Origin of the sequence: Chitinophaga sp. CC14 (assembly GCF_048957795.1) — a bacterium.
GTDB lineage: Bacteria > Bacteroidota > Bacteroidia > Chitinophagales > Chitinophagaceae > Chitinophaga > Chitinophaga ginsengisegetis.
The window spans coordinates 922,742-1,038,084 of record NZ_JARBFY010000005.1 but is presented as its reverse complement, the minus strand read 5'-3'; the positions used below and the strand labels follow the sequence as shown (position 1 = coordinate 1,038,084).

Sequence of the window (115,343 nt, the reverse complement as noted above, 5' to 3'; positions counted from 1 at the left end):
GCTTCACTGGATCTGGACGGGAAACTGGAAAAAACCGGGAAGCTGCTTTATCGTTTGAATGTAATGGGGCAGAATAAAAACTCTTTCCGTCCTTATGAATACAACAACCGCTACGTGGTAGCGCCGGCTATCACCTATAAGATCAGCGATCAAACCATCCTTACCGCGGAATATACCTACCAGCATGTGAAGATGTCTGATCCGGGAAGCGCTTATTCCTTTGCGAAGGAAGGATATGGTGTGCTCCCGCGGGATTTTACCCTGGTAAGTGCCGGTCTTACCCCCACCAATATCGATGATCACAGCGTTTTTGTTAACTTACAGCACCAGATCAGCAATCAATGGAAACTTACTACGCAACTGTCTTATTTTAACTATGCACAACGTGGCGCCAACGTATGGCCGGATGCGGTAAACCCCGATGGAACCATGATCCGGGGAATAGGCAGCTGGGATGCCAAAAGCGAATATAAATTCGGACAGGCATATGTAAATGGCGACGTACAAACCGGTAAAATACGCCACCGTATTCTCTGGGGACTGGATATGGGGATCAAAAATTTCATGGCCGATTTCGGTCAGTATTTCCTGCTCGATTCTGTGGGAGGGGAATTTGATTCACACCATCCCAATTATGGTCCGCCTAATAACGGGTATCCTGTTTGGGACTGGAGTACACCACTGGAACAGCGTAATCCCAACATTAACGACCAGTCTTATACAGGATTGTATTTGCAGGACGAACTGGGCTTCCTGGAAAACAGGATCCGGCTAACGCTGGCAGGCCGCTATACCTATGTAAAGCAAAATGAAGGTGGCCCTTCCTATGATGCAAAGAAATTCACACCGCGCGTGGGATTGAGCGTTTCTATCGATAAACAGACATCCGCATATGCACTGTACGATCAGTCATTTATTCCGCAAACCGGTTTCATGAGAGACAGCAGCAAGATCAAACCTAAAACAGGCAACAACCTGGAGGTTGGATTAAAAAGAGACTGGATGGATAGTAAGTGGAGTACCACTTTATCCGTTTATCGCATTATCCGGAAGGATGAATTAAGATCAGATCCTGATAATCAGCAGAACGAACAGTTCTCCGTGGTGTTGGGGCAAACCAAAACACAGGGAATAGAATTCGATATGAAAGGAGAATTGTTGCCGGGATTAAATCTCCTGGTCAATTACGCCTATACCGATTCCAAAATCGATGAAGCTACCAAAGCAATACCAGATCTGAAGGTAGGAGACCGTGTTCCGGGTTATGCAACGCATAACGTGAACGCCTGGCTGAGTTATAAGCTGGAACAGGGCGCATTGAAAGGGCTCGGCTTTTCCGGAGGCTTCAGTTATATGAAGGACCGCGATACCTGGACCGCAACAAGCGCTGCTAATTTGATTGGTTTACCGGATTACTTCCGGCTGGACGGCAGTGTTTTCTGGGAGAAGGGTAAGATCCGGGTAACCGCCAATATCTATAATATACTCGATAAATATCTTTACTCCGGTACTTATGAAGACTGGGGAGGGTACTACTCCTGGCAAACAGAGGCCGGGCGTAATTTCAGGTTTAACGTGGCTTACCGCTTCTGATATCTCCCGAAGAAAAAATAAAAAACCGGTTTATCTCAAACCGGTTTTTTATTTTGCGGAAGAAGTGAACAATAAAAAAGCAACAATGAAAATCAACCTGTGCTTCCGTTACTGGAAAAAGGTGAGCCTCACCGGCATATGTATAATGGCGGGTGTGCTCGTATCCCGCGCGCAAACAGGCAACCAGGCGCTCCTGCTGGATGGCAACGATAACAATCCCTGTATCGGTATGGATATCATCCGTAAACAATGGACGGTGGAAGCCTGGATTAAAGGGAATGATAACATTTGGAAGGCGAAAGAGGTGATTATTGGCGGAGGTGAATATTCGGAGTATCCTCATGTTGACAATCGCCCGTTAATGATCCAAAACGGTCATCTGCACAGCGAAAAAGCGCATATAACGGCAACGGGTATACTGGATAGTAACTGGCATCATGTGGCCGCTACCTGTAATGGGGTGGAAACCAAACTGTATCTCGATGGGAGGGAAGTGGGCCGCGCAAAAGGTGCCGTAGATATATTGCCCGGGGCCATAGGCACCAATGATATGGATTCCAGCACCTTTGGCGGCAGCATCGATGAAGTGAGGATATGGACGGTGGCGTTATCCCCGGCTGCCATCCGCCAATGGATGTATCACCCGCTGAGTGCCCGTCATCCTGGTTTCAAAGCGTTGAAAGGCTATTATACTTTTGATGATATGCAGGATGATGTAAGCCTTAACCTGGTTGGGAAAGGCCACCAGGCATATCATATGAGGAATACCAGGAAGAACTATAAAGGGAAATTACCTTTAGCTACATTGGTGAAAAATGATAACCCTTTGTTTAAAACACCTGCTGGCAAACAACAGTTGTTTAACGCCGTTACCATACAAAGCGAATGGGATGCGGATCAGGGCAGCACTAACGACCAGGTACTTAAATTGCGTATAGTCGCCAACGGTAGTAAGGATCCGCTGAAGTTAACCGCTTTGCAACTGGATCTGTCGCGTAGCACCAACTTATCTGATATTGCAGCGGTGCATGTATATTATGCCGGCAAATCGCCGCGTTCCACTACCAGGAAGGAATTGTCCGGGTCCGGAAAAGTGCCGCAGCAGCGCATGCAATTAATTTTGCCTCCGGCAGATGGATATACCTTACAAGACGGGGTAAATTATTTCCTGGTAACTTTTGATGTAAAGAAAGAAGCAGTGGCAGGAGATACTTTGTATGCAGATGTTGCTTCCTTTGCCTTAAACGGTGTCGCCTACACGCCGCAGGCTGCACACTCCAATATTGTAAAAACGGTGGTGTCTTCTTCTGCCACCAATCCGTATACGGTAAAGCTGCTGCAGTGGAACATCTGGCACGGCGGCGTGCATGTGGGCAACAACGGTCCCAACCGGATAAAGGAATTACTGCTGCGAACCAATGCCGATATTATCAGTATGCAGGAAGCCTATGGTACGCAACACTTTCTGAATGATACGCTGGGGTTCCACTTGCAAACATCTGCTCCGGGCGCTAACCTGGCGTTGTTCAGCAGGTATCCGCTGGAGAAGCATTCTTCCAATGATAATTTCAAATCCAACACGGCTGTGGTTCAGCTGCCTGGTAACCGTAAAGTACTTATCGGCAACTGGTGGCTGAGGTATGCCTATAAACATGAGTACACCGACTTTTACCCCATTCCGGGCTTAAATACTAACGACTGGGTGAAGGAGGACAGTGAACTAGCGGTAACGGATGCACGAAAAAACCTGGAGCAGGATATTGACCCGGTGGTAGCGGCAGATACATCATTGCCGGTGATACTGGCCGGTGACTTTAATTCCGGGAGCCACCTCGATTGGACGGAGAGAGCAGCATTTTTACACTATGGATATGGTCCGGTGTTATTGCCGGCTTCCAGGTTCATGCTGGAACGGGGCTACCGCGATAGTTACCGGGAATTGCAGCCAAACGAAGTAACGCACCAGGGAGGCACTTTCGCCGCTATTTACGGGCATCTGCAAACGTCGAGGATAGATTTTATTTATTATAAAGGCCCGGGCATTAAAGCAGTATCTTCCAAAATTATCAGAACAGCGCCGGAGATAGATGATGTGTGGGCATCTGATCATGCGGCGGTATTAACGGTATTTGATATCAGGTGAGGATCTTAGTGCCAGTGTTGCTGGATGGCTTCCATCGACTGGCCCTTGGTTTCCGGTACCAGTTTGTATACCGTTATAAAAGCAAATACACAGCATAAGGAAAAGCACCAGAATGTTTGAGGTGTTCCTATAGATGCCAGCATAATGGGCGTTAGCTGTCCCATGATGGCATCGGCCGTCCACATCACCATAATGCTGAGTGACAGTGCTTTTGCGCGGATGCTGTCGGGAAATATTTCCGCAGCAATCACAAACTTCAACGGCCCGATGGAAAAAGCAAAACAAGCCAGGAAAGCCAATACACAAAGCAAGAGATAGATGCCGTTTACGGCGCCTGCGTAAAAGCAGATGCCTGTCAGCAGCAGGCTCACCGCAGCCCCGGCGGTACCCCACAGGTATAAGGGGCGCCGGCCAAGGCTATCCACTTTCCAGATAGCAATAAAAGTAAAGAGCACATTTGCCGCGCCGAAAAACAACTGGCTGATAAGAGAGCTGTTCAGTGTAAGCCCGGACTGGTGCAGGATAGTAGGCCCATAATAAATAATAGCATTAATGCCACTGAACTGCGAAAACAATGGCAGCAGGATAGCAATCAGTAAAGCGCGGCGGAACCGGGGCGCCAATAACTGCGTATAACCGGTGGCGTTAGCTGTTGTGGTGATGTGCTGTTGCTTCAGCCACCGCGGACTTTCCGGGATAAAAGTAATGCCAAGTAAAAAGAGCAGCGCCGGGAAAATACCTACCCCAAACATTTTGCGCCATACTTCCAGGCCGGTGATCAGCCCCCCGCTTTGAGACGGGGTAGCGGCGTACTTCAGCAGCAGGGCATTGCTGCCATAAGCGCTGAAAATACCAACGGTAACGGCCAGCTGATAATAGGTAACTAACCGGCCCCGCAGGTGATCGGGGGCAATTTCAGAAAGATAGAGCGGCACTACGCTGGAGGCGATGCCTACCGCCATACCGCCGAGGATGCGTGCTGCAATGAGCCAGGAGAATACCGGGATAAAAGTGCAGCCCAGCGCCGTGAGTACAAACAGTGCTGCCGACAGGAACAACAGTTTTTTCCTGCCGAGGCGGTCGCTGATGTCGCCGGCAAAAATTACCCCAACAATACAACCCGCCAGCGCCGATGAAACAAACCAACCCAGTTGTGCAGGCGATAAGGAAAACCGGTGCTCCACAAAGGGCAGGATGCCGGATACCACGGCCATATCAAAACCAAAGAGGAAGCCGCCCAGGGAGGCTACCAGTGTAATGAAGGTGAGATGTTGGCCTTGTTGCTGCATGTTCAGGTGGATGCTATTTGTTGATAAACCGGATGCGATGGCTTTAAAAATGCTTTGATCAGTTTCACCTGTTCCCCGTTATTGCTGATGATCCGGCAGGCTACCGCTGCAGCCGGTATCACAAAAGTTTCAGCATAATGATATATTATCGTATGCCCGTTGGCGGTAGTAACCGTTACGGAACTGCCTTCTACCAGCATCATCACCAGGCAGTTGCCGTTGGTGGTGATATTTACGCTGGTGCTGAATTCCAGCCGGTGTACGTCATAAAAATGCGCTGCATGTGTAGGCAGATGCACCAGTTGGTAATCTGCATCCTGCTCTATTATCACCGGTGCAGCAATCAGTTGTTCTTTTACGGCTTTGCCCTGTCTGCTGAAATCCAGGTTATGAAAGGCGTGATCGATATTGATGGCCCTGGGTTTCCCATCCAGACCGGGCCGCAGCCAGTCGTACATTTTAAACGTAAAAATGTATGGAGTGGCGCTGATCTCCAGTACCAGGTTATTGGCGCCGGCGCTGTGCACCGTTCCGTTAGGCACCAGGAACAAGGTATGTTTATCTGCCGTATGTTGCTGTACAAAATCCGTTATTTCTATGGGAATACCAAGATCCCGGCTGTTTTCAAGTTTGGTTCTGAACACTCTCGGATTAATCCCGTCCTGGAAGCCGAGGTACACGGTGGCGCCGGCTTTACAATCCAGGATATAGTAGGTTTCATCCTGTGTGAATGTTTCACCGAAATGCGTACGGATATAATCCATTGTAGGATGACATTGAATGGAGAGGTTGCCGCCGTCAAATGTATCGAGGAAGTCGAAGCGGATAGGGAATTCATATTTAAAGATACCGGCATGATTGCCCAGGATGGCGGTGTGCTGTGAATACATCAGCCATTCAAAGGGAATTTCCATCAGGATACCATCGCTTTCAAAGAGCACCCCGTTTTCCGGAATAATCAATTCAAAAGACCAGGCGTAATTTATCTCTTCCGTGTTAATGCCATTGATATGTGTTTTCAGCCACTGGCCGCCCCAGGCGCCGGCTTCAAACCAGGGCCGCACCCGGAAAGTAGAATGGACCAGCTGGTAAATGCCTGCCTGCAGATCTTTATTAAATGCCCAGGCAATATGATCCGGCCATTGGGTATCGGCTATGATGTGAATGCGTGGCAGCAGGGTTTGTTTATAGTTATTGAGCACTACCCAATCTACAAAGTAAAACCGTTTATACATTTCAGCGCTGCCACCGGCAGTATTACTGCCGAAGTTAGTGATAGTGCCGGCGCGCATGCGGTACTGGAGTTCGTTTTTTGGAAGATCCAGGTATATCAGCGGGGCAGTGGCATGAGTGAGTGCGGCGCCGCTGCCTGATACGATATGAAGATCATAAGGACCATCGAAAGATAAGGCTGCCAGTTTTTCATCATCAAAAAAATCAGTGATCTGTAAAGAAGTTTTTGTACCCCACACATCGCCTTCGTTGCCAATAAAGGGGCCGACCAGCTCCTGTATACAATCGTTGCTTTTTAGCAAGCCCTGCGTATCATGCCACTTAACGTTAATGCCTATACGTGCAAATTCCAGTTTCAGTGCTGTATGGATCTTATCCCAGAAAATGCCTGCATAGCCGTCTATCAGTACCAGCGGATGCTGTACCATCCACCTGGCCAGTGATTCATAGCCTGTATGTATCTTTCCATGGCCGAGCGGATGGGCCGGGTACCTGTTATAGGTACCGGGTGGTGGGGTTGCTGCATGTTCCGGCAGCAAGGGTTGTGCTGATTCTCGCCAGATCATAATCTTATTTTTTTGCCACACGGACCATTATTATTCCTTTGCCAGGAATGGTGAAACTATCCGGAAGTGTGTGCTTGTTTGTTTCCAGTATGTCGCTTTCTGAAATATTTAAAGCGGTGGATTTGTTTTTTGATGTTAGTGTAACCGTGGCCGTATGACCGGAAGTATTTACCAGTTGCAGCAATACACCATTGCCATCTGCTGCGGGGTAGAGGTTTTCCACATATACATTTTCCCCACTGATGTTAAAGAACAGGCTCTCCGAAGGAACGCCATCCGCAGCCGTAACAACCGGTGGCTGATGATTTTCCAGCCCGTTATTGTTAACGTCTGCGGCATCAAACGGGCCGTGTACCTGCAGGTAATAATGAAAGGTAGCGATCCCTTCCTGGTCTCTACGGAAATTGGTATGCCACAGGTTGTTCATTACCCAGGAAGAGATAAGCGGTTGTTGTTCTGTAAAAGAAATCCAGCGGGGAGAGTTATGCAGCCCGCCGAGCAGGCCCGCAGTGGGGTACTGCCCGATTTCAAACAGGGGCGCATCGGGGCCCGACCAGGTAACGCCTGTATTTTTCCCGGATACATCCACCCAACGTTGCTGCGTATACCAGTTCCTGTTAGTATGAGGCAACTGGTCTGCTTCGGCGGCGATACTTCCCCACGGGATGCTGTAACGCACCTGTGCGCCGGGAATACGGAAGGGAAATACAAAGTGTACGCTTTCTTTACTGCCGATGGCAGTTTTATCGATCGTGTTAATGAGTGTAACCTGGTCGGTACCCGCGGCGAGTTGTATTTCACGGCTGAGTGAGCGCGCGCCGGGTGCCGGTGTGTTGATCACCAGGCTTACTACCAGCGGGCCTTTTTCTTTGATATGAATATCCGCCGGTCCGCTGTATTGTATTTTTTCAGCGGAGTCGCCGGGCATATAAGTGTATTGGTTCAATCCGGCGGAGTCGGCAAAGTTGCCGCTATAGCCCTTTTTAAGAAGCTGGGTGATGTTGCCGGTCTTTGGGTCAACCCGGATGGAATAAATGCCGTTATCGAGGCTGTAACCCGTAACAGTTGTTTTTTTAGGTGAGGCTCCATTGCCTGCGTGAATAGTAAATCGCTGTTTGGAGAAAGGAGGGAGCGCTGTTGCCAGGAAGGCCAATTCGCCGGTGCTGAGCCTTTGCGATGGTAATTTTCTGCCGTTGAGGTCTTTCACAAGATCGCCGGAAGTGCTGAGGGCGGCGGGTATGCGCACCAGTGCGGTGCGGGAATGACCGAGGGTATTGTAAACGTCTATGGCTTGTACACCTTTGGTGCTGCCGGTATATCCGTTGCCGTTAGTACTGCTGCGGAGCAGCGCTTCCGACCGGGCCAGGGCATCCAGTGCAAAGGCTTGTTTAAACTGCCACTGGGCTACGGCTTTGGGATCCTGCGGGTTGGATACGCTGTTGAAAGCGCCCCAGGTATGTTCATTGAACATAATGAGGTCCGTCCAGGTATTACGGAAAGAGTCCGCAGGGTAGCCGGATTTCCCCCTGATAGCCCAGATGGCGCCGGCCTGTTGCAACCGGTCAGATGCGTTCCGGTTGATGGCAGTTTCTTTCGCAGCTGAGGCGATGCCATCTGTCCAGTATTCGGTGTAGTCGCCGCTGAACACGGGGATTTTATCTTTCCAGCCGGCTTCAAAGTCGTGAAAGAATTGCTTTACCGAGGTGATAATAAGTTTGGGAGATGTATACCGCTCATTCCATGCTTTTACAGCGTCCGGCAGCTCAGGGTCTATGGGTGCATTATCGCTCATGGCCCAGGTGAGGAGCGTCATGTTATAGGGGAAGTGGTTATGTTCCAGCTGGGAGAGATAATCAAAAAGATAGGGGTTGAGAAAATTTTCACTGGGTTTGCCGGTGTAATACGGCTTGGGATCTTCTATGGTAAAGAAGTTGGGTATTTTGCTTCCTTTCAGCGTATAGCCGATAGAGTAGGGCGACGACTGCCAGAAGAGAACCTGTTGTTTGCCGGAGGCATCCTGCCAGTAGAAGGGTTTATCGCGCCATTGCCCGGAGCTGCCGATGCGGTCGTTGGCGTTGGGCGCGCTGAGGAAGTATTTCATACCGGTAATGGCCGACTGGCTGATCAGTCCCCATGAGGCGCCGGGAACATCTCCCTGGAACATGGTGTTAATAGTAATGCCATAGTCTTTTGCAAGCCGTGCGCCTGTAGCAAACAGTTGCAGCAGTTGTGCAGGAGAAGTGGCGCTGGTATTGGTATTGGCGTAAGCGCCGTCGAGGTTGATCCATCCTTTTTTAACGGCCTCGCGGAATGTCTGTTTCTTTTCATCGCTGGCGGCGGCGAGGTATTTATCTACCACCCAAAGGGCTTCCGTGTTCCATTTGAAGCGGGCTTCCGGCGGATAGCCGGCCGTACGGGCGGCTATTTTAATAGCTTCATCGATGTTGTTCATATGAATGGCCAGCACCTTTGCCTGTACGTTGGTATACCCCACATCCACATGCGAGTGGGGCATGAGGTATACGTTCCATTGCCGGGTGGGTGAAACAATACAACGGGCGGTATAGGTTTGTCCACCGCTCTGCAGGCGAACAAACAGCTGGGTGTCTTTGCCTACGGCTTCGCCGGGCAGCGGCAGTTCATAATCCTGGATACCATCCGGGTTTGCCGGCAGCGCAAGACTATCCTCATGCCCATTAAAGTACATATACACCATTGCCGGCTGGTAGCTTTTGCCGCCGTGAAAGTGCATGCGTACCATTCGGGCGGGAGCGCCATGATGATTCAGGTAAGCGATGGTAGGTTGCAGTTCTATGCTGGTAAAGGGCGCCTGCTGCTGTGATAAATCAGCGCCGGCCTGGGAAAGGGCTAAATCCCTGTTGTATGTCCCGGGAAATTTCAGGCCCCGTGCGCTTGCGCCGGCGGTCAGAAAGCAGCTACATAACAGGAGTTTTGCTATTATATGCTTCATATGTACAAACATACGTACATATTTCAATATTCTGAAGGGAATCTGGAATTGGTCGCTGCGTGTCAGGATCGTTCCCGGTAAAAGAAAATGGGAAGATGCACGCATCTTCCCATCTCCGGATAATAAAATAATATCCGCTGTTAGAATCCCGGGTTATTAGGTAACAACTTCGGGTTCACATCACTTTCCTGTTTCGGAACAGGAAACAGCAATTGTTTTGCTGCGAACGTAGCGCCGAATACGGTTCTATGTCCAACAAAATTATCCCAGTTGCCGGTCACATCATTATGTACTTTCCGGGTCCGGATCATATCGAACCACATTTTATTTTCAAAGCAAAGTTCAAAATAACGCTGCAGCCATACTTCCTGCTCAAAAGCGGCTTGTGACATAGTAGGCAGCGGCGCCAGTTTAGCGCGGGCGCGGATCGCATTTACATAGCTGATGGCACTTGCATTCGGACCACCTCCTGCGCGGTTGGAAGCTTCAGCATACATCAGGTATACATCTGCCAGGCGGTAAAGGGTATAGTTGAGATCTGATTTTGCAGTGCTTGTCACCGCTAAAACATCAAACCATTTGTAAATATACCGTCCTTTAAAGGTAATGGTATCAGTACTGGGCGCTTTCTTCTTGTACTTGGTGTAAAAGAATTGTCTTTCCTGTATCCTTTTATCACCGGCAGGGAACGAAGCAATAAACTGCGGGGTAGGGTATACGGATCCATACTCATCAGAATATTGTGAAATACCTGCGTAGTTGGGAATGGTAAGCGGCGTAAGCGGATTAAGGCTTGGTACAGCAGCCGCGTACTGTACCTGGAAAATGAACTCCCCAAGATTTTTATTAGCCGGGTTGATCATGTCTGTGTATTCCGGGAACAACGTATAACCGCCGTTGTCAATTACTGACTTGGAAGCAGCGGCAGACAGCGCATAGTACTGGTTACCTCCGTTAATAGCAGCACCGGCGTAGGTCAGGTATACATCCGCGAGAAGCGATTGAACGAGTCCCATTGATACTTTACCGGTTTTATCTGACCAGGGCAATGTTGATTTTGCCGCGGTGAGCAGATCCGGGATAATGATCTCATCATAAATCGCCTTTGCCTCTGTACGGGGCAGATTCAGGTTCAGGTCTTTAGGCACCTCGGTTACTTTTGGCACTGCACCATACAATCTTACCAGGTGAAAATAATAAAGTGCCCGCAGGGTATGTGCTTCTGCCAGCATATTGGTTTTATCCGCATCAGACACGGCTGCCTGCGGCAGCTTTTCGAGGGCCAGGTTACAGGCGCCTACGCCCAGGTATAAACGTTGCCACCAGGTATCCACATAAAAGGAAGTGGCGTTATAGCTGAGATTCTGAAAAGAAGCAAACCCGGTTTGCCCGAGATCACTGTTGGCCTTGCCGGTCATGAACTCCATCAGGTTGTAGACGTTACCGCCATAGGAAGATGGTTGTCCCTGTAAGAAACCCTGCAGGTACTGGTAAGAACCGTTTGCCAGCGCGCGTGCTACTTTAGGATCGGAGAGGTCGGCATCCGGTGGCAGAAAATTCGTGGGTTTTTGTTCCAGGAATTTTTTGCAGGAGCAACTGAGCAACACCAGCAACGCGAGTATGATATGTTTAGTCGTTTTCATTTTCATTTTTTTTTAATCACTAAAAAGGTTATCACATCAACGGGTATACGATTTCATCAGAAATCAAGATTCACACCCAGGTTCCACACGCGCGGGCGGGGATAAGGGAAGAAGTCGATGTTCTGGGAGAAGCCGGTGTTAGAGCCATAACCAAAATTGAAAGTGTCTACTTCAGGGTCATAACCGGTGTATTTGGTAATGAGGAAAAGATTTTGCACGCTGCCATAAATACGGAACCTGCGGATATGGCTTCTCTGCATCCAGGATTCGGGGAAGGTATAACCGAGAGTGAAGTTTTGTCCCCTGATATAGGAACCATCTTCTACCCACCAGGTATCAAAATGGGAATCCTGTGTAAATTTATAGCTGCGCACCTGTGCAATATGTGTATTCTGATTTTCCGGTGTCCATGCATTCAATACGGTAGCCAGGCTGTTAGCCAGTGTTTGACGGTCTTCCACAGAGTGTTTGAAAGCAGCAGCTGTATTCACGCCCTGTACAAAACGGATGTCAAAAGTAAAGTCCCATCCTTTGTATTTAATGGTGCTGCTGAAAGTACCGGTCCATTTTGGATAGGCGCGGCCAATGATATCATACACTGCATTACCGGCAGAATCGTATTCGTATTTTCTGTCGCCGGGCAACAGGGAATGTTTGGCTGCTTCTGCGGCTTCGTCACTACCATAGGTACCTAACCTTTTCATTCCATAGAAAGAACCGATAGGCTCACCTACGCGCAGGATATTGGTTTGACCCAGGAAATTGGGGCCAGGGAAGATATCCGCGTTACCATCGTTGAGGGTGAGGATCTTATTTTTATTGGTAGCAAAAACAAAAGTGGTGGACCAGGTGAAGTTTGGTTTCTGGATGTTCACCGTGTTCAGGTTTACTTCCAGACCGGTGTTTCTTACTTCACCTACGTTTTTATACACATTGGACGTGAACATACCGGCAGACCATGGAATAGGTGTTGCCAGCAGGAGGTCCGATGTTTTACGGTTATAATAATCCACGTTCAGGTTAATGCGGTTGTCTAACATCACCAGTTCCACGCCGGCATCTATCTGGTTGGAACGTTCCCATTTAAGATCCGGGTTACCTATATACCCAGGTACCAGGGTAGGCTGATTGGCGCCGCCTATTACGGTTTGATCGGGACGATACTGTGGAGAGTACTGGAACTGACCAATTTCCTGGTTACCGGAAGTACCGTAGCTGGCGCGGATCTTCAGGTTGTTGATGGTTTTACTGCCCTTCAGGAAGTCTTCCTCAGAAACACGCCATGCTGCCGCAACAGACGGGAAGAACGCGAACTGGTTGTCTTTACTGAATTTGGAAGAACCATCATACCTCGCGGTAGCGGTAAAGAGGTATTTATTCTTCAGGTTATAATTAACACGGCCATAGTAGGAGTTCATCGACCAGGGCTGGGTTTCTGAAGTAATGTTGTTACGTACAGATCCTGCGGCCAGGGAATTCCACTGGAAGTAATCAGACAGGAAATTCTGTGTTTCCGCCAGCGCATTTTCATTGGTGTATTGCAGGAAGGAAATACCTACTACCGCATTCAGGCTGTTGTTATTTTTGAACTGCTTGTTATAGGTAAGATAGTTTTCCGACTGCCAGTATTTACCATAGTTATTGGTGATCCTGGCTACACCGCCCTGATCCTGCGACAGGTGGGGCAGGTTACCGGCGGAATAGAAATTGGCTTTATTGCTGATCTGGTCGTAACCAAAGTCAGTTTTAAAGTTCAGGTCCTTGTTGATCTGGAACTGCATGTAGAAATTGCCCAGCGTATGCACCTGGTTATTGAGTGTATACCTGTTCTGCGCAATCTGTACAGGGTTTGGACCACCTTCCAGTCCGGGTATATCGTAGTTTCCGGCCCACTTACCGTCAGGATACCTTACCGGTACAATAGGTACTTCTTCCGTAACCATTCTTGGTACGTTTAAGGAACCATTACCATCAGATACTACTCTTTGTGTGCTGGATACGATGTTCAGGCTACCGCCAATTTTCAGCCAGTCTTTTACCTGGTCATCGAAAGTAGCCCTGGCAGAGTATCTTCTGAACCATGATTCTATCATCAAACCATTCTGATCCAGGTAACCGAGTGAGGCGCTATAGAGTAATTTATCCGTACCGCCCTGGAAGTTCACCTGGTGGCTGGTAGACACTGCCGGTTTATAGGTTTCTTTTTCCCAGTTGGTGTTGTACAGCGGTTTGTCGTTCTCGTCAAACAGCAATGGAAAATGTTCGTGATCCAGTATAGCGGTTGGCGTCCAGGTGCCATGATCCGGATCAAACTTGGTGGCATTGGCAAATGCTTCGTTGTATACTTTTACAAACTGCTCTGAATTTAAGGTGGGGAGATGACTGGCCAGTGTACTTACGTTTACATCGCCCTGGTAGCTTACCTGGGTAGGACCGGCTTTACCACGTTTGGTAGTGATCATAATTACACCGTTGGCGCCTCTCGCACCATAAATAGCAGTAGAGGAAGCGTCTTTCAGTACTTCAATGGAGGCGATATCATTTGGGTTGAGCGCATTGGCATCAACACCCGCCACACCATCTACCACATACAAAGGATCCACGAAAGAGTTGATAGAACCGATACCGCGGATACGTACCTTCGCTGCCTGGCCCGGGGCGCTGCTGTTGATGTTTACGTCCACGCCGGCCACCTTGCCCTGAAGGGCCTGCGAGATATTTGGAACGGGTTTGTCCATCACCTGCTCACCTTTGAGAGACGCTACTGCGCCGGTGAGGTCAGACTTTTTTACCGAACCGTAACCAATTACCACGAGGTCGCTTAAGGTATTCACCTGTACTTCCAGTGATACATTGATATTGGTTTGACTCCCCACCCTGACCTCCTTGGTGGCGAACCCGGTGAACGAGAATACCAGTATGGCGTTTTCGTTGGGCACCGACAGGGAATATACGCCGTCTACGTTGGCGATGGTTCCGCTGGAAGTACCTTTAATGGCCACCGTAGTATTGGGAATTACGGATCCGTCGGCGGCGCTGGTGACTTTACCGCTTATTTTAATCTGGGCCATTGCATGCATAGAGAGTAGCAGGCATGCAAGCACATAAAAAAGTTTTGCTTTCATAACAAGTCTTTAGAGATGAGGTAATATTAGCCGGTGTGTTTCAGTTGATAGTGATCACAGGATCTGTACGTGGAAGTCCCTGTGATAACAAGTGAGATTAGGTTTTAAGATCATGGTAATGATATGTTTTTTAATAAGATCCGGTTGACGAATAAATAATGAATGAGCAGGCCCAATTGTTTATTCTACTGCTGATTAATTGCCCACTTTTTCAAAAGCGTAATGGCATCAGATAAAACACCTGCTTCTCCCCGAAAATTTCCTGATCCTTTTGGCGTGCCAGTCTGAATGTCGTACCATTCAAAGAAGCCGTTTTGAGCAATGACGCGATCCGTCATGGGTTTAAGCTCCGCGATGGCTTCCTGTATAAATCCGTTTATAATGAGGGCCTGGATCATGCGTCCGCCAAACCAGGTCCAGTCGCCCGCGTTCTGATACACATAAGGATGCATATTCGGGAACTCCTTTGCCGGGTAAGGGGGATACACCGTGATCCCTATGGTGGCGAATTTTTCTTTGGCGGCGGCCTGCGTCATTTGCCGGTTAATGGCCGCTATTTCTTTTGGTGTATGAAATCCTGCCAGTATTGCGCAGGCAGTGCCTCCTGTGTAAAGGATTTCTTTTTCGTTGAATGAGGGGGAAAACGGGCTTCCGTTCAAATAAAGATGTGGTATGTATTTCTGTGCCCTGTTATCCCATAAATGTTTACGTACATTTTTCCGGATATCCGTTGCTATTTTGTGCCAGTCTCTCTGTGCCTGATAGTTTTTTGGTTTGATTGCCAGGAAATCCTGTATAGCGATCACAAACATGGCGTTATCGTATATATCAACCGCCCATTTCGTTTTTTCATTGATTGCCACGCCCCACCCGGTTTCCGGTTGCACATCGCCCCAGTCGATGGTGGTAGCGCCTTTAATCAGCCCGTATTTTTCTGACCAACGCTCCTTTAGCAGATAGGCCATAGAGGCTTCCATCCGTTGCAAAATCGTTTTATCATTTATGGCCAAAAAAAGGAAGGCTTCGTCGCCTGTAACAGCGATATATTTCCTTACGGCCTGGATCAGGGAGGATTCCTGATCGGTTTCCACTGTATTTTTATGAGCCGCCCATTGAGGGGCCAGGTCGGAATACCTGTATTGGTAGCCTACATTGGCCTTCTCGCGCGGAATAACGCCATCAGGAATATTTCCATCTGCGCCCTGCATCCGGAAAAACAACAGCAGCATTTCCTTTACCTGGTCGTGCGGCAATACCTGCAGGGAGCCATTGATGAAAGTGTTGAAATCCCTGATCCATACTTCTCCGTAGGAAGTGCCGGCAGAGAAACCGGTGAGTAATCTTAATGCGCGGGCCTGTACTGTATCCAGCCGGCTGTCTGCCAATACAGCCGCCGCCAGGGTCCTGGTATTATTCTGGGCAGTCACGTTTCCTGAAAGGAATACAGGAGCGGTGATGCCAGCAATAATGGGAATTATAGAAAAGGTTTTTTTCATAATGTGGCCCTGGATATTATGTACAAACATATAAACATAAATTAATTAATGCAAGAAAAGTTTTTAACATTACCTTAACGCGTAATTTATCTTGTAAGTAATTGATTATCTGTTGTCTATATGATGATGGATTGTAAGATGTGGATACCTTGCACGAATCCTGTTTTTTCAACCGGAGCATACATACGCCCAAAATAAGGTCGCCTAAAATTGTTTTTCTTGTTTATTTCCAGTTGCTTTGCAGGCATGAATTTGAGTATAGATCATAAAAATCCTTTACCACTTCATATACAGGCGGAAAACCTGTTGAGGAATATGATAAAAGATCCACAGTACGCCGGTGGAAAGTTTTTACCCAACGAAGTTCAGTTAGCGAAACAACTCGCTATCTCCCGATCTACATTACGTCATGCTTTAAACAAACTTGTATACGAAGGATTGCTGACCCGGAAAAAAGGCGTAGGCACCAAAGTAGCGGAAGCGGCGATCAGCTCTAAATCCAAGAACTGGCTGAGCTTTACGCAGGAAATGACAGCGCGCGGTATCATCATCAAAAACTTTGAGCTGCATGTTACCTGGGTATTGCCCGATGAAACCATTGCGAACTTTTTCGAAATCAGTCCAACCAAAAAAGTGCTCAAACTGGAGCGCCTGAGAGGCAAGGCGGAAGGCCCTTTTGTATATTTCATTTCCTATTTCCATCCACGCGTGGGATTAACCGGTGAAGAGGATTTCAAACGTCCTTTGTACGATATCCTGGAGAAGGACTACATGACGGTAGCAACTTTATCGAAAGAAGAAATCAGCGCCAGGTCGGCCGACAAATTTATTGCGGCTAAGCTGGAACTGGAGCCTGGCCATCCCATCCTTGTAAGGAAACGGTTTGTATACGATCAGGGCGAACGCCCTATCGAATATAACCTGGGGTACTACCGCGCGGACAGCTTCGTGTACACGGTGGAAAGCAGAAGGGAATAATTTTATTTTATATAAATACAACGGCTCAGCATTAATACACAGGTATTAATACTGAGCCGTTTCGTTTTACGGTTACGGGCACTGTTTATAGCTTAGGAGCGGCTGCCACGTTTTTGGTAACTACCGGCCATACACCTGGTGCAGGCACGCTAACGCCTTTGTTGGAGCCTCTTACGCCTGCATCCTGTCCGAAGTAATACAGCGGCCAGCCTTTGTAGGTTAATTGTTTTTTACCGGCAACGGTGATGCTGCCAAATAATGTTTTATCAAGAGTAGAAGGCACTACGATCTGATCTGTTTCGTAGATTGGCCATACCGCATTATTGGAAAAATCAGGTTTGGTGAATTTGTTGATATTAAAGCTGTCTTTAGCAAAAGAGTAGAGCGTAACGCCCTTCCCATCACTGAAATAGATGGTTTTGCCGGTACCCTCGGTATGGTTTTCCAGGTAGTTTTTACCATCGGCGCCCACCAGCTGGGCATTGATCAACTGTATAGTGTAATCAGGTTTGGCTACATACCAGACATTATTAACGCCTTCCCCATCTGTTTTACCAGGCGCCTCACGTACATTAACGCCGCCTACGGCAGGTGCGAAGTAGTACAGTGGCCATCCTTTGTAGGCAGTTTGTTTTTTGCCTTCGGTAGTAGTGATAGTGGTGAAGTCTTTAATGTCCAGACCGGTTCCAAGTGCTGTCTGAGCAAGGTTATCACCGGCATAATAAATAGGCCATACCGCTGCGCATCCGCCGGCGCAGTTATTTTGGCCATTAAAGTCGTTGGAGAAATAATAAAGGGAATTACCGTCCACATCTGTCAGGTGATTTCCCAAAGTAGCGCTGGCACTGAGTTGTACCAAAGGTTTAGGCGCAGGAGTGTCGGGGTTATCATCGTTTCCGCCGCAGGCGCTGAAGAAAACGATACCAGACAAGGCTATCAATGAAAGCAGGGAATTTTTTACGCAGTTCATGCTGTTAAAATTTTTAGAAATTTGAAATAATCAATACGTAATTGCAGGTTGTTGATCCGTAACAACCTGGTTGGGCAATCCATACTTATGCGTATTCGTTAAAAACAGGAAAAAGGTTGTCTGCCCCGCAAAATATTTTCAGCTACTTTTGTTGCTATGGTCAATGAAAGTTTCTATTCAGAACAATATGAATCACAGGAAAGGGATACCCGGCTGGTAATGGACGTAATGTCTGTGTACCTGTACCCACTGGAAACATTTACCATTACAGACGCTGTGAACCGCGTGGAAGAAATGAAGGGCACCAGGGTCAGTGAAATATTGAAGCACCTGGTAACAGCCGGACTGGCCATTAAAAATGTAACAGGCAATTATTCCCTGGTACCGGAAATGAATTTTCTGTTGTTCCCGGTAAATATAAAACAGCCGGCTTATTCGGCGTTGATGGAAAGGACCAGGCACGCCGTACATGCATTTTACAGCATGAGCGCCCGGTTGCAGGATCTGCAACAACTGCTCACTGCTTATTTTACAGGCGACCGTTTCCTGTTGTCGCCGCCGGTAAGGAAACTGGAAATGGAGCTGGATGAATATCAGCCTTATTTGTCTTACCTGTTGTATTTCCCCGCCTACGCAGAACTGTTGCCTTTTTTCAGCCAGGAGAGCCTCGACCGGATGGTATCTTTTGCCTTAAAGTATAACCTGCTGAAAATGCCGCCGGTGGAAGAACTGGAAAGTTTTCGCCGGCAGTACGGCGCTGATTTTCCTGAGCTGTCGCTGTTACAGGGCCATCTCGATTTGCCTCCGGCAGATAAAACTGCAGATGACCTTTATGCACAGGCCGTGATATTATTGTATAGCGGACAACCGGCAAAAGCGCTGACAACATTTGAAAAAGGGATCAAACGTCAACGGCAGTACGATAAAAAGAATACGATGCCGCTGTCGCCGTTGTTTGCTTTTTATTACTCATTCACGTTGGCTGTATTGCCCGGTGAACAAACGAATCCGCTGATCGCTAAAATTGTAGCTGCCTATGAACGCAAGCTGTTCCCTGCCATCACCCCGGCCGTTTGTTTGCTACATTTTCATGCTGGCCGTAAGGAGAAAGGAGAGCAGCTGTTGCTGCTGATACTGGAAGGCGGCGAAAGCAGCCTGCTGAGTTACCTGTCGGTATTGTGTTTGCAGCTGTTGCATCCCAAAAGTAAATTGTTACGCACGTTTAGTACCACCACTGCGAGATTGCTGGCGCTGGGCATGGAACGTCACTACCGGTTACTGACCTACGAATATTTATATTTATTTAAGGGAGATGATTACCAGGGATATGAAAGCATGTTCCTGGAAGCCGGCGCCATTGCCATTCACCCGCCGGTATTTTCCCAGATGGAGCAAACGCCCGACTGGGAGCGGTTATTGAACACGCTGCTGGGTGCAGATACACATCTCACAAAAAAAGAAAAAAATGTAGTTGCTTCCCGGTTAATTTACCTGATAGACTTCGACCGGTATAAGATTCAGCCGGTGTTGCAAACATCCCAGGGCAATAATACCTGGAGCAGCGGCCGGAATGTGGCATTGAAAAAACTAAAGGAAGGAAAGGCGGAAGCCATGACAGAACAGGATTTCAGGATAGGCGCCACCGTACAGAAAGATCATTATTATAATTACGACGGAGAGTCTTATTCTTTTGCGGAAACGGTATGGGAAGAAATTGCCGGGCATCCGTTGTTATTTTCTGCAGATGATATCACTATTTCTGTAGAAATTATAAAAGCCCAACCGGAGCTGAGCGTTAACAGGTCCGGACAGGGGTATACTTTCAGTGCTAACGTAGACGACTATATCAGTGAAACGGTATTTGTAAAAGAAACCAATACCCGCCTGAAGATCATCCACCTCACCGCCCAGCAGCGACGCCTGTTGCAAACATTGCAGCAGATCCCCGTAGTGCCGGCCGCCGGTAAAGATAAGCTGATCCAGGTGCTGAAGAGCCTCGGCGCTCACCTGACTATCCACGCGGATATGGGAGACATTGCCACCAATATCAGTCGCCGTCCTGCCGACAGCCGTATTGTGATACAGCTGCTTCCATTGGGAGACGGACTGAAGGCCGGTATTTATGTAAAGCCATTTACCAGCGATCCGCCGTATTGCAAGCCGGGCATTGGTGCGCATAATATTATCGGTATCAGCAACGGGGAACGCTGGCAGGCCATCCGTGACCTGGCAAAAGAAAAGAGTAATGTAACTACCTTGCTGAACCTCATCCAGGGGGCAATAGAACAGGACCTTTCGGATGATACCATCATTTTTGAAGATCCGCTCGACTGCCTGCAACTACTTGAAATTATTCATCACCATCCCGAACTGGTGCGGGCAGAGTGGCCGGAAGGGGAGCGCTACAAAGTGAAGCAACAGGCAGGCTTTGCACACCTGAGCATTTCACTGAAAGAAAAAGACCACTGGTTTATGTGTACCGGTGAATTAAAAGTGGATGAAATCACCGTGCTGGCGCTGAAAGACCTGCTGGACACCACCCGTACTGTGAAGAAGCGGTTTATTGCTCTGCAAAACGGGGAATACCTCGCATTAACCGGCGACTTACGCCGCCGGCTAAACGAAATGGCCAGCGTAGCTAATATCGATCGCAATAATATAACCATTCAGCCGTATGCCGCGCCGGTGCTGGATGAATTACTGGAACAGGCAGGCAGTGTAACCACAGATGCGGCATGGAAAGCCTTTTCCCGTAAACGCACTACTGCGATGGAACTGGCCGTAACGGTGCCGGTTACACTCCAAACCACTTTACGCCCGTACCAGGAAGAAGGCTTCCGGTGGATGACACACCTGGCCGCGTGGGGAGCCGGCGCCTGCCTCGCGGACGACATGGGACTGGGGAAAACCATCCAGGCTATTGCGTTGCTGCTGCACCGCGCACCGGATGGCCCGGCACTGGTTATTTGCCCGGCCTCCGTGGTGAGCAACTGGAACAATGAAATCAGCCGCTTTGCGCCTTCCCTTAATGTGGTGTTTCTGCATAACGGCCACCGCGCAAGCCTGATTAAAGGCGCCGGCGCATTTGATGTGGTGATCACCACTTACGGTTTACTTCAAACAGAAGAAACATTGCTGGCCGCTGTGAAATGGCCTACACTGGTACTCGACGAGGCACATACCATCAAGAACTTCCAGACAAAAACATCCAAAGCGGCGATGTCGCTACAGGCAGGATTTAAACTCATGCTAACGGGAACGCCTATACAAAATCATATGGGCGAGATCTGGAACCTGTTTAACTTCCTCAATCCCGGGCTGCTGGGCACACTGGATCACTTCAACAAGCAATTTGTTTTCCCGTCTGTAAGGAACCCGGAGAGCACAGTAAAGCAGCACCTGAAAAAACTGATCACGCCTTTTATATTGCGGCGTACCAAAACAGGCGTGCTGGATGAATTGCCGCCTAAAACCGAAATTGTAAAGCTGGTGAGCTTATCACCGGATGAAGCGTCGTTTTATGAAGCATTGCGGAGGAAGGCGCTGGAAAATATCAAAGCGCAGGAGGGTAGTATGGCGCAGCAGCATATCCGGGCGCTGGCAGAAATCAGCCGGTTGAGGATGGCGGCCTGTAATCCGCAGCTGGTGGATGCTGAAACCGATATTCCATCTTCCAAATTAATGGTATTCCGGGAAATTGTGGAAGAACTGGTATCCAACAATCACCGGGCGCTGGTGTTCAGCCAGTTTGTAAAGCATCTCGACCTGGTAAGGGAAGCGCTGCATCAACTGGGGATTACTTATCTCTATCTCGATGGCAGTACGCCGATATCGCAACGGGATAAGCTGGTAAAAGATTTCCAGGCAGGCACGGGGCAGTTGTTCCTGATCAGCCTGAAGGCGGGTGGACTGGGACTTAATTTAACTGCCGCCGATTATGTGATTCATATGGACCCGTGGTGGAACCCGGCTATTGAAGAACAGGCGTCCGACAGGGCACACCGCATCGGGCAAACCAGGCCGGTAACCATTTACCGGCTGGTAGCGCAATATACTATTGAAGAAAAGATCATTGCTTTGCATAACAGCAAACGGGATCTGGCCGATCAGCTGCTGGAAGGCAGCGACCAGGCAGGTAAGCTCAACGCTAAAGAATTGCTGGAGCTGATCGCAGAAAGATAACTCAGAACGGCGAAGGACTGATACTGGTCCAGCCGCCATCGATGATGAGGCTTTGCCCGGTAATATGCCTCGCCTGGTCGGATACCAGGAACAGCGCAGCATGGGCAATGTCCTGCGTATAAGCAGGGCGTCCCATAGGCGTGAGGCTGGACCAGATCTGTTCATAGGAAGGATCGTCCAGCGTGCGTTCCGTGAGGGTAGCGCCGGGAGCAATAGTGTTCACCGTAATTTTAAAAGGAGATAATTCAATCACTAAATTTTTTGCCAGCATTTCCAGCGCTGCTTTACTCATACCGTAGGCGGCGAGGTCTTTGTGCGCCTGGTGGCCGGTTACCGAGGAGGTGAACAAAATAGCGCCGCCCTGTGGCTGTTGTTTCATTTGGTTGGCAGCGGTTTGCGCCAGGAAAAAAGTACCACCCAGGTTCACCTGCATCACGCGGTTAAATGCTTCAGGTGTATAGGTAAAGAAGTTGCCGAATAAAGTAATGCCGGCGTTGGCAATTACAATGTCCAGCCGGCCGAATTGGGTGACTGCTGTGTTTACCATTTGCCGGATAAAGGCAATATCACCAGAGTCGCCGGGCATGGCTATACATTGCCCCTTTGCGGCAGTAATGGCGCTGGTAGCCCGTTGTGCCAGCTGGGCATCAATATCATTCAGGATAACAATAGCACCTTGTAAAGCCAGTTGTTTGCTTATCTCAAACCCGATGCCTTGTCCTGCGCCGGTAACAATCGCTACTTTATTTTCAAATGTCATAAGCCGTTTTTTAGTGTGAGTCCCTGGTTACTTCACTGCCGGAGCTGCCTTTGAGAAAGTCGAGGTCGGCGCCAAGATGCGCCTGCTCTACGTGTTGCTGGTACAGTTGTACATACCCTCTTGTGGACTGTGGATAAACCGGTTTCCACGCGGCTTTCCTGCGGGCAATTTCTTCGGGAGAAACAGCTGCTTCCAGCTGGCGCTGGTGTACATCCAGCGTAATGACATCGCCATCGCGGAGAATGGCGAGATTCCCGCCGGCAGCGGCTTCCGGCGATATATGCAATACTACGGTGCCAAAGCCGGTACCACTCATCCGCCCGTCGGAAATGCGTACCATGTCTGTAATCCCTTTGGCCAGCAGCTTTGCGGGCAAGCCGAGGTTGCCTACTTCAGGCATGCCTGGATAGCCTTTGGGTCCTACGTTTTTAAGTACCAGCACACTGTTTTCATCCACATCCAGCGCGGGATCATCGATCCGTTTTTTGTAATCGTCGATATCCTCAAATACGATTGCTTTGCCGGTATGCTGCATCAGGTGCGGACTTGCGGCAGATGGTTTGATCACTGCGCCCTGCTCGCAAATATTTCCTTTCAATACCACGATGCCTGATACTGCATTGAAGGGATCATCCAGTGATGAAATCACTTCTTTATTATAGCTGACAGCATTGGCGTAATTAGCGCCGATAGTTTTGCCATTGGCAGTAATACAATCTTTGTGAAGATGTTCCAGCAGGGCGTTGATTACAGCTGGTAGTCCGCCGGCATAGTAAAGATCTTCCATAAAATAACTGCCGGAGGGCTGCAAATTGGCAATCAGCGGGATGTTGGCAGAAAAGGTATCCATGTCCTGCAGGTTCAGCTCTATGCCTATGCGGCCTGCGATGGCCAGCAAATGGATCACAAAATTGGTGGAGCCGCCGATAGCAGCATTCACCCGGATGGCATTTTCAAAAGCTTCTCTTGTAAGGATATCTGTTAAGCGCCTGTTTTCCCGTACCATTTTTACGATCTCGCTGCCCGACAGCTGTGCCAGCACTTTGCGGGCGGCATCCGGCGCGGGAATAGCGGCGTTCTGCGGAAGGGATAATCCCAGGGATTCCACCATACAGGCCATTGTAGAGGCGGTGCCCATTACGGCGCAATGGCCATCACTGCGGCACATACCTGCTTCTGCCATAGCGAGTTCTTCATTGGTCATCCTGCCGGCCCTTACATCATCACTAAACCGCCAGATATCGCTGGTACCAATACTATGGCCGCGGTGCCTGCCGGTGAGCATAGCGCCGCCTGATACCACAATGGTGGGAATGTTTACGCTGCAGGCGCCCATTACCAATGCCGGTGTGGTTTTATCGCAACCGCATAGCAGCACTACGCCATCTATAGGATTGGCGCGGATAGATTCTTCCACGTCCATGCTAACCAGGTTGCGGTACAGCATAGCAGTGGGCTTGATGAGTGTTTCTCCTAACGACATTACCGGGAACTCCAATGGATAACCACCGGCTTCCAGTACCCCGCGTTTCACGGCTTCTGCCAGTTCCCTGAAATGGGAGTTGCAGGGCGTGAGTTCCGACCAGGTGTTGCAAATACCTATTACAGGCTTGCCTTCCAGCTCATGTGAAGGGATGCCCTGCTTTTTCAGCCAGGCACGGTAAATAAAACCATCTTTGCCATCACGGGCAAACCAATTAGCGCTTCTTAGTGAGTTTTCGTGCTTCATAACGGGAGTGGATATTTTAAAAGATACAATAAATTATGGATTTCAAAAATGAACACTGCCAGATTTTGTTATCATATGGCTGGTTATCTTTTTATTAATATTCTTTCTCTACATGATAAGTAGGTTATCCATTTAACAGATGTTTATCACACATGGCAACAAAAGTTCAATTTTTATTATGGAATTTTAATTTCATAGCATCTGTACACATAACCTGTATAATCCACAAATGAAGAAACTATCCGGATTGATTCTCGGTATGGTCATTGCCCATTGCTGCCTGGCGCAGCAAGCCACTGTTAAGGGAAATGTATCAGACACACTTAATCATGTGCAGCTATCCAATACTGTAGTGGCACTGCTTCAGGCAAAAGATTCCATCTTATATAAATTTACCCGGAGTGATGAAAAAGGACATTTTGAATTAAAACACCTGCCCCCCGGAAAGTATTTGCTATTGATCACCTATCCTGCCTTTGCAGATTACGTAGAGCCTTTAACGTTATCAGATACCTCTGCTGTGCAACTGAATAATATTATGCTGACACTGAAATCCCGTTTACTGCAGGAAGTAGTGATACAGCAAAAAGTAGCCGCTATAAAAATGAAAGGGGATACCACGGAATTTAATGCGGACAGCTATAAAACGGCTGCCAATGCCTCTGTGGAAGAGCTGCTGAAAAAACTGCCGGGTATACAGGTAAATGGCAAAGGACAGATTACGGCGCAGGGTGAAACGGTAAAGAAAGTGTTGGTAGACGGGGAAGAATTTTTTGGAGATGATCCTACGCTGGTCACCAAAAACCTGCGGGCGGATATGGTGGATAAAGTACAGCTATACGATAAGAAAAGCGACCAGGCGGCCTTTACAGGTATCGATGATGGAGAACGATCGAAAACGATTAACATCCAGCTGAAGGAAGATAAGAAACGCGGTTACTTTGGCAAAGTAGCCGTAGGCGCCGGGGATAACGGTTTTCACGATAGCCAGGCGATGTTGAATGTATTCCGCGGCAAGAAGAAACTGGCTGCTTTTGGCATCGTGTCCAACACCGGCAAAGTAGGACTCGACTGGGGCGACCGGGAAAAATTCGGTTCCGGCAACGGTGATATCTCCTTTAACGACGATGGCGATGTAGAGCTTAGTTTCCAGGGCGATGACCTGGACAGCTGGGATGGACGCTACGGTGGCGATGGTTACCCACTGGTGCAAACCGGGGGATTACACTATTCGGATAAGTGGGACAGGGACCGGCAAAACCTGAACGCCAACTACAAGCTGATGAAATTATATATTGACGGGAACAGTGAAAGCATGTCACAGAATATCTTACCTGATACCATTTATTATAATCATTCGAAAGAATATTTCAACAACAGTATCCTCCGGAACCGCGTTAATGGCAGCTATGAGCGGCAACTTGATTCCAGTTCTTCTATCAAACTACAGGTAGATGGCGGCCTGGATCACAAAATATCCAATAGGTTCAGCAACAGCGGAATGGAAATGAATGATATGATCGTGAACCGGGGAGAGCGTAAAACCTCCAATATATCGGACATTGGCAGCATGAACGCCAACCTGTTGTGGCGTAAAAAACTAAAGAAGAAAGGACGCACCATATCGCTGAGCCTCGCGGAGAATTATTCACGAACCACCGGGGAAGGAATGCTGGACGCCTATACAGAATATTACAAACAGGGTAAGATAGATTCTGTACAAAATACCGATCAGCTAAAAACCACTAATAACGAGAGCATCAGCATTGTGAGTAATCTTACTTACACGGAACCATTGTCTGTAGCCTCTTCGCTGTTGTTTAACTATGGTATTAATATAGATAATAATCATTCTAACCGGAACTCTTATAACCAGCAGACCGATGGGAAGTATACCGCCCTGGATTCTTTATACAGTAATGATTATGCATTTAATATATTAACACATAAGGGTGGTATCAGTTACGGATATACGAAAAAGAAGATCCGCATTAACATAGGTAGTAATGTAGGCCTTACCAGCTTCAGCCAGCAGGATATGTTCCGGAAGAGCAAGGTAGAACGTGATTTCGTTAACTGGTATCCCCGGGCAATGTTCCGGTATAGTTTTTCGCAGCAGCGGCGCCTTACCTTTGAGTATAACGGTTATACCAGTCAGCCGGGCATCGGTCAGCTGCAGCCTATCCGCGTGAATGATGATCCGCTCCACCTGCAGATTGGTAACCCTGCCCTGAAGCCATCTTTTAATAATAATTTCAGCATTAATTTTAATGATTATAAGGTAATGACTAACAGGAGTATCTGGGCCTCTGTAAGGTATGGATCTACCACTAATGCCATCAGCGACCGGAGCGTGATTGATACTTCGGGGGTAAGTACCAGTCAGGCTGTGAACGTGAATGGAAACCGGAACGCGAATTTCAACCTGTATATAGGTTGGAAAATTAATCCATGGGATATGAGAGTGGGAGGCAGGGCCAACGGAGGTTTGAACAGGAATGTTAATTATGTAAACGGACTATTGAATACTACTAATTCTTCCAATTTAGGATTAGGCATCAACCTGGGAAAGTACAAAGACAAAAAATATGAATACTCCCTGGAAACAGAGGCGAATTTTAACAACAGCGTATCTTCTGTGGATAAAACTTTACGGACACAATACTGGACATATAATATTTCGCCTAACCTGAGTTTTTTCCTGCCGCTTAAATTTGTGCTGCATGCGGATCTGAACTATAATATCCGGCAGAAAACACCGGTGTTTGCTACCAACAACAATGCCGCTATCCTGAATGCCTATGTGGCAAAGAAGTTTGGAAAGAAGGAGTTGGTGCAGATCAATTTTTCTATGAGTGATATCCTGAATCAGAATATCGGCTTCAACAGATCGGTGGCAACCAATACGATCAGTCAGCGGACATACAGCACCATTGGCCGGTATGGCCTGTTGTCTTTTATCTGGAACTTTAACAAATTAGGCGCGGCCGCTCCAAAAGAATAGTGTTATGAAAAATATCATGATGAAAATTCGTGTGCTCCTGACCGTTATACTGTGCGCTGTTGTTGTTTTATCAGCACAGGCGCAGCACACCACTTTTTTGCAGCAGGGGCGGATAGAATTTGAGAAACGGGTAAACCTGTTTGCCCGCATGGATGACATGAGTAAGGGAGAGGATAATTCGTGGACCGATATGTTGAAAAAGGGGATGTCGCAATACCAGGTCACTTATTTCGATTATTCATTTTCACATCAAACTTCCCTGTATAAACCTGGAAGGGACAATCCTGACAATAAGAAACCGATATGGGAATCGGCCCCGGCCGAAGTGAATGTGGTATATTCCCGGCTGGATAGTATGCAGAGTATTTCACAGAAGCAGGTATTTGAGCAGATGTTTCTTGTAAAGGATTCTATGCGGCAGATCCGCTGGAAGATCACGGATGAAACCCGTAAAATCGCCGGATTTGATTGCCGCCGTGCCAATGCGGTGATCATGGACTCTATTTACGTGGTGGCCTTTTATACCGATGCTATTGTTACGCCCGGCGGACCGGAGTCGTTCAGTGGTTTACCCGGTATGATCCTGGGAGTGGCCCTGCCACACGAGCATGTTACCTGGTTTGCCACCAAAGTGCTGATAGACGATATAAAAGAAGAAGCGCTGAAACCTCCCGTAAAAGGAAAGCCGGTGGACAATAAAGGGATCCGCGAATCCGTTTCAAAAATACTGGACAAGTGGGGGAGTTATGGAAGCGCGTATATCAGGGCAATTATGTTATAATTGCAGAATGATCCGGGCAGATGATGAAAAACAGTTCCCACATATATACACCAGTACAGCCGTTTGCAGCGCAGCCGGAGGGAGGCGTCGTTTACCGGGAGTTTTTACCGGATCTGCGGTTGCAGGAATACATTTATTGTTATTGGCAGCTTAAAACCACCGGCCCGCTCACAGCGCCTTTTCATTACCGGGTAGTGGCCGATGGCTGTATGGATATTTTTTTTGAACTACACGATCCCCGGCAGAGTTTCATTATGGGATTCAGCGACGCTTATACCTGTTTCCCGCTGGAAGGGAATTTTAATTATGTGGGTATCCGTTTCTTGCCGGGCATGTTTCCCCGGTTGTTTCCATTGAATGCTGCTGAGTTAAGTAAACAGACCACCACGCTGGAAGAGGTGGCGCCGGCTATTACCTGTTTTTTGACAGGTCGCTTTCATGAAGAAATGAAGGAAGAAGAGTTGCGCCCCCTGCTGGATGCCTTTTTGCTGGATCATGTCGCCAAAAAAGTATTGCCGGCGGATAATCGCCTGCTGGAAGCCGTGGATCTGATCATTCAGCATTCGGGTGTTATCAGTATTGAAAAGGAACTGCCGCCTGGGATCAGCTCCCGCCAGTTGAGGCGCCTGTTTGAATTTTATATTGGAGATACGCCCAAGACGTTTAGTAAAGTGGTGCGTTTTCAGAAGATATTACAATCTACCCATTATCCCCATCATATCCGCAGGAACAGAGCTTACCTCGATGCCGGGTATTACGACCAGGCCCATTTTATCAGGGAATTTAAAACGCTTTATGGCCTTACCCCGGCTAAGGTGTTTGGTAAATAAGTTGTCCGTTTTTTACAATTTTTGTTCTCCCGGCTGTCTTAGTTTTGCTGTTATAAAACTGAAAAGTGTATGAAAAGATGGCTGTTATTGTTTATTTTCTTCTTCTTTATATCCAATATTTATTCACAGGCAAAACCCGGTAAAATGAAACTGAATGCAGGAATTATTACAGCTAAACTGGCGGAGAGTAAAAAATTTTATACAGAGATATTGGGATTTGGGGTGTCCTTTGAGAACGAATTTTACCTGTTGCTGCATACACCGGATAAGCAGGCGGAAATCAGTTTTTTATTGCCGGAGCATGTGTCGCAGCAGCCTTTGTTTAAAACGGCTTTTAATGGTAAGGGCGTGTACCTGACCATTGAAGTGGAGGATGTGGACAAGGTGTATGAAGCCATTAAAGCTAAAGGAGTGGACATTAAGATAGCGATGCGTAATGAGCCGTGGGGCGACCGGCATTTTGCCATACAAGACCCTAATGGCGTGGGTATTGACGTGGTAACTTATTCGCACCCCTGACACCGTTAACATAATTTTAAGTTAATATAATCTTAAAGGAGTCCCAACTGGCACCATACAGGAACCATTTTTGTTTTACTGGGGTTAACCAAAAAATTTTAACCATGGCAAAGCAAAGCAAGGACACAGTAAAACAAGAAATCCAGGTATTGGCAATTGGCAACTACAAGAGTTATCCTGATGATTACGAAGTAGCACCTGCCACGGTTTCCCAGAATATTCAGTCATTGGCGAAGGGTTATTGGGACAGCCGGGAATATAAAGAAGTAGAGCGGGATGAGCGACTGGGCATCCATTTGGAAGATTATCAGCATTGGACAAAAGAAGCATATGATGCATTTATGAAATCCAATCAACAGTCCATGAACTAGATCATTCACCGTTTTTTCAAAAAAGGCAGCCTGAAAGTAACCGTTTTCTGGCTGCCTTTTTTTATTATTTAATGCTTACTGCAACCATTTCTCCCTGAATATTGTTTATATAAGACGGTGGATTCACTGCCATAAATGTAGTGGGCACTACACCTGCTTCTTATTTTACTACACCGTTCCGAGCTGGTGTTCGTAACCCCTTGAATACATAGGCTTGTGGCTGAACCTGCCATTAATCCTAAATTTTCAGTGCATGAAAAAGCTTATCTGTTTGTTCATGATCCTGGGTGCAGCCTGGCGGTTAACCGCCCAAATTACGCCAGCTGTAGCTGTATTGCCAACTGAGGATCTTGTAACACAAATCTTTGGCAAAAACAAAGAGTCGTTGTTGAATGACTTTTTAAAGATTTCCCCTTTGGAAGAACGGGCGTTTCAATCTGCATTCCTTGAGTATGAAACGGAGAAGAGTCCGTGGTTGACGGAGCGTATTGCTTTACTGAAGATGTACAACGAGGAGTTTTCTTCTATTGATGAGAAGAAGATGAATTCTCTTACCAGGCAGTTTATTAACAATGACCTGGAATTCGGACGTCTGCAAATGCGCTATTTCCGGAAGTTCAACAAGCTGCTGGGCGCCACCAGGGCCGCCAAGTTCTTTCAGCTGGACAATTACCTGGAGCAATCGACGAGGGTATACCTGCAGAACCAGCTGCCTTTTATAAAAGAGCTGGAATCTGATAAACTGGCAAAACCACTTACGGCGAGGTAGCGGATGATGTTTTTCTCAGGATTAAACTGATTTTGTTGATTTAGTAGGGGATTTGATCAGCAAAATCAGTTTAATCCTGAGAAAGACAACCTACGCTTCTTCTACAAAATCTTCACTACGCGGTATGGCTTTGAATTTCTCCATGAGTTCAGGGGGAAGTCCTGTAAGCTTGCGTTTACGGGTATCTATCCATGCGCCGTCTACCAATACGGTAGCGGATTTGGTGCCATCGCCCCGGAAAATTTCGTGTTTAATGGACCAGCGGGAGCCATCGGCCCGGCATTTGGTCATTTCACAGCTCACGCGCACTTTGTCGTTAGGGCTGATTTCCCGGTGGTAGAACAGCTCTTCCCGGAAAAGAATGGGCCCCAGCTGTTGCTGTATAAAATGAACCGCGGTAAGTCCTACCTGTTCAAGGAGACTAAGCCTGGCCTGTGCGGCAAAGTCGGCATAGGCCGAGTGGCGCAGGTGCATATTAGCGTCTATCTGTGACCATAGTACTGGTCCTTCAAAGAATATGTTCATATTTAAATTTACGGAAAAGTGGTGTAAAAAAGCCGGTCCAAACAGGCAGGAATTATACCTGTAACGGCTATACGTAAATTGTTCCGGTAGCCGGATGTCTGCCAGGGGGCTACTTCTTAACGAAATTTTTCTAATAAAAAAAGTAAAACAAATTTTTTTAGAATCAATTCGTTTTATACTTTCGCAGCCTGGAGAGTTGGCAGAGCGGTCGATTGCGGCAGTCTTGAAAACTGTTGACTGTAACAGGTCCCGGGGTTCGAATCCCTGACTCTCCGCCAGCAAAAAGAGGAAGAATTATTACTAATTCTTCCTCTTTTTGCATTAATGTGTCTGTTTTTTTCTATTTGTTCATAGAAAATGTGTCGAATTCCTCTGCGTTTCAATAGGTCGGAATGCCCTTTTTTTACAAATTCAAGAACCATTTAGTAGTTTCAATCCTTGAAGCTTCCGGGCCAATCTCAAGACGCCTTGAATAGATTTGCTGTGCCGCTTTGCCGGCAGGATAGCGCAGCTGGTCCTTTCCGTCAGTTGCAGCACTAAAAATAACTTCCGCGATGTTTATGGGTTCACTGGATTGCTGTATGCTGCCGAGCATCTTCTGTATTACGCCATCGTATAAAGAATGCGAAACTACATCGGCAGTGGTAAATAAATTAGTTTTCGTTGCATCCGGTGAAACTGTTTTAACACCTATACCAAACATCGATAATTCAATGGATAAGCATTCGCTTAAACCTTCTAACGCCCATTTGGTGGCGTTGTAGATACTGCTTAGCGGAAAGCCTGTAAGCCCGGCCATAGATGTGGTATTGATAAACAATCCCGCTTTCTTCTCCCTGAAATAAGGTATAAATGCCTGGATGACTTTCAATGGCCCCAAAAAATTAGTGTTAACCTGCTTTAATACCTGTTCTTCATTAACAGCTTCCACAGGGCCAAACAAGCCATGACCGGCATTATTTAATACAACGTCAATGTTGCCTAATGAGATTGCCGATTGAACCGTTGACTGAATTTGTGCTTTGTTAGTAACGTCTAAAGGGAGAATGGTCACATTTTCAAGCATTGTCAGCTCCGTTTCCTTTTCCGGTGTTCTCATGGTGGCTATTACCTTCCAGCCTTTAGCCTGAAATAATTTTGCAGTTGCTTTGCCGATGCCTGATGAAGCACCTGTAATAAATATTGTTTTCATATTCTTGATTTTTCGTGAGTATCAAAAATATACCTGAGAAAGTATATATTTGATACCTGTATCCAAAAGGATACTTAATTCTTTTTTAGTACTCCTATGACACAAAAAGACAACGAAAAGCATTTTAAAGAAAAGATCAAAGCCATACAGGATACCATGTTTGTACTAGGCGGCAAATGGAAGTTACCGGTTATCCTTTCGATTTATAGTGGTAACAAGCGGTTCAATGACATAGCGGGGTCTATTCCCGGCATCACCAATCGTGTGTTATCTAAAGAGCTAAAGCACCTGGAGGAAAATTTACTGATTAGAAGAGACGTGATAAACGACTATCCCGTAAGGATCGAATATACTATTACGGATTACTGTTTAACTACAGAAGAAGTGGCAGCTCCATTAGAAAAATGGGGCAAAACCCATCGGAAAAAGCTCCACGGAAAACTATAAGTTCAATTATCAATTTAAAACAGTTTTTACTTCAAGGCCTGAAAGAATCCATTTTTGAAACTGTAATAACTCGCTCTCTCCACCTCACGGCACGGCACAAAACCGAGCCACTCGATCAGTGAAGTTTTTTATTGGGATAAGGCATCAGGCTTAAACAGCTTGCAATGTCCCCCGGACACGACCTCGGTTGCGCCGTCTACTACTTTGATAGCACGCTGGTCGTCTATCGCGTATACAGGAAAGGTAGTTTTAAGTGTTGCAACTCAGACCCCAATACTATTGGGGCTTAAATATTTTTTTGTTTTGATCGCTTATTTTACCCCGGCAATACTAATTTTATTGTATATTAATTACGGTTTGTTCAGCAACTTTAGCCTGGAATTCCTGAAGACCCGATCCACGATTATTTGAAAACCTTTAGTGACAATGTAGTAAGCAACCAAAATCTAATGTAACAATCTGATAACATGATCTTCTGTTAATTCAATAACAACCTTTTTAGTTTTATGGCCTGATTTGCTTTTGAGGAGCTGCCATAAATTTATTTTAAAACATCACTTTAACGAATGCTAATGCCACCGGCTTAGTGTAGCCCGTCTTTTAATCAATAACAACGACCAATTATCACTAATTAAACAAACAAATCACTTAAAGATTGCTTTATGAACAAAATCTATTATCGTAGGTTTTCATTACGATTTCCTGTGAAACTGTTGACTGCCTCCCTATGCTGGGTAGTATGCCTGTGCATCGCCTTTTTACCGGCGGTGGCGCAGGACAAATTCAGGGTTCAGGGCAGGATTACAGACGACAAAAATCAGCCCCTCCCGGGTGTAAGTATTTCTGAAGCAGGTACGCGCAATGGCGTGGTATCGGATGTAGAGGGAAATTATCGTTTAGAAGTTACCAATGGTAACAGTACCCTGCATATTGCATTTGTTGGGTACGAAAGCAAGGATGTAAATGTGAACGGAGTGCACAGCCTCCATGTATCTTTGCAGGCGCAGCTAAAACAGCTGAATGATGTGGTAATCACCGGTTATGGTAAAACCAGTAAAAAGAATGTGATCGGCGCTATCAGCTCCGTTAGTTCAGGAGAATTTACACAGGGTGTAATTGCCTCTCCGTCGATGTTACTACAGGGTAAAGTACCTGGTTTAACGATTACAAAAAGTGGTAACCCCAACCAGAACCCCAGCGTAATACTGAGAGGGCCATCGACCTTGCGCAGTGGCGCCCAGGAACCGTTTTACGTGATTGATGGTGTGCCGGGTGCCCCAATCGATATGGTGGCGCCGGATGATATCGCAAGCATCGACGTTCTCAAGGATGGCGCCTCCACTGCTATCTATGGCGCCAGGGCCGCCAACGGCGTAATCATGGTGACTACCCGCCGGCCCAAAGCGGATCAGCTGCGTATTGCCTATAACGCTTATGTTGGCCTTGAAAAAGTATCCAAACGACTTGAAGTACTTACCGGTGATGAGTTACGGAAATACCTGGCAGATAATGGCCAGGCACTTGCCGCCGTTAACAACAATGTGTATCCCGGTACCACTACACCGGTAAATACCGACTGGCAAAAGGAAGTACAACGTGACGCCGTTTCTCATAATCATAACCTGTCGCTCATGGGTGGATCAAAAAGTACTACCTATGGTTTTAGCGTCAACTATCTCGACAACCCGGGTATCATCGAGGGTTCATCGCTGAAGAGAATGGGGTTACGTGCCAATATCGATCAGCGCGCGTTTAACGACCGTTTGCGGCTTGGAGTGAACATCTTCAACTCGTCTACCACACAAAACAATGTGCCCGACGCAGTATTGTCGAATATGCTTAACTACCTGCCTACCGTATTGGTAAAACAACCTGACGGAAGTTTTACGGAAGACTATGCCGGTAATATCCGCGGTAGTAATAACCCGGTAGCACTCATCGCCAACAACAGCGACGAAACAAAAATCAACAAGTTCCTGGGTAATGGCCTTGCTGAAGTGAAAATACTCCCCGGTCTTACTTATACACTGAGCCTTTCCACTCAGCGTGAGCAGGTAACCAGAAATGTGTATTACAACAGTTTGTCCGTACTCGCAAAAGGACTCAACGGTAAGTCTACCCGCCTGGCCTGGACCAACACCCGCAACATCATTGAATCTTATTTTAACTATGATAAAACGGTTGGCAAGCATAATTTTAAGGTATTGGCTGGTTACTCCTGGCAGGAAGACCATAATGGCGATGGCTTTGGCGTAAGCACACAGGGATTTGGCAGTGATGCACTTTCCTGGAATAATCTTAGCCTGAGCAACCCGCCTCCCGGCACCGTAGTATTTGATAACTCTGCTACCAGTACGCTTACTACCCTGCGCTTGATTTCTTACTATGGCAGGATCAATTACCAGTATGCAGACAAATATTATTTCCAGGCATCGTTGCGTAATGATGGCTCCTCTGCTTTTGGTAAAAACAACCGCTGGGGCTACTTCCCGGCAGTATCAGCAGGATGGCGTATCAGCCAGGAACCGTTTATGAAAAAGAACGACTTCTTTGATGACCTCAAACTCAGGGTGAGTTATGGTGTGTCCGGTAACTCGCTGGGCTTTGATCCTCTGGCGGCGCAGCTGCAATACAGCAACACCGGCCGTTATTATGATAATGGTAACCTGATCAATGCCATCGCTCCTGTGCAAAACCCTAACCCCGATCTGAAATGGGAACGTACCGCTATGTTCAATGCCGGTATCGACTTTGCCATCTTTAAAGGACGACTGAGCGGCGCAGTGGACTACTACGATAAACAAACTTCAGATCTTATCTGGAACTACCCGGTATCTACCACTCAATACATTACCACCACGCTGCTGGCAAACGTTGGTAAAGTAAGTAACAAGGGCGTGGAAGTAGTACTGAATGCAGAACCGGTAAGCAATAAAAATTTCTCGTGGAAAACTTCCGTCAACGTATCACATAATACCAACAGCATCAGCGCACTTTCCAGCGGACGGTTTACATTGAAGGACATTCCTACCGCCATACTTGGTGGTAAAGGACAGTCCGGTAACTGGAGCCAGAAAATCCTGGAAGGACAACCCATTGGTACATTCACCCTGTTCCATTACCTGGGGAAAGATAAAGATGGCGTGTCTACCTATCAGAAAGCAGATGGTACAGTTACTACCTCTCCCAGCATCGGCGACCTGATGCAGGCGGGCAATGCGCAACCCAGTATCAACTACGGATGGAGCAACACCTTCACCTATAAGGGATTTGACCTGAATATCTTTATCCGCGGGGTATCCGGCAATAAGATACTCAATGCCACCACCGCTGCATTGAACACGCCAACAGATGCGAAAATGACCAACATCCTGAAATTTACAACAGGGGAATCCTATAACGACAAGAACTCTTTCCTGATCTCCGACAGGTTCCTGGAAAATGGTTCCTATCTGCGTTTGGACAACCTGACACTGGGGTATACTTTCAAGATTAAAAGTAACTACATCAGCAAACTACGTATATACGGTAACGTTAACAATGTATTTACTATTACAGATTATACAGGCATAGACCCTGAAATTGATCTTGGTGGCCTTACACCAGGTATTGACGCCAGGAACTATTATCCTAAAACCCGGTCATTCATTTTTGGTCTGAATGCCATTTTTTAATCCATCTGACTATTTAAAAATAAAGATATGCGCTATAAAAAAATCATCGGTATTTTCCTGCTTGCCACAATGGTGCTTACAGCCTGCAGTAAGCTGGATGTAGATGTTGAGTCGAAATATACGCCTTCCAACTTTCCCTCCAATAACGCTTCCTATGCGGCTGCCATTGGGGCTGTGTATTCACAGCTGGCCAATACTAAATCAGGGGATGCCACCTACTGGATGAATGGCACCGGTTTTAGTTATGGAGTGGACTACTGGATGTTACAGGAGTTCTCTACCGACGAGGCCATTATTCCGGCCCGCGATGGTAACTACGATGATGGCGGAAAATACCGTTTTATGCACCTGCATACATGGGGCAGCAGTCATCCATACGTGATTAGTTCCTGGCAGTGGGGTTTTGGCGGTATCAATATTGCCAATAATGCCATCAACCTGGTAAACGGGTTACCTGCGGGGGATTATAAATCCGCTTCTCTTGCGGAACTGAAGACCATGCGTTCGCTTTTCTACTTTTTTATGATGGACCTGTATGGTAATATTCCCGTACTGGATAGTTTCCCGGTAAACACGCTCCCGGTCACGAAACCGCGTAAGGAAGTATTTGCCTTTATCGAGAACACGTTGAAATCAGCATTGCCCAATCTTACTACCAAAGTGGATGGCAGCACCTATGGACGTGCCACCAAATGGCTGGCTTTTGCATTGCTGGAAAAAATGTATCTCAATGCGGAGTACTATACCGGCACACCGCGTTATACTGAGGCGGTAGCAATGGCAGACAGCATCCTCCTGAATGCGCCTTATTCATTGGATGCCGATTTTGCATCGATCTTTAAACCGGATAATGGCCCGCAGATCAAAGAAACCATTTTTGCCATTCCTTATGACGCCAATCTTATCCCCGGTTGTCACTTTACACGTTTCTGCCTGCACCCTTTCCTGAAGGAACGTTTCGACCTGCCGGCGGCATTTGGTCCCAGCGTGGCGCTGAGTACTATTCCCGATTTCTATGCTTATTTTAACCAGCCGAACGATGTTCGTAACAATACCTGGTTATCCGGTAAACAGTATAACAAAGATGGTACCCCCAACATTGTTCATACCACTACCAAAACGTTGGACGCTTCATCTACCGGTGCTGATACCCCTATCGACTGGTGGGTGGAAATTTCACCAGCTTTAACGCTGAAAGCCGGTGGAGAAGCCAAGCTGGATGTAGGCAACGATCTGAAGGGACAATTAAAAGGTGTGCGTTCCATCAAGTATTACCCTGATAAAAACGTGAATACAGCCACCCGTTTCCAGAACACAGATATTCCCGTGTTACGCCTGGCAGATGTAATCATGATGAAAGCAGAAGCGATTCTCCGCGGCGCCACGCCTACGGTGGTGAAGGGAGAGCTGCAAACCGCTGATGTATTGGTGAATAAGATCCGCAGCCGTGCAGGTACTACTCCATTGGTGGGTACTACGCTGCCTATGATCCTGGAAGAGCGCGCCCGCGAATTTGCCTGGGAAGCCTGGAGAAGAAATGACCTGATCCGCTTTGGTAAATTTGAAGGCAAATGGGGTTTCAAACCGGTTGATAACGATGTTTTCCGCCGGGTGTTTCCTATTCCTGCAATAGAGCTGGCACTGAATCCGAACCTGGTACCCAACCCGGGGTATTAAACTTTTTTTGAAAAAAAATAAATAGCATAGAGGCTGTATCATAAATAAATGATGCAGCCTCTTCTTTTTGTTGTTTACAAAAGTTGTTTCATCTTAAAATCAATTTTACAACTACTGGTAAAATAAAAATGAGCTAAAAATATCAAATCAGATATTTTTTAACTCATTTTGATAATTAGATAATCTTTCAGCTTCAACCTGCTCAAGGATCTGTGCGGTCACGCTCCAATGCTTCCTTCAATTTTCTATACAGGGTCAAATCAGGCTCCGGCTGATTTTCCATCCAGCCATAGGTAAGACCCTCGAACCTTCCACGATAAAAATCATCGTTTTCCGGATACATTCTTATGCCATCATAATATCTCCTGAGGAAATACTCGTAATTCGCGCGGTCCTTTCTGCCGGCAAATTTTGCACCTTCCTCGTAACCGTAATTAAATTCCCGCTCATACACAGAAAGTACTGGTCCAGGGGGATTAGGTCGCGGTGGAGGAAGCGTTTGGGCATGAAGTGATAATGAACCCAATAACCCAATTAAAAGTACAGCCACTGTTTTAGCTGCAGCGTTCCATTTTAAAAGCCGTTTTATTTTATTTTCCATAAAATAGTATTTAGGCAATGAAATTAGTTTTCCTTACTACTAAACAATAGTACAGAAGCGACAAGTTTATACATCCATTATAATAGCAAGCTCGTTTTTTTTCAAAGAAACACGTACGCTATCCTGTTTCCATGTGTAATTATATAGGAACACTATATGTTATAAACATAAAAACGGGTTGGATATCATGATACGTGTAATATTTACAGTTGGTTTATTCTTGTTGCCTTTTGTTGTAATGGCACAGGAGCGTGCATCTGATACCATTCCTAAAACCAAAAAATTGAAGGAGGTAACTGTAAGAGCACGTTGGAAAGACAGGCACCTTGCGTTAAATAAACAGTATGTTATTAAAGATGAATTTAAACCTATTGAACATTATACCTTCGATTTACGGGATCCGATAAATCCCGGAAGGGAATATTTTGTTTTAGATTTTTTGAATAAAGAACTGCCACGGGGATGGGCCACCAATAGTATTCTTTCCTGTTCTTCCGGTATCCAGTATTATATAGATGAGGTAGAGGTTAGCTACGGAATAGTAGCCAACCGCCCGTTGTCAGATTTTTCCTATGCTAAAATTTTCCAGGATTTACATCCCCCGTGTCCGGCGGTGGTGTTGTATACCAGGAAGGGAAAGGATTTAATAAAGCGAAGATAATCGCTATGTGTGTCAGTTACTTCGTAAGTATTTCTATCTTCCCTCCCTGTTTAAACAAATCGTGTGATACAAAATATCCTTTGTTCTCCCTGCCATTTACTTTAATGGCGGTTAAGTTCCTGCCTTTACCCGGTTTGGAAATAGTGAGCAGTTTACCGTTGCTGGTTCTCCATTTTATTTCATCAAACAACGGAACGGTAACAAGGTACTCCGGATCGGTAGCAGAAAAAGTGTAAAGCCCCAATGCACTGAATACATACCAGGACGACATTTCGCCCGCATCATCCATTCCGCAAAGCGCCAGTCCTTCATCGCCGATGCCATATAAAGTATTCAAAATAGTGTCGATGATCTTTTGTGATTTTTCCGGCTTTCCGATAAAATAGTAAGCAAAAGGCGCTTCATGATCCGGTTGGTTGCCGTGGCAATACTGGCCTATCATCGTTTCTACATTTCTCGCAATATAGCTGGGATTCCAGGGAACAGTGAACAACGAATCCAGTTTGGACTCAAACCCTTTGGCGCCGCCGTATAGTGCTATCAGGCCGGGCATATCGTGCGGTGCAAAAAAAGACACCTGCCAGGCATTGGCCTCCCTGTACATGTATTCGTAATAAGGATATTGCGGATTAAAATCCTTAATCCATTCTCCGTTTTCCAGTTTCCCTCTCATAAACCGGGTAGACGGATCAAACATATTTTTGTAATTCTTTGACCTTGCCATCAGCATGTTGTAATTAGCTGTGTCGCCAAGCTTTTTTGCAATCTGCGCCACTGAGTAGTCGTCGTAGGAATACTCCAGTGTTTTGGACACGCCCGCCTTTCCTTTCGTTTCTACGTGAGGGTTAGTTACTGCGGGATCGCTGATAAATCCTTTCTCCATATACTCTTTGATAAACGGCCGCGCTCCGCCTTCTACGGTGGCGTTTTTCAACAGTATCTGATACGTGCCTTTGATATCGAAATCGTCAATGCCTCGCAGGTAAGCTCCAGCAATTGATGAGGACCCGTGATCGCCATGAAAAAAGGTAGGTATAAAACCGGTTTTATCTCCCACATCTTTCATAGATTTAATTACATCCAGCGTTACCTGCGGGGAAATAAGCCCCAGCAGCACATCTTTATTCCGGTAGGTATCCCATAAAGAAGGCTCGGTATAATAATTGAAATCAGCTTTTGTCACCTGGTGTTTTGCATCTGTGAATTGTCCGTTTACATCGCTGCGCAAGGCGGGCCACAGGAAGGAGCGGTACAGGCAGGAGTAAAACATTTCCTTTTGTTTGGCAGTGCCGCCTTTTACCTGGATAGCAGACAAGAGCATTTCCCATTTTTGGGTAGCTTCTTTCCGGATGTCATTATAGGATTTATGACCAATTTCTTTCTCCAGGTTTTCTTTGGCGTTCTCTGTACTGACAAATGATATTCCTATTTTCAGTTCAACCGGCGTGGTGCTGCCGTTGACTAAATGCACCATCGCAAAGCCGTTGCTTTTACCTTCTTCTTTTTTTTCCAGTTTTTCAATATTGGTATTGAGGATGGCATAGAAGTAGATTTTTCCGCCTGTCTGCTGGTATCCCTGCAACGCGGAAGCGCCCACCTGTTCAATGTTCCAGCCGTTTACTTTATTATTGGCCTTTGCCAGGTCGAAGAGGATTTGCCGGTTGGTGTTATTCTTATATTCATACCGGTGATAGCCGCATCTTAAAGTGGAAGTAAGACTAACATTCACCTCATAGTCGTCCAGGTATACCTGGTAGAACCCGGGAGCTGCACTTTCTTTTTTATGGGAGAAGTGAGAGCCGAATTTTTCCCCTGGATTTGAAACCGGTAACACGGGAATATTGCAGAGGTTCCAGTGTCCCTTATTGGTATGGGTAAAGCCGTAAATTACGGAGTCTTCATACTCATAACCAGCGCCGGAACCATATTCCGTCATAGGGCTTAACTGCACCATTGCATTGGGCAGGGAGCTGCCGGGGAAGGTAAGCCCGGCCCATGATCTCCAGCCGCGTGGCAGCTCATAGCCCAGGATTTTAGGATCCGTCATCGGTGCAGTACCGATGAAAGTATTTACATATTTTGTATAGGTTTGACTGCTACCCGCAACGGAAGTAAACAGCAGAATCAATAACGCGCCTAAAGTTTGCTTTCTCATTCCTGTGTGATTTATTTTATTGCGGTATTTCACCGGTGTACCTGATATCAAAGAAGCCGAATGCGGCATTTTCATCCGCGTTGCCCTGGAAGTTCAATCCCGGCCGCGGACTGCGGTCCCATGGTGGAAGGAATCCTACAGGGTATGCTTTCTTATCCGGTGTAAGCTCTTCCCAGGTGGCCTGTTGTTTCCAATACACCTTACAGGTAAAATCAGGCAGCATCACCATTTTCAGGTGTACAGGCTTACCGGTATCAGGTACTTTCTGTTCGCTGAGTACATTTCTCTTTCCATCCTTTATTACCCAGAATTCCACTTTATCCTGGCGTACAGCAATGCCAACGGCGGCAGATACATCTCCATAAATAATTAATCCTTTGCCAGCCTTGTTATTATTCAATACGGCAGTACTGATTTCATAAGCCGCTGCATAAGGTCTGAGGGTGAGCGCTATGCCAGCCGGATGATTGCTGTTGTATAACCCCGACAGCTGCAACTTTCCACCCGTTTGACTGAACACCGGCTTCATATTTCTAAAATCCCACTGCCAGAATATTTTCTTTGTTGGTTGCGCAAAGTTATAATGAAGATGAGTGTTCTCTTTGCTGTTTGCCGCCACGGGAACAGGCCTGAGCGCAGGCCACTGGTCGGACTTCCACGACAAAGACGAAATTAGAGCTTCTCTGCCGGTAAACACATTGCTGGCTTTGTTATAGGCATGGTAAATATAAAAGTCGTTGCCCGCAGTATCCTGTACAAAGGTGCCATGTCCGGGGCATTTCCAGTTCCCGTTGTCAGTCAGCACGGGATTATTGGTATCTTCTTCGTAAGGCCCGGTGATGGCGGTTGCGCGGGCTACGTTAACCAGGTAGCTGCATGACACACCACAGCAATTACCTGCGGAATAAAAGAGGTAATAGTAGTTGCCTTTTTTTATGATGCTTTGTCCTTCCATACCTGAACGGGCATTATCTTTTAACAGGGTGAAAGGCTTGCCTGTCAGTGAAAGTCCATCACCGGAGAGTTTACTCCCAAGGATCTCAATGGGCCGGTTATCCAGGCCATAGGCTTTCCAGGTGATGTATAATTGCCCGTTGTCGTTAAATATAAATGCGTCGATGGCTTCCTTGCCATGTTCTATGATGATGCCATGATCTTTGAAGCCATGATCCGGAAATGCCGAGGTGGCTACGCCTATGCAGGAAACGCCATCGGTCTTTCTTTTCGCTGTATAATAAACGTAATAGGTATTGTGATGATAGAAATATTCAGGCGCCCAGAACGAAGACGAAGTCCAGGAAGGCGCTTTATCAAATAAGAAACCTGTTTGTTCCCATTGTTGCAGGTTATTTGAACGGAAGATCGGAAAGTGCGGCCCCCATTCGCTTGACGTGCCGATGGCATAGAAGCTGCTGCCCTTCCGGATAATGGAAGGATCTGCAAAGTCGCCGGGGATATTTGCCTGCTGGGCCATTGAAGCATGAGTACCTGTCAGAAGTGCGCAGATAGCCAGTACCGGAAGTTTAAATCTCATCTTTATAATCATTTATGGAATAGCCGGGTAACGTGGATTAGAAACCGGTGGGAACAAAAATAGAAGGTTATGTGGATGTTTTTTCACTAAAACATCTCATTCCTTCATTGTAAAGTCTCATTATGGCCTTGAATCTTATCTTGTTAAAATAGCGGGATAGTTATCAGCGGTAATGATAAAAGATGCCTGTATCAAAGATGGTCCACCGGCAGGCTTTTTGGCCGCAGCTTTTTAGCCCGTTATTGGCCCAGGTGTTACAGGTATAGAAGAGATGATAGCTGCCTTTGGCTTCATAAAAGGCATCATTCCGGTCGTAGTTGGCATTGGTGGCAATGTACACGGGCATTTCGCCGGGGAGCGCGCGGAAGCTGTTGTTGATATAATGAACCAGCCGGGCATATTGTTGCTTGTTGACCATAATCCTGCGGCAGTTTTCATCTTCGCTGAGATGGCGGTAGTAAGTGGCATGGATGGCAGCGGTGCTAAGACTGAATGCTGCCTTAAAAGCGGTGCTGGCTTTAAGGTCTGCCCAGGTAGGGGTTTCCAGGTAAAAGCCTTTGTCGCCCCACCCAAAGGCCAGCCATTGTGCGGTGGTGTCTTTGCCGGTGGTATTGCTGAAGGGGATGCGGGTGCTCCAGTCTATTTGTTCCGTGCGTACAGGCAGTACCAGGTCGGTGTGCACGCCGTTGGTGAGGATATAAATGGGGATGTCCGCATCCGGCACTATTTCCCTGCTGGTGCTCATGCGCGAAAGCGTGTAGGCCGATAACAGGTAAACGCTGATCAGCAGCACCAGGGTTAACAGGGAGTAGCCGGTAATTTTTAACATCTTCTTCAAGAATATCCATTTGGTTCAAAGCTACAAATTAGCATATTTTATTATTTTTGCCGGGAATCAGTTTTTCTTAACCCTGGTTGTTGAAATTGCTATGTTCCCATTTTGGAGTGACTATTATTACCTGGTTATCATTCTGCAGATTATATGTGTGGTGCATGTCCTGAAATCGGGGAGAAGCAGGGAGTGGTTATTTTTTATCCTGTTTATCCCGGTGATAGGCGTGGTGGTTTATTTTATCCGCGAAATATTGCCGGATATTACCAATGGCAGCTTTGGTGAAAACCTGTTACGTACGTTGTGGCCCAACGGGCGTATCCAGGAGTGGGAGAAGAAGGTACGTATATCCGATACAGTTACCAACAAAATGCAGCTGGCAGATGCCTATGCACAGCAGAAGCAATACGACAAAGCCATTGCGCTGACCCTGGAGTGTGCCAATACTTTTACCAAAGATCCGGGTATTATCCTGCAACTGGCCCGGCTCCAATTCCTGAACGGGCAGTATGCGGCGAGTATTGTGAGCTTTGATAAAGTAAATACTTTCAAGGGTGTGCGGATGAGTAAGGCAGAAGATGAACTGATGTACGCGCGCGCATTGGAACAAACAATGGAAACCGGCAGGGCGGAAGAAGAATACCAGAAAATTATCCGGGTACATCACTCACTGGAGGCAATGTATTATTATGGATTGCTCCTGAAGAAGCAGGGCAGGACCGGCGAAGCACGGGCACAGTTCGAAAAAATGGGGCAGGAAATTGATCTGCATCCCCGCTATGTGAGGCGAACGATCCGCAAGTGGGTATGGTTATCAAAAAAAGAATTGGCTACCTTATAAAGAAGAGGCTCCGGTGGATACCGGAGCCTTTGTCTTAACGCTATAAATTACGGCCCTTTTGGAGAGGGCGCCTTAAACACAAATCAGCTTTAAAGTACATAGTAAGCGGGTGTTTCCACCTGCTCTTCCGGTGCAGCTTCCTGTTCGTGCAACATTTGCCGGAGATCGTTTTCAATTTTCCTGGCAATAGTCGTTACCGGTGTATCTGTAGGTTTATTTTCAAACGGGTCCTGCAGGTTGATCGCCATTTTTTCGATCAGCAGGAAAGATGAGGCAATGGCTACCACGAGGGGTATTTCCATAAAGCCCAGCACATCTATTAAGGCAAACGGCAATAACAGTATAAAGAAGATAACGGTGAAGTGTGTATAAAGACTATAAGTAGCCGGGAACACGGTATTTTTAATACGTTCACATTTACCCATTGCGTCGCAGAGCCTGGTCAGCGTCTGATCCAGGGCAATTTGCTGGTATTGGTTTATCCAACCCTGGTCCATCGCATGTTTCAGGTCTCTTCCATGTAAAAGCAACAAGGCAGCCGGCACATTATCATATCTCATCACATAGTTTAATTCCCGTCTTGATAATAATCTGTCTACACCTTTGAGCGGATCTGTCTTACGTAACGATTGTCCCAAACTATAGCACCATGCTGCCTGTCGCTTTACAAAACGCTCCTGGAAAAGGGTGAGGTCTTCCGATTGATACGTAGTATCCATCAGGCTTAGTACCTGTCTTGTCAGCGAGCGTGAATCATTTACAATTGCGCCCCATATTGTCCTGGCTTCCCACCATCGGTCGTAAGCCTGGTTGGAGCGGAATGCGAGTAGTAACGATAACACCGTTCCCAGCACCATTGGCACAGCTATAGGAATAACCAGGTTGGTGAAATCATATTGGTAATAAAGGATATTAATAGCCAGTGAGTAGATGGTCACCAGCAGGATTTCTATCTTTATTTTACCAAAAACATAATTTAAGGGGATATTATTTTTCAGTAACATAACCTAGCTTTTTATTCTGTTGCCAGCAAAAGTGCTGAGATGGTAGACCTGTCTACCACATACTTCCGTTTCTGGAGTTGAATCTTCATCTTTGGATAATTGCATTTGCTGATCAGTTTTTCCGGATCATAGCTTCTTTTGGAAGGCGCATTAAATTCATGATCGGTCGGTTGAATGATCAGGTCGATGTTTTGTGCCAGCAGGAAATTGCGTAATGCTGCGCGGGTGTTGCCATGAAAGAATTCTATCTTCAGCTGGTTAATGGCAGATGAATATTTGTTACGGATTATTTCACAACCATCCTGGAAGTCGGATGAAATAAGTTCCACGTGCCTGCTGTTGCGGGTGTAGGTCATCAGGTCAAACAAAGAGTCCGGCATTTCCAGTGCGTGCATTAATATAATGTTTACCTGCTCGCCTGGATGCTGCGCTACGATGTTGTGTACATAACTGAGTGAGCGGATAGAGAAATCTGTGGGTATGAGTATATTTTTCATATCTGGTAGCTTTTATAACAACAAAATTATTGCTGTGAAATAAGTAACCAGTAAGAGCCGCGTTAAAAGATAGTAAGAATGTGGTAAGAATCCGGTAAGAAAAGCAGCCGCTACAGTGGAAGTTCCACCCTGATCTCGGTTCCGTGGTTTACACGGCTGTTTACAATGATGTCTCCTTTATGCATGCGTATAATATTCATAGCCAGTGGCAGCCCGATACCATACCCTTTGAAACGGCCGGTATTGGAGGCGCGGAAGAAGGGGGAGAAGATATAGGGCAGATCTTCCGGGGGGATGCCGATGCCCTGGTCTTTTACGATAATAATATTTTTCTTTTCTGTAGCGGCCAGTGCAATGGACACCGGTTCGTTGTTGGAATATTTCACCGCATTCATCACAATGTTGCTGAGCGCCAGTTCCAGCAGTTGTTCGTTGCCGGGGATCACTAATTTTTCTTCTTCTTCCGGGAACAGGCTGTAGTCTATTTCCACCTGGTTACCCGGGTGCAGTTTATCGATGGTGTTTTTTACGGTGAACAGCAGTTCATCGCTGCGGATTTGTCCCCATTCCTGTTTCTTGCCGTCAAAGCCGGTTTGGGCCAGGTGCAGCAGGCTTTTGGTGATGTGTTCCAGTCGTCCTGCTTCATGAAGGATATTCTTCAGGGAGTAGATATATTTATCCTGGGTACGTTCTTTATTAAGTGCCAGTTCTGCTTCGCCGATGATGGCGGTGAGAGGGGTACTCAGCTCATGGGAGGCATTGCTGACAAAATTATTTTGTGTTTCAAAGGCGGTTTCCAGCCGGTCCAGCATATTGTTAAAGGTACCTGCCAGGTCGTTGATTTCATCACCGCTGTCGTCTACATTCAGCCGCAGGTGCAGGTTGCGGGAGCTGATGCTTTTTACCTGCACCATCATGTGCCGGATAGGTTTTAGGATATATTTGGAGAAGAAAATGCCGGCGCCAACCAGGATGACGCTGGAGGCCACGGAGCAGATGATCAGGATTTTGCGCAGCCATCCCAGGTATTCCACGCTGTATTGGTTAATGGCCGATACAATCACGATATACAGTCCCTGTTTGCTTTTATACAACACGCCTTCGTAGAAGCGGTCGCCTTCGCGGTACGTAGCCTTGCTGTCGCGGTACACCTGTTCGTAGAAGGAGTTGGGAAGGGTGAGTTGTTCATCTTTATGAACGGTGCCATCGGCGGCCACTTTCAGGAAGTATTCCTTTTCGGCCGGCAGTTTTTCCAGGTGTTCCTCCCGGATCTCGTTGTAGATCACGGAGTCGGATTCATAATAGGGAAGGGTGGCTTTTGCAGTAAGATAGGCGCGTATTTCCAGCCGTTTATAGAAGTCTTCGAAGGAGTGTTGATTGGCGAAATAATACACCAGTCCACTCATCACGAGGATTGTAGAAATCGTTAACCCGGCAAATAGCAGTAATATCTTAGTGCGTATCTTCATCGGCTTTATTTTCCCTGATCATATAACCCAGTCCCACTACGGTATGTATCAGTTCTGTGGGGTTATATTTATTAATTTTTTTCCGGAGATAGTTAATATAAACATCCACCACTTTGGTATTCATATTAAATTCGATGCCCCACACCTGTTCCAGTATTTCCAGGCGGGAGAGTACTTTCCTCGGATTTTTCAGTAAATATTCCAGCAGCCGGTATTCTGTGGCGGTGAGCTGGATATTTTTTCCGTTCCTGCTGGCGGATTTGGTATCGGTATCCAGTTCCAGGTCTGCCATGCTGAGTATAGCGGCGGAGGTAACGGGAACGGGTGTATCTACCGGGGTTTTTCTCCGCATCAGGCTACGGATGCGGGCTTCCAGCTCCTGTAGCTTAAATGGTTTCACCAGGTAATCATCGGCGCCGCTGTCGAGGCCCATTACTATATTTTCTGTTGTACCCAGTGCGGTGAGCATAAGTATAGGCACATCCAGCCGGGCTTTGCGGATGGAGCGGCATACTTCTATGCCGTTCATACCGGGCAGCATTACATCCAGTATGATCAGCCGGAATGATGGGTTATTGAGTGCCATTTGCAGTCCGCTGGTACCATCGGGGGCCACGCTTACTTCGTAGCCGGCTTCCGAGAGGCCGCGGGTAATAACAGATACTACAGCAGGTTCATCTTCTATCAGTAATAGTTTCATGAACAACAAATATAATTCTATTCGAGGTGGCTCACGCAATTAAACAGTTCGCATTTCCAGTTTTCGTCGGAGAACTGGAGCCTCGTGATGGAAGTATTTTTCATGGCGGGAGTAGGATGCATTTGTGGCAGGAGGGCGTCCAGCATTTGCCGGATAAAGCTGCCATGACTTACCAGCAGTATCTTTTTGCCACTATTTTCGGAGAGGAGGTCCTGCATAAAGGAGAGTCCTCTTGTTACTACGGCATTATTGCTTTCCATACCGAGGTCCATCAGTTTCCAGTTGGCGCCCCACCGGAGGATGCGTTCTTCCTCGGTAGTACCTTCAATGAGGCCGCCGCCGGCTTCCCCGATACGTTGGTCTTCAATTACACTTTCTATGTTAAGCTCCTGTGCAATGATGGCTGCTGTTTGCCGGGCCCGGAGCAGGTGACTGGAATAAATGAGGTCCCAGGTTTCGCCGGTGAGCCGTTGTCCCAGTTTCAGGGCCTGCGTAATGCCTTCTTCATCCAGCGGGATATCTGAATGGCCTTGCAGTTTGCCTGCTTTATTCCAGGAAGTGGTACCGTGACGGATAATAGCGATCTGGGTCATATTGGGTCTTTTAGTCATTCCGGGGAACAAATATATATAAAACACCCCGGGGTTAATAGTTAAAATTCCCGGCGCAGGCAGAATTCAGCGGTGTTTTGTATATTAAAAGTATAATATATTTGTTCGGAGTGTCGCCCATACTTACTTTCATCCGCGGCTGTTTTGTTCCTGTGAAAATCAGCATGCCCTATAACCGGATCCAATTAATACAGTTTTCTTCATTTCTTATTCAAAAATTAACATTTATGAAACACAATGTTCAGATGCTGGCTCATGCCAGAATGCAAAAAATGCAAAAAGAATACGCTGCCATGATGAGGGAGGGGGTGGAACCCTTTTCTTTATTTCAACTATTTAATCATGAAGAATTCAGGCTGGATGAATTTTGCCAGTCATTCAGACCTCATCCTTATTCCCGCCAGCTGAAAAGGGTGGCCCAGGAGTTTTGCGAGCGTTATGGTATCTGGCTTGAAAATGCGGAGCATTACGTCACCTGTGCCATATACCTGTTCCCTACCGCCAATTTGTATCGTATGAATAATATTCTTAAAAACTGCACCGTAGACTTTTTTCTGAATGACACAATGGGACGGGAAGTTTTTACGCACCTGAGTGCCGGCGAACAGGAACGCTGCAATGTGGTCAGGCAGCGTATCGGACAGATGGATTATCCTTTCGGAAGCGTACCGGAGGCTCATGGCGTGGAAACTGCCAATGCAGAGATGCTGCTGGATATTTATAATACTTCGCCAGCCCATTGGTTCCGGGAATTTAAAAAGATGTATAACTACCACATTGATGTAACACACCTGGATTGCAATACCAATTCCCTCGGGCATATTCCTACGGTGGAAGAGTATATTGACATGCGGGGGCATATTTCCGGCATGCATCATACCATACAGCTCATTGAGTATAGTGACGGGCAGTTTCTTGACTGGAAATGGATGGAAACAGCAGGTATCAAAACTGATATGCAGCGCCTTCAATATGTTACCGCTGCTATTGGCTGTTTGATGAATGATCTTTTTTCTTTTGAGAAGGAGGTGATCGACAACAGTTCAGATTCAAACCTCCTGATGATCCTTGCGTTAAATGATCCGGGCCTTTCACTGGAGGAAATTATCAGGAAGGCTGCTGCCATTGTACAGCAGTTTTTACTGGAATTTGCATTGCTGGTGACCAGGGTAAGGAACAGGAGTTACCAGCAATTACCTGCTGGTTCAGAAATGGTGGATAAGCTGGATGCACATATTGGCGGCCTGGAAAGATGCGTACAAGCCAGTTGGGTATGGCAGGTTTATACCAAACGTTATAAACGGTCAAATTCTATCTGGAAAGAAACGCAATTAGTACCAGCTATTGCTGCGGCAGTTTAAGCGTATTCATTTCTTATTGTAATTCGCCACTGAGTGGATGCAGTTGCTGACTAAGTACTTTTATCAGGAATTTATAGTCAATTGGTTTTTCAATAAAGGCACTGGCGCCGGCTTTCATCATTAGCTCGCGCGACTCTAAAAAGGCATCCCCGGTGGCGATAATAACGGGGATATGTTTTAATAACGGATCTTTTTTCAGACTAACCAGGGTATCTTTCCCATCCATAATGTCCATATGGTAATCCATGATGATGATATCGGGTGTGCGTTTCCTGCTTTCCTCCAGAACTTCAGCCCCGTTTGTGGTCATGCAAATAGAGCAGCCGGTTTGGGTAAGGAACCTGGATATCAGCAGGGCACTCATTTCGTTGTCTTCAGCAACTACTACATGAATGTCGCTCAGGTCAGTAATTTCATCTTCATCATTGTTTTCCGTTTTGAGATCATCATATCTGCCCGGTACCAGGGGAAGCACTACTTTGAAACTGTTTATCCCGGTAGGGCTGCTTTCTGCAGTAATAGTGCCGTTCATGGAATTGACTTTATTCTGTACAATATAAAGTCCCAGCCCTGCACCTTCTGTGTACTTTCTTTTATCTGTAATAAACGGATCAAATATTGTTTTCAACTTATCTTCTGTGATGTGATCACCCATATTAACAATATGCAGCGACCAGGTATTTTTAGCAGCGGCAATGTAACAGTTGATCGTAGTGCCTTTGTGGGAGTATTTAATGGCATTCCCCAACAAATTTGTTATAACCTGGTTGAGTTTTAAGGTATCAGCAATAATCACAGGAGGTATTTCACCTATGCTTAGTTTAATCTTAATATTCCTGGTTTTTGCTATTATCCTGTTTATGTCCACTAATTTTTCAATGAAGGGTTTTATTTCAAAAGCTTCGCTGTTCAGCACTTCCGAATTTCCCGATTCTATCTGTGCCATATCCAGCACGTCATTTACAATATTGCGGGTATGGTTGCTTGCCAATAAAAGTTGATCCACCAATGGTTCTATCCCCCTGAGTTGTTCATTTAATTTTATCTCCCGCTTTAACAACTGTCCTACGCCAAAAATTGCATTCAGCGGTGTTCTCAGCTCATGTGATACCTGGTATACAAATATCTTTTTAAAGTGATTACTTCTCTTTAACTGTTTATTGAAATCATTACTGTGAACATATGGTTTGCTTACCACGATGATAAGTGTTAAAACACCCGCCATCGCTGAGATGCGAAAAATAAATGCCACATCTTGCTGAAGGTGTATCGCTTCTACAAAATGATAGTGGTAATAGGTTTCAAGCAGCAAAAGAATGCCTACAGCTACCACCAGTGATATTCTTCTCGATGTTCTGTCTGGAAATATCAGGTATATAATAGAGATCAGGAAGATGATCATTGCCTGCAACTCAATAAGGTTACTGAGTAGTATTCCAAAGTAAATTGATGCAAAACATTGTACCAAAAAAGTACTGGCAGCCGCAACTCTGTAGTATCCCCTGTGATTCATATAAATGGCCGAAACCGTAAGGAGGAATTCTATGGAAGCAGGTATGAGTATAGATAATTCTCTTGTGAATACCATAAATATGGCGCCTACAACGAGGATTAAGGAAGCCAGCACCAGGCTGAGTGTGTTCACAAGTATAATCCTGGATACCAATTCATCGTCTGTTTGCCCCTGCGTACCTGCTCTTGTAATTGTTTTTACAGTTTGTTTGATCTGGTTAATGATTTTAATAGTCATGTTAAGCATCGTAGGGTTTAAGTAAGTTAAGCTCAGGATAGCCTTAAATAAAGGGCTATGACAGTTTGTGTTGCAGGCAAAAAAATCTTTTCATAGAAACCTAATGATCTTCTGAGGGTTATTATCCTATTGATAATTCTTCCGGCATCCTTTTTAAGGGGTATGAACGCTGGCAACCAAAGTTATAGTATTTATTCCTAAAGTTAAATTCATTTCATTTTTTTCATGTCCTACCCAAATAACGATTTATAAGTAATCAGTACATTTGTTATTATGGAAATGAGTATCAATCCCAACGAAGAAAAACCAGTCGAAAAGGAAGACGAAATAAAGCCGGAACCTATTATTCATGACGGCTCCGGAGGCGCATTTGAAGGTACGGAAATGGTAACGGAAGAGCGGGAAGACCAGCCCCGCCCGAAAGGCCCAACCCCTTACTGAATAACTGCCGCATACCGGTGCGGTATTAAATCCTTAAATTAGGTGTATCAAAAAAAGTCATGCTTATGTTATCCTTGGAAAAAATCGGCGAATTATTAGGCAAAGAAAGCGATACCCTGTTGCAGCATCAAAGCAAAACTATCAGTAAAGACCTGCTGCACCTGCCCGGACCGGATACCGTCAATAAAATTTACCAACCTTCCAGCCGTAACCCGCAGGTATTGCGCAGTTTGGGGCAATTGTTTCAGCATGGCCGTCTCGGAGGCACCGGCTATATGTCCATTCTTCCTGTAGACCAGGGCGTGGAACACAGCGCAGGCGCATCTTTTGCCAAATACCCGGCTTATTTTGATCCTGAAAATATTGTGAAGCTGGCGATAGAAGGCGGCTGTAATGCAGTGGCTTCCACCTTTGGCGTGTTATCGTCGGTGTCGCGTAACTATGCGCACCGCATTCCTTTTATTGTCAAGCTCAATCATAATGAACTGCTCACTTATCCCAACCGGGCCGACCAGGTAATGTACGGCACCGTGGAAGAAGCCTGGAACCTCGGCGCAGTAGCGGTTGGAGCCACCATCTATTTCGGCTCTGAGCAATCCGACCGCCAGATTGTGGAAGTATCGCGGGCCTTTGCAAGGGCGCATGAACTGGGCATGGCCACTATTCTCTGGTGTTACCTGCGGAATGACGCTTTTAAGAAAGATGTGGATTATCACCTCTCAGCCGATCTTACCGGGCAGGCCAATCACCTCGGTGTAACTATCCAGGCGGATATCATCAAGCAGAAATTGCCGGTGGTAAACGGGGGCTATAAAGCATTGAATACCGGAACGTCTTCATATGGTAAACTGGATGAGCGTATTTATACAGAACTCACCTCAGATAACCCCATTGACCTGTGCCGTTACCAGGTAGCTAATTGCTATATGGGGCGCATGGGACTGATCAATTCCGGCGGCGCCTCCGAAGGAGAGGCCGATCTGGCGGAAGCAGTACGCACCGCGGTGATTAATAAAAGAGCCGGCGGCGTAGGGTTGATCTCCGGGCGCAAAGCCTTTCAACGCCCGATGGTGGAAGGAGCAGCGTTGCTGAACGCCATCCAGGATGTATACCTGAATGAACAGATCACGATCGCATAGCGGTGGGAGTGGAGGGAAGTCCCTCCACTCATCTTACCTGGCCGTTGCCACGGACAAACCATTTTTCAGTTACCAGCTTTTCCAGTGCAAAAGGTCCCCGCGCGTGCAGTTTCTGCGTGGAGATGCCTATTTCTGCACCTAAACCAAATACGCCGCCGTCGGTGAACCGCGTAGAGGCGTTCACGTATACCGCTGCGGCGTCTACTTCATTGAGGAAACGCTCACTGATGGCGGTATCGCTGGAAATAATCGCCTCCGAGTGGCGGGAAGAATATTTTTGAATATGCGACAGCGCTGCGTTGGTGTCGGGCACTACTTTTACGGAACATTTGAGCGAAAGGAATTCCCGGCCAAAATCTTCCGGCTGCGCAGCGAAGAGATGCGGATAATTTTTTTTCTGCAGGATATCGAATGCTAACGGGTCCGCATATACGTCTACCGCGTAGTGCTGCAGCTGTGGCGCCAGCAGTGCGAGGAAATCAGCAGCCACGGCTTCATCCACCAGCACGGTGTCGAGCGAATTGCATACCGACGGGCGGGAAACTTTCGCATTGGTAACAATGGCCGCAGCCTGTTGCAGGTCGGCAGTTTTTTCCACGTAGGTATGGCATACTCCCGCACCGGTTTCAATGACCGGTACCCTGGAGTTGGTGCGCACAAATTCGATCAGTTGTTCGGAGCCACGCGGTATAATGATATCAATATACTTTACGGCAGTAAGCATTTCCATTACAAAGCTGCGGTCAACCGGCAGCAGCTGCACGGCATGTTCATCTACCCCAAACTGCGTTAATACGGCCTGGATCAGTGCTACGAGGATGGTGTTGGTGTAAAAGGCATCCGTGCCGCCACGCAGCACGCATACGTTGCCGGAGCGGATACAGAGTGCGGCTACATCCACGGTTACATTGGGTCTCGATTCATAGATCACGCCTACCACGCCTAGGGGCACGGTTTTCTTTTGTACCAGCAGGCCGTTGTCGAGGGTTCTTTCCAGCACCAGTACATTGGCGGGATCGGGCAGGCCGGCAATATCTTCCAGGCTGGAGGCGAGATCGCGGATGCGCGCATCTGTCAGCAGCAGCCGGTCTTTTTTCGGGTCTTCGTCCGGCATGCGGTCGAGGTCCTTCTTATTTTCTGTGATAATGTCTTCAGACCGGATCAGGATCACCGATGCCAGTTTGCGTAGCAATGCCTGTTTCTGTGCATCGGCGAGGGTACGTATGGAAACGCCTGCCTGTTGCGCTTTTTCCAGTAATGGTAGTATCGTTAGCATGATTGTTTTTCTTTATAACAGCACGATGTCATCGGCGTGGGCCACTTCAATGTTCTGTGCTTTGTGTTGGGTGTCGAGAGTGTCTGAAGCAATTTTCGTCCTGCCTACGGCGATGGCGATATTGTCTTCGTTCACAATTTCAATGACTTCCCCGCATTCAAATTTTTCGAGTACAGCCTGCACGCCTACGGCGAGGAGGCTGTGACGCTTTTCCAGGGCTTTTTGTGCGCCGGCGTCAATTTGGATCCTGCCGGTAACCAGGCTGCCGCTGGCCAGCCACTTTTTGCGGGCGGGCATGCTGCAGGGCTGCGGCAGGCACAAGGTACCTGTTTTGCCTGCAATGGCATTGAGGATGCCATCCTCTGTGCGGATACCGAAAATAACGACCCTGATGCCCATCCTGGTGGCCAGGCGGGCGAAGGTGAGCTTGGATACCATGCCGCCCAAGCCGAGAGCGGATTTCTCTTTATCTGCCAGTCCCAGGGCTGCCTTGTCAATAACGTCTATCTGTGGCACCACCTGCCCCTCCCTGTCCAGTACGCCGGCAACGGAGGTGCTGAACAACAATAGCTGTGCACCAAAGCCCACGGCTATCAGCGTGGCCAGCTCGTCGTTGTCGGAAAATTTCAGCTCCAGGCTGCTCACCACGTCATTTTCGTTGGCAATGGGGATAATGTTGCTGGCCCACAGTTCCTCGTAAGTACGTTTTAACTGGAGGAACTGGTTCCTGTCGGAGAAATGCTGGCGTTCACAAAGGCTCTGCGCTACTGCAATACTATAAGGGGCAAAATAACGGCTGTATTTATTCAATAACAACGGATTACCCACGGCTGCCGCGGCTTTGCGCTCGCTGATGGTGCCGTTGTAATGACGTAAAAACTGTTTGCCGGCGGCCACAGCCCCGGACGACACCAGCACAATATGATAATCGGCATGTAACTCTGCTACCTGCCGCGCTATACCGGCAATCACGGTTTCGTCGAGGTCACCGTTCTGATGGGTGATCGACGCTGTTCCAAATTTTATAACTAATATCGGTTTACTCAATTTCTGCTCTATTTGGAGCCTAAAATAATATTAACACGGCGAAATTCTAAATGCATAATTTGTTCCGGTTGCGGGGAAAGCCCTATTTTAACTTCTTATATTGATTTAACCAGCTATATGAGAAAGCATGTTGCCATGTTTATAACAGCCACTATGGCCGTTTCTGTTGCCTGTCTCCCAACGGCCAAAGGCCAGCAAACACTTCGTCAGCAAATTGCAGGTATCGCCGGAAATATATCTGGAAAAGTTGGAGTATATGCGGAAATCCTGGAAACAAAGGACACTGTTTCCTTTAACCGCGACCAGCACTTCCCGATGCAGAGCGTATATAAATTCCCGATTGCCATGGCCATGCTCCACCAGGTGGACCAGCACAAATTCCGGCTGGATCAACCCATACACGTAACAAAAGACGACCTGATAGGACCGAGAGGCGTAAGCCCAATAAGGGACCAGCATCCGGAAGGGAATTTTGATATGCCGCTGGGAGAACTGATCGATTATAATATCCGCGCCAGCGATGGCAGCGCCTGTGATGTGCTGCTGCGCTTACTGGGCGGCACCGCCAAAGCAAATGCCTATGTACACAGCCTGGGCGTGAAACAGCTGGCCATTTCCACCACGGAAAAAGTGCAGGTGCCCAGCGAAATGATCCAGTATAAGAACTGGTCTACCCCAATGGCCATGACACAGCTGCTGAAAATATTTTACCAGGAACCGGTGTTGTCCGACAGCAGCAAAAATTACCTGATGCACCTGATGGTGACTTCAAGACCCGGTGCAAAAAGATTAAAAGGATTGCTGCCGGCCGGCACAGTGGTAGCGCATAAAACAGGTACCTCGTGGACCACAGACGGGTTAACCCGTGCCACCAATGACGTTGGTATTATTACTTTGCCAAACGGACATCACCTGGCTATTACGGTATTTGTGTCTGATGCAAAAGCAAGCGAGGAAGAGCGGGAGGGAACCATTGCTAAAATTGCGAAAGCAGCATACGACTACTGGAGCAAATAAAGAAACAGGCAGTTTCATTTTTGAAACTGCCTGCTGAAAATTATTTCATGTATTTCTTATACTCCTTTTCAATATCCATGATATCTACTTTGTGGAGTTTGTCCCCATCAAATAACCACATCTCCCAATTGTATTTAACATCACTTAAATTGAGCGTAGCGGCACTTCCTTTGGCCGAATGAAAACTGATGTTGCCACCGGCAGGTTCAATAATCTTTACACCCTTTTCCTCCAGGAAAGCGCGGGCATCTGTCATGTAGTTCTGGTAATCTTCATTGATGGTATAAAATGCTTCTTCCCCGTTATCTTTTTTCAGATGTTCCAGTTGAATACTGTCGGGCGTATGAAGTATTGCGCAAGGACGTGTAATCTGGCTGGCGCTTTCGGCTACAGCCTGCACGGGTGGAGCTGCATCTGTCGGAATTTTTTCCTCCGGAATTTTTCTTTCCTGGCATGCATAGAAAGTAATGAGCGCTAAAGGTAAGATAAGGTGCTTTTTCATGGTTTTCATAGCAATAGTTGTTTGGCATATTCGTTACACTTTACAACAGCGTAATGGCATAAAGATAATATAAAATATACCCCGTGCAACTATTGCAATATGTTCATACATGGATAATCTATCAGCCCTGCTGCGCCACCTTGATAGAAGGTGCTTTTATCGCCCGGCGCCAGTGGATGCTGATGTCTGAAACGCTCTGGCAGATCAGGATTAGAGATAAAAGGCCGTCCGAATGCAATAAGATCTGCTTCATTTCGTTGCAGTGTTTTTTCTGCACTGTCCGCTGTAAAACCACCTGCCAGGATGAGCCAGTTTTTAAACTGCTGCCGTAATAAACCAATGTAATTTGAAGGGATGGGTAAACTGCCGTTGGTAGATTGATCAGAGAGATGAATATAGCGTATATCCATCTGGTTTAGTTTCGGGATCAGGTACAGGTGAGTAGCTGTTTCTTCATCGTATAATGGCAAGCTATTGTGTGCTGCAAAAGGAGAGAAGCGGATGCCTACCCTGTGCGCTCCGGCAATATCAATGGTGCCTTGTACGATCTCCAGTAAAAAGCGAGTCCTGTTTTCAATACTGCCGCCATATTTATCCGTACGCCTGTTGGTATGCGGATGCATAAATTGTTCAATAAGATAACCATGTGCAGCATGTACTTCTATGCCGTCGAAACCGGCGGCAATGGCGTTTTCTGCTGCTTTGAGATGTAGCCCGATCATTTCTTCTACTGCGGTGGTGCTCATTGCTTCAGGTACGGGCATGGGCATAGGGCCTTGTACCGTAGTGATGATGCCACTGGCTGCTATTGCTGATGGCGCAAGCAAAGGCCCGCCACCGGGGAGGTTCAGCGGATGGCCAATTCTTCCGCTATGTAAAAGCTGGATAAATATGGTACCGCCTTTTTCATGAACCGCATCTGTTACTTTTTTCCATGCGGCTATTTGTTCGTTGTTGTAAATGCCAGGCAGGCGGTAGTAGCCTACGCCATTAGGGCTTATGGCGGTGCTTTCTGCTATGATCAATCCTGCGCCTGCACGCTGACTGTAATACGTGGCTACCATATCATCGGGTACGCCGTTGGTAGCTCTTCTTCTGCTCATGGGCGCCATCACGATCCTGTTGTTTAATGTGAATGTGTTTGAGGCAACCGGTTCCAGTAATTTCATTTTCATCTTTTTTATAACACAAAATTAGACAGGTGTGCAGACATGGAACAGGTAGAATCCGGGGTGATTATTGTAATTTTACAGGTTATGGGAGAAAGAAATTTATATACGCCGTTTGAGTTGTTACAGGCAGATATGTCGGATTGGGATCCGCAGCCGAAGGTGTATTTCTTTTTTGAGATCATCCATATCCGCGAAGGCAGCGGGTTCCGGACGGTAAATAATAACCGGTTCCCTTATCATAAAGGCAGCTTGTTTTTATTTACGCCGCGCGACTGCCGCGGGTTTGAAGAAGAAACGCCTACAAAGTTTGTATCGATCCGTTTTTCTGAAATGTTTGTGGGCATGTCTCATTCTGCGCCCGAAAAGGCGAGGCTGGGCGAGTGGCTCCGGCAACTGGAGTACCTGTTCTTTTACCACAACCGGCAGGAGCAGTTATTGATCAGCCAGGAGAACGATTGTGACATGATCATGGCGCTCATCTGCAATATGATGGATGAATATGAGAAGAAGCCGCCCTATTACCAGCAAAACCTGCAGCACTATGTAAGTTTGCTGTTGAATATAGTAGCGCGGAATGTAGCGGAGGATATAAATGTAGATGGAACAGACAAGGCCGCTCCGTTGATCAGCCGGATGATCGGGTATATCCGGCAATATATTTATTGCCCCGATATGCTGAAGCAGGAGCACCTGGCGAAACAATTCAATCTTTCCCCGCACTATATCGGGGAGTTTTTCAAGAAGCAAACGAACGAGAGCCTGCAGCAATTCATTATTCATCACAAACTCAACCTGGTGCAGCTCAGGGTGAGCTACAGCGACCTCACCATTTCGGAAATCGCTGATGAGCTGGGGTTTACAGACGAAAGCCATATGAGCCGGCTCTTTAAAAAGTATTATGGCCTTACCCCGGCCGCTTACCGGAAGGAACAGGTTCAGGCCAAAAAAGAGGGGGCTGAAAAAAATATTCATCGAAATATTTCGATATTTCAAAAATAGTCTTACTTTTGCTTTATGGATTTAGCAGTTATAGAAAAAGCAGCAAATGCCATCGCCGACAAACATCGATTATCTATTATAATGGAGGTTGTTAAGAAGGGAAAGCTGATTTGTGGTGATGTGTGCGGGTTTACGTGTTTGTCGCAACCTACGGTGTCGCATCACGTAAAGATCCTGGTAGATAGTGGCGTACTGCATTCTGTGAAAAATGGGAGATCTCTGGAGCTGACGCTCAATAAGGAAATGATGAAACAGTTGTCTATGTTCTTTTTACAATTAAGTTAGGTACAAAAAGGGGCTGAGGTGCTACCGGGCGGGTAACCAACAGCTTTTTTTATACTTATATATATTGATACTTTTAAATTAATGGATTGATAGAGAAATGTTTTCTCTTTTTTTTAGACATGATATATCGATAAACTTAAATAAATCAATAGAATGGACCAGTTACAGAATAAAACAGCTGTCATCACGGGCGGTAACAGCGGTATAGGATATGCAACAGCAGCAGATTTTTTGGCGAAAGGAGCAAAGGTATTGATTACAGGACGCAAGCCGGAAGCCGTACAGCAGGCTGTGGCAGCGTTAGGAGGAGAGATAGATAGTTTTATCGCAGACCAGGGTAAAATCAATGACTCACAGAAACTGGCGGAGTATGTGCGTGACCGTTATGGTAAAATAGATGTCCTGTTTGTGAATGCGGGAGTAGCAGCGTTTGCATCATTTGCCGATATAACGGAAACGTCTTTTGACATGATCATGGACATTAACCTGAAGGGCGCCTTCTTCACCGTGCAGCATCTGCTGCCGTTGATCAACGACGGTGGTACCATCATTTTATTGTCTTCCGTAAATGCTTACTCCGGTATGCCGGGAGCATCCGTGTACAGCGCCAGCAAGGCAGGTTTAAACTCATTGGGACGCACCTTATCAAGAGAACTGGCTTCCAGGAAGATCCGGGTAAATATTGTAAACCCCGGCCCCGTGGCTACGCCTATCTTTGAAAAATCAGGTATTCCAAAAGAAGCGATCAGTGAAGAACAAATGGCCAAATCATTACCGATAGGCAGAATAGGACAACCGGAAGAAATTGCCAAACTGGTTTCCTTCCTCGCATCAGACGACGCATCCTTTATCACAGGCGCAGAGTACAATATCGACGGAGGTATCAGTGTTCATCCATTAATCGGTTAATCTCAAACAAACATCATTCATGTCATCTCTGAAAGACAAAATAGTTGTTATCACAGGCGGTAACAGTGGAATTGGATACACAACAGCAAAGGTATTTTTAGCAAAAGGAGCAAAGGTTTTGATAACAGGTCGTCAGCCTGGTGCGGTACAAAAGGCCGTACACGCACTGGGCCACCCTGCAGAAGGTTTTAAAGCAGATCAGTCAGACATGAATGATATACGGCGCCTGTATGAATACCTGCAGGGCCGTTTCGGGAAAATAGATTCCTTATTTGTAAATGCTGGCGTGGCGAAATTAGCGCCGTTTGAAACGGTAACAGAGGCACAATACGATGAATTAATGAACATTAACTTCAAAGGTGCTTATTTCACCATCCAGCAATTACTTCCCCTCATCAGCGATGGCGGCTCTATCACGCTGCTGTCGGCCCTGAACGCATATTCAGGAACACCCAATGCCACAGTACTGTCTGCCAGTAAAGCAGCACTGAATTCATTGGGCAGAACATTATCGAGGGAACTGGCGGAAAGGAAAATACGGGTAAACATAGTGAACCCCGGTATTATCAGCACGCCACTACTGGAGAAAGCAGGACTACCGGATGAAGCCAGAACACACCTGAGCAATATCACGCCGCTGGGCAGGTTAGGGCAACCGGAAGATATTGCCAGCCTGGTCACTTTCCTGGCATCCGATGATGCTTCGTTTATTACAGGTGCAGAATATAATGTAGACGGCGGCCTTATGGTGCACCCGTTGATCGCTTAATAAATGATCCTGGCGTTGCAGTGTGCAGCATTGTGCAAATGCTGCACCGGCAGCAGGGACTTTAAAAGAAATTCTTTGTTGATTTACAGTTAACGGTTGTTTAGGATGTTTGCAAACCCCATTGGTTGCCTGCCGGATGCCGCTTGCTATACGGGTATCTGGCAGCAACTTTAAAAATTTTAAGTTGTAGGTTTAACAGCGGCCGGAATAATCTTATTCCGGTCTTCGCTTTTTTAGCCCATCTTCCGGATCAGTTTCCCCAGCGTTTTCAACCCGTCATCCACCTGCTTGCTCCATACCGGACCAAAACTGATACGTAAACAGTTGTTGTATTTATTCTGTAAAGAAAAGATCCTGCCGGGACAGAAGCTGATCTTATGTTTCAGCGCCTGCTGGAACAGTTCAAATGTATTGATGGATTCGTCGAGTTCCACCCAAAGCACACAACCTCCCTGCGGCCGTGATATCCTGGTGCTCTCCGGGAAATATTCGCTGATGGCCTGTGAATACCGTAAACTCTGGGTGTGCAGCACCTTCCGCAAATTGCGCAGGTGAAATTCGTACCGGCCTATTTCCAGGAAATGCCCTACCGCCGCCTGCGGCAACGATGCACAGGCAATAGAGTGGTTCTGTTTCATCAGCAGCACCTTTTCCTTATATTTTCCCGGTAACGTCCAGCCAACGCGGTAGCCGGGCGCCAGTGATTTGGAAAAGGAATTACACAACAACACATGACCGTATTTATCAAACGTTTTGCAATTGGCAGGACGTTGTTTCGTAAAATACAGATCACCGTAAATATCATCTTCTATCAACGCTATGTCATACTTCACCATCATGTCTACCAGCGCCTTTTTATTTTTATCCGGCATACAGGAACCCAACGGGTTGTTGTAGTTGGTAACAAATAAACAGGCTTTGATTTTATGACGCGGAATGGCTTTGTCGAGGTAATCGAGATCAATGCCGGAAACCGGATGGGTAGGCACTTCCAGCACTTTTAAACCAAGACTTTCCGCCAGCTGCATAGAGCCGTAATATGCAGGGCTTTCAATGGCAATGGTGTCGCCGGGGCGCGTTACCGCCGACAGGCACAGCGTCAGCGCATCCATGCAACCACTCGTAGTAATAATATCATCTTCTGTATAGGCGCCGCCCCAGGCAAGCGACATGCGGGCTATTTGTCCGCGCAGCAGCTTGTTGCCCTGTAGCTCCTCATAGCCTATGCCGTTGTTGGGCAGGTCACGCAGCGCATGCACCACGGCCTTCGCCATTTTAGCGGCAGGCATCAGTCCAGGCGGAGGCGTAGCCACAGAGAAGTTCAGGATATTCGGGTTCCTCATATGACTGAACACTTCCATCACCATATCGCTCACCGTGGCTTCACTGGCTTTTTTCACCGGCGCACAGGTACCCGGCATGGCAGGCATACGCCTGGAATTAAAGCGGATGTAATAACCGGATTTGGGCCTGGATTCAATCAGACCTTTTGATTCCAGGTGATAATACGCCTGGAAGGCAGTGGTTAAACTGATCCCCTGTTGCTTGCTGAGCATGCGCACAGACGGCAGTTTCTCCCCGATTTTCATCACGTCTTTTTCTATCAGCTGTTCAATATTATCAGCTACCTGCAGGTACAGGTGATCGGCGGTTTTTATCATGGCGTTGCTAATCTGATCTGGTCAAAAATACAAAAATAGCATCTGTTTATGGTTTTTATTTGGGAGGGATCACCTTCGGCGATTTTAAATTGTCTTGGAGCAGGATTAGGCTGATTATGTTGATTACACTGATTTGATTGTGTTTTGATTTTTTGATTTTAAATAGATAAAGTGGAGATGGAAGCAGATTTTTTTACTTCTATATTTTCAAATTATTAAAATCAAAACGTAATCAAATCAGTGTAATCAACATAATCAGCCTAATCCTGCTCCAAGACAATTTAAAATCGCCGAAGGCGATCCTGCTTCGTTATTAACCGCCCCAGCGTTTGAATGGCCCAGTCCTGGTCGTCGCTCCAGGGGTTGGCATTGGTAAGCCGGATGCAGTTCTGGTAGCGGTCCTGGCTGGAGAACAGTGCGCCGGGCGTAAACGTGATCCCTTGCTCCACGGCTTCTTCATGTAGCTTCCAGGTGTTTATTCTGGGTGAAAGTACTACCCATAAACTGATGCCTCCGCTGGGGCGCGTCAGTTGTGTATCTTCCGGGAAATACTCCTGTATCGCTTTCGTGATCTGCATGGTTTGCATACTCAGCGATTGCCGCAGCGATTTCAGGTGCAGGTCCAGCCGCTGCTGATCGAGGAATTTGCTCAATACTAATTGCGGCAACATCCCGGTGGCGCCGGAGGCCATAAATTTCAACTGTGCAATTTTTTCCTTGTAACGGCCGCCAATCACCCAACCCGTGCGCAGCCCCGCGGCAATGGACTTTGAGAAGGACGAACAGTAAAGTACCAGGCCTTCTTCGTCATATGATTTCACCGTTCTGGGTCTTTCCGGTGCGAAATGCAGATCGCCGTATACGTCATCTTCTATCAGCGGCACCTCGTATTTTTTCAGCAGCTTCGCCAGTTGTTCCTTGCTGTTGTCGGGGATGCAACAGCCCATCGGGTTGTTGTAGTTACTTACAAAAAGACAAGCCTGTACTTTCTTTTGCTTAAAAGCGTCTTCCAGTTTATCCAGGCTCACGCCGGTTACCGGATCGGTGGGGATTTCCAGCGCTTTCATGCCCAGGCTTTCAATGGCCATCAGCAGCCCAAAAAAAGTAGGTGACTCAATGGCAATGGTATCGCCGGCTTTGGCTACCGCGCGGAGGCAAAGACCTGCAGCTTCAATAGCGCCGTGGGTAACAATAATATCCTGCGGCGATACCGCCCGGCCCCAGTTAAGACAATGCCTGGCAATGTGTTTCCGGAAAGGTTCGTGGCCGTAAATATCACCGTAAGGGATATACGAAGTATCCAGTTCACGCGCCACCAGGTGCAGCGCTTTCTTCAGCTTCACATCCGGTAGCAGTGCCACATCCGGCGATGCGCCTATCAGTGAAATGGTTTTATGTGATCCGCTGGTTTTCCGGAACATGGCCAGCTTTTCATTGATCTGTACTTTCAGTGGAGTAGGCAAAGGGTTTGTTACCGGCGGCAGATCGGGGCGTAATTTTTTTGAATAGTGTACAAAGTATCCTGATTTTTCCCGGGAGGCCACCCAGCCTTTTTTTTCCAGGTGGGTGTATACCTGCAGGGCCGTGCTGATGCTGATGCCGTGCTCCTGGTGCAGGGATCGTACAGAGGGCAGCTTGTCGCCCACCGCATACACGCCCTCACTGATCATATGCTGGATCTTCTCCGCCAGCTGAAGATAAATAAACCCATTATTCTTTTTCATCTTCCCAAAGTTAATCTGTTATGGTTTAATATCGATAATTCTGTATCTGTTTTGGTGGCGTTTTTTGCCGTTATTTTGTAATCCTAAACCCACAATCATGACTGCTGTTAAACGAATTGCACAAACGCTGGTACAACTTTGCAGAGCGTGGAAATTTCCGGAGGCACAGGCCACGCTGTTCCATGAAGATGCGGTAAACCTGGAGCCGGACGGCCGCACCACTACCGGGTTAACAGCCATCATGGCAAAGGAGCAGGCATTCCTCGACAGCATCTCGGAAAGACACCTGCTGGAGATCTCCGAGCCCGTTGTGGCCGACGATTATTTCGCGGTGCAGTTGCTGATGGATGTAACAGTCAACGGCATCGGCCGCCGGACGAGAAATGAACTTTGCATCTATAAAGTACGCGACGGTAAAATTATCAGTGAACAGTTTTTCTACTAATCATCTTAAAAAAATATAATTATGGAAGCAAGAATGGACATCTACAAACTCCTGCCCGGCGCATATAAAGCCATGATGGGATTGCAGGATTTTGTTAACGAATGCGGCCTTGATAAAACCCTCACAGAACTTATAAAGATCCGCGCCTCACAGATCAATGGCTGCGCGTTCTGCCTGAATATGCACACCAAAGAAGCCCGCCAGATGGGAGAAACGGAGCAACGCATCTACGGACTGCCGGCCTGGGAAGAGGCGCCTTATTATACCGACAAAGAGCGTGCGGCCCTCGCACTTACAGAAGCCGTTACGCTGGTAAGCGCTACCCGCGTGCCGGATGAGGTGTACAAAGCCGCACAGGCCGTTTTTACGCAACAGGAAATTGCTGTTATCACAATGGCCATTGTTGCCATTAATTCGTGGAACCGCATTGCGATTACATCAAGAACATTGCCGCAGGGATAATATCATAAGGGTGTCTCCGGCTGAATGATTAGTTGGAGACGCCTTCCGGAATATATATTATCTTCCCCGCAGGTAATTTATATCGGATATGTTTAATAAGATAGCGCCTGATAAATGGAAGCATTTTTTCGCAGGCATCCTCATGGGGGCGGTACTCGAAGTGGTTTCAGCATTAACGTTTCCCGGCCGGCCATTACTGGCGGCCCTTGTGGCCCTGGCGGTGGTCATCGTTATCAGCTATGGCTTTGAGTTGTTTTCATTAATCACCGGCAAAGGACATTACGATGTAATGGACGCCGTGGCCAGTATTATCGGCGGTATTACCGGCATGTTACCGGGAGCGCTGGTATACCAATGGATGTTTGCTTAACCGGGCAAATCCGCAAGAAACCGTAAATCAAAAATCCCCGCTTTCCGTATTTTCGCAACATGGCTTTGCAGAAAATAAAGATCCCCATCAACGACCCGGCGCATTTCTCCTTTGAAGAATGCCTGCGTTTCCTCGGGAGATCGGATAAAGAATGTTTGCATTATATACACCATGGAAAAGTGCGGCGTATGCTGTTGTCGGAAGGTGAACCGGTGGTAGTGGAAATTGCGCCCGGCGCAAAAAACAACTTCCTGGAAGTAACCGTCCTGGCGCCCGCCGGGGAGGCGGTGGCAGAAGCGCCCATTATCAGGTATATCACGCATTGGTGGCACCTGGACGCCAATCTGCAACCATTCTATCAGTATACGCAAACAGACCCGCTCTTAAAAGGGCTGGCAGAAAAATACAACGGTCTTCGCCTGATAGGTATGCCCGATCTTTTTGAGGCCATCACCTGGCCCGTGATAGGCCAGCAAATAAACCTTGCCTTCGCCTATACACTGCGGCAGCGGTTTATCCGGCAGTTTGGCTACCATGTGGTAGTAGACAACACCGATTTTTATTTATACCCCCATCCAAAGGTGATAGCCGCGTTAACACCGGATCAGCTTACACCGATGCAGTTTTCCCGCAGTAAAGCATTGTACCTCGTGGAAACCGCCCGGCAAATGGCCAGTGGTGCGCTCAGCGAGGCTACGCTGGATACCATGAGCTATGAAGCCGCGCGTGAAAGCCTGGTTGCCATGAAAGGAATTGGTAACTGGTCGGCCAACTATGCACTGATGAAGTACCGCCGTTTTCCGCAATCCGTTTTACTGGAAGATGTTGGTTTGCAGAATGCAATAAAAAATAGATTAAATTTGGAAGCGAAGCCTTCTATGCCAGCATTGCAGGAGTATACAAAGCCGTGGAAGGAGCATGCAGCATACGCCACTTTTTATTTGTGGAGGTCACTATTACCCCAATAGATTAAATTTATGGAAGACGGATTGTATCATCTACGTATAGACACCCCCGTTGGACCGCTGCTGATCAGTGGTACAGCACATTTTATAAACGCTGTTTCTTTTACAGATAAACCCGCAGTGGATTTCCCCCAGGCGCCTGCACTACTGCTGGATTGCGCGCAGCAGCTGTATGAATATTTTGCGGGCGACCGCAAAACTTTTGACCTGCCCATTTCCCAGGAAGGAACGGAGTTTCAACAAACGGTGTGGCAACAACTAACTGTTATTCCATTCGGACAAACCATTTCTTACCAGCAACTCGCCCGCCGGATCCATAATCCCAAAAGCATCCGCGCAGTAGGCACTACCAATGGTAAAAATAAACTGGCCATCATTGTGCCCTGTCACCGCGTAATTGGCAGCAATGGCACGCTCACCGGCTATGCCGGTGGCCTCTGGCGTAAACGCTGGCTCCTGGAACATGAACGCACAGATTTATTTACCGGTTTGTTCTGAAAATCTGATCTGGTCAATATTTCAAAAACTGAATCTGTTTTCAGACAATAAATTATCTCAATTTTGTTCCTGCATTACCACCCGAAAATTCTCATCAACAACGAGTAATCATGGAATTGAAATTGCAGGAAGACCTGAAACATACAGATCAGTTATTACAGTTAACCAAAGATTTCAGCAGCAGGTTTTTATCGGCAATAGATAAACTGGCCGCCGATAAAAAAGTGCAGATCAATAGCCGTGTATCCATTCCCGGTACAGGAATAGGAGGTGCTGCAACATTGGAAGCTTTCCGGCAACAATATGGCAACAGCATTACCGCCGCTGCAGGTCCGCGCTACTGGGGCTTTGTAACCGGCGGCGTTACGCCTGCCGCCCTGATGGGCGACTGGCTCGCTTCTGCAATGGACCTCAATTCTTCTGATAAAAGTTCAGCCGCATATTATGTTGAAACGGAAACCATTGCTTTACTGAAAGAATTATTCGGACTGCCGGAAGCATTTTTAGGATGCTTTGTTTCCGGCGCAACCATGTCCAACTTCACCGGCCTGGCTACCGGCCGGCAATGGGTGGGATTGCAGCATGGGGTGGACATTGCAGCGGATGGTGTTGCCGCACTGCCAGGACTGAAAGTAGTATCTGCCGTGCCGCATTCCAGCATCGGCAAAGCCATTTCAATGATGGGAATAGGCCGCAATAACCTGGTTCGTGTTCCGGTATTGCCCGGTCGTGAAAGTGTAGACATCGCCGCGTTGAAAGAATACCTCGAAGCGAACAAAGGAACGCCCATTATTTATGTGGCCAATGCCGGCACCGTGAACACCGTTGATTTTGATGACATCGCCGCATTGGTACAACTGAAAAAGGAATATGGTTTCTGGCTGCATGTAGATGCCGCTTTCGGCGGATTCGCCGCCTGCAGCGATCAGTGGAAACACCTGCTGAATGGATGGGAACAGGCCGATAGTATCACCATCGATGCACATAAATGGCTGAATGTACCTTATGATGCCGCGATGATCTTTTGCAGGCACCCGGAGTTACAATCGGCCGTATTCCAGAATGCAGGCGCTGCATACCTGGGCGACCCGGCAACGCAATTTAATTTCATAAATTATATACCCGAAAACTCGCGCCGCCAACGCGCTTTGCCGGCATGGTTTTCTTTGATGGCATACGGCAAAGAAGGATATCGCTGGCTCGTTGAAAATAATATTTCACTGGCCAAACAACTGGGCAGCCTGCTGGACACAGATCCGAATTTTGTGGTGTTATCACCGGTAAGGCTCTGCGTGGTTTGCTTCACCCTGGAAGTGGCGCCGGAAGCAGCGGCAGAAGCCGTGCAGGAATACCTGGATGCACTGAACGACAGCGGCGTGGTATGTATGACTGCTACCACTTATGCCGGCCGGCCGGCCATCCGCGCGGCATTGGTGAACTGGCGCACCAGCGGGAAAGATGTTTTGTTGGCCTACGATACCATGAAGGTACTGGCAGAAAAAATAGTGAATAAATATACTTATGCGTAAATCAAATACAAATGCTTACATCGCGCTTGCCATTGTAAGTATTTTTTGGGGAACCACTTACCTGGCATCCAGTGTGGGCGTAAGACACATGCACGGAGTGATGCTGGCAGGCATAAGGCAGGCAACAGCCGGATTTCTGATCACCGGATTTTTTTTACTGAAGGGATATAAATTACCGGGGAAGATAGTGTTGTCGAAATTATTTGTCATTGGTACACTCATGCTATGTGGTGGTAACGGTTTGCTTACCTGGGCGCTGAGATATATTCCCAGCGGACTGGGAGCGATCATTGCAGCTACCATTCCCATCTGGATCACCATCACCAGCTATTTCCTGGTACAACGTACCCGGCTTAGTTTACAGCTGATCATTGGTATGATCCTGGGCTTTGGCGGCGTGGCAGGTATCTTTTATAATTATTTATCAAGCCTCATGAACCCGGATTTCCAGTTTGGAATCATCATCGGTTTTATCTCCTGTATATTCTGGGCACTGGGTTCTGTACTCACGGCCAAGTGGTCGCTGGGTGTGAATTACCTGTATGGCGCAGGGTTCCAGATGTTTTTCAGCGGCATCATCATGTTGCTGGTAGCTACTTTATTCCTGGGACAGCATGTGGAAGTGCAGAGTTTTACCACTGAATTATGGGAAAGCCTGTTGTACCTGGTGCTGGTAGGTTCCGTGTTTTCATATTCCGCTTATGTGTTTGCGTTGAACAATCTTCCGCCTGCGCAGGTATCCATTTATGCTTACATCAACCCGGTGGTGGCGGTATTGCTGGGATGGCTCATCCTGCACGAGAATCTCACCTGGTTAACCGGTGTATGTTCACTGGTCACCATCGGTGGTGTGTACCTGGTGAACAGTGCGGTGAATAAAAGTAAGAAAAGCCTTGCAGCGGCTGCAAAATAGTAATAGCTATAATTTTTTAAGGTAGAAGTTAATAGACAGATGCTCACCCCGGTGTTTACCGGACGGGCATCTTTTCTTTTGTTATGGAAATGAATTAAATTGAGATGGATTCTTAAATCTGTTATCTTATGGACGTTATTCAGGCAACGGAGTTACATACGAATGAGGTGGCGGTATTGTTTGATGCCTACCGCGGCTACTATGATCAGGCGCCCGATTTTAAAGGGGCACTGGGTTTTATTACAGAAAGGATTGCGAAAAAAGACAGTGTAATATTTGTGGTGATGCTGAATGCCGAAATTATTGGTTTCACACAACTCTATCCCATCTTCACTTCCCTGGGAATGAAAAGAGGCTGGTTGCTGAACGACCTGTATGTATTGGAAGAACACCGCGGTATGGGCGCCGGCAAAGCCCTGCTGGATAAAGCCGCGGAATATGGTAAGTCTACCCATGCTGCCTGGCTGATGTTGCAAACCTACATTGCCAACACCGGGGCACAGAAACTCTACGAAAAAGAAGGGTTCATAAAAGATACGAACTCCTACTACTATTATAAGTCACTTTAAAAAACAGGGCGCGAAGGAAACTTCCCGCGCTGCTTCGTAAAATACGATGGACACAACAAAGAATCCCTGGACCATTCACTCCCGGGAAATGCGATATGACAATAACTGGATCAGTATATGGCATCACGAGGGATTAAATCCTGCCGGTAGCGCCGGTATTTACGGCGTGGTACATTTTAAGAACCTCGCGGTGGGAGTAGTGGCGCTGGACGATGATATGAATATTTACCTCGTAGGGCAATACCGTTTCCCGTTAAAGCAGTTTTGCTGGGAAATCCCTGAGGGCGGCGCTCCGCTGGGAAAAGAAACTGCGCTGGATACCGCCAAAAGGGAATTACTGGAAGAAACCGGCCTGGTGGCATCTCATTGGGAAGTGATTACGCGCATGGCGCTGTCCAATTCTGTTTCTGATGAAGAAGGCGTGGTGTTCCTGGCGAGGGGACTGGAGCAACGGGAGGCTGAACCCGAAGAAACCGAGCAGCTGATCGTTAAAAAAGTGCCTTTTGAAGAAGCCTACCGGATGGTAAATGACTTTGAGATCACGGATTCCTTATCGGTAGCGGCCATACAAAAAGTAAAGCTAATGGGCTATGAAGGCTTATTAAACAAATAAACCCGTTACCTTTGCAGCAAATGGAAAGGAAATTTAACGCTTTCAAAGGTGAAAGAAGAGACGGGCAACGAGGCCCGAAAAAATATGCAACGCAGCGGCCAAAGCAATCTACCATGATTATTGGCCGTCAGCCGTTATTGGAAGCCCTGAGCACCGGGAAGTCGATTGAGCGCATCTTCATGCTGCGCACTGCTACCGGCGACATCATTCCGCAAATAAGGGAGCTGGCCCAAACCAACAATATCCCCATCAACTATGTTCCGGTGGAGAAGCTTAATGGGCTTACCCAGGCCAATCACCAGGGAGTGGTAGCCATTGCCGGCAACGTAACCTACCTGGATCTGCAGGATGTGATTTCGCATGTTACGGAAAAGGGCGAAACCCCGCTGTTCCTCATACTGGATGGTATTACAGATGTACGTAATATAGGCGCAATTGCCCGCAGTGCCGTGTGTTGCGGCGCACAAGCCATCATTATTCCTGATAAAGGCATTGCCGCACTGAATGAAGAGGCCGTGAAATCGTCTGCCGGTGCATTGGAAAGTATCGCGGTTTGCCGGGTCAACAGCTTGAACAAAGCCATTGATACCCTGCATCTCAACGGTATCAAGGTAATGGCGAGTGAAATGGAAACAGAAATAAAATTGTACGATTGCGACCTCCGGGAGCCGGTGGCGGTGATCATGGGTTCGGAAGACAAAGGCGTGTACCCCGCGCTGATAAAGGCTTCTGATGTGTTATTCCGTATTCCGATGGCTGGCAACTTCGAATCCTTCAACGTATCTGTGGCGGCCGGCATCATTTTATATGAAGCGCTGAAACAAAGAACGGTAAATATTTAAGCGGACCCGCGGGAACCCGCAAAGAAAATGGTTTACTATGCTAAAACTAGTTGAATGCCCTCGTGATGCCATGCAGGGTTGGCACAGAATGATCAGTACGGATGAAAAAGTGCAGTATCTGAATTCCCTGTTAAAAGTAGGCTTTGATACGATCGATTTTGGCAGCTTTGTATCTCCCAAAGCCATCCCACAGATGGCAGACACCAAAGACGTGATCCCCCGGCTGCAGCTGTCTGGCTCCAAAAGTAAGCTGCTGGCCATTGTGGCTAACCTGCGGGGAGCAGAAGAAGCGGTGGTATTTGATGAAATTAATTACCTGGGTTTTCCCTTCTCCATATCAGAAACTTTCCAGTTAAGAAATACCAATAAAACAATTGCCGAATCCCTGGAACAGGTACATTCCATGCAGGAACTGTGCATTAAGAACAGGAAAGAACTGGTAATCTATATTTCTATGGGCTTTGGTAATCCTTACGGAGACCCTTACAGCCCGGAAATTGTATTACAGTGGGTAGAAGAAATGGTGAAGATGGAAATCGGCGTTATTTCCCTCGCTGATACGGTAGGTGTTGCAGATGCCGCTACTATTACCGGCCTGTTCAAACACCTCATCCCCGCGTACCCGGATGTGGAGTTCGGCGCACATTTTCACGCAGCGCCGCATAACTGGGAAGATAAGGTGCTGGCCGCCTATGAGCAGGGCTGCAAACGGTTTGACAGCGCGATTAAAGGAATCGGCGGTTGCCCCATGGCTAAAGATGAGCTGGTAGGCAACCTGGCTACGGAAAACATGATTGCTTTCTGCCATCAGCGGAAAGAGCCGCTCACACTGGATATGACAGCATTGAGGGGCACACAGCGACTGGCAGATGCTGTTTTTAAAGATTAACTGTATTACATGCAATTTCATTTAAGCTTTCCGGTAGCGCCATTGTCTGCAGCTATCCAGTACAATCATGAGCTGTTGCTGATGGGGTCCTGTTTTGCAGAAGAAATCGGTGAAAAGCTGCAGGAGCACCGCTTTAATACCGTGGTGAACCCTCATGGTATCTTATACAATCCGCTTAGCATTACCAAAGCCCTTACTTCCTATCTCGACGGGAAAGTATATACAGCCGAAGATCTTTTCCAGCATAATGACCTCTGGAACAGCTGGGATCATCACAGCCGTTTCTCCGGCCTTACGCCGGAAGCCACGCTGGACAACATTTCCCGGATGCAGGCGGCCGCCACGCATGCTATTGAAAACGCCGATTGGCTCGTGATTACGCTGGGGTCCGCGCACGCATACATCTTAAAAGAAAATAACCGCCTGGTGGGTAACTGCCATAAGGTGCCGGCCGGAAACTTCTACAAACGCCTGCTCACCGTAGATGAAATAGTGACGGCACTGGATAATGTGATGCATCGCCTGTTTTTCCGTAACAAGAAAATTAATATACTCTTCACCGTTAGCCCGGTGCGCTACATCCGTGATGGGGTGGTGGAAAATAATCTCAGCAAAGCCATACTACTGCAGGCGGTTCATCACCTGGTGAATAAGTTTAACCGGCTGTTCTATTTCCCGGCATATGAGCTGGTGATAGATGATTTGCGCGATTACCGTTTTTATAAAGAAGATATGGTGCATCCCAATGAACTGGCGGTGAACTATGTTTGGGAGCAGGTGGTGAAGGCGGGTATCAGTCCGGCCAGCCAGGAACTGCTGCACAGCATTGCAGAAATAAACCGGGCGGCCAATCACCGGCCATTTAACCCGGAAAGCGCCCAGCACCGGCAGTTTCTACAGCATTATGCGGCAAAGGTACAACAGCTGATGGCGGCTCATCCGCAACTGAAGCTGGATGATCTGCTGCAACGTTTTCAATAGTAAAGCGGAGGGAATATCCCTCCGCTTTACCCCGTTTACAACGGAATACCTCTTTTATCTTTCAGATAAATAATACCAACTACAAAACAGATCACAGCAATACCAATCGGGTAAATCAATCCTGCCAGGTGGTTGCCGGTATTGGTAACCAGGATGGTGGAAATGGTGGGTAGCAGTCCGCCGAAAACGCCGTTACCAATATGGTAGGGCAGCGACATGGACGTGTACCGGATGCGTGTGGGGAACAGTTCCACGAGGAAAGCCGCAATAGGTGCATATACCATTGTTACAAACAGTACCTGGATGAATATCAGGATCACCAGCCACAGGATGTTCATACGGCTTACGGTTAGCTCCTTTTTATCCGCTGTTTCCTTCAGGATGCTGCCATCCGTATAGCTGTGCACGCGGGTGGTTTTGAGTACCAGTTCCCCGGATTCGCTTTTGGTAGAATTACTTTCTATCCTGAAAAGCTCAGTTTGTTCCTGCTTCAGTTGCACATTCCCGATATTATCCATCGCTTTATAGATCGGATAATAGGCGAGAGCCGCCAGCAGCATGCCTGTTAGCATGATCTTTTTACGGCCGATGCGGTCGGACAGGGAGCCGAAGTAAATAAAGAACGGCGTACCCAGCAGCAGTGCAATGGCAATGATGATATTGGATTGCACAAATTCTATGTTCATAGTTTTCTGGAGAAAAGAAAGCGCATAGAACTGTCCGGTGTACCAAACCACGCCCTGACCCATCGCGGCGCCAAACAGCGCTATCATTACCAGTTTCAGGTTTTCCTTATTGGCAAAGCTTTCCTTGATAGGGTTGGTGGAGGTTTTACCTTCCTTTTTCATCTGCGCAAACAGCGGGGATTCGTGCAGGCGTATCCGTATGTAATAGGACATAATGACCAGCAACACCGACAAAAGGAAAGGTATCCTCCAGCCGTAGTTGTTGAAATCATCGGGTGTCATGAGCATGCGGGTAACGAGGATTACGCCTAGCGATACAAACAGGCCCAGTGTGGCAGTGGTTTGTATGAAGCTGGTGTAGTAGCCGCGCCGGTTGTCGGGCGAATGTTCCGCCACGTAGGTAGCGGCGCCGCCATATTCGCCACCGAGGGCCAGGCCCTGCGCCAGGCGGAGGATCAGTACCAGTATGGGCGCCAGGATACCGATGGTATGGTAGCTGGGAATAAGGCCGATGGCGAAGGTGGAGCCGCCCATGATGAGCAGCGTGAGCAGGAAGGTATATTTACGTCCTACCATATCGCCGAGGCGGCCAAATACAATAGCGCCAAAGGGGCGCACAATAAAGCCTACCGCAAAGGTGGCCAGCGTGGCAATGTAGGCCAGCTGCGGATTACTGGGCGGGAAAAACTTTTCAGCAATGATGGCGGATAAGCTGCCAAAAATGTAAAAGTCGTACCATTCAATGAGCGTACCAGCCGACGAGGCCATGATAACCTGCCAGATGTTTTGCGAGGGGAGCGAGTTCTTCATACGTGTTAATTGTAAACGCTAGCTTTTAGTAGTGAGCTTTTTGCGGGGAATAAGATAATGAATATTTACTATGAGAGCAAATGTCCAACTAAAAATCTCTTGTGCTTAACATCCGGGAATGTTTATAAAGCCTTATCTTTAGTGAGGGCCAATTATTTACAATGAAGCAGGGATCAAAAGCTCATATCTGGCGTGTTATCAGTTTATTGTTGTTAGCTTGTATTACGTGTCACTATACCGTGAAGGCTCAGCAAACGATCAGCAACAGACCAAAAATAGGATTAACGCTTAGCGGCGGCGGAGCCCGGGGCCTTGCGCACATCGGCATCCTCGAAGCGATAGACAGCGCCGGGCTGAAAGTAGACCTGGTAACCGGCACCAGCATGGGAAGCATCGTGGGCTCCCTGTATGCAATGGGATATTCCGGGAATAAAATTGAAGAAGCCGCCCGTAAACTGAACTGGAACAGTTTGTTCTCCAACCAGCCCGTTCTTACTGATATTTCCTATGAAGAAAAACGGGAGTACAATAAATACATCATCGAAATTCCTTTTGAATATGGCAAGCCCAAACTGGCTTCCGGCGTAATTTCCGGGGAAGCGTTGTGGCTGGAGCTGGCCAAGCTCTGCTGGCCCGTAAAGGATATCAAAAATTTTGAAGACTTTAATATCCCTTTTAAATGTATTGCTACCGATGTAGCTACCGGCGCTATTGTAACGCTCGACAGCGGTGAAATTGTGACCAGTCTGCGTGCCAGCATGGCTATCCCTTCTGTTTTCACCGCCGTAAAAATCGGCGACCGCAAGCTGGTAGACGGAGGGGTAGTCCGTAACTTCCCCGTGATCACCGCGAAGGAAATGGGCGCAGATATCGTGATTGGCGCCAATGTGAGCGGCGGCCTCCGTAAAGCAGATCAACTCCTTACCCCCTTTGATATCCTTTACCAGCTGGGATTTTATAAAGATGCGGACGATTTTACCAAAGCCATTAAACACTGTGATATTTATGTGCCGATGAATAAGGAGCTGGAGAACTATTCTGCCGCCAGCTTTGGCAGCGTGGACTCTATTATTGAAGCCGGGCGCAGGAAGGGAAGGGAGATGTACCCGGTTTTTAAGCATCTCGCAGATTCATTGAATGCGTTATATCCACAGCCTCCTTTTGTGGCCGACCGCCTCCCGTTTGCTACAGATATAGAATTGAGCAGCATACATGTGAACGGCCTGGTTCACTCCGATCAGAAATTCTTTTTACAACGGCTGCATCTCAAACCCGGCGGCTGTTATACGCCATCGCAGCTACGAAATGCCATCCTGAATGTATACGGTACCCGCTTCTATAAACTCATTACCTATAACCTGGTGCCGGAAGGATATGGTAAAAGCCGGATGGATATACAGGTAGAAGAAAACCCGCTTACCTATGTGAAGTTTGCCCTGAACTATAACACGTTTACCGGCGCAAATGCGATCATCAACTTAACACAGCGGAATTTCATTGTGCCCAACTCCCGGTCGTTTGTAACGGCGGTGATCAGCGAAAACCCGCGACTGGAAGCAGAGTACTTCAAGTACCTGGGACGCAGCCGTAACTTCGGGTTTGGCTTGAGCACGTATTATGAAAATAACGGTCTTACTTTTTACGATATTGATTTTAATAAGCTACAACCATATCGCAGCAAGTATGCCAACGTAAATGTGGACATGCAGTATACCTTTACCCGGAATATGTCTATAGGTGCGGGAACACGCTGGGAGTATATCAAATACAAGCCGCAGCTGTCTAATTTTATGGAGGTGCGGGGAAGTACCAACCAGCTGAATACCTATATTAATTTCGGTATCAATTCCCTCAACCAGAAAATATATCCTACCAAAGGATTGCTGCTGGACCTGGAAGCGGGGCATATCTACAACCAGCACCCGGGCATTAAAGTAAGTTCGCAGGGAGTGGAGCAGGACTATGATACGCTTGGCGTAAACTTCCACGATTATCAGCGCCTGGCGCTGAACCTGAAATATTATATCCCGGTAGGCCGCAAGTCAGCCATAGAGCTGGATGGCAACATTGGGTATAATCTTAACTATAAAGAATCGGTGGTGAACGCGTTTGTAGTGGGTGGTATGACCAATATCACCCGTAACCAGGTGCCTTTTGTGGGGATATACGAGGGAGAAGTGATTACGCCAAAAATCAGTGCGGTGCAGGTGGCCTGGCAGTACGAAGTGCTCCGGAATATTTTTGCTATCCCACGGGTTGGCGCGGCGGTATATGACGGGGAAATTTCCGGTGGCGGAAAATACGAGTACCTGGCCGGTTACGGTTTGGGCGGGGGCTACAGCAGCCGCCTGGGACCAGTAGAGGCCACGGTGATGTATAATGATCAGTCGGGCCGGCTGAAGTTTTATGTGAACCTTGGGTTTAACTTCTAACGGGGATGTTGTCTTTTTCAGGATTAAACTGATTATACTGATTTTTTTGATTTTACTTTTGGGATTTTATAAATGATTTTAAAAAGATTTTGGGAGATATAAGTGATACCCGCTTATATCTCCCAAAATCTTTTTAAATCAACAATGATCAAATCAACAAAATCAGTATAATCAGTTTAATCCTGAAAAAGACAACATTCGCCTAGTGCATCCGGTCGCCGCGGACATCAATATTCTGCAATATTTCTGCTTCCATCTTTAACCATTCCTGCCAACGGAGGCGCACTTTTTCTTCAGGGAAATATTCATTGGCGAGATCAATAAAAAGGCGGTAGTGTCCTGCTTCGGAGATCATGAATTTGCGGTAGAATTCGCGCATGTATTCATCTTCCAAACCTTCACTCAATAAGCGGAAACGTTCACAGCTGCGGGCTTCGATCAATGCAAAGATCAGCAGGGCATCGAGGAAGCTGTCGTCGGCATGACCACCTTTCACCCGGTTATCCATCAGTGCATTTACGTAATCATCTTTCCGTTGCCGTCCTAAAGAGAGGCCGCGTTTTTTCATTTCAGCAAGTACCTGCCGGAAGTGTCCCCATTCTTCTGTAACGATGGGCGCCAGTTCCTCTACCAGTCGTGTTCTTTCCGGGTTGCGCTGGATCAGTGAAATGGCGGAAGATGCCGCTTTTTGTTCGCAATAGGCGTGATCCGTAAGAATGTCCTGTAATGAAATGGCTGCCAGATTCACCCATCGTGGATCGGTAGGCAGTTTTAGTCCGAGTATTGATACTTTGCTCATATGAAAATAGCGGTTAGCCTGCGGCTTTTTTGCGAAGATAACGGCAAAGTTTAAATTGTGCATCGATAAAGACAGATCAATGAGTAAAGACAGTACTTCTTTTTTAACGCGGTTGCTTGATGAGCGCAGGGAACAGCAGTCGTTCCGCGAATTGCGGCTGCCGGGAGATAAAATAGATTTTTGTTCCAACGATTACCTCGGACTGGCCAGGAATGCGGAAGTGAGGGAATATATCCACACGTTGATGGAGGAAAGGCATCCGGCCCACGGCAGCACCGGATCAAGGCTGCTGGCGGGTAATTATGAGTGGATTGTTTCTGTGGAACAGGACCTGGCAGATTTTCACGGTGCAGCAGCCGGGTTGCTTTATAACTCCGGTTACGACGCCAACCTCGGCGTATTTTCCTGTTTGGGCCGCAAAGGAGATACTATTATCTACGATCAACTGATCCATGCGTCTATCCGTGATGGCGTGCGTTTATCGGCTGCACAGGCGTTTTCATTTGTGCATAACGATGTTGCTGACCTGGAGAAGAAACTGAAAAATGCTACCGGGAATATTTTTGTAGCCGTAGAATCGGTGTATTCCATGGATGGTGATCTGGCTCCACTGGCCAGTATAGCAGCCATTTGCGAACAGTATAACGCGCACCTGATAGTGGATGAGGCGCATGCTACCGGCATCATCGGCAACAGGGGAGAGGGGCTGGTGCAACACCTGCAATTGACAGGCGCCTGCTTTGCACGTATTCATACTTTCGGAAAGGCAGTTGGCTGTCATGGCGCCGTGGTGCTGGGTTCCGGGATATTACGTGATTACCTGATCAACTTCTCCCGGTCCTTTATCTATACTACTTCTTTACCACCTGCTGCACTGGCTGCTATAGAGGCCGGGTATGCCGCATTTCCCTATATGCAGGCAGAAAGAAAAAAGCTGTCGGAGTTGATTGCGCAATTCCGCGAAGGCATTGCTAATGCAGAGCTGTTGCCCGGTACTACACCCATACAGGCGGTGCTTACGCGCGGTAACGAGCATACCCGCGGTATTGCCCAACGGTTGCAGGCTGCCGGCCTGGATGTGCGGCCTATCCTGCATCCTACGGTGCCAAAAGGAGCGGAACGCCTTCGCATTGTATTGCATAGTTTTAATACCCCGGAAGAGGTGGCCCATCTTACAAAAGTATTACAGGCATAAGCGGTTATGAATCAAATTTGATGTATTTTACATATTACATCCGATATGTAATATGAGAATCATCCCCGCAGTTATCACCGCAGCAATTACCTTATCGCTTACATACGCTTTCAGTCATAAACTGGGACAGATACCGCCACTGGGAAAGCTGTTAAGCCCGCAAACGGGCTTCTGGCAAAATGCAGAACCTATTGGAGAATTCCCCCGTGAACAACTGGTGTTACCCGGACTGTCCGGCAAAACAGAAGTTTGGTATGACGACCGTATGGTACCGCATATTTTTGCAGAAAACGAAGGAGATGCCTATTATGTGCAGGGATATGTGACTGCGCGCGACCGTCTCTGGCAGATGGAGTTGCAGACCTACGCCGCCGCCGGGCGCTTATCGGAAATACTGGGCCCTAAACTGGTGCAGTACGATCGCAAGCAACGCCGCCTCGGCATGGTATACGCTGCAGAAGGCACTGTAAAAGAGATGCTGGCAGATCCGGCTACCAAAGTAGCCGTAACCTCTTACGCGGCCGGCATTAACGCTTATATTGCCACGCTTACCCCTGCCACTTATCCCGTAGAATATAAAATACTGGATTATAAACCGGAGAGATGGGATATTATCAAGTCGGCCTTATTGCTGAAATACATGGCGCACGACCTCGCGGGATTCGCCAATGACCTTGAATTCACCAACGCGCGCCGTTTATTTTCCCTGCAGGACTTTGACCTGATGTATCCTGACTTCCACGAAGCCACTGATCCCATCATACCGAAAGGCACTCCTTATCCGGCGGCTACCATAAAACCCACTGCGCCACCAGACAGCGTGCTGGCTTCAGCCGCAGCATACATGAAGTTTAAAACAGACAAGCCTGATCCGGGCAACGGCAGCAACAACTGGGCCGTAGGCGGCAGCAAAACCCGCTCCGGTGCGCCCATTCTCTGCAGCGATCCGCATCTCAGCCTGTCGCTGCCTTCACTCTGGTACGAAGTACAGATCCATACACCCGATATGAATGTATACGGCGCTTCTCTTCCGGGCGCACCCGGTGTGATCATCGGTTTCAACGACCACATCGCCTGGGGCGTTACCAACGGAGAAGAAGATGTGAAAGATTATTACAGCATGCAATTCCGCAATGGCCGCTCCGAATACCTGTACAATGGCAGCTACCGTAAAGCAGACCTGCGCGTAGAAGAAATAAAAGTACGGGGCAGCGCCACCGTTCGTGATACCGTTGCCTACACCGTATTTGGGCCCGTTATGTTTGATAACACCTTCCCGGATAAAACAACCGGACAAACCTTCCTGGCCATGCGCTGGAAAGCGCTGGACCCGTCCAACGAACTGGCCACCTTCAACAAGCTCAATAAAGCCCGTAATTACGACGATTATCTCAATGCGCTTAACAGGTATACCTGTCCTGCGCAAAACTTTGTATTCGCCGATAAAGCGGGCGATATCGCCATCTGGCATAATGGTCAGTACCCGCTGCGCTGGAAAGATCAGGGCAAATGGATCATGCCCGGCAGCGACAGCACCTATGCCTGGCAGGGATTTATTCCTCATGAGGAATTGCCGCACATAAAAAATCCTGAAAGAGGATTTGTGAGCTCCGCCAATCAACGTCCCACCGACAGCACATACCCATATGCCCTGTACGGTGAATATGATCTTTTCCGTGGCAAGCGTATTAATGAAAGATTATCTGCCATGAGCGCGATCACCACACAGGATATGATGCAGCTGCAAAATGACGACAAAAACCTGTTCGCCGCCGCAGCCATGCCCATGATCAGGAAACACATTGATACCAGCTCACTCACTGCGCAACAGCAGCCCTACTGGCAGCTGTTAACCTCCTGGGATTTTATGGCCACACCCGACAGCAAAGCAGCCAGCATCTTCAATACACTATGGGCACACCTGGAAGACACCATCTGGCAGGATGAACTGCATCCCAAAGACACTACCATCCTGACTTATCCGCAATCCATCACCACATTGCAATTACTGCTGCGTGATACTGCCTTCCATTTTATAGATAACGTTAATACACCACAAAAAGAAACCTTATCGCAATTGCTGCAAGGCGCATTTGCGCAAACAGTAACGGAGTTGTCGGAGTTAAACAAAGCGGGCAGGCTCGAGCTGGGAAAAGCACGCGGTACAGATATCAATCACCTTTCCCGCGGCATTCCTGCCTTCAGCGCTTTACACCTGAATACAGGCGGTGGCCAGCATATTGTGAATGCCACCAAGCAAACGCATGGACCTTCCTGGCGTATGGTGGTGCAGCTATCAGACAAAACAGAAGCATATGGTATTTATCCCGGCGGACAGAGCGGAAATCCGGGTAGTCCGTTTTATGATAACAGTGTAAATGACTGGGTATCGGGCAAATATTATATGCTGCATATTTTCAGTGCGGAAGAAAAAGATGATCCTGTAATCCGCTACAAGCTTGTGTTTACGGGGAAGTGATAAAATAATTTCAATAAAATTTGGCTGGAAATAAATAATTCCTATCTTTGCACTCCGTTAAACAAAAAGACGGGGTAAAAGATTCCCTAGCTCAGTTGGTAGAGCAATACACTTTTAATGTATGGGTCTTGGGTTCGAGTCCCAAGGGGATCACAGAAGATTTTCAAAGCCTGCGCTAGTCGCGGGCTTTGTCGTTTTGGTCTATTTGTTAGTCTATCAAAGTGCGATTGCGTGATTCGTGGTTACTTAGTTTTATTCGGGTTGACTTATCAATACTAATTTATGATATTTTGATTTTAAAAACATATTAATTCCTAGTTGTAATTCCAGCAGGATCACTGGAATTTTGCAAAGCCTGCGCGTATGTAGCGCGGGTTTTGTTTTTTAGTCGAATGGATGGTCCAGTTTCTTTTGAATCACCTCTTTTTTCTTGCTGTACTTTATACGCGTTAGTCAGCGTTTGCGAAGGTATGAACAATAAGCAACCCAATTTTATATTACCTTATCGCAATACACTGCATGCTTTTGCTTCCATGTATTTTCCTTTTATTTAATTTTTCTCCTGAAAAAAGATTATCGTTTATCATTACATTTTTCTAAGACATAACAAAGGAAACATTATCGCCAATTTACAGCGGTTCCTTTACTATCACATCTTTATGTAGTATGTCAAATTTGTTGATCTTGCTAAAACACTATAACCCTATAGCAGGTACTTTCCGTTTAATAACAGCAAGGCAAATGGACAATATCCCCAGAAAAAGTGTTTATGATTCAGGCTTTATAAAATACATCAATTTTAAAATCACCTGAGATAATTCAAATACTCTCATTAACCATACAAATACAAGTGCCCAGTTCCAATAGACATAATCCTGAAGGGAACTTTTATGTGTGCTGGAATTTTTACTATTGGTATAGACAGATTTATTTCTTTACTCAATCTAAACTTGATACTGATATCATGTAGCTATGATCCTATAAGGTATTACAAAGCTGTTTTTATCCCCCGGAGGAGGATACGTCCAACTCACTAGACGGTCGCTTTTTAATGATACGCTTGTTGCCCATATTAAATTGTCGTATCCAATATTTCAAACTACTGATAGAGATTCCTTCCTGAACACAATAAGTTTTATTAGGTGTCTGTAAGGCAATATTAAGCAGAAGAGATTCAACCGTTATTTATAGCATTGTTCATCTTAAAACGGTGGCCACTTCCGTTATCGGCTGGGTGCTTGGACTTTTGAATAGTATGTGATGCAAAAAAGTTTTGTTATCATATAATGGGAGAGCTCTTTTGTATCCGGGTGACAAATATTAAATAGTAATATGTTATTTATTGTATTTTATTATATATATAGTAAGTCTATGACAAGTTTATACCTTAGTATAAATTAGCAGTCGTGAAGTGTTTGATTAAACAATCTCTCTGGCAATGTCTTTTTTTTAAGATGATGTCACGTCGTAATTTATTGTAAAAGAAACTTCGGTAAATCTGTTTGATTTTAGCCGCTGAATAATTATTTCCATTTGTCAATAAATCAAAAAATTGATGAGCGTGGGTTGCTGGAACAGGTAGCCAGAGGAGAAGAAGCTGCTTTCACACAGTTAGTAGATTGGTATTCTCCGTTGTTGTATACTTTCATCGTCCGGATTACAGCAGACCGTTGGATGGCAGAAGAAGCCGTGCAGGATACGTTTTTACGCATTTGGCTTAACCGGGAGTCGCTGGCTGCTGTTAAACACTTCAAAGCGTATCTGTTTGTTGTTTCAAAGAATTTTGCCCTGAAAGCACTTCAAAAGGCGCTTAAAGAAGATACTAAAGAGGTGGCATGGAAAGCATTTTATCAAACTTATTCCTCAGAAGATAATGATCGGGAACCAATTCTTCATTTGATTGATGAAGCAATTACCAGGCTCCCTCCCCAGCAATCCAAAGTTTGGATACTAAGCCGACGTAAGGGGTTATCGCACAATGATATCGGCACAGCATTGGGAATCAGCAGCGAGACGGTAAAAAAGCATTTACAGGCAGCCCAGAAGTCTATTATTAAATACGTCGAGTCGCAAATACATCTCCTCTTTATTCTTCTGTTAAAAAAATTTTTGTAAAAAGATCTTATCTGACTACCCCTTTCTTAAAAAAACGGGATCTAAGTATTTAGAAGACCATGATATGGATTTGAGTACTGAACGTTTACAACATTTGTTTGACAAGCTATTTAATGGCAGTATCACCGATGCTGAGAAGGAAGAACTTCGCACATTGGCGGGCATTTATGACCAGGATGCCTTATTGCCGGAAATACTTGAACAGCAATGGAAACAACTTGAACCAGGTGAACTGTTTTCACGGGAGCAACGCCTGATGGTTTCTCAAAAAATCCTGGCACAGTATCCCGGCATACCCGCCACTCCCGTACGAAAGCTATTTTATCGCTCCCGGTATTGGGCAGCGGCTTCTGTGGCAGTTTTGTTTGTCGTGGGTGTCTATTCCTGGTTGAATCACCGGGCCAAAAGTAAATCGGCCATAGCAAATGAACAGATGGCTGCGGTTAAACCCGGTAAGAATGGAGCCATTCTTAAACTGGCTGATAACAGCCAGATTTTATTAGATACCATGAAAAATGGTGTTGTCTGGCTTCAGGGGGGAATTACAGCTAAAATAGCAGACGGTAGTCTTATTTACGATGAAAGTAATAGTGCTGTTGCCTATAACGTATTATATACACCGAAAGGAAGACAATTCCATGTAGTATTACCTGATGGTACAGGGGTGTGGCTTAATTCTTCCAGTTCAATTCGTTATCCGACGGCTTTTACAGGCGGTAAGCGCGAAGTTGAGGTAACGGGAGAAGCGTATTTTGAGGTGGCAAAATCCGCTCAGCAGTCCTTCGCTGTTACGGTTAATCACCAGGCATCTGTTCAGGTGCTGGGCACCAGCTTTAATGTATCTGCCTATGAAGATGAGCCGGAAATGGTGACAACTTTATTTGAAGGAAAAATTCGTGTGAGGAGGGAGCAATCTTCGGTTTCGGTATTACCCGGACAACAGGCTTCAATAGGTAAGGATCAAAGCATAATAAGAATTAATGAAAATCCGGATTTAGATAAAACAATAGCGTGGAAGAATGGAGTATTCAACTTCAACGATGCCAGTCTTCACCAGATAATGCGGCAACTTGAACGTTGGTACGATATAGAGGTGGTATATGAGCGGCAAGGACCAGAAATTTATTTTTTAGGGGAAATCAGCAGAGGCGCATCATTAAAGGATGTACTTATGTACTTGCAAACAACCGGAGTCCGCTACCGTATGGAGGGACGTACTTTAACGATATTGAATTAATATAGCATCAACCATAAAAAAAACAGAACCAACCATTAAATAAAAACCGGAAGTGATTGAGCCCACTTCCGGCAGAATTTGATCTTAAAACGCCGTCAAAGCTATTTAATCAACCAAAGTCAACTGCAATTTATGCAAAAAAATGTCAATTGGGGCGCCAGTCTTATGACTGTTGGAGTCCGTTTACTTTCGCGCTATTTGCTTCCAGTTCGCCCCCAGATGAAGCCAATAGTTTCAAAAACCGTTTTGGTTATGAAATTTACTGTTATTTTATTGACTGTCGCACTTCTCCAGGTTCACGCAACCAGTTTTTCTCAAACCATCACATTTACCGGGAAAAACATGACTCTCCGACGGGCACTGGCTGTGGTGAAGCAGCAAACAGGCTACAATTTTTTTGCAAACCGTGATGATTTAGATAACAGGTCTACGGTGAATGTAGCAGTTTCCAATATGCCATTGGAAGATTTTCTAAAAATAGTATTCAGGGATCAACCGCTTAATTACATCATCAGGGATAAGATAATCCTTATTTCCCCTAAGCCAGCTATGGACACCGTGCGACCCGTATCGAACAACGACAAGGGCAGGTTGCAGGTGCGTGTATTCGATGGAGCCGACCCGTTGATCGGCGCCTCGGTTACCATCCGAAAGGAAGGGCGTGCGTCTGCGTCCGGCGCCACGGATGCCAACGGCTACTTCAGGACATCGGGCCTTGCAGAAGGAGCCTATATACTTGAGGTTACCTTTATCGGCTATGAAAAGCTAACGCAGGCAGTGACGATAAAGGATAGACCGCAGACGGTGCTGATGGCTATGAAGAAGGCGACAAGTACGCTGGATGCTGTTCAGACAACGGCCTATTCGAAAACGACGTTGCGATTCAATACGGCGGATATCAGCACCATCCGCGCGGAGGAAATTGAGCGTAACCCGGTATCTAATGTGTTACAGGCCCTGGAGGGCCGTGTGGCAGGGATGCAGGTGACCCAGCTGACCGGTAAGGCCAATGGAGGATTCTCTGTTCAGATAAGGAGCCTCAACACATTGTCGGGGGACAGGGCTTCACCGCCTAATATTACCAGGACCGGCGGGCAGCCGATATATATCGTTGATGGTGTGGAATACCCGGCCAGCGCATGGTTGCCAATGAACGATTTTAACTTTCAATTACCGCAGTTGGGCGGCAATGCGCTCAACTACCTGGATCCATCACTCATAGAATCGATCAACGTATTGAAAGGCGCCAGCGCCACAGCGGTCTATGGTTCACGTGGCGCCTTTGGCGTTATCCTGATCACCACGAAGAAAGGAAAGGCTGGCAAGCCTTCCCTCGCGGTAAATTACTCCCAGGGCATATCAACACTGGGGCGTGCCCCAAAGCTGCTCGATCTGAAAGGATACCTGGAGTTGCGGCGGGAAGCGCTCGCTAACGACGGCGTCAGGCCGGCCTCGTTTGATTACGACGTCAATGGTGCCTGGGACACCACGCAGAGTACCGACTGGAAGCAATTTTACCTTGGCAGTCATGCTGCTACCACGCGGTTGAACGCCAGTTATACCGGCGGAAGCCAGAACAGCAATTACCTGATAGGGGCCAACTATAGCTCCACAGGCAATATTGAACGAAATGTGGGATCGGTGCGACAGGGCGGTATGAATTTCAGCATCAATGCGTCCACCAATGACCGGAAGTTCCGCATGGGTCTGTCCGGAAGCTATTCCACTAATGTCGATAATACAGTGCCGGTGGACTTTGCAAGCTCCGGTATTTACTGGGCGCCGAATGCCCCCAAACCTTTTTTGCCCGACGGTAAGGTCAATTGGGAAAGTCCTGGTCTCTCAGGCAATCCTGTCGCTTTGCTGAACGCGATTTACAAAAATAATACGGATAACCTGATCGCCAGCGCCTCGCTGACCTTTACCCCAATAGAAGGGTTGTCCTTTACGGCCGTAGGCGGGTTCAGCCTGTTGTCTGCAAAGGAATTCACCGGAAAACCTGCTGCGATATTCAATCCGGCCAACTTTACTCCTGCACAGCGTGCCTCCACGCTCAATCAATACAGAATAAGGACCCTTAGCGCCGATCCTCGCGCGGAGTATGTACATACCTGGGGAAAGGCTCATCTTAATGTGATCGTCAGCGCCAGTATCAGGGACAGGGTTGATCAGCAGACTAAAATCGATGGGGCCGGCTTTGCTACCGACCAGTTGATGATGAACCCCGTAAATGCCAACACGCCACCTACTACCACCTATAATTCTACGCCAATGAGAAATATCGGTGGCGTTGCGGCGATCAACTTCCGCTGGGCCGATAAGTATATTTTAGACCTCAGCGGCCGGCGGGACGGCTCTTCCGTATTTGGCAACAACAGGCAGTTTGGGAATTTCGGCGCTGTAGCAGGGGCCTGGATCATCAGCGAGGAACCCTGGTTCAACCCGATACGCAAGGTGATCGATTTTCTCAAGGTGAAAGGCAGCTATGGCCTTGTTGGTGCAAGCGCGATATCGCCCTACCAGTATATCAATATCTATTACGCTACCCCTGCCGCTTATGGCGGAGGGCTTGGGCTTGCTCCCGCGAACCTGTCCAACCCTTACCTGCACTGGGAAACGAACCGTAACCTGGAATTGGGCCTGAACGTTGACCTGTTCAAGGGAAGGCTGAATATTGAAGCAATTTACTTCACGAACAAGGCAGGCGACCAGCTTACCATGCAGCCACTGGCTTCGCTTACCGGCTTTGACTACTACACCGTTAATACACAGGCGCAGATCCGGAGCTATGGGGCAGAGTTCACGGTCAATACCAGGAATATACAGACCAGGGATTTTTCCTGGAACAGCCGGATAATGCTGACGATACCGCGGACCAAACTGCTGGCCTATCCTGGTTTGGAGACCGTGCCCTATAACTTCAATTACATTATCGGTAAACCGATAACGGGCTACAAGTTGTACAACTATGCAGGCGTGGACCCGGCCACGGGATATTACAGTTTCTACAATGCCAAGGGAGAGAAAGGATCGTATCTGTCCTATACGAATACGCTGAAAACCAGCGACCAAACGGGTTTTGTGGATGTTGCGCCTAAATGGTATGGGAGTGTGCTGAATACCGTGAACTATAAGAGCTTCAGCCTGGATTTCCTTGTGTCGGTAATGAATAAGATCGGGCCCAATTACCTGGCGTTCCCGTACACCCCCGCGGGCTACATTAACAATAATATCCCGGCAGATATAGCGGAGATGCGGTGGAGAAAGCCGGGAGATGAGGCTTCCGTCATGAAGGCCACCCAGGGAACCAATGGGTACCAGAACAATACTTATTTCAGGAACAGTACAGGAGCATTCGGTGATGCGAGTTATGCCCGTCTGCAAAACCTGAGCATCAACTACCGGCTGCCGGCCCGGCTAACCCAAAAGGCTGGTATGGTGTCCGCATCGGTGTATGTGGCGGGACAGAATTTACTCACCGTATCTAAATACAAAGGGCTCGATCCGGAAAGCCTGCAACGGGGCTTACCACCGCTGCGCGTATTTACGGGCGGGATTTCGGTGCGATTTTAAATCTTTAAATTTTTCGATCATGACAAATTTTTTCAGATATATACGTTTTTCGTGGCTGTGGCTGATGCTGTTGGCGGCTATATCGGGCTGCAGGAAATATCTCGAAGTGCCATTGCCATTGAACTCCATGCCTGTGTCTTCGGCTTTTGAGAATGACATTACGGCTGCTGCGGCGCTTACGAGCGTGTACACAGTGCTGGCCCAGCAAGCTATACTTGATGGGACGGATGGACTAGGATCGGTTACAGGATTGTACACCGATGAGCTGAAGTTACAAAATACGCTCTTGAGTTCCGATTATGTGCCGATATACAGTAACGGGGTTAGCAGCAGTTCAAGAGTTGTCAATTATTGGACAACTATTTATAAGCAGCTGTATTCGGTGAACACGGCGATAGAGGGCCTTAAGCCGGCAACCGGCCTCACTTACCAGCGCCAGTGGCTGGGAGAAGCCTATTTCCTGAGAGGGCTGTTTTATTTCTACCTGGCGAATATTTATGGCGAAGTACCGCTGGTGGTGAGTACCGACTACCTGGCTAACAATGTGCTGGCCAGAAGCCCGCAGGCCGATGTTTATGCCCAGGTAGTATCTGATCTCAGGCAGGCGCAGTCGCTGCTGGACAATAATTATCACGACGCAACCGGCGCGGTGACGACCAGCAGGGGAAGGCCCAACAGGGCGGCCGCTACGGCCCTGCTGGCGCGGGCATATCTCTATATGAAGGATTGGAAGAATGCCGCAGCACAGGCGGACAGCCTGATCGGCAATGCGGCAGACTTTCAGCTGCCCGACCTGTCCAAGGCGTTCCTGGTGAACAGCAAGGAGGTGATCTGGGGCCTGATACCCTTTGGCAACTCGTATCCCAGCTATGCCGTAAAGGATGCAATTACCTATTATTTGGTGCCGGGGCTGCCAATAACTTCATTAATAGTAGTGTCGACAATGAGCGATTCCCTTGTGGCGGCTTTCGAACAGGGGGATGGCCGTTGGTCCGCCTGGGTTGGGAAGGACAGTTTGTCGCCCACGGAAATCTATTACTACGCTTATAAATATAAGGTCCGCGACAAACAAACGCCGCCGCAGGAGACCTTCGCGGTGCTGCGGCTGGCTGAGCAATACCTGGTTAGGGCGGAAGCGAAAGCGCAGCAGAACGATCTTACCGGTGCGCTGGCAGACCTGAATGCTGTTCGTGCCCGCGCGGGTTTAGGCGCTTCTGCAGCAGCAACGCAGTCTGATATACTGGCTGCCATTCTGCGCGAGCGCAGGGTAGAGCTGTTCACGGAGACAGGCCACCGCTTTTTCGACCTTCGCCGTATGGGAAAACTGGATGCGGTAATGAATGTGGCAGCGCCTTTAAAAGGCGGCGCCTGGAACAGTTATATGGCATGGTGGCCAATACCTGTGAGAGAGATTCAAAATGATCCTCACCTGGTTCAAACGCCGGGGTATTAATAAATATGGTAGTTCAGTGGGACAGGTCGCCAGGTTAATAAGGACAGGTGATATTCCCGTGTAAAAAAAATACGTGTAGGCTTCAAGGTTAGTAATGGTGTGTCAGCGTTTTTTCATGTGCACCTCCGCCCGGTTCTGAGGCGGTAGCTTACGTGGATTACCAGGTATACAACAAAAAATAATAATCGTATGAAAAAATTGAGCATCTGCTTATTACTTGTATGTGCTTTTATAGCTGCGCAGGCGCAGGAGGAATTTATCATTGAAGGAAAAATAAGTGGTGAGAAAACGCCCCGGAAGATATTCCTCAGATATTGGACAAATCACGTAAAACAGCAGATTCATAGAGATTCGGCGCTGGTAATAAATGGATCTTTTACATTTAAAGGAACGGTGAATGGGACGATGTATGCCAGGCTGAGTACAGGGGAGTTATTTGATGAATATCCGCTGGAACAGTCCTTTTTCATTGAAAAAGGCGTAACTAAAGTGATATGGGAAGAACGGCAAAGGGCCGTTTTTAGCGGTAACAAAACGCTGGCTGAAAACGACCTGTATGAATTGCAAATGGCTCCTTATTATAAAAAAAACGGAGAGCTGGCAAAAAGAAGGTACGAGGCTGCCACAGATAATAATGATACTGCTGTAGCCAGGCTGGATGCAGTGCTGAAGGCCAGTTTGGGGGAATCCCTGTTGAAGGGGCGTGAGTTTTTTACTGCTCATCCCGACTCTTATGTCAGCCTGATCTACATGCTATGGTATTTAAAACAATTTGAACCGAAAGACCTGGAGCCGCTGCTGAACAACCTGAGCCCGCGTCTGCACAGTACCGAAGAATGGAAGTCGATGACTGCCGCTCTTGCGATAATGAAAAAAACGGCCGTGGGAGCAACACCGGATTTTACACAAAATAATACGGAAGGCGTTGGGGTCCCGCTTTCTTCCCTGAGAGGGAAGTACGTGCTGGTGGACTTCTGGGCCAGCTGGTGCGTACCATGCCGTAAGGAGAATCCCAATGTTGTAAAAGCATATGAAAAGTTCAGGAGCAGGAATTTTGAGATAATATCTGTTTCATTAGATAACAATAAGGAGAACTGGTTGAAGGCGATCGAAGAGGATCATCTTACCTGGATTCATGTCAGCGATTTGAAGGGATGGAAAAATGATGTAGCGGTTGAATACGGGATTTCCAGTGTGCCGCAGAATTTCCTTCTTGACCCCAACGGCAGGGTCATTGCGAAAAATCTCCGGGGTGAAGAACTAGGAAAGAAGCTGGAGGAGCTGATCAGGAATTGAATACCGGGTAGCATCAAACAAAATAAAAAATCGTAGAAGCTATAAAAATTAAAAACCAATGAAGAAATTAATTGTAGGCGCCGCTATGTTAATGCCGGCCCTGTTATTTGCCCAGGGCAAAAAATCTGTTGCAGAAAAACCGTTTACCATCCAGGGTACCGTATCCAACCAGCAATCCCCTGCCAAAGTGTTCCTCAGTATCCGTAAGAATGGCGAAACGCATACGGATTCCACTGTTACCCAGGCAGGTAAATTCACCTTCTCCGGCGCAATAGACGAACCTACTTTGGTCGGCCTGGCGCTGACGCATGAACATGGCGGTAAAGTGTCCAGGGACGGAGATGTACTGGCGCTCTTCCTGGAGGCAGGCGCCGTTATTGTAAACAGCACCGATTCTATCAGCAAAGCGGTAGTAACCGGGTCTAAAGCAAACGACGACTATACTAAACTGAATGACCAGCTGAAAGTCGTAGAACTATTCCGCTCCCCTGAAATGATGAATAGATTCTTTGCTATGGCCAGGAAACAGGACAAAGAAGGCATCAAAGCCCTCAAAGATTCCCTGGACGCAGCAAAAAAAACAATAACAGAAGAATTTTTCGATGCAAATACTTCTTCACCCATCGCACTGTTCGTATTGAACCAGTTAGCTGGTCCCTTCATCGATTCTAAGATAGCAGAGCCGCTGTATAACAAACTCAGTAAAGAATTAAAAAGCAGCCCTTCCGGTAAACAATTCGCGAAAAAACTGGAAGCAGCCAGGAAAACTGCGATAGGCAACAGCGCTATTGAATTCAGCCAGGCCGACAGCACCGGTAAAGCGATCGCACTATCGTCTTTCCGAGGAAAATATGTACTGGTAGACTTCTGGGCTTCCTGGTGTGGTCCCTGCCGTGCAGATAATCCTAACGTGGTGAAGGCCTACGAAAAATTCAATCCTAAAGGTTTTGAAATCCTGGGCGTATCCCTGGATATAAAAAAAGAGGACTGGCTGGCAGCTGTTGAACATGATAAACTGACCTGGGCACAGGTTTCCGACCTGAAAGGCTGGAAAAACTCCGTGGCAGCCATGTACGGTGTAGGCGCTGTTCCACAGAACTTCCTGATAGATCCGAAAGGCATCATCGTTGCGAAAAACCTCCATGGCGAAGAGCTGGAAAAGAAACTGGAAGAATTAATAAAGTAATATCTCAGCAGATACTTTTTTCATATATTAGAAGGGCAACCACTATGGCTGCTCTTCTTTCCTGTGTCAAAAGTAAATGGCAAAACTTCCTTTTATTTTTGTGCGTATTAAAGACAGGAGTTTTTCTTGCATAAAAATATTGATGAATAAGGAGTAAGAATTGATACTATCTAAACAAATTTTTTTGAAATCAGGCTATTTGTGCTAATTTTTGTAAATCAAAAATAAATAAGTTCGAGTTTTGTACCATAGGGATCACTGGAAATTTTCAAAGCCTGCGCTAGTCGCGGGCTTTGTTGTTTTGGTCTATTTGTTAGTCTATCAAAGTGCGGATTCGCTGTTCTTGTTTACCTAGTTTTATTTGGGTTGACTTGTCCATACGAAATTATTGTTTTTTATTCAAAATGCCCAACCGCCAATAACGCAAGAGCTTAGTTATTTAGTTTACGATGTTGTAAGGAAGTCTAATGCAATTGCTTAATCACAATATGTATTGCCCCATTGTTATACTTTTTTTCTTATATTAGGGCTTAGAACTACCTAATATGCAATTGTTATCCTTTACCCAAATTGATTTGAACGACCCCTTTTTCGATTCCTTAAAAGAAGACTACCGTGAATTTGAAGCCTGGTATGAAAAAAAAGCAAAATCAAATGCGATGGCATATGTTTCGCATGATGAACATGGATATGTTCAGGCCTTTTTATATCTAAAAGTAGAGTCATCAGCCATAGAGGATGTGGCACCTAGGTTAGAAGAAAAAAAATGGCTGAAAGTAGGTACATTTAAGGTTAACCCTCATGGAACAAGATTGGGAGAGAGGTTTGTTAAAAAGTTATTAGACCACGCGGTTATACACGAAGTAGATAGCGTGTATGTAACAGTTTTCCCTACCCATAATGGTCTAATAAGGTTGTTAGAAAGATACGGCTTTACAAAACAAGCGGAGAAGACCACTGAGAACGGAGTAGAAGATGTTTTAGTAAAAGAGATGAATGTTTTAACAGGGAGATCATTACATGATTACCCATTAATAAAATTAGAAGGGAGAAGAAAATTCGTGTTATCAATTTATCCCGCGTTTCATACGCAGTTATTTCCAGATTCCAAATTATTCAATGAAAAATATGATTTGATACAAGACGTATCACACACGAACAGCATACATAAAATATATATTAGTTTCATGTCCGGAGTTCAGGCATTAAATTCTGGGGACATTGTTGTGATATATAGGACAACTGATACAGACGGGAATGCTCATTATAGAAGTGTGGTCACATCTATTTGTGTAGTCGAGGAGGTTAAAAGACGGCGTGATTTTGCATCCATAAATGATTATATTGCGTATTGCCAATCCTATAGTGTTTTTGATGAATCTGATTTAAGGAAATGGTTTAATAGGAACGGCGATTTGTTTATTATTAAAATGACCTATAATATTGCTTTAAAGAAAAGACTGATAAGAAAGGTGTTAATCGAAGATCTAGGGATTAACAGTGGATATTGGGGCTTTTTTGAAATTGACAACAACCAATTCAAAAGTATAATTAACCAAGGAGAAGTAAATGAAAGTATTATTATCGATTAAGCCGGAATATGTCGAAAAAATTTTTAATGGCGAGAAAAAATTTGAATACAGGAAGGCCATTTTCGCAAATAAAACAATCAAGAGCATTGTTGTATATTCTACAATGCCTGTAGGTAGGATTGTAGGGGAATTCACTATTGAGGAAATTTTATTGGACAGTCCAGAATTAATTTGGGCTGAAACAAAAATGTACTCAGGCGTGAAGAAATCATTTTTTAACGAGTACTTTAATGGAAAGACTTTGGCGTATGCTATTAAAATTTGTAATCCAAAATTGTATAAAACGCCTATTGATCCTAAAATGAAGTATAAATCATTTGTTGCACCTCAGTCGTTTAAGTATCTTTCTTGATTTCGCTATTGTTATGTTTTTCATAAATGGGGGATAACTTTTTAAAAGCTATCCCCCATTCACATTTAGTTTTTTGCATTTTTGAGATAATCATAATAACATGCTACTTTTCTAAATGAAGTCTGGTTATTTAATGCATTGTCTTTGCTGCATTGTTGTAAGAAATCTTTAAGAACCTCTAGGTCTAGTGCATCTTCAGTAAGGAGAGGTAAGATTTCTAATATTTTCTTCTTTTCAAATCCAGAATTGAGAAGATCCTTTATATGCTTAAAATCTGTGCGATATTTTTTTATGTTTTTTGTATAAAAAGCTCCAGGATAAAAACAATTGGGAATATCTTTGCGCAGCTCGAAAGCACCATTAATAGAAGATTTGCCGATCTTATTTAATGTTCCGTCCTTAGCGAGGAAACCAGCACTACGTAGGTATTTATAATGAGGACAAAATATTCTTTTCGTAAGGATATTAGGTAGACTTTCTTGTATTAAATCATTTGAATCAAATTTTATATCATCAAATAAAACGTCTTGAATAATATCTTTTGCCTGAGGTGATTTATAACCAAATTTTTGGAGACCAACTTTTTGTAAACTTTCATTTTGAGATAGCCCAACACCAACGACGAAATCAAGTTCATCACTTTCCTTTAGGTCTCCTAGATTTCCATAGTATAGGATTTTACTTGGGGTGTCTGTTTTAACTAAATCATAAACGGAACTTTTCAATTTCTTTAATAATTTCATTGGTAACTTATGTGTAATTTGATTTAGAACCTTAAAAATATCAGTAAAGTCATTAGTCTGGACTAGTTTAATTGGGAGTATGGAATTACCTACTTTTATTACGGTGTCACTTATGGTAGGACTTATTTTTTCTCTTTTCCATTCAATAAATATAAGTCTATCTTTAAGTTTATCGATGTTACTTTTATCTAAGCAGGAGACAATGGCATCCAGTATTTCTATTATATTTTCATCAGACAAGGAATAGCCTAAAAAGATGATAGGATGTTCTACAAATATAGTTAATAGCTTAGCTGCTAAATAGGTATTTTGGTCTTTAAATTTCGTATAATCTGCTTTTGTGACAACTAGGCTATCGGGTTTTGTGACACAACCGTGAATTTTGTAAATGTCTCCAACACTTAGATTATTTGAAAATAGCAATTCTTTTTGACCTATATAAGTCTGGAAATCGGGGAAAAGGTCGGATAAGAATGTATCCCAATTTGTTGTAATTATGCCGCTAATAGTAGACGTTTGTAATAGAGAAATTTCGTTTTCCAATCCCTCTGCGGCTTTATTATAAGAATTTACTATTTCTGATAACTCTATTTTTAGTGGTAGTTCTTCATTTATAGAGGCAATAGATTTATATTTTAATCGAGATTTTGTAAAATCAATAGAACTCCACCACAGCTTATGAAAATCAGCAGCAAAATTTGATGCCAATTGGGGTAGATCATCTGGACACTTGGAAGCATAATAATCAAAAGGTAATTCCAGCTTCATTTGGACTGAAAATTCTTCTAATAATGCTGACCACGTTGGAATATTTAAGTATCTTCTGGATAGTCCACTTCCAACAAATAAATATGGTAAGGTGCCAAAAGAGGAAATATGTTTCTGAAATTCTGTATCAAAATCGACCATTAGATAAATAGGATTTAGGTATAACTTATTAGGGATTGAAATTTATTGGGATTTGATATTATATTAATGCTAATATCGTTTATTATTGATAAATTTTAGCAGTCAAATATATGGAAATCACTAAATAATTCCGTATTTTCATAATAATAATTTGTGTTATGAGAATGAATATGAAGCGTTTGATATCATTTGCCACTTTTGATCTCCCTCTTAATGTAGGCTATAATCAGCTACTACTACGTATAATCAACAAAGAACACATAGTAGCTATTCCCCGTTGGAATGTTGAAGCAACCCGAAGAAAGCTAATTTCTCACTACTGGTACACGCATGTGCTTTATCACTTTCTGTCATTGTTCGCCATTGCACTACTTATTATTTTGCCGTTTAATCCTTATTTTAATTTGCTTTACCTATCTGTGCTATGTATGATGGGGGCCATAAGTTTTGGGATAGTCTACTTTTGTATCTATTTGCCTCTTTTTTCATCAGCCTTTCTTCCGCAATTGGAAACACTGATTGCAAACCACAAACGGACACAGGTTGAAACACCACAAACTAAGAGCGCTAAAACCCAATCGAAAATTCCGGCACTTACAGTCACTCTTTATGCTTTATTCAAGACAGCAGGCGTCGAAAGGATTGCTAGTGATGCGTTGTCCGCTCAGATGATAAACAGATTAACTGGTGTGGATACTGACAGCATTAAAGAAAATCTTCGTAGGATTATTCACCCCAAAACTCTAACCCCAAAGGAACGGGCAGAAATAATAAAAGGCATAGCCATTGCAAAGGTTTACTTTGAGAAATTGGACCACCCACCAGCTATTAAGCTGCTCGATGGGTTGGAAACGAAGTTGAAAGGGGTATGAAGCTCCTTTTTTTGCGTTAATACCTAACCATAAGTATACTTAGTTTTTTTCAACTTGCCCACAGGCGTATGTTTGTTGCCTAAAACAGTAAGTGTATGAAAGAAAATGTGCAAATTGAAAAAGCTGTAACCCCCATGTTGTTTCCCTTTGACCCCGACCAGTATTGGCAACGGATTAGACTCATTATCCGAGAGGAAGTTACAAATGTAGAAAGAAGCAAGCCCGCTCAACCAATCTATGAAACTCCCGGAATGACCTACAAGCCCCTTTTTAAGCTTGCAGAAGTCTGCAAACTATTCCAGGTTACTAAACCCACCATTTACCAATGGATCAGGCATGGGAAGCTGAAACGGTACAAAATCGAATCCCGTGTATTCTTTCTCTGGAATGACATACAGAAACTATTACAGCCCGAACAAGACAGCAAAGATTAAACGTTCAGCTTTGCTGCCCGTTTGCGATGATTGAACAGACAGCTTCGCTATCTGTTCCGTGGAGATTGAACCGGCGGCGTTGCCACCAGTTCGTGAAGATGATACAGGCAGCTTTGCTACCTGTATGCGGAGATAAACCGGCTGGCTTTGCCATCCGGTTGCGGAGGTCGAACGGATCTTCGCTCCGTTAGCGAGCGGTGTTTTTGCTTCGCAAAAACCGCTCGCCCCTTCGCTCCCGGTGGTCGCAAAGGGGGAAATGCAGCGGAGATTAAAATGGAGATCAGATGGAGAGATCAGAGCAAAGACCTAAGAGCAAAGGCGGTCGACCGGCTAAAGCCGTTCGAAAAGAGAAGCAATTCAGCCTCAGATTCACTGAGGCCGAATATGCTTCAGTGAAGGAAAAAGCCGCTAACGCGGGCTTAACCTTCACTATGTATCTGCGAAAAATGGCACTGTTGGGCCAAGTTAAGGCACGGCAAAATGAAGACGAAAGACAGATGGTAAGACAGTTAATTGGTATGGCTTCTAACATTAATCAACTGGCAAGAGTAGCTCACCAAAACAGTTTGTTAACAGCTATGCTGCTTTTTGAGCAGTACCGGAAACAATTTGATGAACTAATTAATAGGTTGACAAATGATAAGTAAAGTGATTACCGGCAGCAGTTTTTATGGCTGCTGCCGGTATATTTGTGAAGATGAAGGCAGGGCGACTGTATTAGATGCTGAGGGCGTAAGAGACTATAATTATCGTTTAATGGCCCATGATTTTGAGACTCAAAGGGGCGATCTTCCAGACAAGAAGAAGGCAGTTTTTCACGGCATTCTTAGTTTTTATCCGGGGGAATCTTTGGCAGATGAATCATTAGTGACGATAGCAAAGGAGTATCTTGACAAAATTGGCATGTCCGATACCCAGTTCGCAATAGCCAAACATACAGATAAAAAACACCTGCACTTGCACATAATAGCAAATTTTGTAGGGAACAAGAAGAAAGCTATCCGCGATAGCTGGATAGGCTGGCGAGGGAAAAAAGCAGCACAGGCATTAACAGAGAAGTATCAATTAATTCCCGCTGAAAAGAAGGTTTTAGCCCTAACAAATCTGGAATCTTTAAATACAGAAGAAGCGATCCGTTATGATATTTATCATGCAATTCAGAGTAAATTACCCCATGCCCGAAGCCTCTCAGGGCTAGCCGATAGCTTGATGAAACTAGGAATAGATATACAGTTTAAGTATAAATCGGGAACCACAGAATTGCAGGGAATCAGCTTTAAAAAGGGCATCTATTGCTTTAAAGGAAGTAAAATAGATCGTAAGTTTTCTATAACTGGATTACAAAAAATGATACAAGAAAATAACAAGAAACAGGTGCAGAAACGGAAAATTGGAAGGAGAATAAGCTGAAACTGTTGCGGATCGCTGCCGCGGGCTTGCGCTCCGTCCAGGATGATTTTTTCAACATTTGTCCGTTACTGAGCTTTTGTAGGAAAAATCATCCTGGACAGAGCGCATTCTTTTAATCTTCCTTTAGAAATTTAAAATTATGATCCAGCAAGTGTTTGGGATGAACATTTAACCCTTTTGCAATTTCAAGAAACGTCGTAAACGTAAAATCCTTTTTCCCATTTTCGATATTGCTGATATTTCCTTTAGTAACATCGCATCTTGACGCCAGTTCGTCAAGGCTTATCTTAACTTCTTTTTCTCTAATTTTCCGCAAACGCTCCCCAATTTCCTGTAATCGATTTTTATCTCTTTCCTCATTCATTTTCAGAACTTTGGATAAATTCCGCATTTTTATTTCAAAAAATCGTTACAAGATCTTGTAACATTGAAAATGTTTTCTTACTTTTGATAAAGTTTAAATCTAAATGCTCGCTATTAGGGCATTTGGATTACTGCAACGTAAAATATAATTTTGCAGATCAAATTTTCTGCATTGATTACTACGTTTTTGCGTGCTTTGGAGAGGCCAGAATGTAGTGCAGCAATGCTCATGCCATAGGCGTGGGCTTGCTTGTAAGATCTATTCGGCCTCTCCAAAGCGCGCGGGTAGAACACTGCGAGTAAGCCACGCCTATGGCATTTTTAATATAGCCATTGACGTTTGCCGACCTCCTGTTGTTTCCCCATCTACAAGCATTTTTCGATACCACTGGCTAATCGGTTGTAATGACCGATTCGGGAGTCATTTGTTTTATTCTTCTAGGTATCCACTTATGGATATGCCCGGTTATGCGAGTTATCAGACAGTATTTCATCACTCGATTTATAATCAATCTTAAAATTGAATGTTATGGAGAATCTACTAACTACATTGAACCAAGTTACGCCATGTGGTACATCATCTGGCTTTGTCGAGCTATTTGAGTACGAGCTATCTTCTGTTATTGGCAGTAATGCTGCCGATAGCTGGTCAGCAGATCAGCGGGCTGATTTTATGATGTTTTATACTTTGTTCAGTGCAAATACTGTCGCGGCTTTTAGCATTCGGGATGCACTGAGACGGGAAAATGTTGAGAACTTAACAAAGGAGCTAATTATCGAGCTGGAAAGTGATTTGTATGAACTGTCAAGTTTTGCGTCCGGGCTTGAATTGTACGAATTGGAGGCAGCTTTAGATCAGTATATCGAAATATTGGTTGACGGGGATATGGGGGTAGATGGTACAATAGCCGCAATTACAGGTAATTATTTTAAGACGTTTTTCTTGACGCTTCATTCTTTAGATATAGAGAACAGGATTAAAATGGTAAAAAGTCCAATAACCCTTTAAATATGCTTTATGAATACAAATAAACAAGCAACAAACGTATTACTCGCGTTGCATACAGAGCTTTCTAAACTGCCTGTAATTTTCAGGGAACAGGTTTGCGAGGAATGCAATTTTAGCACTCCTACCTTCTATAGAAAGATGCGAGGCATTGACAGGCGCGTTGACGGCAAGCTAATACCAGCATTGAGCAATGCGGAAAAACAGAAGATCCGCGAGATCGGAGAGGGGGTGACAAGGGCACTATCTGCTTCCATTCTTGGGGATGTCGAAAAGTAAACATTTGGGTACGAAGACTTAATAACAACGGCGCTTGATTTCTCTTGCGCCGTTTTAGTGTTATGTAATGCTTGTTTAAAGCCTTATTTAAGCTGTTTTAGAAGTCTTAGAATAATTATCTTGGTTCAGTAATATTATCTCTGTATTGTTTCTGTTTGCCCATATTTCCTTTATTTTTCTGCCAGCTTCTTCCGGACTAATACGGATATATTTGTAAAAATCCTGTAGGCTCTTATGGCCGCTAATCTTCATAATCAACTCTACTGGTGTTCCTGCCAGAAATTCATTTGTACAGAAAGAACGGCGGCAGGTATGGGAGGTTATCCATCCGTATTTGGGCTTTATTATCTCAATATCCTTGTTACCCTTCTTATAAGAGAACTTGACTGTTTCGCAAATGCCAGCCAGTCGGCCAATTTCCTTAATATTTACATTGAAATCGGGGTTGTTTACAACTGGGATTACTTTTCTGAAACGATTTATAAGTATCTCATTGGCCACGTCCATCAAGGGAATTACTACCCAATGGTCTGATTTTTTCTGCTTTTTGCGAAGCATTCCTTCCCGTATGTCTTCTGGTTTTATATTGGAAAAGTCTGAAAACCGAAGACCAGTAAGGCATCCCAAAACAAATAGGTCACGGTAGGGCAGGAGAGCAGGGGAATCTGTCAGATCGGTATTGTAGATACGATTTATTTCCTTCCATGAAAGGTAAATGGCGTCCGATTCCTCATTCAGGATCTTAAAGTCTGATAAATCAATAGGAGGGATGATTTTACGGCGTACTCTATCCCGGACGAATATACGGAGCTGTTTAATGGTTTTGCCTACTGTAGCTGTTTTGAGGCCCTTTGTAACGGTCTTGCGTCTACGTTGTATATATTCAAATGTCAGGAAATCGACCAGCCCCTCATAGAAATTAAAATCAATGCAGTTAAAGGTAATAACGGCCCTGCGGTAGTCTTGATACGCCTGTAAGTGGTCTTTCATGTTTTTATAAACCCGCAACATGCCAGGTGTAACCTTGTTGGTCTTACACTTTATATAATCATCTATTTGAAAGTAAAAGTCGAGGTTTGTTTCTGGCTGCTTGTTAGCTACCTCATTTGCCATAGGGGAAAGGGCTTCAGGGTTCAGGTCAGGTTTGAAGGTGCTTTTGACAAAGGCCAATAGGTCTATTATTTTCTTTTGTACCGCATGAGAAATAATATCCTCAACCACGCGCAGCATGGATTTGAGCTTTTTGTTCAGTGTTTCTGGATCGCCAAATATTTCAGGTAGGTTTGTAGCTATACGGGACCTTTTCCAATAGGCGGGAGGGATAGCAATTTCAGTGTTTAATAACGTTCTTTTGTCTGAGTTGTAGCAATACTGGATGAAAATAAGGCTTGTTCCATCCCTACGAATCTTGCTACTTTTGCATACTAATTTTAATGGTAACAACATAACTAGTCTATTTTTTAGTCTATTAAAGTTGGGGCCAACCCTAATAAAGTTAAGAAGTAGAAAAGCGAATTGCTGTTGTAGGATACTTAAAATCAACGTGTTATAGTTGGTTTAAGTAAACTTAGATAAGACTGGAAAATAGATCGGAAATCCCAAGGGGATCACCATAAGGGACAAATCTTTTTCAGAAAGGTCTGTCCCTTTTTCTTTTTGGCTCAAACGCTGCTCCAGCGCGTATATTAAATTAGCCGCTTCATTTATTCTTGTAGTTCGATAATGTGATCCGTCAAAAGTTAGTTTTTCGGGGAATATTGAACTGATGATTTTTCTTTTTTCTTCAATGGTGCCATTGTTATACAGAACATCCAGCTGGCAAAGGATTTCCAGTGCCTTGTTAACGATACCTTCGATGTTGTGATTACTTTGTGGTACTTCAGACAGACGTGCTTCGAGTTCTGATATCTGTCTTTCATAGTCGGCTTTGCTTTCCCTGTAGTCAGCGGGATCAATTTCTTTGGAGAAGAGTAAGTTTCTGGCTTCCTTGATTTGATCGGATAAGGCATCTATTGTGTTTAGAAGTTGTTTTCTTTCGTCGTAATTAGTTTTTGTTTGAGATTTGAAGGCGAAAAGAATAGCCTGCTTGTATATTTTCCGGAAAGCAGGGCGGGGGACATACTTTTTTATTTCAGTGGCAAATAGCTCATTGGCTTTGTCTGCCTTGTAACGGCTTCCGCAGGAGGAAACACAATGATAGTAATGATAATGTTTGGTATGTCCTTTTGATGCACTACCTGTAAGCATCTTTCCGCATTTAGGGCAGACAAGAAAACCTCTTAAAGGTAGCATGTTGTCGACCACGGTTTTGGTCCGTTGTTTCTTTCTTCTTCCATCGAGTACTTGCTGAACTTCGTAATACAGCCCCTCGGAGATAATCGCCAGATGCTTACCTTGCACAAACATGCTTTCTTCGTCCTTGTATTTGGGAACATGGATTTTGCCACAATATACTGGGTTACGGATGGCCATCCAGAAATTATTCTTGCCCAATTTCTTCATTGCAAGTGCAAGAGCGGTTTTTACTGTTCGGGATGCGCTGATTAATGCTGAAACCCAGGACCTGAATGAGGTTTTGCATATCCAACTTGCGGAATCACTGGATGATTTGGTAGAATTTGCCTCCATTGTTGATCTGCATGAACTGAGTGAAACGATTGACGAGTATGTGGGGATACTTATAGATCAGCAAGAGTGCTTCCTGAATACAGTCAGGGTGGAGTTCGGGGCAGGTTATTTCAGGGCTTTTTTTCTAGCGGTTTATGATCTCGATATAGAGGCGCGTATTTATATGGCAACTCAGTTTTTAAACAATAAAACATTGATTTATGGGTAACGAAATGAATGTATTGAATAAACTTCACAGTGCATTTACGGCAAGTGCTATTCATTTTAGGGAGCGTGTTTGTGAGGAGTGTAACTATAGCGTTCCTACTTTTTATAGGAAGGTGAGGAGCAGGGATGGAATTGAGAATGGTAGGGTGGTTTCTGTACTTAGTAATGCTGAAAAGGATAAGATCCGCGATGTTGCATAAGAAGTTAGGGCGGAATTGGAAAATTCAGTGTTGAATTTGAAGGAAGGTAAATGATATTTAGGAGAATAGAAAAGCTTGAAAGCCGCTGATAGGCAGCGGCTTTTGTATTGTCTAGCTAGTAAGGTATTTAAATGGATGCAGAATATGCTCAATTGATATGAATAGCAGCTAACTAAAAATTCCAATTTGTTTTTCCAATTTGTTCTGTTTTGGTGAATTATTCATATATTAGATTATTGAAGAGCCTGTAATCAGTCCTGTTGGACTGTTTACAGGTTTTTTGGTAAAATGCCACATTGTGCTAATATTTTCCTTTTAAAAATCATAGTTGTCATAGAATTGTGATTGTTATTCCCAATACGAATGTCTTTGACAACAGACACTTAAAGAATACTAAAATCCATCCCTTGGTTTTGATTCCCAATGCCATTAGTCGCAATTTGTGTATTTAAGGTGAAAAGAGTTGTGTTAGCAAAAGGCTATTTTAATTTACCTCAAGTAAGAAACATAATAAATAATGCGACATAAATATCAACTAATTTTACTAGGCTCGGAGAAAGCAATTAGATCAACCATAGTAGCCCAAATTTATTCAAAAATTAGTGAACTTCGGCTGCCAGAAGAAGCGTTGAAAATCATTGATTCGAATAATATTGACGAATATGTTGGAAATCAACCAGCATTTGCGATTTATTTAGGCGATACAAATGGCGACTTTAAAGACTTGGATATTACTCAAAGGTTGATAAGAGAGGGAACAATGATATTACCAGTTTTTTTTAAAGCATTTAGCAAAGATATTCCTGATATTCTTTCTAATCAGAACGGAATTGAGTTTAAAGACACCGAACTAGATAGAATCGCAAATATTGTTCTTGAATCGTTTGAGCTACTAAGGAACACAAGGAAAGTTTTCATCAGTTATAAGAGAATGGAGTCATCTCCAATAGCAATACAGCTTTACGAGGCTCTGGAATCTTATCATTTTGATGTTTTTCTGGATACACATTCGATTGGAAAGGGTGAGCCTTTTCAAGATGAGCTGTGGCATAGAATGACAGACTGTGATGTGATTTTGGTATTAAATACTCCGGGGTTCTTAGAAAGCCACTGGTGTAAGGAAGAGTTTGCGGAGGCTGCTGTGAAACAAATCGGAATTGTGCAGTTGGTATGGCCAGGACACAAGATTGAAAAAATTGATCCCTCTTCTCACATCAGTTATCCTATTCAACTGACACAAAGCGATTTTTTCGATGGGATATATAATAATAAGGATCAGTCTAAATTATTAACGGAGGTTGTGGAAAAAATAATAATGGAGGTGGAATCCGTTCGTGCAAGGAATTTGGCAGCTAGGCAGGATAATCTCATAACAGAGTTTAGGAATATTGCAGAGAAGAACGGGCGGTTAATAACAGTACAACCTGAAAGATTTTTGACGGAAGACTTGCCCAATGGCAATCACGTTATATATATTCCTACTATAGGAGTTCCTCAATCTACAAGCTGTCAGTCAGCGGAAATAAAGAATGAAATAATGGGTTATGAGGATGTTTCAATTCGTTTAATCTATGATGATTTGCGTATAAGAGATAAATGGTTGAAACATTTAGAATGGTTAAATGATAATTTTAAAAAAGATATTAAAACCTTAAAAAAACAGGAATTTGAGAAATGGCTTCAAAAGAAATGAAAAATATATTCCTTTCTGCAAGTGTTCCTTTGCCTGAAAGAGACGAAAAATATATTGGAACGGCTGACGTGATAGCAATTAGAGATGCAGTAATCGCTTTAACTAGCGTTGTATTGCCTATTCATAAGGTCATTTGGGGGGGGCATCCTTCAATTACGCCTTTGGTCTACTATGTAATGGAGAGACTAAATTTGGATATTCAACAGCATATGAAACTATATCAGTCTAGGTTTTTTGAGAAGAACTTCCCAGAAGACAATAATAAATTTGAAAATGTAATACTGACAGAAATTATTCAAGATAACAAGGAGTTAAGTTTAGCCCATATGAGAGAAAGGATGTTTGGAGAAAATGAATTTTTTGCAGGAGTTTTTATCGGTGGCATGGAAGGTGTTGAATTAGAATACGAGTTATTTAGAGAAAAATTTCCCAATGCCTTGGTTTTGCCAATTGCAAGTACAGGCGCGGCGGCTCGATTGCTGTATGATAATTTCATTTCTGGAGATCTACAAAATCAACGTCTTATAAAGGACTATGGCTATATGTCTTTGTTTCAGAATTTGTTAATGGATAAAATTTAAAGGATATGAAAAGAAAGGTTTTTTTTAGTTTTCATTTTGATAAAGATAGTTGGAGGGCAGGTCAGATTCGCAATATTGGAGCAATAGAAAGTGATAAACCAGTTAATGGAAATATATGGGAGGAAGTTAAAGAGAAAGATGACAACACGATTAAAAAGTGGATTGATAGCAATTTGTCGGATAAATCTTGTTTAGTTGTGTTGATAGGAGAGGAGACTAGCGAACGAAAATGGGTACGTTATGAAATTAAGCGAGCTTTTGAATTAGGCAAAGCTGTTTGTGGTATTTACATACATAGACTGGAAGATGCCAATGGCAAGCAATCTGCCAGAGGTGAAAACCCATTGGTGAGTAATATTCCGGTTTTTGATTCCGACTACTTATCTAGTAGTTATGTCTATGACGACATAAAAAATAATATAGCGGATTTAGTTGAGAAGGCAATCAAAGAAAACGATTCAAATTAATGGGAAGGAAAATTTTCGTATCATATAAATATGGTGACACTTACGTTAAAGATTTGGGTATTTATGAAGATGGTCTGTGGGGGAAAGTAAAAGTAGCAACTAAAGCTAGGCATTATGTTGATAGATTATCAGATATACTCACAGAGGAGGAACATATATATAAAGGAGAGGACGACGGTCAAAGTTTGGCAGACTTTTCGGATATGTATATTGCATCGGCACTACGAGATAAGATTTATGATAGTAGCATAACTATTGTATTCGTATCTAAGGGAATGAAGAATTTCCTAGAGGCAGAGAGTGATCAATGGATGCCTTGGGAAATTTCATACTCTCTAAGGGAATCTTCTAGAGGAGGGCGAACAAGCGGTTCCAACGGGATAATTGCCATAGTTTTGCCAGATGAATTGGACAGTTATGGATACTATATCACTTATAGTTCGGAATGTAATTGTAGGATGTTGAATACTGGATTCTTATTCAAAATTTTGAGAGACAACATGTTTAATGAGAAAAGCCCAACAACATCCGCATGTGTTAACGGTACGATTGTTTACCATGGAGACAATTGTTATATTCAAACCGTTACATGGCACGATTTTATATCTAATCCCAATAAGTATTTGGATAAGGCAATAGAAATTAGGGATAAAATTGATAAATATAATATAGTAAAAAATCTAGATTAGAATATGAGATTTCTTACAGAGGCTCAGTCGACAATTACTGAAAAAGAACTAGGACATTTATGTAAGTATTTCTATCGATAGAGCTTTTTTATGAGAAACACGGAATATGTGTTTTTCATACGATTTATCTATTTAAGAAGAATATTTTGTGAAAGCGTAGAGATTTCACCAGATAAAAAAATGTTTGAAATGTTATGGTTTAACCTAAACAATTTAAAGAAAAAATGTGTCCAGGAGCGATTATTTGGAGAAGTTTGGATTGTCTATGACAATATTACGCCTATGGAGGTTTGTCAACTTCTCCAAATTTCTACTATAAGAATTAGAGTTGTAAATTTATTGATTTATTAACTTTAATCTAGCACCGGTTTATATGGCTATACAATTTTTTTAGATAGTGTTACTATGGCCTTGAACCCAAGAGCTCGATATCCTTTTTTTTCGAAAAACAGCTTTCCTATTTGTATCGAATTCACGATCTTTTTATGATGGGTAAACCGACCTTATCATAATCATAGTAGTCAGATATGTTTTGCAAAAACATCTACTGTGTCGGCTACATACTGGGAAACTATTTGCAATCAAGTGAAATTATTATCTAGTTTCCCCTTAACCTGGCGCTCGTAAATTTCCTGCAGATCCCTGCCTATTATTTCCATCTTTGCTGGGTCCAAGTCCTTTTCAATCATCATTTTTACAGATTCTGTAATGGTAACCCAGGCAATCTTAGGATTGCCGAAATCACTGATGGGCTTAGCCTGGTAAGGGAGTGCCGAAAAACGTTTCAAATTGTAAGGCTCCTTTCTGCCCCAATCATAAAACTCCAGAATGATAGGGACGATTTTAATGGGATCCCCTTCATCATAACGGTCAATTGCATTTCTGATCTCATGATCCACTATATACCTGGTGCTGTAGAAGTACTCGCTTACCATAAAGAACACGATATCCGCCTCGTCAAATTTTTCCTTTATCCTCTGATTCCAATTATCTCCCGGTAAGAGGTTTGTGCAGTACCAAGGCTCTTCAATTAACTCCGCATCAACCAGCGGTTGAAGATAGCGCCGTAGCGTATGAATGTGAGCAAGGTCTTTCTTCGAGTACGAGATAACAACTTTCTTACGCTTAATTGCCAGCGTCATATACTCTTCATAGTCTTTTAGTTTGAAAAGCTTCTCTTCGCCTTTGATATGATCAAAGTCTGCCAATTTTCTTTCCGAAAAAACTAGCTTGCCATGCAAAGCATTTTTTTCCAGTACAGCGACGGAGATAAAGTCAATGCCATTGAGGGTTACCATTTCCTCCAGCTCATAGCCCACATTGACCTCCCTGACATATTGGGTTACTTCTTGAATAAAAGCTGACCCCTTGCCGTGGTTGCTGACATCATATACGTCGACATATGCATTTCCATCGACAGTGCCCAAGAAGAACTTTATCATTACAATCTCGCTGGTACCAGGTTTTTTGATGATGAGTCCATCTTTCCAATAGTAAAAGGTCTCATTGCCGGATGCATTCCGGTCCCCTGATATCAAGTTGCTGTAGTTCTGAAAAATGCTTAGCACAACATGTTTTTGAATAAATCCCGAATATTCAAATCTTCGGTATGGCTTGGTTCTTTCGTTTAAAAAAAGCTTGACCTTTGCTTCCGGCATTCTGGAAAGGTACAGGGGTGCAATATAACATTCTTTATAAGGGTGCCTGAATATCATTCTGAAATCAAGCATCATCTCCAAAACGTTATTGATATCGTCGTCGCTGGAACCACCTAACACACCTTCCATATACTTTTTATCGAACTCTCCTGCTTGATTGCTTAGGTTTAGAAGTACTTTATGGATATTGTCAATTACCCATTTTTTTTGTACATATACTTTTCCCAGCCCGGAATTTTCCGAATAAAGCAGCATGCCGATCTGCTGAAGGTAATTGATTAGAATCCGGCATTGCTCTGTGTCTATTGGGTCAGCCAAGAGACTACTGCAGTACTGTTGAAACTCATGGACACCTAAAACCGGTTGGCCGCTATAGCCGACAATGCTGTTCTTTACGATCTCATAGTATTTAGGAAGGACGGCACCAACTATGTCCATCTTATCAAGCATTTCTTCAAAAATAACATCAAAGTGCACCATGTTTCGCTCCGGATCCTTTATGGAAATATTGATGATTTCATGTATAAAGGAGTAGTTTTTAGAAAGGGATTGGTTGTTCAAATGAGTTATGCGGGAGGCATCTGGCACTTTATTCTGGGCCAGCAGCAATGAGCCGCTGTATGTAGTTTCCCTTTCGATATCAAATTCAAAGTTATCAGCTTTAATATCTTTAATGTAATACTTCACGGATTCCAGCCAGTATTTGACGGGGTAATCTTGCGTCTCTATTTCTATTTTTTCACCTGTGATGTCCTCCTGAATGCATTTCCTCAAATTGAGATTATTGGTCCGCTCTTCCCAGACTAGCAGATAGACTGTATTTGTACTATAAAATAGGTGATGGGTATCATGGTAATAATCATGGCCACCAAAATCGAAAATGTGGAGGATACAACAATCACCAAGCTTATTTATTTTATATTTGCTCGTTATTACTTTTTCCTCCATCCAAAGTGTCGCTGGATGGGTCTGATCTAACCCGTTCCCATTATCGAGGTATTTTACCAAGGTCGATTTCCCAGCTTCGCTATTACCGACAAGTACAACCTTGATATCCTTATTGATATAACTCCCTCTTCTTTTTATATCTTCAAGCGTTCTCAGTACGGCTTCCTTTCCGATATTGACTATTTCCATAGGTGGCTGTTCCAGTGAATTTTTTGCCACATTAATAGTCCCTACTTTCCATTTGTCATTGACGATGCCCAACCTGCTAATAAGCTGCTGGATCGGCCGTAGGTCAGTGATGCTATTTTGATGAAGGTCTATGGTATAGACGACCTCAAGCCCCTGAAGGAATGAAACATTCTGTATAAAATTGTTGCTGAGCAGAATTTCGGCCAGATTGTTTAGCCCTGATAAGCTTTCAACTGAGGAAATCTCGTTATTGTTCAAATGGAGGCTTGCAAGCTTATGCAGCTTACTTAGTCCCCTGGTATTTTTTATCCTGTTATTGCTCAGATTCAGATATTCTAGTTCCGGTAGCGACGTAATCGGGGAGAGGTTTGTAATTTCCCATCTGTTCCACTTGCTGCGACCACTATTCCAATCACCACCGCATATTAGCCGCTTTAAGTACTTAAGCTTGTTTATCTCAGAGGGAAGCTCTTTTAACGTATTTCGTTTTCCCTTGTTCCGGCTTGTGATCTTTTTCCACTTCCCGTTCTCATAAACGGCCCATTCGTTGCTTAGTATCAATTCTTCCAAGTGGATACATTCAAAGAGTTCAGGCAAGATAGATAAATCTGTTAGCCCACAATTACCCAGATCAAGGCTGGTAGACTGTGTAACCAAACAATTTTCAATAAGCTGAATGGCCTGAGAAATATCAACCTGTTCCTCAACAATACCCTCATCTTTTCCCTGATGGGCAGGATCGGTCCAGATTTGTTTTATAAACGGTAGATAAAGGATTCGGCTGCAAAGGAAACCAAAATTTTTTGGATTCCTACACCGGAGACCTAATTCTCTAAATACAGCCAAAAGTGCTGCAGTACCATTTTCTGACGTGTATTGCTGTGACAAGATTTCAGAGAAGACACTTGCCCTCTGCCTTTCCGAAAGCATGGTAATATTGTGGGCCGGATCCATGAGATATATGATCGCATTACTAATACTTGAGCTCAGCTCATGCAAGTGCCCTGTCCTTTTGAATCTTATGAGATTGGTAAACCAGTGTTGTTGCCTGACCGCGGATTTTGCGAGCACGCGTTTATCCGAATATTTGTTCCAGATATTTTTCCGATAGGCATGGTAGTCCATATAGGCAATCAATTCACCGCAAAGATTGGCGAAGGACGATTGTTGGGCATATCCCTTTCTATTACTCAACTCAGCCAGAAAATCCTTAAATGTCAGCCTTGAAAATTTAAAGTCGTCTTCAAGTTTTTTATAAAAACTTTCAGCCTTCGGTTCATAGTCCAGATACTGCTTAAATTTTTGCTCCGCAAGATCAAAATAATATTCTTTTTCGGATTGTATGTCCCTGAGCAAGTCGTTCTCGGCAATATTAGGTAATTCGGCCTTTAACACTAATAGCCCGCTTGCAATATCTATATCTAATGAACGGTTTTCGAAAGAACGGTAGACGCTAAGGTCTCGCGTGCAGAAGATCAAACGAACTGATGGCCGGGCAACCTCATAAAATGCATTCACCATGATATTCCGACTTAAGAACGGGTCAAGCCTTCCCGCGCCAGTTCCCAAAATGGGAGTTGCAATTTCTTTAACATCATCCATTCCTTGTATTATCCTCGCCAGCTTTCTACCGATCATGCGAATGGCAAAATAGGCGCTATTGTATTCTTCAACACTGCAGGCAAATGCTATATATTTTCTTGATCCTTTACGGTCTAAGACTCTGATCTCTACGTCTCCTAGATTATAGGGTTTACCTTCCCAGTCATCTGATAACTGAAGCTTGTTTAGACCGGCCCTGAAAGACTTGGAGATCGTACCTTCTGTCGAAACCGGTATAACCAAAAGGTTGCATTCGACGTTGAAAATATCATCGTTAATATAGTCCAGCATTATTCATTAGGTATTTGTAGATAAATATAGAGGGGAAAGGTTGAGTAATTAATATGTTAGGATAAAAATAACTGTAAATATATAATTTTTATTTATTATATATTTGAATTTTCAGACTTGTACTATTTTATCTAATTTACGTAAATCTATATAAAGATTCGAGTTTTGTATCACAGGGATCACGAAAAATAAAAAATCCTTCTAGTCGCAAGATTTGAAGGCTTTTGTATGTTCGATAGTTTTTGGTAGAAAAGTTAGCTTTCAATTAAATTGTTTGTTTTCAATTGATAATGAGTTCGAGTACCATAGGGCCGATTTCTTAGTCGCTAGGTCTTACAGTTTCTGAGTTTAATATTCTTTTAATTGTTTACCTACCAATGATTTGTTAATACCGCGCAATTATCAAATGATAAAGTATACAGTTTATACTAACGACTACTTTTACCTCACGAAAATCAATTCTTTGTATAAGCTTTATTTATGGCTAAAAACATTAAGCAAGCCTCAATTCCAGATGAAATAGTAAAGAATAAAATTTATTTTATCAGAGGGCAGAAAATTATGTTAGACCGTGACCTTGCTGAGCTTTACGGTGTTGAAACTAAGAGGTTAAAAGAGGCTGTGAGAAGAAATATAAATCGGTTTCCAGAAGATTTTATGTTTGAAATGGCCAAGGAAGAGTTTGAGAATTGCAGGACGCAAATTGCGTCCTCTAAAGATGAGTTTAAGGGACTTCGCTATGCCCCTTTTTGTTTTAGTGAGCAAAGGATGACTATGGTTTTGGATCTGCTACCTTTGAGAGGACATTAAGTTAAGCTCTTTTATTAATTTTGATAATAATGAGTAAACGAGAAAGAAAGAGCTACGATAAGGCCTTTAAACTAATGGCAGTAGAATTGTACCGTACAGGTAAGCCAGCGGGAACAGTAGCTAAAGAATTAGGTATTGGTGTTGATATGGTTCGTCGGTGGTCCAGAGAACACAATGACCAAGGATCCCGTAGTTTTCCAGGAAACGGGAAACAAGACCTGACACCAGAACAGAAAGAAATCCAGTCACTCAAGAAAGCTCTTCAAGATGCAGAAATGGAGAATCGGATACTAAAAAAGGCGGTAAGCATCTTCTCCAGGGACGACAACAAATATTCAGGTTCATAAAGGCCTATCAGGCAGAATTTTGTGTTGAGAAGATGTGTAAGGTATTGAAAGTAAGCCATAGTGGTTATTATGCCTGGCTCAGAAGAAAACCATCACCTCTTGCCATAAAAAATGAGTTGATCCGTAAAGAAATTGAAGTTATCTATCACAAAAGCAAAGGCCGGTATGGTAGTCCTAAAATCGCAAAGGAGCTTAAATCTATAGGATTGTATGCCTCCAGACCAAGAGTTGCCAGGATAATGAAAAGGCAAGGCCTTCGCAGTATTATAACAGGTAAGTTTAAAATATGTACGACAGATTCCAACCATCATCTGGAAGTATCTGCCAATATCCTCAATAGGGAATTTACCGCAAATCGGCCTTCAGAAAAATGGGTGTCAGATTTGACTTATATAAGAACCCGGGGAGGTTGGCTTTACCTTACAGTTATCATGGACCTGTTTGATAGAAAAATCATTGGATGGTCTATGAGTACAGGTATGACAGCCGGAGAAACAATTGTTGCTGCGTGGAAAATGGCTATCAGGAATAGATCGAGGGTTAAAAATATGATTTTTCATTCCGATAGAGGTGTGCAGTATGCCAGTCATGAGTTCCGGAAAATTACTTAAAGGCACACCAATACAGCAAAGTATGAGCAGAAAGGGAAATTGTTGGGATAACGCTGTAATAGAGAATTTCTTCAAGATACTCAAATCAGAAACTGGTTATAATACCGTGTATAGCTCTATTGAGAGCGCAAAAACAGCGTTATTTGAGTTCATCGAAATATGGTACAACAGACAGCGAAAACATTCAATATTGGGATATTTAACTCCCGAAGAATTTGGTAAATCTATTCTAAAACAAGCAGCTTAATAATTTGTCCATTTTTTTATTGCAAATCAACAATAGCCTACCTGGGTTGTGAGACGACCTAGTTACTTTTGTAAAAACTAATAAAATGAGAAAGATAAAATTACAAATGAACATTTTACTTGACAACAAATGGGACAGCGGAATGTCAGACTTTAGTATTGACAATCTCACCAATGTGGACTGCATTCTGCATGGAAGAAAAACTGGGCAAGGGTTTATTCCATATTGGACTGAAGTGGCAAACAATCCCAATGATGTTGAGCACAAACTTGGAAGACGGTTTGCAGAAATTCCAAATGCAGTTTTTTCAAATACCCTCAAGGACAGCAAGTGGGACAATACAATCATTATAAATGGCAATTTAGCAGAGGCAATAAAAGCACTGAAAAATAAAGATGGGAAAGACATCATTGTATATGGTGGTGATTCATTTGTATCATCATTAATACAACAT

Annotated in this window: 97 protein-coding genes and 2 tRNA genes (2 of these 99 running past the window's edge); 65 read left to right on the top strand and 34 right to left on the bottom strand. The window is 45.4% G+C overall.

The window, feature by feature from the left end; translation table 11 throughout:
* Both PV783_RS23710 and PV783_RS23705 read left to right on the top strand, forming a co-directional pair.
* On the top strand, window positions 1-1,593 hold the 3' portion of the coding sequence (locus PV783_RS23710; protein ID WP_420989845.1) for a TonB-dependent siderophore receptor. Its footprint begins 837 nt before the window's first position; the window shows 1,593 of its 2,430 coding nt (coding positions 838-2,430); its start codon lies beyond the left edge, outside the window; it ends in the stop codon at window positions 1,591-1,593.
* Between the two features lie 85 nt (window positions 1,594-1,678).
* Window positions 1,679-3,736, top strand: coding sequence for an endonuclease/exonuclease/phosphatase family protein (locus PV783_RS23705; RefSeq protein WP_420989844.1), 2,058 nt, complete (start codon window positions 1,679-1,681; stop codon window positions 3,734-3,736).
* A gap of 5 nt (window positions 3,737-3,741) precedes the next feature.
* Here PV783_RS23705 and PV783_RS23700 read toward each other — a convergent pair whose 3' ends face one another.
* From PV783_RS23700 to PV783_RS23675, 6 genes are all read right to left on the bottom strand, one after another.
* A complete protein-coding gene (locus PV783_RS23700; RefSeq protein ID WP_420989843.1) occupies window positions 3,742-5,025 on the bottom strand; it encodes an MFS transporter in 1,284 nt (427 codons plus the stop codon).
* Window positions 5,026-5,027: 2 nt separating this feature from the next.
* Complete coding sequence (locus PV783_RS23695; protein WP_420989842.1) at window positions 5,028-6,824, bottom strand: class I mannose-6-phosphate isomerase; 1,797 nt, start codon at window positions 6,822-6,824, stop codon at window positions 5,028-5,030.
* Between the two features lie 4 nt (window positions 6,825-6,828).
* Window positions 6,829-9,795 carry a glycoside hydrolase family 38 C-terminal domain-containing protein gene (locus PV783_RS23690; protein ID WP_420989841.1) on the bottom strand — a complete coding sequence of 989 codons (2,967 nt, stop codon included), beginning with the start codon at window positions 9,793-9,795 and terminating at the stop codon, window positions 6,829-6,831.
* Window positions 9,796-9,935: 140 nt separating this feature from the next.
* Window positions 9,936-11,438 (bottom strand): RagB/SusD family nutrient uptake outer membrane protein, encoded by a 1,503-nt coding sequence (locus PV783_RS23685; RefSeq protein WP_111579089.1) that lies wholly within the window; start codon window positions 11,436-11,438, stop codon window positions 9,936-9,938.
* A gap of 56 nt (window positions 11,439-11,494) precedes the next feature.
* Window positions 11,495-14,563 (bottom strand): SusC/RagA family TonB-linked outer membrane protein, encoded by a 3,069-nt coding sequence (locus PV783_RS23680; RefSeq protein ID WP_420989840.1) that lies wholly within the window; start codon window positions 14,561-14,563, stop codon window positions 11,495-11,497.
* 185 nt (window positions 14,564-14,748) lie between these two features.
* Window positions 14,749-16,059: a hypothetical protein gene (locus PV783_RS23675; protein ID WP_420989839.1), complete on the bottom strand. Its 1,311-nt coding sequence runs from the start codon at window positions 16,057-16,059 to the stop codon at window positions 14,749-14,751.
* A gap of 246 nt (window positions 16,060-16,305) precedes the next feature.
* Here PV783_RS23675 and PV783_RS23670 point away from each other — a divergent pair, with 246 nt between their 5' ends.
* Window positions 16,306-17,037 carry a GntR family transcriptional regulator gene (locus PV783_RS23670; RefSeq protein WP_079473525.1) on the top strand — a complete coding sequence of 244 codons (732 nt, stop codon included), beginning with the start codon at window positions 16,306-16,308 and terminating at the stop codon, window positions 17,035-17,037.
* An 85-nt stretch (window positions 17,038-17,122) separates the two neighbouring features.
* Here PV783_RS23670 and PV783_RS23665 read toward each other — a convergent pair whose 3' ends face one another.
* The gene (locus PV783_RS23665) at window positions 17,123-18,007 is read right to left on the bottom strand and encodes a hypothetical protein (RefSeq protein ID WP_420989838.1); all 885 of its coding nucleotides are present in this window, start codon (window positions 18,005-18,007) and stop codon (window positions 17,123-17,125) included.
* Between the two features lie 156 nt (window positions 18,008-18,163).
* On the opposite strand from PV783_RS23665, the gene PV783_RS23660 reads away from it, so the two are divergent.
* Window positions 18,164-22,189 carry a DEAD/DEAH box helicase gene (locus tag PV783_RS23660; protein WP_420989837.1) on the top strand — a complete coding sequence of 1,342 codons (4,026 nt, stop codon included), beginning with the start codon at window positions 18,164-18,166 and terminating at the stop codon, window positions 22,187-22,189.
* Between the two features lies 1 nt (window position 22,190).
* On the opposite strand, the gene PV783_RS23655 is transcribed toward PV783_RS23660, so the two are convergent.
* Together PV783_RS23655 and PV783_RS23650 are read right to left on the bottom strand one after the other, a co-directional pair.
* Window positions 22,191-22,949 carry an SDR family NAD(P)-dependent oxidoreductase gene (locus PV783_RS23655; RefSeq protein WP_420989836.1) on the bottom strand — a complete coding sequence of 253 codons (759 nt, stop codon included), beginning with the start codon at window positions 22,947-22,949 and terminating at the stop codon, window positions 22,191-22,193.
* Window positions 22,950-22,959: 10 nt separating this feature from the next.
* Window positions 22,960-24,678 carry an IlvD/Edd family dehydratase gene (locus PV783_RS23650; protein WP_420989835.1) on the bottom strand — a complete coding sequence of 573 codons (1,719 nt, stop codon included), beginning with the start codon at window positions 24,676-24,678 and terminating at the stop codon, window positions 22,960-22,962.
* A 229-nt stretch (window positions 24,679-24,907) separates the two neighbouring features.
* Between PV783_RS23650 and PV783_RS23645 the strand changes: the two genes are divergently transcribed.
* The 6 genes from PV783_RS23645 to PV783_RS23620 all read left to right on the top strand — a co-directional run bounded on the left by PV783_RS23645 (window position 24,908) and on the right by PV783_RS23620 (window position 30,952).
* Entirely contained in the window at window positions 24,908-27,682 is a 2,775-nt protein-coding gene (locus PV783_RS23645; RefSeq protein ID WP_420989834.1) for an outer membrane beta-barrel protein, read from the top strand.
* Between the two features lie 4 nt (window positions 27,683-27,686).
* Entirely contained in the window at window positions 27,687-28,463 is a 777-nt protein-coding gene (locus PV783_RS23640) for a GLPGLI family protein (protein ID WP_420989833.1), read from the top strand.
* Between the two features lie 23 nt (window positions 28,464-28,486).
* Window positions 28,487-29,293, top strand: a complete 807-nt coding sequence (locus PV783_RS23635) for an AraC family transcriptional regulator (protein ID WP_420989832.1) — start codon at window positions 28,487-28,489, stop codon at window positions 29,291-29,293.
* A gap of 69 nt (window positions 29,294-29,362) precedes the next feature.
* Complete coding sequence (locus PV783_RS23630; RefSeq protein WP_420989831.1) at window positions 29,363-29,812, top strand: VOC family protein; 450 nt, start codon at window positions 29,363-29,365, stop codon at window positions 29,810-29,812.
* Between the two features lie 104 nt (window positions 29,813-29,916).
* Window positions 29,917-30,183 (top strand): hypothetical protein, encoded by a 267-nt coding sequence (locus PV783_RS23625; protein WP_079473448.1) that lies wholly within the window; start codon window positions 29,917-29,919, stop codon window positions 30,181-30,183.
* Between the two features lie 253 nt (window positions 30,184-30,436).
* Entirely contained in the window at window positions 30,437-30,952 is a 516-nt protein-coding gene (locus PV783_RS23620) for a hypothetical protein (protein ID WP_079473449.1), read from the top strand.
* A gap of 90 nt (window positions 30,953-31,042) precedes the next feature.
* Here PV783_RS23620 and PV783_RS23615 read toward each other — a convergent pair whose 3' ends face one another.
* On the bottom strand, window positions 31,043-31,477 hold the full coding sequence (locus tag PV783_RS23615; protein ID WP_111579096.1) for an acyl-CoA thioesterase: 435 nt from the start codon (window positions 31,475-31,477) through the stop codon (window positions 31,043-31,045).
* A 190-nt stretch (window positions 31,478-31,667) separates the two neighbouring features.
* On the opposite strand from PV783_RS23615, the gene PV783_RS23610 reads away from it, so the two are divergent.
* Window positions 31,668-31,755: transfer RNA gene (locus tag PV783_RS23610), tRNA-Ser, on the top strand.
* A 125-nt stretch (window positions 31,756-31,880) separates the two neighbouring features.
* Here PV783_RS23610 and PV783_RS23605 read toward each other — a convergent pair.
* A complete protein-coding gene (locus PV783_RS23605) occupies window positions 31,881-32,669 on the bottom strand; it encodes an SDR family oxidoreductase (RefSeq protein WP_420989830.1) in 789 nt (262 codons plus the stop codon).
* A gap of 96 nt (window positions 32,670-32,765) precedes the next feature.
* On the opposite strand from PV783_RS23605, the gene PV783_RS23600 reads away from it, so the two are divergent.
* From PV783_RS23600 to PV783_RS23590, 3 genes are all read left to right on the top strand, one after another.
* Window positions 32,766-33,116 carry a winged helix-turn-helix transcriptional regulator gene (locus tag PV783_RS23600; RefSeq protein WP_079473452.1) on the top strand — a complete coding sequence of 117 codons (351 nt, stop codon included), beginning with the start codon at window positions 32,766-32,768 and terminating at the stop codon, window positions 33,114-33,116.
* A 704-nt stretch (window positions 33,117-33,820) separates the two neighbouring features.
* A complete protein-coding gene (locus tag PV783_RS23595) occupies window positions 33,821-36,790 on the top strand; it encodes a SusC/RagA family TonB-linked outer membrane protein (protein WP_420989829.1) in 2,970 nt (989 codons plus the stop codon).
* Between the two features lie 27 nt (window positions 36,791-36,817).
* Complete coding sequence (locus tag PV783_RS23590; RefSeq protein ID WP_420989828.1) at window positions 36,818-38,467, top strand: RagB/SusD family nutrient uptake outer membrane protein; 1,650 nt, start codon at window positions 36,818-36,820, stop codon at window positions 38,465-38,467.
* A gap of 202 nt (window positions 38,468-38,669) precedes the next feature.
* Here the strand turns inward: PV783_RS23590 and PV783_RS23585 are convergent, their stop codons facing one another.
* Window positions 38,670-39,068, bottom strand: a complete 399-nt coding sequence (locus PV783_RS23585; protein WP_420989827.1) for a hypothetical protein — start codon at window positions 39,066-39,068, stop codon at window positions 38,670-38,672.
* A gap of 187 nt (window positions 39,069-39,255) precedes the next feature.
* Between PV783_RS23585 and PV783_RS23580 the strand changes: the two genes are divergently transcribed.
* The gene (locus PV783_RS23580) at window positions 39,256-39,729 is read left to right on the top strand and encodes a hypothetical protein (RefSeq protein ID WP_420989826.1); all 474 of its coding nucleotides are present in this window, start codon (window positions 39,256-39,258) and stop codon (window positions 39,727-39,729) included.
* 16 nt (window positions 39,730-39,745) lie between these two features.
* On the opposite strand, the gene PV783_RS23575 is transcribed toward PV783_RS23580, so the two are convergent.
* From PV783_RS23575 to PV783_RS23565, 3 genes are all read right to left on the bottom strand, one after another.
* Window positions 39,746-41,884: a GH92 family glycosyl hydrolase gene (locus tag PV783_RS23575; protein ID WP_420989825.1), complete on the bottom strand. Its 2,139-nt coding sequence runs from the start codon at window positions 41,882-41,884 to the stop codon at window positions 39,746-39,748.
* A 16-nt stretch (window positions 41,885-41,900) separates the two neighbouring features.
* Window positions 41,901-43,418 carry a glycoside hydrolase family 43 protein gene (locus tag PV783_RS23570; protein ID WP_420989824.1) on the bottom strand — a complete coding sequence of 506 codons (1,518 nt, stop codon included), beginning with the start codon at window positions 43,416-43,418 and terminating at the stop codon, window positions 41,901-41,903.
* 163 nt (window positions 43,419-43,581) lie between these two features.
* The gene (locus tag PV783_RS23565) at window positions 43,582-44,247 is read right to left on the bottom strand and encodes a TIGR02117 family protein (RefSeq protein ID WP_420990659.1); all 666 of its coding nucleotides are present in this window, start codon (window positions 44,245-44,247) and stop codon (window positions 43,582-43,584) included.
* Window positions 44,248-44,347: 100 nt separating this feature from the next.
* Here PV783_RS23565 and PV783_RS23560 point away from each other — a divergent pair, with 100 nt between their 5' ends.
* On the top strand, window positions 44,348-45,091 hold the full coding sequence (locus PV783_RS23560) for a tetratricopeptide repeat protein (RefSeq protein WP_420989823.1): 744 nt from the start codon (window positions 44,348-44,350) through the stop codon (window positions 45,089-45,091).
* Between the two features lie 89 nt (window positions 45,092-45,180).
* Here the strand turns inward: PV783_RS23560 and PV783_RS23555 are convergent, their stop codons facing one another.
* The 5 genes from PV783_RS23555 to PV783_RS23535 form a co-directional block, all read right to left on the bottom strand.
* Window positions 45,181-46,095: a bestrophin family protein gene (locus PV783_RS23555; protein ID WP_079473463.1), complete on the bottom strand. Its 915-nt coding sequence runs from the start codon at window positions 46,093-46,095 to the stop codon at window positions 45,181-45,183.
* 11 nt (window positions 46,096-46,106) lie between these two features.
* Window positions 46,107-46,592 (bottom strand): hypothetical protein, encoded by a 486-nt coding sequence (locus PV783_RS23550; RefSeq protein WP_079473464.1) that lies wholly within the window; start codon window positions 46,590-46,592, stop codon window positions 46,107-46,109.
* 110 nt (window positions 46,593-46,702) lie between these two features.
* Window positions 46,703-48,061 (bottom strand): HAMP domain-containing sensor histidine kinase, encoded by a 1,359-nt coding sequence (locus PV783_RS23545; protein WP_420989822.1) that lies wholly within the window; start codon window positions 48,059-48,061, stop codon window positions 46,703-46,705.
* A complete protein-coding gene (locus PV783_RS23540) occupies window positions 48,045-48,761 on the bottom strand; it encodes a response regulator transcription factor (protein WP_079473466.1) in 717 nt (238 codons plus the stop codon). Before PV783_RS23540 ends, PV783_RS23545 begins: the two co-directional genes overlap by 17 nt.
* Before the next feature lie 17 nt (window positions 48,762-48,778).
* The gene (locus PV783_RS23535) at window positions 48,779-49,354 is read right to left on the bottom strand and encodes a histidine phosphatase family protein (protein WP_079473467.1); all 576 of its coding nucleotides are present in this window, start codon (window positions 49,352-49,354) and stop codon (window positions 48,779-48,781) included.
* A gap of 245 nt (window positions 49,355-49,599) precedes the next feature.
* On the opposite strand from PV783_RS23535, the gene PV783_RS23530 reads away from it, so the two are divergent.
* Complete coding sequence (locus PV783_RS23530) at window positions 49,600-50,733, top strand: terpene synthase family protein (RefSeq protein ID WP_420989821.1); 1,134 nt, start codon at window positions 49,600-49,602, stop codon at window positions 50,731-50,733.
* A gap of 13 nt (window positions 50,734-50,746) precedes the next feature.
* Here PV783_RS23530 and PV783_RS23525 read toward each other — a convergent pair whose 3' ends face one another.
* Entirely contained in the window at window positions 50,747-52,483 is a 1,737-nt protein-coding gene (locus PV783_RS23525; RefSeq protein ID WP_420989820.1) for a hybrid sensor histidine kinase/response regulator, read from the bottom strand.
* A gap of 273 nt (window positions 52,484-52,756) precedes the next feature.
* On the opposite strand from PV783_RS23525, the gene PV783_RS23520 reads away from it, so the two are divergent.
* Window positions 52,757-52,924 carry a hypothetical protein gene (locus tag PV783_RS23520; RefSeq protein ID WP_420989819.1) on the top strand — a complete coding sequence of 56 codons (168 nt, stop codon included), beginning with the start codon at window positions 52,757-52,759 and terminating at the stop codon, window positions 52,922-52,924.
* A 65-nt stretch (window positions 52,925-52,989) separates the two neighbouring features.
* Window positions 52,990-54,063 (top strand): class I fructose-bisphosphate aldolase, encoded by a 1,074-nt coding sequence (locus tag PV783_RS23515; RefSeq protein ID WP_420989818.1) that lies wholly within the window; start codon window positions 52,990-52,992, stop codon window positions 54,061-54,063.
* Between the two features lie 28 nt (window positions 54,064-54,091).
* Here PV783_RS23515 and PV783_RS23510 read toward each other — a convergent pair whose 3' ends face one another.
* Entirely contained in the window at window positions 54,092-55,339 is a 1,248-nt protein-coding gene (locus PV783_RS23510) for a glutamate-5-semialdehyde dehydrogenase (protein ID WP_420989817.1), read from the bottom strand.
* 12 nt (window positions 55,340-55,351) lie between these two features.
* Entirely contained in the window at window positions 55,352-56,386 is a 1,035-nt protein-coding gene (gene proB / locus PV783_RS23505) for a glutamate 5-kinase (protein ID WP_079473472.1), read from the bottom strand.
* A 117-nt stretch (window positions 56,387-56,503) separates the two neighbouring features.
* Here proB and bla point away from each other — a divergent pair, with 117 nt between their 5' ends.
* Entirely contained in the window at window positions 56,504-57,403 is a 900-nt protein-coding gene (gene bla / locus PV783_RS23500; protein ID WP_420989816.1) for a class A beta-lactamase, read from the top strand.
* Between the two features lie 40 nt (window positions 57,404-57,443).
* Here bla and PV783_RS23495 read toward each other — a convergent pair whose 3' ends face one another.
* Complete coding sequence (locus PV783_RS23495; protein WP_420989815.1) at window positions 57,444-57,914, bottom strand: hypothetical protein; 471 nt, start codon at window positions 57,912-57,914, stop codon at window positions 57,444-57,446.
* Window positions 57,915-57,994: 80 nt separating this feature from the next.
* Entirely contained in the window at window positions 57,995-59,074 is a 1,080-nt protein-coding gene (locus PV783_RS23490) for an alkene reductase (protein ID WP_420989814.1), read from the bottom strand.
* An 87-nt stretch (window positions 59,075-59,161) separates the two neighbouring features.
* Here PV783_RS23490 and PV783_RS23485 point away from each other — a divergent pair, with 87 nt between their 5' ends.
* From PV783_RS23485 to PV783_RS23470, 4 genes are all read left to right on the top strand, one after another.
* Window positions 59,162-60,076 (top strand): helix-turn-helix domain-containing protein, encoded by a 915-nt coding sequence (locus PV783_RS23485; protein ID WP_420989813.1) that lies wholly within the window; start codon window positions 59,162-59,164, stop codon window positions 60,074-60,076.
* 15 nt (window positions 60,077-60,091) lie between these two features.
* Window positions 60,092-60,361 carry an ArsR/SmtB family transcription factor gene (locus PV783_RS23480; protein WP_420989812.1) on the top strand — a complete coding sequence of 90 codons (270 nt, stop codon included), beginning with the start codon at window positions 60,092-60,094 and terminating at the stop codon, window positions 60,359-60,361.
* A gap of 153 nt (window positions 60,362-60,514) precedes the next feature.
* Window positions 60,515-61,270, top strand: coding sequence for a glucose 1-dehydrogenase (locus PV783_RS23475; RefSeq protein ID WP_420989811.1), 756 nt, complete (start codon window positions 60,515-60,517; stop codon window positions 61,268-61,270).
* A 19-nt stretch (window positions 61,271-61,289) separates the two neighbouring features.
* Complete coding sequence (locus PV783_RS23470) at window positions 61,290-62,039, top strand: SDR family oxidoreductase (RefSeq protein WP_420989810.1); 750 nt, start codon at window positions 61,290-61,292, stop codon at window positions 62,037-62,039.
* 233 nt (window positions 62,040-62,272) lie between these two features.
* Here PV783_RS23470 and PV783_RS23465 read toward each other — a convergent pair whose 3' ends face one another.
* Both PV783_RS23465 and PV783_RS23460 read right to left on the bottom strand, forming a co-directional pair.
* Window positions 62,273-63,700 carry a PLP-dependent aminotransferase family protein gene (locus tag PV783_RS23465; protein ID WP_420989809.1) on the bottom strand — a complete coding sequence of 476 codons (1,428 nt, stop codon included), beginning with the start codon at window positions 63,698-63,700 and terminating at the stop codon, window positions 62,273-62,275.
* 281 nt (window positions 63,701-63,981) lie between these two features.
* On the bottom strand, window positions 63,982-65,424 hold the full coding sequence (locus PV783_RS23460; protein ID WP_420989808.1) for a PLP-dependent aminotransferase family protein: 1,443 nt from the start codon (window positions 65,422-65,424) through the stop codon (window positions 63,982-63,984).
* 97 nt (window positions 65,425-65,521) lie between these two features.
* Here PV783_RS23460 and PV783_RS23455 point away from each other — a divergent pair, with 97 nt between their 5' ends.
* The 12 genes from PV783_RS23455 (at window position 65,522) to PV783_RS23400 (ending at window position 74,500) form a co-directional block, all read left to right on the top strand.
* Entirely contained in the window at window positions 65,522-65,869 is a 348-nt protein-coding gene (locus tag PV783_RS23455; protein WP_111579114.1) for a nuclear transport factor 2 family protein, read from the top strand.
* Between the two features lie 21 nt (window positions 65,870-65,890).
* Window positions 65,891-66,331, top strand: coding sequence for a carboxymuconolactone decarboxylase family protein (locus tag PV783_RS23450; protein WP_420989807.1), 441 nt, complete (start codon window positions 65,891-65,893; stop codon window positions 66,329-66,331).
* Window positions 66,332-66,419: 88 nt separating this feature from the next.
* A complete protein-coding gene (locus PV783_RS23445; RefSeq protein WP_420989806.1) occupies window positions 66,420-66,701 on the top strand; it encodes a hypothetical protein in 282 nt (93 codons plus the stop codon).
* Window positions 66,702-66,760: 59 nt separating this feature from the next.
* On the top strand, window positions 66,761-67,669 hold the full coding sequence (locus PV783_RS23440) for a DNA-3-methyladenine glycosylase family protein (protein WP_420989805.1): 909 nt from the start codon (window positions 66,761-66,763) through the stop codon (window positions 67,667-67,669).
* A 9-nt stretch (window positions 67,670-67,678) separates the two neighbouring features.
* A complete protein-coding gene (locus tag PV783_RS23435; protein ID WP_111579117.1) occupies window positions 67,679-68,164 on the top strand; it encodes a methylated-DNA--[protein]-cysteine S-methyltransferase in 486 nt (161 codons plus the stop codon).
* 110 nt (window positions 68,165-68,274) lie between these two features.
* Window positions 68,275-69,693: a pyridoxal phosphate-dependent decarboxylase family protein gene (locus tag PV783_RS23430; protein ID WP_420989804.1), complete on the top strand. Its 1,419-nt coding sequence runs from the start codon at window positions 68,275-68,277 to the stop codon at window positions 69,691-69,693.
* Window positions 69,686-70,606: an EamA family transporter gene (locus PV783_RS23425; RefSeq protein WP_111579119.1), complete on the top strand. Its 921-nt coding sequence runs from the start codon at window positions 69,686-69,688 to the stop codon at window positions 70,604-70,606. Before PV783_RS23430 ends, PV783_RS23425 begins: the two co-directional genes overlap by 8 nt.
* A gap of 128 nt (window positions 70,607-70,734) precedes the next feature.
* Window positions 70,735-71,175 (top strand): GNAT family N-acetyltransferase, encoded by a 441-nt coding sequence (locus tag PV783_RS23420; RefSeq protein WP_420989803.1) that lies wholly within the window; start codon window positions 70,735-70,737, stop codon window positions 71,173-71,175.
* 46 nt (window positions 71,176-71,221) lie between these two features.
* A complete protein-coding gene (locus PV783_RS23415) occupies window positions 71,222-71,788 on the top strand; it encodes an NUDIX domain-containing protein (protein WP_079473487.1) in 567 nt (188 codons plus the stop codon).
* A 20-nt stretch (window positions 71,789-71,808) separates the two neighbouring features.
* Window positions 71,809-72,630 (top strand): 23S rRNA (guanosine(2251)-2'-O)-methyltransferase RlmB, encoded by an 822-nt coding sequence (gene rlmB, locus PV783_RS23410; RefSeq protein ID WP_227024617.1) that lies wholly within the window; start codon window positions 71,809-71,811, stop codon window positions 72,628-72,630.
* Between the two features lie 37 nt (window positions 72,631-72,667).
* Window positions 72,668-73,519: a hydroxymethylglutaryl-CoA lyase gene (locus tag PV783_RS23405; protein ID WP_079473488.1), complete on the top strand. Its 852-nt coding sequence runs from the start codon at window positions 72,668-72,670 to the stop codon at window positions 73,517-73,519.
* Window positions 73,520-73,528: 9 nt separating this feature from the next.
* Window positions 73,529-74,500: a GSCFA domain-containing protein gene (locus PV783_RS23400; protein WP_420989802.1), complete on the top strand. Its 972-nt coding sequence runs from the start codon at window positions 73,529-73,531 to the stop codon at window positions 74,498-74,500.
* A 35-nt stretch (window positions 74,501-74,535) separates the two neighbouring features.
* Here the strand turns inward: PV783_RS23400 and PV783_RS23395 are convergent, their stop codons facing one another.
* Complete coding sequence (locus PV783_RS23395) at window positions 74,536-75,996, bottom strand: MFS transporter (protein ID WP_111579122.1); 1,461 nt, start codon at window positions 75,994-75,996, stop codon at window positions 74,536-74,538.
* A gap of 161 nt (window positions 75,997-76,157) precedes the next feature.
* Here PV783_RS23395 and PV783_RS23390 point away from each other — a divergent pair, with 161 nt between their 5' ends.
* The gene (locus tag PV783_RS23390) at window positions 76,158-78,428 is read left to right on the top strand and encodes a patatin-like phospholipase family protein (RefSeq protein ID WP_420989801.1); all 2,271 of its coding nucleotides are present in this window, start codon (window positions 76,158-76,160) and stop codon (window positions 78,426-78,428) included.
* A 202-nt stretch (window positions 78,429-78,630) separates the two neighbouring features.
* Here PV783_RS23390 and PV783_RS23385 read toward each other — a convergent pair whose 3' ends face one another.
* On the bottom strand, window positions 78,631-79,227 hold the full coding sequence (locus tag PV783_RS23385) for a tRNA-(ms[2]io[6]A)-hydroxylase (protein WP_420989800.1): 597 nt from the start codon (window positions 79,225-79,227) through the stop codon (window positions 78,631-78,633).
* 79 nt (window positions 79,228-79,306) lie between these two features.
* Here PV783_RS23385 and PV783_RS23380 point away from each other — a divergent pair, with 79 nt between their 5' ends.
* The 11 genes from PV783_RS23380 (at window position 79,307) to PV783_RS23330 (ending at window position 95,705) form a co-directional block, all read left to right on the top strand.
* Window positions 79,307-80,422 (top strand): aminotransferase class I/II-fold pyridoxal phosphate-dependent enzyme, encoded by a 1,116-nt coding sequence (locus PV783_RS23380; protein ID WP_420989799.1) that lies wholly within the window; start codon window positions 79,307-79,309, stop codon window positions 80,420-80,422.
* 52 nt (window positions 80,423-80,474) lie between these two features.
* Window positions 80,475-82,901, top strand: coding sequence for a penicillin acylase family protein (locus tag PV783_RS23375; RefSeq protein WP_420989798.1), 2,427 nt, complete (start codon window positions 80,475-80,477; stop codon window positions 82,899-82,901).
* A gap of 80 nt (window positions 82,902-82,981) precedes the next feature.
* Window positions 82,982-83,054 (top strand) — tRNA-Lys (locus tag PV783_RS23370).
* A 1,380-nt stretch (window positions 83,055-84,434) separates the two neighbouring features.
* On the top strand, window positions 84,435-85,016 hold the full coding sequence (locus PV783_RS23365) for an RNA polymerase sigma factor (protein WP_420989797.1): 582 nt from the start codon (window positions 84,435-84,437) through the stop codon (window positions 85,014-85,016).
* A gap of 64 nt (window positions 85,017-85,080) precedes the next feature.
* Window positions 85,081-86,253, top strand: a complete 1,173-nt coding sequence (locus PV783_RS23360; RefSeq protein ID WP_420989796.1) for a FecR family protein — start codon at window positions 85,081-85,083, stop codon at window positions 86,251-86,253.
* 342 nt (window positions 86,254-86,595) lie between these two features.
* Window positions 86,596-89,826: a SusC/RagA family TonB-linked outer membrane protein gene (locus tag PV783_RS23355; protein WP_420989795.1), complete on the top strand. Its 3,231-nt coding sequence runs from the start codon at window positions 86,596-86,598 to the stop codon at window positions 89,824-89,826.
* 19 nt (window positions 89,827-89,845) lie between these two features.
* Complete coding sequence (locus PV783_RS23350) at window positions 89,846-91,279, top strand: RagB/SusD family nutrient uptake outer membrane protein (protein ID WP_420989794.1); 1,434 nt, start codon at window positions 89,846-89,848, stop codon at window positions 91,277-91,279.
* A gap of 189 nt (window positions 91,280-91,468) precedes the next feature.
* Window positions 91,469-92,575 (top strand): thioredoxin-like domain-containing protein, encoded by a 1,107-nt coding sequence (locus tag PV783_RS23345; RefSeq protein ID WP_420989793.1) that lies wholly within the window; start codon window positions 91,469-91,471, stop codon window positions 92,573-92,575.
* A 58-nt stretch (window positions 92,576-92,633) separates the two neighbouring features.
* Window positions 92,634-93,761: a redoxin domain-containing protein gene (locus PV783_RS23340; protein ID WP_420989792.1), complete on the top strand. Its 1,128-nt coding sequence runs from the start codon at window positions 92,634-92,636 to the stop codon at window positions 93,759-93,761.
* A gap of 545 nt (window positions 93,762-94,306) precedes the next feature.
* On the top strand, window positions 94,307-95,353 hold the full coding sequence (locus tag PV783_RS23335; RefSeq protein WP_420989791.1) for a hypothetical protein: 1,047 nt from the start codon (window positions 94,307-94,309) through the stop codon (window positions 95,351-95,353).
* On the top strand, window positions 95,331-95,705 hold the full coding sequence (locus tag PV783_RS23330) for an ASCH domain-containing protein (protein ID WP_420989790.1): 375 nt from the start codon (window positions 95,331-95,333) through the stop codon (window positions 95,703-95,705). Before PV783_RS23335 ends, PV783_RS23330 begins: the two co-directional genes overlap by 23 nt.
* Before the next feature lie 65 nt (window positions 95,706-95,770).
* Here the strand turns inward: PV783_RS23330 and PV783_RS23325 are convergent, their stop codons facing one another.
* Complete coding sequence (locus PV783_RS23325) at window positions 95,771-97,357, bottom strand: SIR2 family protein (RefSeq protein ID WP_420989789.1); 1,587 nt, start codon at window positions 97,355-97,357, stop codon at window positions 95,771-95,773.
* Between the two features lie 158 nt (window positions 97,358-97,515).
* Between PV783_RS23325 and PV783_RS23320 the strand changes: the two genes are divergently transcribed.
* From PV783_RS23320 to PV783_RS23305, 4 genes are all read left to right on the top strand, one after another.
* Window positions 97,516-98,229: a hypothetical protein gene (locus PV783_RS23320; RefSeq protein ID WP_420989788.1), complete on the top strand. Its 714-nt coding sequence runs from the start codon at window positions 97,516-97,518 to the stop codon at window positions 98,227-98,229.
* Window positions 98,230-98,324: 95 nt separating this feature from the next.
* Complete coding sequence (locus PV783_RS23315) at window positions 98,325-98,663, top strand: helix-turn-helix domain-containing protein (RefSeq protein ID WP_420989787.1); 339 nt, start codon at window positions 98,325-98,327, stop codon at window positions 98,661-98,663.
* Between the two features lie 284 nt (window positions 98,664-98,947).
* Complete coding sequence (locus tag PV783_RS23310; protein WP_420989786.1) at window positions 98,948-99,310, top strand: plasmid mobilization protein; 363 nt, start codon at window positions 98,948-98,950, stop codon at window positions 99,308-99,310.
* Entirely contained in the window at window positions 99,300-100,073 is a 774-nt protein-coding gene (locus PV783_RS23305) for a relaxase/mobilization nuclease domain-containing protein (RefSeq protein ID WP_420989785.1), read from the top strand. The genes PV783_RS23310 and PV783_RS23305 overlap by 11 nt, the downstream gene beginning before the upstream one ends.
* Before the next feature lie 112 nt (window positions 100,074-100,185).
* Here PV783_RS23305 and PV783_RS23300 read toward each other — a convergent pair whose 3' ends face one another.
* A complete protein-coding gene (locus PV783_RS23300; protein WP_169192297.1) occupies window positions 100,186-100,437 on the bottom strand; it encodes a helix-turn-helix domain-containing protein in 252 nt (83 codons plus the stop codon).
* A 528-nt stretch (window positions 100,438-100,965) separates the two neighbouring features.
* On the opposite strand from PV783_RS23300, the gene PV783_RS23295 reads away from it, so the two are divergent.
* On the top strand, window positions 100,966-101,445 hold the full coding sequence (locus tag PV783_RS23295) for a hypothetical protein (protein ID WP_420989784.1): 480 nt from the start codon (window positions 100,966-100,968) through the stop codon (window positions 101,443-101,445).
* A gap of 9 nt (window positions 101,446-101,454) precedes the next feature.
* On the top strand, window positions 101,455-101,721 hold the full coding sequence (locus PV783_RS23290) for a hypothetical protein (RefSeq protein WP_420989783.1): 267 nt from the start codon (window positions 101,455-101,457) through the stop codon (window positions 101,719-101,721).
* A gap of 87 nt (window positions 101,722-101,808) precedes the next feature.
* On the opposite strand, the gene PV783_RS23285 is transcribed toward PV783_RS23290, so the two are convergent.
* Window positions 101,809-103,167: a site-specific integrase gene (locus PV783_RS23285; protein ID WP_420989782.1), complete on the bottom strand. Its 1,359-nt coding sequence runs from the start codon at window positions 103,165-103,167 to the stop codon at window positions 101,809-101,811.
* Window positions 103,168-103,278: 111 nt separating this feature from the next.
* Window positions 103,279-104,193: a recombinase zinc beta ribbon domain-containing protein gene (locus PV783_RS23280; protein WP_420989781.1), complete on the bottom strand. Its 915-nt coding sequence runs from the start codon at window positions 104,191-104,193 to the stop codon at window positions 103,279-103,281.
* Between PV783_RS23280 and PV783_RS23275 the strand changes: the two genes are divergently transcribed.
* From PV783_RS23275 to PV783_RS23250, 6 genes are all read left to right on the top strand, one after another.
* A complete protein-coding gene (locus tag PV783_RS23275) occupies window positions 104,186-104,557 on the top strand; it encodes a hypothetical protein (RefSeq protein ID WP_420989780.1) in 372 nt (123 codons plus the stop codon). The two genes, PV783_RS23280 and PV783_RS23275, sit on opposite strands and share 8 nt — an antisense overlap.
* Window positions 104,550-104,756, top strand: coding sequence for a hypothetical protein (locus tag PV783_RS23270; protein ID WP_420989779.1), 207 nt, complete (start codon window positions 104,550-104,552; stop codon window positions 104,754-104,756). Before PV783_RS23275 ends, PV783_RS23270 begins: the two co-directional genes overlap by 8 nt.
* Before the next feature lie 517 nt (window positions 104,757-105,273).
* The gene (locus PV783_RS23265) at window positions 105,274-106,449 is read left to right on the top strand and encodes a toll/interleukin-1 receptor domain-containing protein (protein WP_420989778.1); all 1,176 of its coding nucleotides are present in this window, start codon (window positions 105,274-105,276) and stop codon (window positions 106,447-106,449) included.
* A complete protein-coding gene (locus tag PV783_RS23260) occupies window positions 106,431-107,030 on the top strand; it encodes a hypothetical protein (RefSeq protein ID WP_420989777.1) in 600 nt (199 codons plus the stop codon). Before PV783_RS23265 ends, PV783_RS23260 begins: the two co-directional genes overlap by 19 nt.
* 5 nt (window positions 107,031-107,035) lie before the next feature.
* Window positions 107,036-107,497 (top strand): TIR domain-containing protein, encoded by a 462-nt coding sequence (locus PV783_RS23255; protein WP_420989776.1) that lies wholly within the window; start codon window positions 107,036-107,038, stop codon window positions 107,495-107,497.
* Window positions 107,497-108,186 (top strand): TIR domain-containing protein, encoded by a 690-nt coding sequence (locus PV783_RS23250; protein ID WP_420989775.1) that lies wholly within the window; start codon window positions 107,497-107,499, stop codon window positions 108,184-108,186. Before PV783_RS23255 ends, PV783_RS23250 begins: the two co-directional genes overlap by 1 nt.
* Before the next feature lie 581 nt (window positions 108,187-108,767).
* On the opposite strand, the gene PV783_RS23245 is transcribed toward PV783_RS23250, so the two are convergent.
* Window positions 108,768-112,874, bottom strand: a complete 4,107-nt coding sequence (locus PV783_RS23245; RefSeq protein WP_420989774.1) for a COR domain-containing protein — start codon at window positions 112,872-112,874, stop codon at window positions 108,768-108,770.
* Between the two features lie 480 nt (window positions 112,875-113,354).
* On the opposite strand from PV783_RS23245, the gene PV783_RS23240 reads away from it, so the two are divergent.
* From PV783_RS23240 to PV783_RS23220, 5 genes are all read left to right on the top strand, one after another.
* Entirely contained in the window at window positions 113,355-113,684 is a 330-nt protein-coding gene (locus PV783_RS23240; RefSeq protein WP_420989773.1) for an ORF6N domain-containing protein, read from the top strand.
* A gap of 29 nt (window positions 113,685-113,713) precedes the next feature.
* Window positions 113,714-114,031, top strand: a complete 318-nt coding sequence (locus PV783_RS23235) for a transposase (protein ID WP_420989772.1) — start codon at window positions 113,714-113,716, stop codon at window positions 114,029-114,031.
* The gene (locus PV783_RS23230; RefSeq protein WP_420990658.1) at window positions 114,016-114,642 is read left to right on the top strand and encodes an IS3 family transposase; all 627 of its coding nucleotides are present in this window, start codon (window positions 114,016-114,018) and stop codon (window positions 114,640-114,642) included. The genes PV783_RS23235 and PV783_RS23230 overlap by 16 nt, the downstream gene beginning before the upstream one ends.
* Window positions 114,611-114,889, top strand: coding sequence for an IS3 family transposase (locus PV783_RS23225; RefSeq protein WP_420989771.1), 279 nt, complete (start codon window positions 114,611-114,613; stop codon window positions 114,887-114,889). The genes PV783_RS23230 and PV783_RS23225 overlap by 32 nt, the downstream gene beginning before the upstream one ends.
* A gap of 85 nt (window positions 114,890-114,974) precedes the next feature.
* A protein-coding gene (locus PV783_RS23220) for a dihydrofolate reductase family protein (protein ID WP_420989770.1) crosses the window boundary here: on the top strand, window positions 114,975-115,343 show its 5' portion. It continues 153 nt past the right edge of the window; the window shows 369 of its 522 coding nt (coding positions 1-369); the start codon lies at window positions 114,975-114,977; its stop codon lies beyond the right edge, outside the window.

Excerpts from the sequence above, each read along its gene's own strand:
- PV783_RS23705 (WP_420989844.1), top strand. The coding sequence starts at position 1,679 with ATGAAAATCAACCTGTGCTTCCGTTACTGGAAAAAGGTGAGCCTCACC.
- PV783_RS23700 (WP_420989843.1), bottom strand. The coding sequence starts at position 5,025 with ATGCAGCAACAAGGCCAACATCTCACCTTCATTACACTGGTAGCCTCC.
- PV783_RS23695 (WP_420989842.1), bottom strand. The coding sequence starts at position 6,824 with ATGATCTGGCGAGAATCAGCACAACCCTTGCTGCCGGAACATGCAGCA.
- PV783_RS23690 (WP_420989841.1), bottom strand. The coding sequence starts at position 9,795 with ATGAAGCATATAATAGCAAAACTCCTGTTATGTAGCTGCTTTCTGACC.
- PV783_RS23685 (WP_111579089.1), bottom strand. The coding sequence starts at position 11,438 with ATGAAAACGACTAAACATATCATACTCGCGTTGCTGGTGTTGCTCAGT.
- PV783_RS23680 (WP_420989840.1), bottom strand. The coding sequence starts at position 14,563 with ATGAAAGCAAAACTTTTTTATGTGCTTGCATGCCTGCTACTCTCTATG.
- PV783_RS23675 (WP_420989839.1), bottom strand. The coding sequence starts at position 16,059 with ATGAAAAAAACCTTTTCTATAATTCCCATTATTGCTGGCATCACCGCT.
- PV783_RS23670 (WP_079473525.1), top strand. The coding sequence starts at position 16,306 with ATGAATTTGAGTATAGATCATAAAAATCCTTTACCACTTCATATACAG.
- PV783_RS23665 (WP_420989838.1), bottom strand. The coding sequence starts at position 18,007 with ATGAACTGCGTAAAAAATTCCCTGCTTTCATTGATAGCCTTGTCTGGT.
- PV783_RS23660 (WP_420989837.1), top strand. The coding sequence starts at position 18,164 with ATGGTCAATGAAAGTTTCTATTCAGAACAATATGAATCACAGGAAAGG.
- PV783_RS23655 (WP_420989836.1), bottom strand. The coding sequence starts at position 22,949 with ATGACATTTGAAAATAAAGTAGCGATTGTTACCGGCGCAGGACAAGGC.
- PV783_RS23650 (WP_420989835.1), bottom strand. The coding sequence starts at position 24,678 with ATGAAGCACGAAAACTCACTAAGAAGCGCTAATTGGTTTGCCCGTGAT.
- PV783_RS23645 (WP_420989834.1), top strand. The coding sequence starts at position 24,908 with ATGAAGAAACTATCCGGATTGATTCTCGGTATGGTCATTGCCCATTGC.
- PV783_RS23640 (WP_420989833.1), top strand. The coding sequence starts at position 27,687 with ATGAAAAATATCATGATGAAAATTCGTGTGCTCCTGACCGTTATACTG.
- PV783_RS23635 (WP_420989832.1), top strand. The coding sequence starts at position 28,487 with ATGAAAAACAGTTCCCACATATATACACCAGTACAGCCGTTTGCAGCG.
- PV783_RS23630 (WP_420989831.1), top strand. The coding sequence starts at position 29,363 with ATGAAAAGATGGCTGTTATTGTTTATTTTCTTCTTCTTTATATCCAAT.
- PV783_RS23625 (WP_079473448.1), top strand. The coding sequence starts at position 29,917 with ATGGCAAAGCAAAGCAAGGACACAGTAAAACAAGAAATCCAGGTATTG.
- PV783_RS23620 (WP_079473449.1), top strand. The coding sequence starts at position 30,437 with ATGAAAAAGCTTATCTGTTTGTTCATGATCCTGGGTGCAGCCTGGCGG.
- PV783_RS23615 (WP_111579096.1), bottom strand. The coding sequence starts at position 31,477 with ATGAACATATTCTTTGAAGGACCAGTACTATGGTCACAGATAGACGCT.
- PV783_RS23605 (WP_420989830.1), bottom strand. The coding sequence starts at position 32,669 with ATGAAAACAATATTTATTACAGGTGCTTCATCAGGCATCGGCAAAGCA.
- PV783_RS23600 (WP_079473452.1), top strand. The coding sequence starts at position 32,766 with ATGACACAAAAAGACAACGAAAAGCATTTTAAAGAAAAGATCAAAGCC.
- PV783_RS23590 (WP_420989828.1), top strand. The coding sequence starts at position 36,818 with ATGCGCTATAAAAAAATCATCGGTATTTTCCTGCTTGCCACAATGGTG.
- PV783_RS23585 (WP_420989827.1), bottom strand. The coding sequence starts at position 39,068 with ATGGAAAATAAAATAAAACGGCTTTTAAAATGGAACGCTGCAGCTAAA.
- PV783_RS23580 (WP_420989826.1), top strand. The coding sequence starts at position 39,256 with ATGATACGTGTAATATTTACAGTTGGTTTATTCTTGTTGCCTTTTGTT.
- PV783_RS23575 (WP_420989825.1), bottom strand. The coding sequence starts at position 41,884 with ATGAGAAAGCAAACTTTAGGCGCGTTATTGATTCTGCTGTTTACTTCC.
- PV783_RS23570 (WP_420989824.1), bottom strand. The coding sequence starts at position 43,418 with ATGAGATTTAAACTTCCGGTACTGGCTATCTGCGCACTTCTGACAGGT.
- PV783_RS23565 (WP_420990659.1), bottom strand. The coding sequence starts at position 44,247 with ATGTTAAAAATTACCGGCTACTCCCTGTTAACCCTGGTGCTGCTGATC.
- PV783_RS23560 (WP_420989823.1), top strand. The coding sequence starts at position 44,348 with ATGTTCCCATTTTGGAGTGACTATTATTACCTGGTTATCATTCTGCAG.
- PV783_RS23555 (WP_079473463.1), bottom strand. The coding sequence starts at position 46,095 with ATGTTACTGAAAAATAATATCCCCTTAAATTATGTTTTTGGTAAAATA.
- PV783_RS23550 (WP_079473464.1), bottom strand. The coding sequence starts at position 46,592 with ATGAAAAATATACTCATACCCACAGATTTCTCTATCCGCTCACTCAGT.
- PV783_RS23545 (WP_420989822.1), bottom strand. The coding sequence starts at position 48,061 with ATGAAGATACGCACTAAGATATTACTGCTATTTGCCGGGTTAACGATT.
- PV783_RS23540 (WP_079473466.1), bottom strand. The coding sequence starts at position 48,761 with ATGAAACTATTACTGATAGAAGATGAACCTGCTGTAGTATCTGTTATT.
- PV783_RS23535 (WP_079473467.1), bottom strand. The coding sequence starts at position 49,354 with ATGACCCAGATCGCTATTATCCGTCACGGTACCACTTCCTGGAATAAA.
- PV783_RS23530 (WP_420989821.1), top strand. The coding sequence starts at position 49,600 with ATGAAACACAATGTTCAGATGCTGGCTCATGCCAGAATGCAAAAAATG.
- PV783_RS23525 (WP_420989820.1), bottom strand. The coding sequence starts at position 52,483 with ATGACTATTAAAATCATTAACCAGATCAAACAAACTGTAAAAACAATT.
- PV783_RS23520 (WP_420989819.1), top strand. The coding sequence starts at position 52,757 with ATGGAAATGAGTATCAATCCCAACGAAGAAAAACCAGTCGAAAAGGAA.
- PV783_RS23515 (WP_420989818.1), top strand. The coding sequence starts at position 52,990 with ATGTTATCCTTGGAAAAAATCGGCGAATTATTAGGCAAAGAAAGCGAT.
- PV783_RS23510 (WP_420989817.1), bottom strand. The coding sequence starts at position 55,339 with ATGCTAACGATACTACCATTACTGGAAAAAGCGCAACAGGCAGGCGTT.
- bla (WP_420989816.1), top strand. The coding sequence starts at position 56,504 with ATGAGAAAGCATGTTGCCATGTTTATAACAGCCACTATGGCCGTTTCT.
- PV783_RS23495 (WP_420989815.1), bottom strand. The coding sequence starts at position 57,914 with ATGAAAACCATGAAAAAGCACCTTATCTTACCTTTAGCGCTCATTACT.
- PV783_RS23490 (WP_420989814.1), bottom strand. The coding sequence starts at position 59,074 with ATGAAATTACTGGAACCGGTTGCCTCAAACACATTCACATTAAACAAC.
- PV783_RS23485 (WP_420989813.1), top strand. The coding sequence starts at position 59,162 with ATGGGAGAAAGAAATTTATATACGCCGTTTGAGTTGTTACAGGCAGAT.
- PV783_RS23480 (WP_420989812.1), top strand. The coding sequence starts at position 60,092 with ATGGATTTAGCAGTTATAGAAAAAGCAGCAAATGCCATCGCCGACAAA.
- PV783_RS23475 (WP_420989811.1), top strand. The coding sequence starts at position 60,515 with ATGGACCAGTTACAGAATAAAACAGCTGTCATCACGGGCGGTAACAGC.
- PV783_RS23470 (WP_420989810.1), top strand. The coding sequence starts at position 61,290 with ATGTCATCTCTGAAAGACAAAATAGTTGTTATCACAGGCGGTAACAGT.
- PV783_RS23465 (WP_420989809.1), bottom strand. The coding sequence starts at position 63,700 with ATGATAAAAACCGCCGATCACCTGTACCTGCAGGTAGCTGATAATATT.
- PV783_RS23460 (WP_420989808.1), bottom strand. The coding sequence starts at position 65,424 with ATGAAAAAGAATAATGGGTTTATTTATCTTCAGCTGGCGGAGAAGATC.
- PV783_RS23455 (WP_111579114.1), top strand. The coding sequence starts at position 65,522 with ATGACTGCTGTTAAACGAATTGCACAAACGCTGGTACAACTTTGCAGA.
- PV783_RS23450 (WP_420989807.1), top strand. The coding sequence starts at position 65,891 with ATGGAAGCAAGAATGGACATCTACAAACTCCTGCCCGGCGCATATAAA.
- PV783_RS23445 (WP_420989806.1), top strand. The coding sequence starts at position 66,420 with ATGTTTAATAAGATAGCGCCTGATAAATGGAAGCATTTTTTCGCAGGC.
- PV783_RS23440 (WP_420989805.1), top strand. The coding sequence starts at position 66,761 with ATGGCTTTGCAGAAAATAAAGATCCCCATCAACGACCCGGCGCATTTC.
- PV783_RS23435 (WP_111579117.1), top strand. The coding sequence starts at position 67,679 with ATGGAAGACGGATTGTATCATCTACGTATAGACACCCCCGTTGGACCG.
- PV783_RS23430 (WP_420989804.1), top strand. The coding sequence starts at position 68,275 with ATGGAATTGAAATTGCAGGAAGACCTGAAACATACAGATCAGTTATTA.
- PV783_RS23425 (WP_111579119.1), top strand. The coding sequence starts at position 69,686 with ATGCGTAAATCAAATACAAATGCTTACATCGCGCTTGCCATTGTAAGT.
- PV783_RS23420 (WP_420989803.1), top strand. The coding sequence starts at position 70,735 with ATGGACGTTATTCAGGCAACGGAGTTACATACGAATGAGGTGGCGGTA.
- PV783_RS23415 (WP_079473487.1), top strand. The coding sequence starts at position 71,222 with ATGGACACAACAAAGAATCCCTGGACCATTCACTCCCGGGAAATGCGA.
- rlmB (WP_227024617.1), top strand. The coding sequence starts at position 71,809 with ATGGAAAGGAAATTTAACGCTTTCAAAGGTGAAAGAAGAGACGGGCAA.
- PV783_RS23405 (WP_079473488.1), top strand. The coding sequence starts at position 72,668 with ATGCTAAAACTAGTTGAATGCCCTCGTGATGCCATGCAGGGTTGGCAC.
- PV783_RS23400 (WP_420989802.1), top strand. The coding sequence starts at position 73,529 with ATGCAATTTCATTTAAGCTTTCCGGTAGCGCCATTGTCTGCAGCTATC.
- PV783_RS23395 (WP_111579122.1), bottom strand. The coding sequence starts at position 75,996 with ATGAAGAACTCGCTCCCCTCGCAAAACATCTGGCAGGTTATCATGGCC.
- PV783_RS23390 (WP_420989801.1), top strand. The coding sequence starts at position 76,158 with ATGAAGCAGGGATCAAAAGCTCATATCTGGCGTGTTATCAGTTTATTG.
- PV783_RS23385 (WP_420989800.1), bottom strand. The coding sequence starts at position 79,227 with ATGAGCAAAGTATCAATACTCGGACTAAAACTGCCTACCGATCCACGA.
- PV783_RS23380 (WP_420989799.1), top strand. The coding sequence starts at position 79,307 with ATGAGTAAAGACAGTACTTCTTTTTTAACGCGGTTGCTTGATGAGCGC.
- PV783_RS23375 (WP_420989798.1), top strand. The coding sequence starts at position 80,475 with ATGAGAATCATCCCCGCAGTTATCACCGCAGCAATTACCTTATCGCTT.
- PV783_RS23360 (WP_420989796.1), top strand. The coding sequence starts at position 85,081 with ATGGATTTGAGTACTGAACGTTTACAACATTTGTTTGACAAGCTATTT.
- PV783_RS23355 (WP_420989795.1), top strand. The coding sequence starts at position 86,596 with ATGACTCTCCGACGGGCACTGGCTGTGGTGAAGCAGCAAACAGGCTAC.
- PV783_RS23350 (WP_420989794.1), top strand. The coding sequence starts at position 89,846 with ATGACAAATTTTTTCAGATATATACGTTTTTCGTGGCTGTGGCTGATG.
- PV783_RS23345 (WP_420989793.1), top strand. The coding sequence starts at position 91,469 with ATGAAAAAATTGAGCATCTGCTTATTACTTGTATGTGCTTTTATAGCT.
- PV783_RS23340 (WP_420989792.1), top strand. The coding sequence starts at position 92,634 with ATGAAGAAATTAATTGTAGGCGCCGCTATGTTAATGCCGGCCCTGTTA.
- PV783_RS23335 (WP_420989791.1), top strand. The coding sequence starts at position 94,307 with ATGCAATTGTTATCCTTTACCCAAATTGATTTGAACGACCCCTTTTTC.
- PV783_RS23330 (WP_420989790.1), top strand. The coding sequence starts at position 95,331 with ATGAAAGTATTATTATCGATTAAGCCGGAATATGTCGAAAAAATTTTT.
- PV783_RS23325 (WP_420989789.1), bottom strand. The coding sequence starts at position 97,357 with ATGGTCGATTTTGATACAGAATTTCAGAAACATATTTCCTCTTTTGGC.
- PV783_RS23320 (WP_420989788.1), top strand. The coding sequence starts at position 97,516 with ATGAGAATGAATATGAAGCGTTTGATATCATTTGCCACTTTTGATCTC.
- PV783_RS23315 (WP_420989787.1), top strand. The coding sequence starts at position 98,325 with ATGAAAGAAAATGTGCAAATTGAAAAAGCTGTAACCCCCATGTTGTTT.
- PV783_RS23310 (WP_420989786.1), top strand. The coding sequence starts at position 98,948 with ATGGAGAGATCAGAGCAAAGACCTAAGAGCAAAGGCGGTCGACCGGCT.
- PV783_RS23305 (WP_420989785.1), top strand. The coding sequence starts at position 99,300 with ATGATAAGTAAAGTGATTACCGGCAGCAGTTTTTATGGCTGCTGCCGG.
- PV783_RS23300 (WP_169192297.1), bottom strand. The coding sequence starts at position 100,437 with ATGAATGAGGAAAGAGATAAAAATCGATTACAGGAAATTGGGGAGCGT.
- PV783_RS23295 (WP_420989784.1), top strand. The coding sequence starts at position 100,966 with ATGGAGAATCTACTAACTACATTGAACCAAGTTACGCCATGTGGTACA.
- PV783_RS23290 (WP_420989783.1), top strand. The coding sequence starts at position 101,455 with ATGAATACAAATAAACAAGCAACAAACGTATTACTCGCGTTGCATACA.
- PV783_RS23285 (WP_420989782.1), bottom strand. The coding sequence starts at position 103,167 with ATGTTGTTACCATTAAAATTAGTATGCAAAAGTAGCAAGATTCGTAGG.
- PV783_RS23275 (WP_420989780.1), top strand. The coding sequence starts at position 104,186 with ATGGCCATCCAGAAATTATTCTTGCCCAATTTCTTCATTGCAAGTGCA.
- PV783_RS23280 (WP_420989781.1), bottom strand. The coding sequence starts at position 104,193 with ATGGCCATCCGTAACCCAGTATATTGTGGCAAAATCCATGTTCCCAAA.
- PV783_RS23270 (WP_420989779.1), top strand. The coding sequence starts at position 104,550 with ATGGGTAACGAAATGAATGTATTGAATAAACTTCACAGTGCATTTACG.
- PV783_RS23265 (WP_420989778.1), top strand. The coding sequence starts at position 105,274 with ATGCGACATAAATATCAACTAATTTTACTAGGCTCGGAGAAAGCAATT.
- PV783_RS23260 (WP_420989777.1), top strand. The coding sequence starts at position 106,431 with ATGGCTTCAAAAGAAATGAAAAATATATTCCTTTCTGCAAGTGTTCCT.
- PV783_RS23255 (WP_420989776.1), top strand. The coding sequence starts at position 107,036 with ATGAAAAGAAAGGTTTTTTTTAGTTTTCATTTTGATAAAGATAGTTGG.
- PV783_RS23250 (WP_420989775.1), top strand. The coding sequence starts at position 107,497 with ATGGGAAGGAAAATTTTCGTATCATATAAATATGGTGACACTTACGTT.
- PV783_RS23245 (WP_420989774.1), bottom strand. The coding sequence starts at position 112,874 with ATGCTGGACTATATTAACGATGATATTTTCAACGTCGAATGCAACCTT.
- PV783_RS23240 (WP_420989773.1), top strand. The coding sequence starts at position 113,355 with ATGGCTAAAAACATTAAGCAAGCCTCAATTCCAGATGAAATAGTAAAG.
- PV783_RS23235 (WP_420989772.1), top strand. The coding sequence starts at position 113,714 with ATGAGTAAACGAGAAAGAAAGAGCTACGATAAGGCCTTTAAACTAATG.
- PV783_RS23225 (WP_420989771.1), top strand. The coding sequence starts at position 114,611 with ATGCCAGTCATGAGTTCCGGAAAATTACTTAAAGGCACACCAATACAG.